Origin of the sequence: Streptococcus sp. 596553, assembly GCF_900411395.1 — a bacterium.
In the GTDB taxonomy this organism is placed as follows: Bacteria; Bacillota; Bacilli; order Lactobacillales; family Streptococcaceae; genus Streptococcus; species Streptococcus mitis_BA.
Map to the genome: position 1 here is coordinate 431,449 of NZ_OXCQ01000001.1, position 115,343 is coordinate 546,791.

Annotated in this window: 107 protein-coding genes, 1 tRNA gene and 7 pseudogenes (2 of these 115 only partly in view); 26 read left to right on the forward strand and 89 right to left on the reverse strand. The window is 38.7% G+C overall.

What is annotated here, in order from left to right; genetic code table 11:
- The 6 genes from DSY56_RS02155 to xerS form a co-directional block, all read left to right on the forward strand.
- A protein-coding gene (locus DSY56_RS02155; protein WP_112443701.1) for a ZmpA/ZmpB/ZmpC family metallo-endopeptidase crosses the window boundary here: on the forward strand, nt 1–1,252 show its final stretch. It extends 4,565 nt beyond the left edge of the window; the window shows 1,252 of its 5,817 coding nt (coding positions 4,566–5,817); its start codon lies off the left edge, out of view; its stop codon occupies nt 1,250–1,252.
- Between the two features lie 41 nt (nt 1,253–1,293).
- Nucleotides 1,294–6,864: an SIALI-17 repeat-containing surface protein gene (locus DSY56_RS02160; protein WP_112443702.1), complete on the forward strand. Its 5,571-nt coding sequence runs from the start codon at nt 1,294–1,296 to the stop codon at nt 6,862–6,864.
- 251 nt (nt 6,865–7,115) lie between these two features.
- The gene (gene ylqF, locus DSY56_RS02165) at nt 7,116–7,967 is read left to right on the forward strand and encodes a ribosome biogenesis GTPase YlqF (protein WP_000201324.1); all 852 of its coding nucleotides are present in this window, start codon (nt 7,116–7,118) and stop codon (nt 7,965–7,967) included.
- Complete coding sequence (locus tag DSY56_RS02170) at nt 7,954–8,733, forward strand: ribonuclease HII (protein ID WP_112443703.1); 780 nt, start codon at nt 7,954–7,956, stop codon at nt 8,731–8,733. Before ylqF ends, DSY56_RS02170 begins: the two co-directional genes overlap by 14 nt.
- A 15-nt stretch (nt 8,734–8,748) precedes the next feature.
- Nucleotides 8,749–10,299: a ClC family H(+)/Cl(-) exchange transporter gene (locus DSY56_RS02175; RefSeq protein ID WP_112443704.1), complete on the forward strand. Its 1,551-nt coding sequence runs from the start codon at nt 8,749–8,751 to the stop codon at nt 10,297–10,299.
- A 563-nt stretch (nt 10,300–10,862) separates the two neighbouring features.
- Nucleotides 10,863–11,933 carry a tyrosine recombinase XerS gene (xerS, locus tag DSY56_RS02185; protein WP_112443706.1) on the forward strand — a complete coding sequence of 357 codons (1,071 nt, stop codon included), beginning with the start codon at nt 10,863–10,865 and terminating at the stop codon, nt 11,931–11,933.
- Nucleotides 11,934–12,146: 213 nt separating this feature from the next.
- On the opposite strand, the gene pdrM is transcribed toward xerS, so the two are convergent.
- The 13 genes from pdrM to dhaK form a co-directional block, all read right to left on the reverse strand.
- A complete protein-coding gene (gene pdrM / locus DSY56_RS02190; RefSeq protein ID WP_112443707.1) occupies nt 12,147–13,499 on the reverse strand; it encodes a sodium-coupled multidrug efflux MATE transporter PdrM in 1,353 nt (450 codons plus the stop codon).
- A gap of 10 nt (nt 13,500–13,509) precedes the next feature.
- The gene (locus DSY56_RS02195) at nt 13,510–13,770 is read right to left on the reverse strand and encodes a hypothetical protein (protein WP_001105920.1); all 261 of its coding nucleotides are present in this window, start codon (nt 13,768–13,770) and stop codon (nt 13,510–13,512) included.
- Nucleotides 13,771–13,783: 13 nt separating this feature from the next.
- Nucleotides 13,784–15,052 (reverse strand): dihydroorotase, encoded by a 1,269-nt coding sequence (locus DSY56_RS02200; protein ID WP_112443708.1) that lies wholly within the window; start codon nt 15,050–15,052, stop codon nt 13,784–13,786.
- Between the two features lie 12 nt (nt 15,053–15,064).
- Nucleotides 15,065–15,529: an NUDIX hydrolase gene (locus DSY56_RS02205; RefSeq protein WP_001135768.1), complete on the reverse strand. Its 465-nt coding sequence runs from the start codon at nt 15,527–15,529 to the stop codon at nt 15,065–15,067.
- Between the two features lie 9 nt (nt 15,530–15,538).
- Complete coding sequence (locus DSY56_RS02210; protein ID WP_112443709.1) at nt 15,539–16,192, reverse strand: uracil-DNA glycosylase; 654 nt, start codon at nt 16,190–16,192, stop codon at nt 15,539–15,541.
- 61 nt (nt 16,193–16,253) lie between these two features.
- A complete protein-coding gene (locus DSY56_RS02215) occupies nt 16,254–16,946 on the reverse strand; it encodes a YjjG family noncanonical pyrimidine nucleotidase (protein WP_112443710.1) in 693 nt (230 codons plus the stop codon).
- A gap of 118 nt (nt 16,947–17,064) precedes the next feature.
- A complete protein-coding gene (locus DSY56_RS12210) occupies nt 17,065–17,277 on the reverse strand; it encodes a hypothetical protein (RefSeq protein WP_000680089.1) in 213 nt (70 codons plus the stop codon).
- Between the two features lie 48 nt (nt 17,278–17,325).
- Nucleotides 17,326–17,538, reverse strand: a complete 213-nt coding sequence (locus DSY56_RS12215) for a hypothetical protein (protein WP_112443711.1) — start codon at nt 17,536–17,538, stop codon at nt 17,326–17,328.
- A gap of 30 nt (nt 17,539–17,568) precedes the next feature.
- Nucleotides 17,569–17,760, reverse strand: a complete 192-nt coding sequence (locus DSY56_RS12640) for a hypothetical protein (RefSeq protein WP_306416185.1) — start codon at nt 17,758–17,760, stop codon at nt 17,569–17,571.
- A 284-nt stretch (nt 17,761–18,044) separates the two neighbouring features.
- Entirely contained in the window at nt 18,045–18,776 is a 732-nt protein-coding gene (locus DSY56_RS02235) for a hypothetical protein (RefSeq protein WP_112443712.1), read from the reverse strand.
- Between the two features lie 754 nt (nt 18,777–19,530).
- Entirely contained in the window at nt 19,531–19,905 is a 375-nt protein-coding gene (gene dhaM / locus DSY56_RS02245) for a dihydroxyacetone kinase phosphoryl donor subunit DhaM (protein WP_112443713.1), read from the reverse strand.
- Nucleotides 19,905–20,480: a dihydroxyacetone kinase subunit DhaL gene (dhaL, locus tag DSY56_RS02250; protein ID WP_001100267.1), complete on the reverse strand. Its 576-nt coding sequence runs from the start codon at nt 20,478–20,480 to the stop codon at nt 19,905–19,907. Before dhaL ends, dhaM begins: the two co-directional genes overlap by 1 nt.
- A 20-nt stretch (nt 20,481–20,500) precedes the next feature.
- Nucleotides 20,501–21,490, reverse strand: a complete 990-nt coding sequence (gene dhaK, locus DSY56_RS02255) for a dihydroxyacetone kinase subunit DhaK (RefSeq protein WP_112443714.1) — start codon at nt 21,488–21,490, stop codon at nt 20,501–20,503.
- 153 nt (nt 21,491–21,643) lie between these two features.
- On the opposite strand from dhaK, the gene dhaS reads away from it, so the two are divergent.
- Nucleotides 21,644–22,174: a dihydroxyacetone kinase transcriptional activator DhaS gene (dhaS, locus tag DSY56_RS02260; protein ID WP_112443715.1), complete on the forward strand. Its 531-nt coding sequence runs from the start codon at nt 21,644–21,646 to the stop codon at nt 22,172–22,174.
- The gene (gene dhaQ, locus DSY56_RS02265; protein WP_112443716.1) at nt 22,171–23,160 is read left to right on the forward strand and encodes a DhaKLM operon coactivator DhaQ; all 990 of its coding nucleotides are present in this window, start codon (nt 22,171–22,173) and stop codon (nt 23,158–23,160) included. The genes dhaS and dhaQ overlap by 4 nt, the downstream gene beginning before the upstream one ends.
- Before the next feature lie 203 nt (nt 23,161–23,363).
- Here the strand turns inward: dhaQ and DSY56_RS02270 are convergent, their stop codons facing one another.
- The 4 genes from DSY56_RS02270 to DSY56_RS02285 all read right to left on the reverse strand — a co-directional run bounded on the left by DSY56_RS02270 (nt 23,364) and on the right by DSY56_RS02285 (nt 26,592).
- Nucleotides 23,364–23,903, reverse strand: a complete 540-nt coding sequence (locus tag DSY56_RS02270) for a ClbS/DfsB family four-helix bundle protein (protein WP_112443717.1) — start codon at nt 23,901–23,903, stop codon at nt 23,364–23,366.
- Nucleotides 23,904–23,960: 57 nt separating this feature from the next.
- A complete protein-coding gene (locus tag DSY56_RS02275; RefSeq protein WP_112443718.1) occupies nt 23,961–24,455 on the reverse strand; it encodes a YkgJ family cysteine cluster protein in 495 nt (164 codons plus the stop codon).
- A 134-nt stretch (nt 24,456–24,589) separates the two neighbouring features.
- Nucleotides 24,590–26,323 carry a phosphoenolpyruvate--protein phosphotransferase gene (gene ptsP, locus DSY56_RS02280; protein WP_112443719.1) on the reverse strand — a complete coding sequence of 578 codons (1,734 nt, stop codon included), beginning with the start codon at nt 26,321–26,323 and terminating at the stop codon, nt 24,590–24,592.
- A gap of 5 nt (nt 26,324–26,328) precedes the next feature.
- A complete protein-coding gene (locus tag DSY56_RS02285) occupies nt 26,329–26,592 on the reverse strand; it encodes a phosphocarrier protein HPr (RefSeq protein ID WP_000146947.1) in 264 nt (87 codons plus the stop codon).
- Between the two features lie 350 nt (nt 26,593–26,942).
- On the opposite strand from DSY56_RS02285, the gene nrdH reads away from it, so the two are divergent.
- The 3 genes from nrdH to nrdF all read left to right on the forward strand — a co-directional run bounded on the left by nrdH (nt 26,943) and on the right by nrdF (nt 30,551).
- Nucleotides 26,943–27,161 carry a glutaredoxin-like protein NrdH gene (nrdH, locus tag DSY56_RS02290; protein WP_000259247.1) on the forward strand — a complete coding sequence of 73 codons (219 nt, stop codon included), beginning with the start codon at nt 26,943–26,945 and terminating at the stop codon, nt 27,159–27,161.
- An 80-nt stretch (nt 27,162–27,241) separates the two neighbouring features.
- Entirely contained in the window at nt 27,242–29,401 is a 2,160-nt protein-coding gene (gene nrdE / locus DSY56_RS02295; RefSeq protein ID WP_112443720.1) for a class 1b ribonucleoside-diphosphate reductase subunit alpha, read from the forward strand.
- A 187-nt stretch (nt 29,402–29,588) separates the two neighbouring features.
- Nucleotides 29,589–30,551, forward strand: a complete 963-nt coding sequence (nrdF, locus tag DSY56_RS02300) for a class 1b ribonucleoside-diphosphate reductase subunit beta (protein ID WP_100104525.1) — start codon at nt 29,589–29,591, stop codon at nt 30,549–30,551.
- On the opposite strand, the gene DSY56_RS11780 is transcribed toward nrdF, so the two are convergent.
- Nucleotides 30,548–30,694, reverse strand: coding sequence for a hypothetical protein (locus tag DSY56_RS11780; RefSeq protein ID WP_023933379.1), 147 nt, complete (start codon nt 30,692–30,694; stop codon nt 30,548–30,550). The genes nrdF and DSY56_RS11780 overlap by 4 nt on opposite strands.
- Before the next feature lie 188 nt (nt 30,695–30,882).
- Here DSY56_RS11780 and DSY56_RS02305 point away from each other — a divergent pair, with 188 nt between their 5' ends.
- Complete coding sequence (locus DSY56_RS02305) at nt 30,883–31,644, forward strand: DeoR/GlpR family DNA-binding transcription regulator (protein WP_112443721.1); 762 nt, start codon at nt 30,883–30,885, stop codon at nt 31,642–31,644.
- Here DSY56_RS02305 and DSY56_RS11980 read toward each other — a convergent pair.
- The 14 genes from DSY56_RS11980 to DSY56_RS02375 form a co-directional block, all read right to left on the reverse strand.
- Nucleotides 31,634–31,801 carry a hypothetical protein gene (locus DSY56_RS11980; protein WP_200832333.1) on the reverse strand — a complete coding sequence of 56 codons (168 nt, stop codon included), beginning with the start codon at nt 31,799–31,801 and terminating at the stop codon, nt 31,634–31,636. The two genes, DSY56_RS02305 and DSY56_RS11980, sit on opposite strands and share 11 nt — an antisense overlap.
- A gap of 125 nt (nt 31,802–31,926) precedes the next feature.
- Nucleotides 31,927–32,184 (reverse strand): DUF3884 family protein, encoded by a 258-nt coding sequence (locus tag DSY56_RS02310; RefSeq protein ID WP_112443722.1) that lies wholly within the window; start codon nt 32,182–32,184, stop codon nt 31,927–31,929.
- Between the two features lie 42 nt (nt 32,185–32,226).
- Nucleotides 32,227–33,633 (reverse strand): 6-phospho-beta-galactosidase, encoded by a 1,407-nt coding sequence (gene lacG / locus DSY56_RS02315; protein ID WP_112443723.1) that lies wholly within the window; start codon nt 33,631–33,633, stop codon nt 32,227–32,229.
- 81 nt (nt 33,634–33,714) lie between these two features.
- Nucleotides 33,715–35,409: a lactose-specific PTS transporter subunit EIIC gene (locus DSY56_RS02320; protein ID WP_112443724.1), complete on the reverse strand. Its 1,695-nt coding sequence runs from the start codon at nt 35,407–35,409 to the stop codon at nt 33,715–33,717.
- Nucleotides 35,409–35,726: a PTS lactose/cellobiose transporter subunit IIA gene (locus tag DSY56_RS02325; protein WP_023936918.1), complete on the reverse strand. Its 318-nt coding sequence runs from the start codon at nt 35,724–35,726 to the stop codon at nt 35,409–35,411. Before DSY56_RS02325 ends, DSY56_RS02320 begins: the two co-directional genes overlap by 1 nt.
- A gap of 34 nt (nt 35,727–35,760) precedes the next feature.
- Nucleotides 35,761–36,597 (reverse strand): PRD domain-containing protein, encoded by an 837-nt coding sequence (locus DSY56_RS02330; RefSeq protein ID WP_112443725.1) that lies wholly within the window; start codon nt 36,595–36,597, stop codon nt 35,761–35,763.
- 233 nt (nt 36,598–36,830) lie between these two features.
- The gene (lacD, locus tag DSY56_RS02335; protein ID WP_061439149.1) at nt 36,831–37,811 is read right to left on the reverse strand and encodes a tagatose-bisphosphate aldolase; all 981 of its coding nucleotides are present in this window, start codon (nt 37,809–37,811) and stop codon (nt 36,831–36,833) included.
- Between the two features lies 1 nt (nt 37,812).
- Complete coding sequence (locus tag DSY56_RS02340; RefSeq protein WP_112443726.1) at nt 37,813–38,742, reverse strand: tagatose-6-phosphate kinase; 930 nt, start codon at nt 38,740–38,742, stop codon at nt 37,813–37,815.
- A 10-nt stretch (nt 38,743–38,752) separates the two neighbouring features.
- Entirely contained in the window at nt 38,753–39,268 is a 516-nt protein-coding gene (gene lacB, locus DSY56_RS02345) for a galactose-6-phosphate isomerase subunit LacB (RefSeq protein ID WP_001216910.1), read from the reverse strand.
- Between the two features lie 148 nt (nt 39,269–39,416).
- Nucleotides 39,417–39,842, reverse strand: coding sequence for a galactose-6-phosphate isomerase subunit LacA (gene lacA / locus DSY56_RS02350; RefSeq protein WP_061453572.1), 426 nt, complete (start codon nt 39,840–39,842; stop codon nt 39,417–39,419).
- 156 nt (nt 39,843–39,998) lie between these two features.
- On the reverse strand, nt 39,999–40,895 hold the full coding sequence (locus DSY56_RS02355) for an aldose 1-epimerase family protein (RefSeq protein ID WP_112443727.1): 897 nt from the start codon (nt 40,893–40,895) through the stop codon (nt 39,999–40,001).
- 203 nt (nt 40,896–41,098) lie between these two features.
- Nucleotides 41,099–42,574: a PTS galactitol transporter subunit IIC gene (locus DSY56_RS02365; protein ID WP_112443728.1), complete on the reverse strand. Its 1,476-nt coding sequence runs from the start codon at nt 42,572–42,574 to the stop codon at nt 41,099–41,101.
- Between the two features lie 47 nt (nt 42,575–42,621).
- Nucleotides 42,622–42,927 (reverse strand): PTS sugar transporter subunit IIB, encoded by a 306-nt coding sequence (locus tag DSY56_RS02370; RefSeq protein WP_000590550.1) that lies wholly within the window; start codon nt 42,925–42,927, stop codon nt 42,622–42,624.
- A 38-nt stretch (nt 42,928–42,965) separates the two neighbouring features.
- Entirely contained in the window at nt 42,966–43,442 is a 477-nt protein-coding gene (locus DSY56_RS02375; RefSeq protein WP_000522067.1) for a PTS sugar transporter subunit IIA, read from the reverse strand.
- A gap of 180 nt (nt 43,443–43,622) precedes the next feature.
- Here DSY56_RS02375 and DSY56_RS12220 point away from each other — a divergent pair, with 180 nt between their 5' ends.
- On the forward strand, nt 43,623–43,955 hold the full coding sequence (locus DSY56_RS12220; RefSeq protein ID WP_234990543.1) for a hypothetical protein: 333 nt from the start codon (nt 43,623–43,625) through the stop codon (nt 43,953–43,955).
- An 80-nt stretch (nt 43,956–44,035) separates the two neighbouring features.
- On the opposite strand, the gene lepA is transcribed toward DSY56_RS12220, so the two are convergent.
- The 15 genes from lepA to gyrA all read right to left on the reverse strand — a co-directional run bounded on the left by lepA (nt 44,036) and on the right by gyrA (nt 60,689).
- Nucleotides 44,036–45,859 carry a translation elongation factor 4 gene (gene lepA / locus DSY56_RS02385; protein WP_078238629.1) on the reverse strand — a complete coding sequence of 608 codons (1,824 nt, stop codon included), beginning with the start codon at nt 45,857–45,859 and terminating at the stop codon, nt 44,036–44,038.
- Between the two features lie 78 nt (nt 45,860–45,937).
- Nucleotides 45,938–46,666, reverse strand: coding sequence for a metallophosphoesterase family protein (locus DSY56_RS02390; RefSeq protein WP_112443730.1), 729 nt, complete (start codon nt 46,664–46,666; stop codon nt 45,938–45,940).
- Between the two features lies 1 nt (nt 46,667).
- Nucleotides 46,668–48,335: a DNA repair protein RecN gene (gene recN / locus DSY56_RS02395; RefSeq protein ID WP_112443731.1), complete on the reverse strand. Its 1,668-nt coding sequence runs from the start codon at nt 48,333–48,335 to the stop codon at nt 46,668–46,670.
- 6 nt (nt 48,336–48,341) lie between these two features.
- Nucleotides 48,342–48,773, reverse strand: a complete 432-nt coding sequence (locus DSY56_RS02400) for an arginine repressor (protein ID WP_020900686.1) — start codon at nt 48,771–48,773, stop codon at nt 48,342–48,344.
- Complete coding sequence (locus DSY56_RS02405) at nt 48,766–49,581, reverse strand: TlyA family RNA methyltransferase (protein WP_112443732.1); 816 nt, start codon at nt 49,579–49,581, stop codon at nt 48,766–48,768. Before DSY56_RS02405 ends, DSY56_RS02400 begins: the two co-directional genes overlap by 8 nt.
- Nucleotides 49,574–50,449: a polyprenyl synthetase family protein gene (locus DSY56_RS02410; RefSeq protein ID WP_112443733.1), complete on the reverse strand. Its 876-nt coding sequence runs from the start codon at nt 50,447–50,449 to the stop codon at nt 49,574–49,576. Before DSY56_RS02410 ends, DSY56_RS02405 begins: the two co-directional genes overlap by 8 nt.
- A complete protein-coding gene (locus DSY56_RS02415) occupies nt 50,446–50,658 on the reverse strand; it encodes an exodeoxyribonuclease VII small subunit (protein WP_000043230.1) in 213 nt (70 codons plus the stop codon). The genes DSY56_RS02410 and DSY56_RS02415 overlap by 4 nt, the downstream gene beginning before the upstream one ends.
- A complete protein-coding gene (gene xseA / locus DSY56_RS02420; protein WP_112443734.1) occupies nt 50,636–51,976 on the reverse strand; it encodes an exodeoxyribonuclease VII large subunit in 1,341 nt (446 codons plus the stop codon). The genes DSY56_RS02415 and xseA overlap by 23 nt, the downstream gene beginning before the upstream one ends.
- A gap of 127 nt (nt 51,977–52,103) precedes the next feature.
- Nucleotides 52,104–52,742 (reverse strand): uridine kinase, encoded by a 639-nt coding sequence (gene udk, locus DSY56_RS02425; RefSeq protein WP_001181376.1) that lies wholly within the window; start codon nt 52,740–52,742, stop codon nt 52,104–52,106.
- A gap of 112 nt (nt 52,743–52,854) precedes the next feature.
- Entirely contained in the window at nt 52,855–53,733 is an 879-nt protein-coding gene (gene truB / locus DSY56_RS02430; RefSeq protein WP_049524019.1) for a tRNA pseudouridine(55) synthase TruB, read from the reverse strand.
- A 10-nt stretch (nt 53,734–53,743) separates the two neighbouring features.
- Nucleotides 53,744–55,018, reverse strand: a complete 1,275-nt coding sequence (locus DSY56_RS02435) for a DUF2130 domain-containing protein (protein WP_112443735.1) — start codon at nt 55,016–55,018, stop codon at nt 53,744–53,746.
- Between the two features lie 95 nt (nt 55,019–55,113).
- A complete protein-coding gene (locus DSY56_RS02440) occupies nt 55,114–56,394 on the reverse strand; it encodes an O-acetylhomoserine aminocarboxypropyltransferase/cysteine synthase family protein (RefSeq protein ID WP_000196318.1) in 1,281 nt (426 codons plus the stop codon).
- 146 nt (nt 56,395–56,540) lie between these two features.
- On the reverse strand, nt 56,541–57,338 hold the full coding sequence (locus DSY56_RS02445) for a formate/nitrite transporter family protein (protein ID WP_112443736.1): 798 nt from the start codon (nt 57,336–57,338) through the stop codon (nt 56,541–56,543).
- Nucleotides 57,339–57,477: 139 nt separating this feature from the next.
- On the reverse strand, nt 57,478–58,221 hold the full coding sequence (gene srtA, locus DSY56_RS02450) for a sortase SrtA (protein WP_061439132.1): 744 nt from the start codon (nt 58,219–58,221) through the stop codon (nt 57,478–57,480).
- Nucleotides 58,221–60,689, reverse strand: coding sequence for a DNA gyrase subunit A (gene gyrA, locus DSY56_RS02455; RefSeq protein ID WP_112443737.1), 2,469 nt, complete (start codon nt 60,687–60,689; stop codon nt 58,221–58,223). Before gyrA ends, srtA begins: the two co-directional genes overlap by 1 nt.
- 193 nt (nt 60,690–60,882) lie before the next feature.
- Between gyrA and DSY56_RS02460 the strand changes: the two genes are divergently transcribed.
- Nucleotides 60,883–61,869 carry an L-lactate dehydrogenase gene (locus DSY56_RS02460; RefSeq protein WP_000204727.1) on the forward strand — a complete coding sequence of 329 codons (987 nt, stop codon included), beginning with the start codon at nt 60,883–60,885 and terminating at the stop codon, nt 61,867–61,869.
- A gap of 350 nt (nt 61,870–62,219) precedes the next feature.
- Nucleotides 62,220–62,684 (forward strand): IS200/IS605 family transposase, encoded by a 465-nt coding sequence (gene tnpA / locus DSY56_RS02465; protein ID WP_112443738.1) that lies wholly within the window; start codon nt 62,220–62,222, stop codon nt 62,682–62,684.
- A gap of 154 nt (nt 62,685–62,838) precedes the next feature.
- Here the strand turns inward: tnpA and DSY56_RS02475 are convergent, their stop codons facing one another.
- From DSY56_RS02475 to mutY, 5 genes are all read right to left on the reverse strand, one after another.
- On the reverse strand, nt 62,839–63,615 hold the full coding sequence (locus tag DSY56_RS02475) for a potassium channel family protein (protein WP_112443739.1): 777 nt from the start codon (nt 63,613–63,615) through the stop codon (nt 62,839–62,841).
- Between the two features lie 82 nt (nt 63,616–63,697).
- On the reverse strand, nt 63,698–64,507 hold the full coding sequence (locus DSY56_RS02480; RefSeq protein ID WP_061387624.1) for an MBL fold metallo-hydrolase: 810 nt from the start codon (nt 64,505–64,507) through the stop codon (nt 63,698–63,700).
- Between the two features lies 1 nt (nt 64,508).
- Nucleotides 64,509–65,858, reverse strand: coding sequence for a cell wall metabolism sensor histidine kinase VicK (gene vicK, locus DSY56_RS02485; protein WP_112443740.1), 1,350 nt, complete (start codon nt 65,856–65,858; stop codon nt 64,509–64,511).
- Nucleotides 65,851–66,555, reverse strand: coding sequence for a response regulator YycF (gene yycF, locus DSY56_RS02490; RefSeq protein ID WP_050259789.1), 705 nt, complete (start codon nt 66,553–66,555; stop codon nt 65,851–65,853). Before yycF ends, vicK begins: the two co-directional genes overlap by 8 nt.
- 55 nt (nt 66,556–66,610) lie before the next feature.
- Nucleotides 66,611–67,786 (reverse strand): A/G-specific adenine glycosylase, encoded by a 1,176-nt coding sequence (gene mutY / locus DSY56_RS02495; protein ID WP_112443741.1) that lies wholly within the window; start codon nt 67,784–67,786, stop codon nt 66,611–66,613.
- An 84-nt stretch (nt 67,787–67,870) separates the two neighbouring features.
- On the opposite strand from mutY, the gene DSY56_RS12225 reads away from it, so the two are divergent.
- Complete coding sequence (locus DSY56_RS12225) at nt 67,871–68,023, forward strand: chlorohydrolase (RefSeq protein ID WP_234990544.1); 153 nt, start codon at nt 67,871–67,873, stop codon at nt 68,021–68,023.
- A 221-nt stretch (nt 68,024–68,244) separates the two neighbouring features.
- Here the strand turns inward: DSY56_RS12225 and DSY56_RS02500 are convergent, their stop codons facing one another.
- Nucleotides 68,245–69,915: a formate--tetrahydrofolate ligase gene (locus tag DSY56_RS02500; RefSeq protein WP_112443742.1), complete on the reverse strand. Its 1,671-nt coding sequence runs from the start codon at nt 69,913–69,915 to the stop codon at nt 68,245–68,247.
- A 225-nt stretch (nt 69,916–70,140) separates the two neighbouring features.
- Between DSY56_RS02500 and coaB the strand changes: the two genes are divergently transcribed.
- The 5 genes from coaB to DSY56_RS02525 all read left to right on the forward strand — a co-directional run bounded on the left by coaB (nt 70,141) and on the right by DSY56_RS02525 (nt 73,172).
- Nucleotides 70,141–70,830: a phosphopantothenate--cysteine ligase gene (coaB, locus tag DSY56_RS02505; protein ID WP_112443743.1), complete on the forward strand. Its 690-nt coding sequence runs from the start codon at nt 70,141–70,143 to the stop codon at nt 70,828–70,830.
- Between the two features lie 11 nt (nt 70,831–70,841).
- Nucleotides 70,842–71,393 carry a phosphopantothenoylcysteine decarboxylase gene (coaC, locus tag DSY56_RS02510; RefSeq protein ID WP_112443744.1) on the forward strand — a complete coding sequence of 184 codons (552 nt, stop codon included), beginning with the start codon at nt 70,842–70,844 and terminating at the stop codon, nt 71,391–71,393.
- Nucleotides 71,377–71,940: an ECF transporter S component gene (locus DSY56_RS02515; RefSeq protein ID WP_000747412.1), complete on the forward strand. Its 564-nt coding sequence runs from the start codon at nt 71,377–71,379 to the stop codon at nt 71,938–71,940. The genes coaC and DSY56_RS02515 overlap by 17 nt, the downstream gene beginning before the upstream one ends.
- A 176-nt stretch (nt 71,941–72,116) precedes the next feature.
- A complete protein-coding gene (locus DSY56_RS02520; RefSeq protein WP_049515422.1) occupies nt 72,117–72,644 on the forward strand; it encodes an ECF transporter S component in 528 nt (175 codons plus the stop codon).
- A gap of 12 nt (nt 72,645–72,656) precedes the next feature.
- The gene (locus DSY56_RS02525) at nt 72,657–73,172 is read left to right on the forward strand and encodes a transcription repressor NadR (RefSeq protein ID WP_100104466.1); all 516 of its coding nucleotides are present in this window, start codon (nt 72,657–72,659) and stop codon (nt 73,170–73,172) included.
- Here DSY56_RS02525 and DSY56_RS02530 read toward each other — a convergent pair.
- The 7 genes and pseudogenes from DSY56_RS02530 to DSY56_RS02560 form a co-directional block, all read right to left on the reverse strand.
- Nucleotides 73,169–73,309, reverse strand: a pseudogene (locus DSY56_RS02530) (DNA mismatch repair protein MutT); the annotation flags it as partial. The gene DSY56_RS02525 and the pseudogene DSY56_RS02530 overlap by 4 nt on opposite strands.
- 77 nt (nt 73,310–73,386) lie before the next feature.
- Nucleotides 73,387–74,352 carry a substrate-binding domain-containing protein gene (locus DSY56_RS02535; protein ID WP_000691494.1) on the reverse strand — a complete coding sequence of 322 codons (966 nt, stop codon included), beginning with the start codon at nt 74,350–74,352 and terminating at the stop codon, nt 73,387–73,389.
- Nucleotides 74,353–74,455: 103 nt separating this feature from the next.
- Nucleotides 74,456–75,400 (reverse strand): ABC transporter permease subunit, encoded by a 945-nt coding sequence (locus DSY56_RS02540; RefSeq protein ID WP_000799270.1) that lies wholly within the window; start codon nt 75,398–75,400, stop codon nt 74,456–74,458.
- A gap of 1 nt (nt 75,401) precedes the next feature.
- Entirely contained in the window at nt 75,402–76,880 is a 1,479-nt protein-coding gene (locus DSY56_RS02545; protein ID WP_112443746.1) for a sugar ABC transporter ATP-binding protein, read from the reverse strand.
- Nucleotides 76,881–76,893: 13 nt separating this feature from the next.
- Nucleotides 76,894–77,292, reverse strand: a complete 399-nt coding sequence (rbsD, locus tag DSY56_RS02550) for a D-ribose pyranase (RefSeq protein WP_000759835.1) — start codon at nt 77,290–77,292, stop codon at nt 76,894–76,896.
- Nucleotides 77,267–78,178, reverse strand: a complete 912-nt coding sequence (gene rbsK, locus DSY56_RS02555; RefSeq protein WP_112443747.1) for a ribokinase — start codon at nt 78,176–78,178, stop codon at nt 77,267–77,269. The genes rbsD and rbsK overlap by 26 nt, the downstream gene beginning before the upstream one ends.
- Nucleotides 78,178–79,152: a LacI family DNA-binding transcriptional regulator gene (locus DSY56_RS02560; protein WP_000207600.1), complete on the reverse strand. Its 975-nt coding sequence runs from the start codon at nt 79,150–79,152 to the stop codon at nt 78,178–78,180. The genes rbsK and DSY56_RS02560 overlap by 1 nt, the downstream gene beginning before the upstream one ends.
- 144 nt (nt 79,153–79,296) lie before the next feature.
- On the opposite strand from DSY56_RS02560, the pseudogene DSY56_RS02565 reads away from it, so the two are divergent.
- Nucleotides 79,297–79,365, forward strand: a pseudogene (locus DSY56_RS02565) (DNA-binding transcriptional regulator); the annotation flags it as partial.
- Here the strand turns inward: DSY56_RS02565 and DSY56_RS02570 are convergent.
- The 8 genes and pseudogenes from DSY56_RS02570 to DSY56_RS02615 all read right to left on the reverse strand — a co-directional run bounded on the left by DSY56_RS02570 (nt 79,362) and on the right by DSY56_RS02615 (nt 86,758).
- Entirely contained in the window at nt 79,362–79,829 is a 468-nt protein-coding gene (locus DSY56_RS02570) for an NUDIX domain-containing protein (RefSeq protein ID WP_112443748.1), read from the reverse strand. The pseudogene DSY56_RS02565 and the gene DSY56_RS02570 overlap by 4 nt on opposite strands.
- Before the next feature lie 23 nt (nt 79,830–79,852).
- A pseudogene (locus DSY56_RS02575) lies at nt 79,853–80,035 on the reverse strand (hypothetical protein); the annotation flags it as partial.
- A gap of 200 nt (nt 80,036–80,235) precedes the next feature.
- Nucleotides 80,236–80,436: pseudogene (locus DSY56_RS12230) on the reverse strand (hypothetical protein); the annotation flags it as partial.
- 390 nt (nt 80,437–80,826) lie between these two features.
- Nucleotides 80,827–81,314, reverse strand: a pseudogene (locus DSY56_RS02595) (DUF1697 domain-containing protein).
- Between the two features lie 323 nt (nt 81,315–81,637).
- The gene (locus DSY56_RS02600; protein WP_112443749.1) at nt 81,638–82,471 is read right to left on the reverse strand and encodes a hypothetical protein; all 834 of its coding nucleotides are present in this window, start codon (nt 82,469–82,471) and stop codon (nt 81,638–81,640) included.
- The gene (locus DSY56_RS02605; protein ID WP_112443750.1) at nt 82,464–83,582 is read right to left on the reverse strand and encodes an AAA family ATPase; all 1,119 of its coding nucleotides are present in this window, start codon (nt 83,580–83,582) and stop codon (nt 82,464–82,466) included. The genes DSY56_RS02600 and DSY56_RS02605 overlap by 8 nt, the downstream gene beginning before the upstream one ends.
- A gap of 157 nt (nt 83,583–83,739) precedes the next feature.
- On the reverse strand, nt 83,740–85,728 hold the full coding sequence (gene uvrB, locus DSY56_RS02610) for an excinuclease ABC subunit UvrB (RefSeq protein WP_112443751.1): 1,989 nt from the start codon (nt 85,726–85,728) through the stop codon (nt 83,740–83,742).
- Nucleotides 85,729–85,804: 76 nt separating this feature from the next.
- Nucleotides 85,805–86,758 (reverse strand): CPBP family intramembrane glutamic endopeptidase, encoded by a 954-nt coding sequence (locus tag DSY56_RS02615; protein ID WP_112443752.1) that lies wholly within the window; start codon nt 86,756–86,758, stop codon nt 85,805–85,807.
- A gap of 171 nt (nt 86,759–86,929) precedes the next feature.
- Between DSY56_RS02615 and DSY56_RS02620 the strand changes: the two genes are divergently transcribed.
- The 3 genes from DSY56_RS02620 to zwf all read left to right on the forward strand — a co-directional run bounded on the left by DSY56_RS02620 (nt 86,930) and on the right by zwf (nt 91,473).
- The gene (locus DSY56_RS02620; protein ID WP_112443753.1) at nt 86,930–89,095 is read left to right on the forward strand and encodes an ABC transporter substrate-binding protein/permease; all 2,166 of its coding nucleotides are present in this window, start codon (nt 86,930–86,932) and stop codon (nt 89,093–89,095) included.
- Entirely contained in the window at nt 89,095–89,835 is a 741-nt protein-coding gene (locus tag DSY56_RS02625; RefSeq protein WP_023936216.1) for an amino acid ABC transporter ATP-binding protein, read from the forward strand. The genes DSY56_RS02620 and DSY56_RS02625 overlap by 1 nt, the downstream gene beginning before the upstream one ends.
- 150 nt (nt 89,836–89,985) lie before the next feature.
- Entirely contained in the window at nt 89,986–91,473 is a 1,488-nt protein-coding gene (gene zwf, locus DSY56_RS02630; protein WP_112443754.1) for a glucose-6-phosphate dehydrogenase, read from the forward strand.
- 45 nt (nt 91,474–91,518) lie between these two features.
- On the opposite strand, the gene ftsY is transcribed toward zwf, so the two are convergent.
- The 11 genes and pseudogenes from ftsY to DSY56_RS02700 form a co-directional block, all read right to left on the reverse strand.
- On the reverse strand, nt 91,519–92,808 hold the full coding sequence (ftsY, locus tag DSY56_RS02635) for a signal recognition particle-docking protein FtsY (protein WP_112443755.1): 1,290 nt from the start codon (nt 92,806–92,808) through the stop codon (nt 91,519–91,521).
- Nucleotides 92,809–92,811: 3 nt separating this feature from the next.
- Nucleotides 92,812–93,630, reverse strand: a complete 819-nt coding sequence (locus DSY56_RS02640) for a Cof-type HAD-IIB family hydrolase (RefSeq protein WP_000763444.1) — start codon at nt 93,628–93,630, stop codon at nt 92,812–92,814.
- Nucleotides 93,630–94,421 carry a Cof-type HAD-IIB family hydrolase gene (locus DSY56_RS02645; protein ID WP_112443756.1) on the reverse strand — a complete coding sequence of 264 codons (792 nt, stop codon included), beginning with the start codon at nt 94,419–94,421 and terminating at the stop codon, nt 93,630–93,632. Before DSY56_RS02645 ends, DSY56_RS02640 begins: the two co-directional genes overlap by 1 nt.
- A gap of 274 nt (nt 94,422–94,695) precedes the next feature.
- Nucleotides 94,696–95,259 (reverse strand): annotated as a pseudogene (locus DSY56_RS12240) (IS66 family transposase); the annotation flags it as partial.
- Between the two features lie 96 nt (nt 95,260–95,355).
- Nucleotides 95,356–95,825, reverse strand: a pseudogene (locus DSY56_RS02665) (transposase); the annotation flags it as partial.
- Between the two features lie 261 nt (nt 95,826–96,086).
- Nucleotides 96,087–96,266: a hypothetical protein gene (locus tag DSY56_RS02675; RefSeq protein WP_049511729.1), complete on the reverse strand. Its 180-nt coding sequence runs from the start codon at nt 96,264–96,266 to the stop codon at nt 96,087–96,089.
- A gap of 6 nt (nt 96,267–96,272) precedes the next feature.
- On the reverse strand, nt 96,273–96,476 hold the full coding sequence (locus tag DSY56_RS02680; protein WP_101514838.1) for a thiocillin family RiPP: 204 nt from the start codon (nt 96,474–96,476) through the stop codon (nt 96,273–96,275).
- Between the two features lie 35 nt (nt 96,477–96,511).
- On the reverse strand, nt 96,512–96,691 hold the full coding sequence (locus tag DSY56_RS02685; RefSeq protein WP_112443757.1) for a thiocillin family RiPP: 180 nt from the start codon (nt 96,689–96,691) through the stop codon (nt 96,512–96,514).
- Between the two features lie 37 nt (nt 96,692–96,728).
- Nucleotides 96,729–96,902 carry a thiocillin family RiPP gene (locus tag DSY56_RS02690; protein ID WP_112443758.1) on the reverse strand — a complete coding sequence of 58 codons (174 nt, stop codon included), beginning with the start codon at nt 96,900–96,902 and terminating at the stop codon, nt 96,729–96,731.
- Between the two features lie 103 nt (nt 96,903–97,005).
- Nucleotides 97,006–97,776, reverse strand: coding sequence for a hypothetical protein (locus DSY56_RS02695; protein ID WP_112443759.1), 771 nt, complete (start codon nt 97,774–97,776; stop codon nt 97,006–97,008).
- A 3-nt stretch (nt 97,777–97,779) separates the two neighbouring features.
- Complete coding sequence (locus DSY56_RS02700; RefSeq protein ID WP_049511725.1) at nt 97,780–98,484, reverse strand: ATP-binding cassette domain-containing protein; 705 nt, start codon at nt 98,482–98,484, stop codon at nt 97,780–97,782.
- 204 nt (nt 98,485–98,688) lie between these two features.
- Here DSY56_RS02700 and DSY56_RS02705 point away from each other — a divergent pair, with 204 nt between their 5' ends.
- Nucleotides 98,689–99,540, forward strand: coding sequence for a helix-turn-helix domain-containing protein (locus DSY56_RS02705; RefSeq protein ID WP_112443760.1), 852 nt, complete (start codon nt 98,689–98,691; stop codon nt 99,538–99,540).
- Nucleotides 99,541–99,733: 193 nt separating this feature from the next.
- Here the strand turns inward: DSY56_RS02705 and smc are convergent, their stop codons facing one another.
- The 10 genes from smc to DSY56_RS02755 form a co-directional block, all read right to left on the reverse strand.
- The gene (smc, locus tag DSY56_RS02710; RefSeq protein ID WP_112443761.1) at nt 99,734–103,273 is read right to left on the reverse strand and encodes a chromosome segregation protein SMC; all 3,540 of its coding nucleotides are present in this window, start codon (nt 103,271–103,273) and stop codon (nt 99,734–99,736) included.
- Nucleotides 103,264–103,962, reverse strand: coding sequence for a ribonuclease III (gene rnc, locus DSY56_RS02715; RefSeq protein WP_000661487.1), 699 nt, complete (start codon nt 103,960–103,962; stop codon nt 103,264–103,266). Before rnc ends, smc begins: the two co-directional genes overlap by 10 nt.
- Nucleotides 103,963–104,122: 160 nt before the next feature.
- Nucleotides 104,123–105,001, reverse strand: a complete 879-nt coding sequence (locus DSY56_RS02720) for a glycosyltransferase family 52 (RefSeq protein ID WP_112443762.1) — start codon at nt 104,999–105,001, stop codon at nt 104,123–104,125.
- Complete coding sequence (locus DSY56_RS02725) at nt 104,998–105,702, reverse strand: acylneuraminate cytidylyltransferase family protein (RefSeq protein WP_112443763.1); 705 nt, start codon at nt 105,700–105,702, stop codon at nt 104,998–105,000. The genes DSY56_RS02720 and DSY56_RS02725 overlap by 4 nt, the downstream gene beginning before the upstream one ends.
- Nucleotides 105,686–107,041, reverse strand: a complete 1,356-nt coding sequence (locus tag DSY56_RS02730; RefSeq protein WP_112443764.1) for a sodium:solute symporter family transporter — start codon at nt 107,039–107,041, stop codon at nt 105,686–105,688. The genes DSY56_RS02725 and DSY56_RS02730 overlap by 17 nt, the downstream gene beginning before the upstream one ends.
- Before the next feature lies 1 nt (nt 107,042).
- Nucleotides 107,043–108,374, reverse strand: a complete 1,332-nt coding sequence (locus DSY56_RS02735) for a glycosyltransferase (protein WP_112443765.1) — start codon at nt 108,372–108,374, stop codon at nt 107,043–107,045.
- A gap of 320 nt (nt 108,375–108,694) precedes the next feature.
- A complete protein-coding gene (locus DSY56_RS02740) occupies nt 108,695–113,023 on the reverse strand; it encodes an LPXTG cell wall anchor domain-containing protein (protein ID WP_112443766.1) in 4,329 nt (1,442 codons plus the stop codon).
- Between the two features lie 329 nt (nt 113,024–113,352).
- Nucleotides 113,353–113,424, reverse strand: a tRNA-Arg gene (locus DSY56_RS02745).
- Nucleotides 113,425–113,490: 66 nt separating this feature from the next.
- Complete coding sequence (locus DSY56_RS02750; RefSeq protein WP_112443767.1) at nt 113,491–114,477, reverse strand: GMP reductase; 987 nt, start codon at nt 114,475–114,477, stop codon at nt 113,491–113,493.
- Nucleotides 114,478–114,673: 196 nt separating this feature from the next.
- Nucleotides 114,674–115,343, reverse strand: the 3' portion of a protein-coding gene (locus DSY56_RS02755) for an L-threonylcarbamoyladenylate synthase (protein ID WP_061438937.1). It continues 110 nt past the right edge of the window; only the last 670 of its 780 coding nucleotides appear in the window; its start codon lies beyond the right edge, outside the window — the gene reads right to left on this strand; the stop codon is at nt 114,674–114,676.

Below are 115,343 nucleotides of genomic sequence, written 5' to 3' on the forward strand. Positions count from 1 at the left end.
AGGCGAAAAAGATACATACCAAGCAACTTTTGAAACTAATCATCCAGCAATAAAACATTTCTTCGGTCCGGCAGGAAATAATGTTGTTCATAATTCTAATGGAGCATACGCTACAGGGGATGCATTCTATTATATGGCTTATCGTATGCTTGATAAAGATGGTGCGGTAACTTATACACATGAAATGACACATAACTCAGATAGAGAAATTTATCTTGGAGGCTATGGAAGAAGAAATGGACTTGGACCAGAATTTTATGCAAAAGGATTATTACAAGCTCCGGATCATCCAAATGATCCTACTATTACGATTAACTCTATATTGAAGTATGAAGAATCAGAAGATCCAACTAGACTTCAGGTGAAAGATCCTACAAAACGATTTAATAATGCAGAAGATTTGCAAAAATATATGCATAATATGTTTGATGTAATTTATATGCTAGAATATCTAGAAGGTAATGCTGTTGTTAACTTAGATATTTCTAAGAAAAATGAGTTGTTGAGAAAAATAGAAAATAAATTTGAACCGGATCCAGACGGAAGTAAAGTATATGCAACTAATACTATTCGTTACTTAAATGAAAGTGAACTTAGCAAATTAACGACATTTAATAGTCTAATTGAAAATGATGTTATTACAAGAAGAGGATATGAAAATGACAATGATAATACCTTTAAACGAAATGGCTATTATACAATTAAACTATTTTCACCAATATATTCAGCTTTAAGTAATAATGAAGGAACGCCGGGTGATTTAATGGGACGTCGTATGGCGTTTGAATTGTTAGCTGCAAAAGGATTTAAAGATGGAATGGTACCATATATTTCTAATCAATACGCAGAAGAAGCGAAAGCTAAAGGTAAAGTGATTAAGTCATATGGTAAGGAAGTTGGTAATGTAACTGATGAGTTAGTACTTCAAAAAATATTTAATAATAGTTACTCATCTTGGGTAGACTTTAAAAAAGCAATGTATGAAGAGCGAAAAGCTAAATTTAATAAATTAATGAGCATTAGCTTCGATAACCCAAATGGAAATTGGTTCAGAAAAGATAGAGTGACAATAAAAAATATAGAAGAGCTTCAAAGTATGATAACTGCTGCTGTCAAAGCTGATGCAGAGGATGAACGTGTAAATATTTATCCTGAATATAGTAGAGTTCTTAAACTGAAAAAAGCGATCTTTAAAGCTTATCTTGACCAAACCGGTGATTTTAGAAGTTCAATTTTTGAGAATAAAAAATAGTGTTTACTATTAGGAAATAAAATTAAAGAAGGTGATTACGCTTGTCATTATTTAAAAAAGAACGATTTTCGATCCGAAAAATCTGTGGGATTGTTGGTTCGGTATTACTCGGAAGTATCTTGGTTGCACCGTCAATCATTCATGCTTCTACCTATCATTACATTGAAAAAAGCTCTCTTACACAAGAAGAACAAACAAAGATTCAGGCAGGAATTCCTACTGATAATGAGAAAATTTATGCTCTTATTTATCAGCAGGAAACTCTTCCTGCAACAGGTTCATCGACTTCTGTGCTTACAGCTTTAGGTCTATTAGCTATTGGTAGTTTAGTTCTTTTAGTTCATAAAAAGAAAAAAGTTGCTAGTCTGTTCTTAGTTACTACGATTGGACTAATCGGTCTTTCTAGCATACAAGCACTCGATATAAGCAATCCTTTGAAAGCTCCAAGTAATGAAGGAGTAGTTCAAATTGCTGGATATCGTTATATTGGATACCTACCCCTTAATGATGATGCAATTTCAGAAATTCAACATAAGGATGAGGGGACAAAAAATGTTCCAGTATCTGAAATTCAAAGTGTTCATAATGAAGCGCCTAAAGCAGAAAAACCTAAAAATCCAGAGTCTGTAAGCACCGTTCCAAACGAGACAACTAAATCAGAGAAGCCAGAGTATACTGCACCGGTAGGCACAGTCCCTGACGAGGCGCCTAAAGCTGAGAAGCCAGAACATACAGCACCAGCTAGTGGTAATCTGGTAGAATCTGAAGTTCATGAGCAACCAGAATATACAGCTCCAATTGGCGGTAATTTAGTTGAACCAGAAGTTCATGAAAAACCAGCATACACTAAACCTATAGGTACTGTTCCAGACGAGGCTCCTAAAGTAGAGAAAACTGAGTACACAGCTCCTGTAGGTACAGTTCCAGATGAAGCGCCTAAAACTGAGAAACCAGAATATACTGAACCTGTAGGTGCAACAGGAGTGGATGAAAATGGAAACTTGATTGAACCACCTGTTAGCGAAAAGCCAGAATATACTGAGCCAATAGGTACAACAGGAGTGGATGAAAATGGAAACTTGATTGAACCACCTGTTAGCGAAAAACCAGCATACACGGAACCAGTAGGTGCAACAGGAGTGGATGAAAATGGAAACTTGATTGAGCCACCTGTTATCGACATTCCAGAGTATACTGAACAAATATCTACAGTTTCAGAAGTTGCATCAGAAAGAGAAGAGTTGCCTTCTTTACATACCGATATCCGGACCGAGACTATTTCTAAAACGACTATAGAAGAATCTGATCCTACCAAATTTATAGGCGATAATTCTGTTAAACAAATTGGTGAGGATGGCGAACGTCAAATTGTTACTAGCTATGAAGAGTTACATGGCAAAAAAATTAGTGAACCAGTTGAAACAGTAACTATCTTGAAAGAAATGAAGCCTGAAATTCTTGTAAAAGGTACAAAAGAAAAGCCTAAAGAAAAAACGGCTCCTGTCTTGACCTTGACCACTGTATCTAAGGATGTTTTAGCTAAGTCTGCTACAGTTAACTACAATCTAGAGAACCAAGATAATGCTACAATTACACGCATTGTAGCGACTATCAAAGAAGGTGGAAAAATTGTAAAAACGCTTGATTTAAAAATCGATAACTTATCTCAAGTATTAGAGAACTTAGACTATTACAAAGATTATACGATTTCAACCACTATGAATTATGATGTAGGTAAGGGTGCAGCAGTATCGATTTTGGAAGATAAACCTTTACGCCTAGATTTGAAGAGAGTTGAGTTGAAAGATATTGCAAACACAAGTCTAATACAAGTAGATCAGAGCGGTATCGAAAGCGATAGTAGTTATTTAACTTCTCTTCCAAGTGATTTTAACAACTATTACTTAAAAGTAACCTCAAGAGAAAACAAAGTGACTCGTTTAGCAGTCGATAAGATTGAAGAAGTAACTGAGGAAGGTAAGCAGCTTTACAAGGTAACAGCAAAAGCACCTGATTTGGTTCAACGTGACAAAGACGGTAAGTTAAAAGATACGTACACTTACTATCTTGAAAAACCGAGGGCTACCGAGGATAAGGTTTATTACAACTTCCATGATTTAGCAAAAGATATGCAAGCAAATCCTACCGGTGAGTTTAAACTTGGTGCAGATTTGAATGCAGTTAACGTTAAGCCAGCAGGTAAAGCTTATGTCATGGCTAAGTTTAGAGGTACTTTATCAAGTGTAGAGAACCATCAGTACACGATTCATAACTTAGAAAGACCTTTGTTTAATGAGGCTGAAGGTGCTACACTCAAAAACTTTAACTTAGGTAATGTAAATATAAACATGCCTTGGGCTGATAAAACAGCACCTCTTGGTAATACATTTAAAAATTCAAGAATTGAGAATATCAAAGTAACTGGTAACGTTGTTGGGAACAATGATGTAACTGGTATGGTTAACAAGCTAGATGAATCCAATATGAGCAATGTAGCCTTTATTGGTAACATTACAAGTGTTGGTAATAAAGGTTGGTGGTCTGGTGGACTTGTCAGTGAAAGCTGGAGAAGTAACGTAGATAGCTCTTATGTAAATGCTAACATTAAAGCCAACAATGCTAAGTTCGGTGGACTTATTGCCAAAATCGATCATGGCGTGAATCCTATGGACGTGAAACAAAAAGGTCGTCTAACCAAATCTGTCGTTAAAGGAACAATGACACTTAATACCAACAATCAAAGTGGTGGATTAATCCACGACAATTATAACTGGGGTTGGGTTGAAAACAACGTTAGTATGATGAAAGTTACTAATGGTGAAATCATGTATGGTTCAAGCTCGGTGGATTCTGGTGAACCTGATTTTGGGATTGATTATTTCCAAAATAATGTGTACGTGAAAGATGTTGCGTCAGGTAATGTGTCTTATAAACGTTCACAACGAATCAAAGGTGTTGACCAAGCAGAGGCTGATAGACGAATTGCTGCGTTTGGAATCACAGCTGATAAGTATGAAATTGTAGACCCATTGGTGAATGTATTAAATAGGATTACGGTTCGTGAGAATGAGTATAAAGGTACTCAAGATTATGATGCTACCCGTGAGCAAGTTTATAGGAATATTGAAAAACTTCAACCGTTCTATAATAAAGAGTGGATTGTAAACCAAGGGAATAAGTTAACAGATGAGTCAAATCTTGTTAAGAAAACTGTTCTGTCTGTAACAGGTATGAAAGCAGGGCAGTTTGTAACTGATTTATCGGATATTGATAAGATTATGGTTCACTATGCTGATGGTACAAAAGAAGAGTTAGCTGTAACTGCTAAAACTGACTCTAAAGTAGCTCAAGTAAAAGAGTATGATTTAGCAGGTCAAAACATTGTCTATACTCCAAATATGGTTATGAAGAATCGTAACCAGTTAGCAAGCGGTATTAAAGAGAAGTTAGCTAGTGTTACCTTACTTTCAGATGAAGTTCGTGCTTTGATGGATAAACGTGAGAAGCCTTGGCAAAACACTCCTGAGAAGAAGACTGAGTACATTAAAGGATTGTATTTAGAAGAAAGCTTTGAAGAAGTAAAAGGAAACTTAGAAAAACTTGTTAGTCAGATTTTAGAAAATGAAGATCATCAGTTAAATGGTGGGGAAGTAGTTGAGCGTGCTTTACTCAAGAAAGTAGAAGATAATAAAGCTAAAATCATGATGGGGCTGGCCTACTTAAATCAATATTATGGTTTTAAATACGGTGAGTTATCAATTAAAGATATTATGATGTTTAAACCTGATTTTTATGGTAAGAATGTTAATGTCTTAGATTTCTTAATCAAAATTGGTTCAAGTGAAAGAAATGTTAAAGGTGATAGAACTTTAGAAGCTTATCGTGAAACTATAGGTGGAACAATCGGAATAAATGAATTAAATGGATTCTTACATTACAATATGAAGCTATTCACTAACCATACAGATATAAATGACTGGTTTAAGAAAGCTATTGAAAAGAACGCGTATGTAGTTGAACAACCATCAACGAACCCTGCATTTGCCAACAAAAAATATCGTCTATACGAAGGAATTAATAATGGGCAGCATGGGCGTATGATTTTACCTCTTCTTAACTTGAAAAATGCACATTTATTTATGATTTCAACGTATAATACTATCTCATTTAGTTCGTTTGAAAAATACAACAAAAATACTGAAGAAGAACGTGAAGCCTTTAAAAAAGAGATTAATCTACGTGCCAAAGAGCAAGTTAATTACTTAGATTTTTGGTCACGTCTTGCTACTGATAATGTCCGCGATAAACTTCTTAAGAGTCAAAATGTAGTTCCAACTCCTGTATGGGATAATCATAACGCTCCAGGTGGCTGGCCTGATAGATTCGGACATAGAAATGGAAAACCAGACTATACTCCAGTCAGGGAATTCTTTGGTCGTATTGGGAAGTATCATGCTTATAAACCTGGATATGGAGCTTATGCTTATATTTTTGCTGATCCTCAACCTATGGATGCTGTATATTTTGTTATGTCGGATTTAATAAGTGAATACGGCACATCTGCTTTTACACATGAAACTACCCATGTAAATGACCGCATGGCATATCTGGGGGGGCATAGACATCGACAAGGTACAGACCTTGAAGCATTTGCTCAGGGTATGTTACAAACTCCAGCAGAACACGGACATCAAGGTGAATACGGCGCACTTGGATTAAATATGGCATTTGAACGTCAAAATGATGGTAACCAATGGTACAATTATAATCCTGATAAGTTACAAACACGTAACCAAATCGACCACTACATGAAGAACTACAATGAAGCTATGATGATGCTTGATTATGCTGAGGCTGAAGCTGTTCTTCCTAAGGTTAAAGGTGACAATAGTAAATGGTTCAAGAAAATTGACCGTGAAATACGTCGACCAATGGATAGAAATAAACTAAGTGGTCCTCACCAATGGGACAAAGTGCGTGACTTGACAGACGCTGAGAAAATGACCAAGCTTGAAACCATTGATGATTTAGTAAATAATAATTTCATGACCATTCACGGAAATCCAGGCAATAAGGTCTTCCACCCAGAAGATTTTGGTACGGCTTATGTCAATGTCAATATGATGGCAGGAATTTACGGTGGGAATACGAGTCAAGGTGCTCCTGGTTCATTATCATTTAAGCACAATGCCTTCCGTATGTGGGGTTACTATGGATACGAACATGGATTTATTGATTATGTTTCAAGCAAACATCAAGGCGCCGCTAATAACGAAAATAAAGGTCTCTTAGGCGATGACTTTATTATTAAGAAAGTATCGAAAGGAAACTTTAATACTCTTGAAGAGTGGAAGAGACATTGGTACGGGGAAGTTCTTGCTAAAGCTAAGAAAGGTTTTGAAGCTATCGATATTGATGGAACTCATATTAGCAACTATGATGAGTTACGTACTTTATTTGATAGAGCTGTTCAAAAAGATCTTGATGGTATGTCAGATCCGAAAATTAAAGATCATTTCAAAAATACAGTGGACTTGAAATCTAAAGTCTTTAAAGCCCTACTAAAAAACACAGACGGTTTCTTTAATCAACTGTTTAAAAAAGACATTTAAATGTTTAGAATATAAAGGGAACAGTTTTTGGCTCCTTCTGAAAAGTCATCATTTGATGGCTTTTTTCTATATAGGGGACTTGAAAGGCTATCATCGGACAAAAGAAAGAAGGCATGATATAATATAAAGTAGATTTCTATGTCATAAAACAAGAAGTGTTTGAACATCATTCATTTGAGAACTCTTTATGTTCAAACGATAGTAAAATAAAATAGGATCTCTAAACCCTTGCTATGAAAGGAAAAAACTCAATGGCTACTATTCAATGGTTTCCTGGTCACATGTCTAAAGCGCGTCGACAGGTGCAGGAAAATTTAAAATTTGTTGATTTTGTGACGATTTTGGTGGATGCACGCTTACCTCTATCTAGTCAAAATCCTATGTTGACCAAAATTGTTGGTGACAAACCAAAACTCTTGATTTTAAACAAGGCAGACTTGGCCGATCCAGCAATGACCAAAGAATGGCGTCAGTATTTTGAATCACAAGGAATCCAGACTCTGGCTATTAACTCCAAAGAGCAAGTGACTGTAAAAGTTGTAACAGATGCGGCCAAGAAGCTCATGGCTGATAAGATTGCTCGCCAGAGAGAACGTGGGATTAAAATTGAAACCTTGCGTACTATGATTATCGGGATTCCAAACGCTGGTAAATCAACTCTTATGAACCGTTTGGCTGGTAAGAAAATTGCCGTTGTCGGTAACAAACCAGGTGTGACCAAGGGACAACAATGGCTTAAAACCAATAAAGACCTGGAAATATTGGATACACCGGGGATTCTCTGGCCTAAGTTTGAGGATGAAACTGTTGCACTGAAACTAGCCTTGACTGGAGCTATCAAAGACCAGTTGCTTCCTATGGATGAGGTAACTATTTTTGGTCTTAATTATTTCAAAGAACATTATCCAGAAAAGTTGGCTGAACGCTTCAAACAAATGAAAATTGAAGAAGAAGCGCCTGTGATTATTATGGACATGACCCGTGCCCTCGGTTTCCGTGATGACTATGACCGTTTTTACAGTCTCTTCGTGAAGGAAGTCCGCGACGGCAAACTCGGTAACTATACCTTAGATACATTGGAAGACCTCGATGGCGACGATTAAAGAAGTCAAAGAACTCCTTGCTACGGTCAAGGACTTAGATAACCCTATTTTTTTAGAGCTTGAACAGGATAATCGCTCTGGAGTTCAAAAGGAAATCAGCAAGCGTAAAAAAGCTATTCAGGCAGAATTGGATGAGGATCTTCGTTTGGAATCCATGCTTTCCTACGAAAAAGAACTGTATAAGCAAGGATTGACTTTGATAGCAGGTGTTGACGAGGTTGGTCGTGGTCCTCTGGCTGGACCTGTAGTCGCTGCAGCCGTTATTTTACCTAAAAATTGTAAGATTAAAGGCCTCAACGACAGCAAGAAAATCCCTAAAAAGAAACATCTGGAGATTTTTCAAGCCGTTCAAGACCAAGCCTTGTCGATTGGAATTGGTATCATGGATAATCAGGTCATCGACCAAGTCAATATCTATGAAGCAACCAAACTGGCCATGCAGGAAGCAATCTCCCAGCTCAGTCCTCAACCTGAGCACCTCCTGATAGATGCCATGAAACTGGAGTTGCCCATTTCACAAACTGCCATCATCAAAGGTGATGCTAATTCCCTCTCGATCGCAGCAGCTTCTATAGTAGCCAAGGTGACCCGTGATGAATTGATGAAGGAATATGATCAGCAGTTTCCTGGCTATGATTTCGCTACTAATGCAGGATATGGAACTGCTAAACACCTGGAAGGACTTGACAAACTAGGAGTTACCCCAATTCACCGAACCAGCTTTGAACCCGTTAAATCACTGGTTTTAGGTAAAAAAGAAAGTTAATTGAAAGGAGATACCATGGAGGAACAGTCGGAAATAGTCCGTTCTAAGAAAGAATTCGCCTTTGCATCCAGCACTATCCTATCCCAAGTTGGTCGAGGAATCATTGTCGGCCTCGTCGTTGGAATTATCGTCGGATCCTTTCGTTTCTTAATTGAAAAAGGCTTCCACCTGATACAAGGACTTTATCAAGCTCAAGCGCACCTATTTGTTAATTTATTTATTATCGCCCTGTTTTATCTAATCATCTGCTGGCTCAGTGCCAAACTGACACGCTCTGAAAAAGATATTAAAGGCTCAGGAATTCCTCAAGTCGAAGCCGAACTGAAAGGCCTCATGACCCTTAACTGGTGGGGCGTTCTCTGGAAAAAATATATTCTAGGAATTCTAGCTATTGCCAGCGGACTCATGCTGGGGCGTGAAGGGCCAAGTATCCAACTGGGAGCAGTTGGTGGTAAAGGAATTGCCAAGTGGCTCAAATCCAGTCCAGTGGAGGAACGTTCCCTGATTGCTAGTGGTGCTGCAGCAGGATTAGCCGCAGCCTTTAATGCTCCAATAGCGGGTCTTCTCTTTGTCGTAGAAGAAGTCTATCATCACTTTTCTCGCTTTTTCTGGGTATCTACTCTAGCAGCTAGTCTCGTAGCAAACTTTGTTTCTCTGCTCATATTTGGCCTAACACCCGTACTGGATATGCCTGATAATATCCCACTCATGACCCTAGATCAGTATTGGATTTACCTCCTCATGGGAATTTTTCTGGGTCTTTCCGGTTTTCTCTATGAGAAAGCTGTGCTCAATGTTGGTCGAGTTTATGATTGGATTGGTCAAAAAATCCATTTGGATAGAGCTTATTATCCAATTCTGGCCTTCATTCTCATCATACCAGTCGGAATTTTTTTACCCCACATCCTTGGTGGTGGAAATCAGCTGGTACTTTCCCTAACTGAGCAAGATTTTAGTTTTCAAGTTCTATTAGCTTACTTTTTAATTCGCTTTATCTGGAGCATGATTAGTTATGGAAGTGGTCTTCCAGGAGGAATTTTCCTACCTATTTTGGCTCTCGGTTCCTTGCTTGGTGCCCTAGTTGGTGTCATTTGTGTGAATATTGGACTTGTCAGTCAAGAGCAATTCCCTATATTTGTCATTCTAGGAATGAGTGGTTATTTTGGAGCCATATCAAAAGCTCCCTTAACTGCCATGATCCTCGTAACTGAGATGGTAGGAGATATTCGCAACCTCATGCCACTTGGTTTAGTAACCTTAGTAGCTTACATCATCATGGATTTGCTCAAGGGTGCACCAGTCTATGAAGCCATGCTGGAAAAAATGCTTCCAGAAGAAGTATCCAGCGAAGGAGAAGTGACACTTATCGAAATACCAGTTTCTGATAAAATTGCTGGGAAACAAGTTCATGAACTCAACTTACCACACAACGTCCTCATCACTACCCAAGTCCATAATGGCAAGAGCCAAACAGTTAACGGCTCAACCAGAATGTATCTGGGTGATATGATTCATCTAGTTATTCCAAAAAGCGAAATTGGGAAAGTCAAAGATTTGTTGTTGTAGAGTAGTTTTACATAATTTATATTATGTAAACAACTGGCTTAATTTATTTAAATAACCGATTCTCAGAAATGAGATCGGTTATTTTTACTGATGGGGAATTTTACATATAAATAATTGAGCTTTGGTAAAAATAAGACTATAATTAAGTTAGAAATGATAAAGCATAAAGCTAGAAAGGAGTTTACTGTATCAAATCTGTACAGTAAGATTAAAATCATGAAAAAGAAAACAATAGCAATTATACAATGTATTTTGTATCTCATAGCTCCTTATATAGCTCTTCAGTTGTGTAGTATTAACAGAAGTTTAGTGGGTGAGCTCTTTATTATTTTCCTTATTCTGTTGACTATTTCATTCTGGTTTAGTATTTGGAAACTAGGAAAAGCACTAAATAATGATTCACAATAATAACTCCAAAGATTTAGATCTGTTTTGTTTGCAGGTCTAAGTCTTTTTATCACTTTAAAAAACTCCTATAACATCTTTCCGAAAAACTATAATTTTCTTGAAAAATACATAAGCCTATGCTATACTACTAGTAGACTTATTTATGGAGAAAATACATGAAACGTGAGATTTTACTGAAACGAATCGACAAACTAAAACAAATCATGCCTTGGTATGTTTTAGAATACTACCAATCTAAGCTTGCTGTTCCCTACAGTTTTACAACCTTGTATGAATACCTCAAGGAATACGATCGATTTTTCAGCTGGGTTTTGGAGTCCGGTATTTCAAACGCCGATAAAATATCTGATATTCCTTTATCTGTCTTGGAAAATATGTCTAAGAAAGACATGGAATCTTTTATCCTTTATCTACGAGAACGACCTTTGCTGAATGCCAATACAACTAAACAAGGAGTTTCCCAAACAACCATCAATCGGACTTTGTCAGCACTTTCTAGTCTTTACAAGTATCTGACTGAGGAAGTTGAAAACGACCAAGGAGAACCTTATTTCTATCGCAATGTAATGAAGAAAGTTTCAACCAAGAAAAAGAAAGAAACGCTTGCTGCTAGAGCTGAAAACATCAAGCAAAAGCTCTTTCTAGGTGATGAAACAGAAGGTTTTCTGACTTATATCGACCAAGAGTACCCACAACAGCTCTCAAATCGTGCTCTATCATCGTTTAATAAAAATAAGGAACGTGATTTGGCTATCATTGCCCTTCTCTTGGCATCTGGTGTCCGCTTATCTGAAGCTGTTAATCTGGATCTAAGAGATCTTAATTTAAAAATGATGGTTATTGATGTCACTCGAAAAGGGGGTAAACGTGACTCGGTCAATGTCGCTGCCTTTGCTAAGCATTACCTAGAGAATTATCTAGCCATTCGAAATCAACGTTATAAGACGGAAAAGACGGATACAGCACTCTTTTTAACACTCTATAGAGGTGTTCCCAATCGTATCGATGCTTCCAGCGTTGAAAAAATGGTTGCTAAATACTCAGAGGACTTCAAAGTCCGTGTAACACCCCATAAACTGCGCCATACCCTAGCAACTAGGCTATATGATGCTACTAAATCACAAGTTTTGGTCAGTCACCAGCTAGGACACGCCAGTACACAAGTCACTGACCTCTATACCCATATCGTCAACGATGAACAAAAAAATGCCTTGGATAGTTTATAAACTACATAAAATAAATTATGTAAAACGAAATTCAAAAAAAAGAAGTTGCTTGTTTTAGCAACTTCTTTTTCTTTATATCTGATACCAGTAAAGTAGCGTGAAATATCAATTGTTTCTATATTTTTGAAGTTCTCATTTTCCTACTACTAATTTAACTATAGCAAAAATAATGCAGATAAGGAAGGATATTTTTGCTTGTAGGAATTCTAAAAATCAAGCTTTTCTGGATTCAAATCTCTTCATAATCACAGTTAAACGCCAACGGTAGAGAGCCCCACTTACGATTAGACTAATAATCAAACCAATCCAGTAAGAATAAGCTCCAAAATCTGTTAGGGAATCAAATACCATAGCTACTGGGAGTGTCACCCCCCAGTAACCAACCAAACCAAGGTAAAAAGGAATAACTGTATCCTTATAGCCCCGTAAAATTCCCTGGAGCGGTGCCGCAAAAGTATCTGCTAACTGGAAGAAAAGGCTATAAGTCAAAAAACGCGCTGTCAAATCAATAAATTCTGGATCGTTACCATAAAGACTGGCCACATTTCCCCTAAAAATGTAAAGGAAGGTTAAGGTGAAGGCCGCAAAAATGAGGGCAGTCCATCTCCCTAGACCAATATAGGTTTTCGCATCATCAAATCGCTTAGCTCCCACTTCATAGGAAACGACAATAGCCATAGCAGATGAGATACTCATGGGAAAGGCGTACATGAGACTTGAAAAGTTCATAGCTGACTGGTGACTAGCGATAATCAAGGACGAGAACTTAGCCATAATCAAGCCAACCACGGAAAAGATGGCTACTTCCGCGAAGACAGTCCCCCCAATAGGCAGACCTAAACGAACTCCTTCCTTGATTTTATCCATATTAAGCGGAATTCGTTTCTCAAGATGTAGAGCCTTGAGCTTCTCCTGTTTAAATAGAACCAGAACAGAAATCCCCAGCAAGACCCAGTAAGCCAAAGAAGTTCCTAAACCAGCCCCAGCACCTCCCAGTTCTGGAACACCAAAGGCCCCGTAAATCAAGAGGTAGTTAAATCCGCTATTGAGAGGAAGTAACAAAAGCATAAGATACATAGACAGTTTGGTCAACCCCAGCGAATCCAGCAAGGAACGAATGACACTAAATAGCAACAAAGGGATAATCCCGATAGATAAAAACCAGAGATAACGAATCGCTACTGCCGCCACTGGTGCTTCTAGTCCAATATGATTCAAGATTGGTGGTGCCAAGAAAAGTACCATCCCCAGCAAGACCACAGATAGTCCCAAAGCCAAATAGATGAACTGGTAAAAATCAGATGCAACTTCTTCCTTTTTTCCTCGACCAAGATGGTGACCAATGATGGGCACCAGGGCTGACACAATTCCTGTTAGGAAGGTAAAAAAAGGATTCCAGATACTGGTCGCCATAGACACACCAGCCAAGTCCATAGTATTGTATTGACCTGTCATTGCAGTGTCAACAAAAGAGGCAGAATAATTGGCAAATTGGTAGATCAGGATTGGGAAGAAAATTTTTAAAAATAATACTAACTTCTCTCGTAAACACTTTGTCTTATACATACTTCTCTTTCTATTCTGATTTATCTAAACCAAAGAGTTTCAGACCATAATTTTTCAAACTTAGCGGAGGGTTATTAGATTTTGAAGTAGTATGCCAACACGCACATGTACGACAATAATAGCTTCTAACTAAACCTCCATTATCATATTGAACTGCATGGTCAGCTTTTTCTTTAGTTTCATATTGAATTTTAGAACGATTAGATGCGGGACAGTAAATTCCGCTATTAGATTTTGCTTTTCTCTCCCTACGTTTTCGAAAATAATTCATATTCTAACTCCTATCAAGCTTGATAGACAATTTGTCCCTTACAGATTGTATATTTAACCTGCCCTTTTAAGGTTTCACCGATGAATGGCGAATTAGCTGCTTTTGAAGCAAAATGGGAGTCCACAAGGCGGTCAACCTTAGCATCAAAAATAGTGATGTCCGCCGGACCATTCTCAGCCAAGTAACCTGCTTCAAAGTTGTAAAGCTTGGCTGGGTTGTATGTCATTTTTTCAAGTAATTCCATCAAGCTTAACTCACCAGCTTCTACCAAATAGGTCAAACCGAGAGATAGAGAGGTTTCCAAACCTGTCATACCAGATGGTGCCTTGGTAATATCCTCAACATTTTTTTCATCTGCATGGTGAGGCGCGTGGTCTGTCGCGATAACTGTGATGACTCCTGATTTAAGACCTTCGATAACAGCACGACGGTCTGATTCCAAACGAAGCGGCGGATTCATCTTAGCATTGCTACCTTGTGTCAAAAGAAGTGCTTCTGTCTTAGAGAAATGTTGTGGCGCTACTTCTGCTGTGACTTGCGCACCTAGCCCCTGAGCAAACTCCACTACTTTAACACTTTCTTCCTTAGACAAATGCTGAATATGGACATGAGCCTTAGTTGCATAGGCAATCATGACATCACGCGCCATCATAGCATACTCAGCCACCCCAGTCGCACCGCAGATATGGAAATGTTCTTTAGCAATATTTTCGTTAAAGCCAAGAATACCATTCAAACCTGGATCTTCCTCATGAAGACTAATAAAGGTATTAAGCTTTTTAGCTTCTTCCATGGCTTCCTTGACAACTTTACTACTTTCAAGTGGGATACCGTCGTCTGAGAAACCAACCGCACCAGCTTCTAAGAGTGCCTCAAAGTCAGTCAAATCTTGGCCATTAAAGTTTTTAGTAATGGTCGCAACCGTCTTAACATGAATCTTCTCTTTGGCAGCTGACTGGAGAACTTCTTGTAAAGTCTCCACATCTGAAATGGTTGGACTAGTATTAGCCATCATGACGACAGTTGTAAAACCACCTGCAGCGGCTGCTAGGGCACCTGTATGAATATCTTCTTTATGAGTTTGTCCCGGTTCACGGAAATGAACATGAATATCGACCAAGCCAGGAGCAACTACAAGACCACTAGCATCAATTATCTCTGCTCCTTCTTCTTTAATCTCAGGAGCAATTTTAATAATTTTCCCATCTTGAACTAAGACATCACACACTTGATCCAAACCAGACTTGGGATCCATTACACGACCATTTTTAATTAGTAGCATCTACTTTCTCCTTTATTCATAGAAATCGACTTGGGTATCCAACAATTTATCCCCATCATAAACAAACTTGGCTGAAAAGAAGGGTTTGTCCTCTAAAAGCCACTCAACAAAGGTGTGGTCACCCTCCCAAGTTGGCTTGCTCAAAACCTCATCATAGGGAACCCATTCCAGCGTTCCCTCGTTGCAGTCAATCAAGTCACCCTCGAACTCCGTCACCTTAAAAACATAGGTGTACCAGTCTAAATCTGGCGTAAATTCAGGAAAAGTGATAACACCTTTTAGAACTGGCTTGGCTTTTAGACCTGTTTCTTCGAGGATTTCACGCGCCGCGCATTCCTGAGGTGTCTCTCCTCGCTCTAGCTTACCACCCACACCAATCCATTTCCCTTCATGGACATCATTGGGTTTCTTATTACGGTGGAGCATGAGCAGTTCTTTTCCGTTATCAATGTAGCAAATCGTCGCTAACTGAGGCATATTTTCTCCTTATCTAAGCCAATCAATTGGCTCTTGTCCTGTCTCTTTTAAGAATGCATTGGCCTTGGAAAAAGGCTTGGAACCCCAAAATCCTCTGTAAACCGATAAAGGACTGGGATGGGCTGATTCGATAATCAAGTGGTGAGGATTGGTAACCAAGGCCTTCTTCTTGCGTGCATAGGCTCCCCATAGTACAAAGACCACTGGCCTATCTAGATGATTGACCACCTGAATCACAGCATCCGTAAAAGGCTCCCATATCTGACCAGCATGACCATTGGCCCGTCCAGCAGGAACCGTCAAACAAGCATTAAGAAGCAAGACTCCTTGTTCAGCCCAAGCTGTCAAATCATGGGACTTCTTGACCCCGATATCATCTGACAATTCTTTCAAGATATTTTGCAAGGATGGCGGAGCTGGGATAGAGTCAGGTACAGAAAAACTCAAGCCCTGCGCTTGACCTGGCCCATGATAGGGATCTTGTCCTAGAATCACCACTTTAACCTCTTCAAGCGGTGTTGTCAAGAGAGCCTGAAAAACCTTTTCCTTGGGTGGATAAACAGTCCCCTGAAAATAGACCTGCTCCATAAACTGATTGATTTTCCCAAAATAACCCTCAGGTAATTGCTCCTTAATCAAAGCATGCCAAGACGAGTGTTCCATAGCCGACTCCTTCATTTTTACTGCCTCTATTATAGCAAAAAGTGGCTTTCTAAACCACTTTTTACAGTTTATCTAAATAATCCAGCAAGTCTCGGTAAGAATGGACTTCGTAAGTCGGCTGGGCTTGTGTGTGATTTTCAACACGATGAGGGTTGTACCAGATAGTGTCAATCCCCGCATTATTGCCGCCTTGAATGTCGGCGGTTAGGGAATCTCCAATCATCAGCGTCTTTTCTTTGCTAAAACCTGCAATATGTTGACCGATTTTTTCATAAAAGAGAGCATCAGGCTTTTGTGTTTGCAATTGTTCAGAGATAAAGACTTGATTGAAATAAGGTGCTAGACCAGACTGAGCCAAACGCCCTGTCTGAATGGCAGTAATGCCATTTGTCGCAGCATATAGCTCATAATCACGCTCGATGAGGCTGTCCAAAAGTTCATGAGCACCCGAAATCGTTTGCCCCTGCTGAGCGAGGTAAAATTGATAACGCTGGGCTAGAAAACTACCGTCTTTTTCCTGTCCAAAGTGAGCAAATAAACGAGAAAAGCGCGTGTTAACCAGCTCTTGTTTACTGATTTTCTTTTGCTCTAAGTCCTTCCAGAGAGCCTTATTCATAGGAACATAATAGTCTTTATAAGCCTGAATATCTGCAACTCCTTCTTCTTTTAGAAGTTGCGTCAAAGCCACATCCTCAGCAGCATCAAAATCAAGAAGAGTGTGGTCAAGGTCGAAAAGTAGAAATTTGTAAGACAATTTGAGGTTTTCCTTTCTAGGATAAACAACTTTCACTTCATTCGGTTGTTTAATGTAAAAACTTAAAAGTGGTAAAGTATAACAAAAATAATAGTTCCAATTGATTAACTAACCCATACTATTCTAGTGAATTATAGAAAAATCTTCTATAAATTCGAGCAATAGTTAAAATACAAACAAATATAATTCCCAAAATAGATAACACTATTTTCACAAAATTCATTTCAGAGCCTATTACATAGATATGAAAAAGAGGGGCTAGTCCTACACATAGAGACAATAGATAACTACTAAATCTTATCTCACCAATTCCTGCAAAAAAATGTTTCATTATAAATATCCCAATTTTACCTTTCATCTTTATAATCCACTAACAAATCTATTGAGTTCTCATTTTTTTGAATAATCTTGACAACAAATTTACTCCACTTAATGCCACTAAAACTTCAATGGGCAAAAAATAGTAATCCCATATCAAATGAGAAATCAGCAATGTTAGAAATAGTATGCAGTCAATATAACTATTCTGAAAATACTCTGTAATTACATAATACAAAAACACCACAACCATCAAAATTAAAACAACCATCATAATACTATCATCCTGTTCTTCTCACTAACGCTATTTCCAAAATTTAATTTTTTTATGACTTAGTAATGCAATTCCAATTAGCAATACACCTAAAATAAATAAAAGTATCTCCCAAAATTTATTCTCAGTTTTAATAAAAGGTATAAGATACATACTAACCAATATGGAACTTACCCCTAAAAGAGCAAAAACCACTCTGACTTTATCACTTAGTTTAAACATATTTAATTCCCCATAAAATAAGCAGTGGCTACGTTTACTGTAACATTCCCCCGTCTTTATGTAGAGATAATCCCACATCAAGACACCTCATATCTCCTTACTCAATAGCAACATAATTATTTGGTAATACGAGTTCCATCAAAATTCTCCTTTTTTATTAAGCATGGTTAGGATAGTTTCCTAACAAGTGATTGTCGACTGTGTTTATAGCACTTAGTTACCTAGATAGCTTTCCTTTATCATGTCTGATTTTAAGCCGTTCTAAGATTTAATCCATATTTCTATTACTTGCTATTTTTAAATAATTCGTATTCCTTTTCTTTGATAAATGGAACTGAAAAATTAGAAAAAATTAGTAGAATTGAAAATAGGTATCCGTCTTTTTTCATTGCTAAAACATAGCCTAAAAATAAATAGACAATCAAATCTAGTACAAAAAGAGAAAATATCCTCCTTTTCATCATCTCACTTGTCTTAAAGATTCTGTTTAATAGAATCTTTATCGTAGTATCTACACAAATTTTTATCAAAAAGATAAGAGCAAATACACGATTAGCAACTGTACCATGAAGAATAAATGGAAATATAGTTAATATAAAACTAGAAATCTCTAAATATTTTATCCAAGGAGATTGAGACATCTTACTTTTAAACTGACTGATTTTCCTATACTCACTAGCTAATCTAGTATCAAAATCTTTACCAATTTTATTAAAGATTAAAAACTCCAGGATAAAATTACTTATTAATACGATATAAGTAGAAACCTTTCCTGGGAAAAATTTATTGATTAAAATTGGAAAACTCATTAACAGAATCGAGTTTATAGCCAAACAAATGGATACTATTTTATTCTTCACAGAATATATAGGTAACGATACTATTGAATAGAGAAACGCTAAAAAAATAAGCAAGAAATACTCTGTGCTGCTAATTAGCGGCGCCCTTAATGATAAAAATAGATAGCCACCCCACACGATGATATGCGCTTTACGAATTGACTCTAGATTACTCATCTACCTACTCCTAATATATAAAGTGAATCCATTCTTAGTTTACATTCTCTTTCAAACAAGTCATAAGCATTTCATGATATTTCCTTCTTCTACATTAGATAAAGTTGAAATACATTTTTTGCAAGTGAAAATATAATTATTATTTGGAAACCCAAAATATTAATCCCTCTTCTAGACCTAAACCAAGTCAGATTAAAGATACAAATATAATGGTAGGGCTTTCTTTTACTTTAGACTACCATAAAACAAGGAATCTTTCAACAAAATTCATTGGTAAAACACGATCCTATCTATACAATTGACAGCTTAAATCTTTCAGAATAGAACAATCCTAACTATCGAATACCCTAACTTCATAAATATCCATGTAATTCTAGACCTAGAATTCCTATAAACTAAATGTTTTCGCACTATTCTAAGCTATTGATTGCCTTAAATTTTAATTTTTAAAGTATTCTAAAGCTAGAATAGTCCCATCACAATCAGTTTTGAATTATTATACTCAATGAAAATCAAAGAGCAAACTAGGAAACTAGCCGCAGGCTGTACTTGAGTACGGCAAGGCGACGTTGACGTGGTTTGAATTTGATTTTCGAAGAGTATTAACAATTTAGAAACGCTATGATTCCACTCCTTTTACATTAAAAAGGAACTGCCCAAAGCAATCCCTTTCTGATTTTGAAATTATTTACTTAAAATTTGATAGTTGAGATAATCAATAGCCCGCCTATAAAAAGAGTTATAGTAAAATTTCTTATTTATTGATTTCAAGCTCCGCCAACTGTGTTTGAATAACTGACAGTTCTGCACCAGCCTGAAGAAGAGCAGCTGCAGTATAGGCACCTTCTACAATTGGAACCCTGTTGATGATGATATTTTTATCACTGAAATCAGCCACCATTTCTAAGTTCATTTTAGCAGAACCTAGGTCAAAAAAGGCTAATAAAGTATCTGCTGGATTTTCGGAAACAACCCTATCTACTTGATCAAAACTTGTTCCAATTCCTCCATCTTCGGTTCCTCCTACATAAGTAATCGGAACATCTTTAGCTACTTCACTAATCAGTTCAACGACACCTTGTGCAATGTGTTTGGAATGTGAAACGATAACAAGACCAATACTTCCCATTAAACCACCCCAGTTTCTAAAAGAGCAGTAAAGAGTAATCCTGATGAGAATGATCCAGGATCAATATGTCCAAGAGAACGTTCTCCTACATAAGATGCCCTTCCTTTAGTTGCAAGTAAATCTTTAGTAGCATTCACTAGCTTATCAATAACCTCTTGAGTCAATTGACCAGCAGACAAGGCAGCAATAACAGGAGTCCAAACATCAACCATTGTCTTTTCTCCAACCTCTGCTTTCCCACGTTTGACAATCATATCCAAACCACTTTGTAAGATTTCCTCTATTTTCGAATTTGAATCAGCCTTGGCCATGCCCATAAAAGCAGAGCCATACAAGGGACCAGAAGCACCGCCTACCTTACTCAGTAGTTGCATTGAGACAAGTTTAAAAACATCACTGCTGGTCTCAAATTGCTTTCCTTCTAAATTTTCCATAACTGCAGCCATTCCACGCGCCATATTTCCACCGTGGTCTCCATCTCCTATAGGAGTGTCTAGCTCACTAAGATAATCTTTCTGTTCTTGAATCTTTTCATTAAAAAGCTTCATCCATTCAAGAGCTTGTTCAACATTCATGCGACATTTCCTCCTTGAGTTTACCAAGCTGGGGTAGTAACAGGTGCATTTAGAGCAGCCAACCACTCATCATCTGCCAATCGAATCAATGTTAATGACAAGCCAGCCATATCAATTGAGGTCATATAGTTTCCAATTTTCTTAAACGCCAACTGAACATCTTTTTCATGAAGTAATTTAGCCACATCATTTGCGAAAACATATTGTTCCATAAGCGGAGTGCTTCCTAAACCATTGATGAGAAGCCCATAGCGTTCACCAGCCTTAAGTTGGAAACCTTCAGATAATTTTTCAACCAATTCTGAGGCCAATAGTGCTGAAGGCTGCATCTTCTCTTTTTTATATCCTGGCTCACCGTGAATACCAACTCCATATTCAAATTCATCATCTTCTAGAACAAAACCTGGTTTGCCAACCTCAGGAACAGTTGCTCCAGACAAGGCCAGCCCAATTGTTTTAATTTCTAAGACAAGTTTATCGGCCAAGTCCTTCATTTCAGCCAATGATTTACCAGAACGGGCCGCATCACCTAAAATTTTATGGACTAAAATAGTACCTGCAACACCTCGACGACCTTGGGTATAGAGACTATTTTCAACAGCGATATCATCATCAACCACAACGCTTGCTACATCAACACCTTCCATTTCAGCAAGTTCTTGTGCAATTTCAAAGTTCATAATGTCACCAGAATAGTTTTTGATGACCATGAAAACTCCAGCACCTTCATCAGCCGCCTTAATGGCTTCTAAAATTTGGTCTGGAGTAGGTGAAGTGAAGACTGCTCCACAAATGGCAGCAGACAACATTCCATCTCCTACAAATCCAGCATGACTTGGTTCATGTCCTGAACCTCCACCTGAAATGAGTCCAACTTTTCCTGTCTTTTCTGCCTTTCTAACGATGACATCAAAACCATCTAAACGTTCTACCAAGCCATCATGCATGAATGACAATCCCTGCAACATTTCATCAACAACTTGTGTCGGTTCATTTATAATTTTTTTCATGAGAAACTCCTTTCGGCATCTACCTTTGTTTTCGCTTTCATTATATATTTTTTATCGCTGGATGATAAGGGACAGATTCTATTATTTGTCCCCTTTTAAACCCGTTTAAAACATTTTTTTGGTAAAATGAAGTAAGTAAAAGAAAGGTTTCCTATGGCATCATCACTCATTACAAAAAAACGGATTGCCAAGGCATTTAGAGACCTATTAGCTACTAGAGAATTTGACAAAATCTCTATTGTAGATATCATGGAATCAGCTGGCATTCGTAGACAGACCTTTTATAATCACTTTCTTGACAAATATGAACTACTAGACTGGATATTTGAAAATGACTTAACCGAGTATATCACCAATAACTTGGACTTCATTTCAGGCCAAAAGCTATTACAAGAATTATTTTTTTATTTCGAACAAGAGCGTGACTTTTATATTCAACTTTTTGATATTCAAGGGCAAAATAACTTCTATGACCACTTTATCAGCTACTGTCGCTTGCTTGTATCAAAAATTTTAAGAGAATACGGTCAGATTGATAGCGATTCATCCGCTTATACTTGTTTTTTGCTAGACTACCATTCACATGCTCTAGCAGAAATCGTGAAGGCTTACGTCAATAAAAAAAGTCCAGTTCCACAACCAGACTTTCTAATCATGACAATTATTGGAAAGAGACCACAATGACATTTATTTCAAATCATAAACAGAAAATTATTTCAAGTTACATTTCAGCAACTATCAGCAGTCATCCTGAATTAGAAAAACACCCTACCTTACCATTAGTCTATCAAAAAAATCGCAATCCTCATCAGGTTCCAATATTGTCGGGTGGGGGTTCCGGTCACGAACCTGCGCATATTGGATATGTGGGAGAAGGAATGCTTACTGCTGCTATCTATGGCCAATTATTTACTCCTCCTACAAGAACTGAAATCTTAGAGTCCATTCGTTTTTTAAACAATGGTCACGGTGTCTTCATCATTGTAAAAAATTTCGAAGCAGACATCAAAGAATTTAGCTGGGCCATTAACACCGCTAGACAAGAAGGAATTAAAGTCGGCTATAGTCTAGCACACGACGATATTTCTATTGAACCTCACAATAGATTTCAAATTAGAGGAAGGGGACTTGCAGGGACAATCTTACTTCATAAAATCCTAGGATATGCAGCTCAAAATGGTGCCGACATAGAGCAACTAACTGATTTAGGTCATGAACTTGCTCCCGAAATCGCAACAATTGGCTTTGCAACGAAAGCTGCTAGTCTCCCCCAAGCCCCCCTTCCACTATTTAACTTGGAAGAAGGAAATATTTCTTATGGTATTGGGATACATGGCGAAGAAGGCTATCGTATCGTCCCATTCCAATCATCGGAAATCCTTGCAAATGAAATTATAAGTAAATTAAGATTGCACTATCATTGGAAAAAGGGTGATCAATTTATATTGCTTGTAAATAATCTAGGTACTACTACCAACCTAGAAATGGGCATATTTATCAATGACATCCTTCAACTCTTAGAAATTGAAGGAGTCGCTATTACTTTTATAAAATCAGGAACATTTATGACCAGTCTAGATATGGCAGGTATATCCGTAACGCTTTGCCCCGTAAAAAATAAACAGTGGTTAGAAGCGCTCAATGCTCCAACGACAGCTTTTGCATGGTAATTTACTTATATAACTCAAAAGGGCTACCTCACTTGATAGCCCCTTGCTTTTATCTTATACTCAATGAAAATCAAAAAGCAAACTAGGAAACTAGCCGCAGGCTGTACTTGAGTACGGCAAGGCGACGTTGACGCAGTTTGAATTTGATTTTCGAAGAGTATTACGTTTAAAAGAACTCTTTCTTGCCATTTCAAATAGTCCATCTATCCCTTACAATTCTTCCGATGAGCTTTGAGTTTTTTCAGAGCCCAATCATAGTGACTGGAGGTGCTACTGACAAAGTAGGAACCTAGACTTGTCCCTCCCGTCCACTTATAGACACCTTTGATAAAGAGTTCGTCATTGCTAAAAACTTCCATCAACTCTAAAACCTCCCTATGCGATTGCGCCAAGAGTCTAGTCGCTTCTTCTAAGGAGGTTTTCTGGTGCTTTTTCCAAAAAGCGACATTCATTTCTCCATAAGTTTTCCAATTATAAGGTTCATGGAGAAAAGGTCTTTCGTAACCTTTTTGATTAGAATAAACCCAAGTCAAAAGCAACTGATGCCATTCATAAAGATGGATCAAGACATCCCGTAGATTTTTATCCCTTTTCCAGTGAGCTTCTTTTTTCTTTGGGTCTCTTGAAAAATCAAATGGAGTCTGTAGCTCATCTTCACTTAGTTGGGAGATGAAACGATTGAGCTTTTCATAGTTTTCCTTAGAGGCCAGCATTAGATCCTCTTTTGTTTTCGGTCTAGGCACAGGAGTACTCCCTTCATATTACTAGTTATTATTAGAGATTTTTTATCCTTTAAATCTCTACAACTTATCCTTTAATTTCTCAACAAAGAGATAGGCTGCTGGACAGGTCAAAGTATTCTTAATCGTCAAATGGTTGATTTGATGGATCTTTTTACGGTCAGTATGAGGGAATTCACGACATGCTTTTGGACGAACGTCATAGATGGAACAGAGATTATCTCCTCCTAAAAAGGGACAGGGCATGGATTTGAAAACCTTATCACCATCTTCATCCACCTGCAGAAACTCTGCTTCAAAAGCGGGTAATTTCATCTTAAAATACTTAGCAATACGAGTAATATCTGCTTCCTTGAAGTCGGGACCCAAAGTCTTACAACAGTTAGCACATGCAGTACAATCAATCTCCACAAAGACTTCCTCGTGAATCTGCTGGGCTATCTTATCTAGATTTTTTGGTGGCTTTTTCTTTAAATTGGCTAAAACTTTACGGTGCTCCTTCTGCTTTTGTAAGGCTAGCTGGTGGTAATACTCAATATCAATTTCTTTAGACATGGTTTCTCTCTTACTTCTATTTGTTTCCCCCTATTATACCATGCCTCTGGAGCATTGAAAAGTAGACTTTATAGGACCATACTTCTCTAAAATGTAGCAAAAAACCTTGCAACTAGGTTACAAGGTTAATGACATTAATCAAAGTTAACGTATTCTTTTTGAAGTTCAAGTACTTCTTCCATTGTTGAACACTCTGTAAGGGCACGGTTAGCGTACTCTTCCATCTTAGCAGTGTCCAATTTCTTCATCAAGCTACGTGTACGAAGTACAGATGTTGCTGACATAGAGAATTCATCCAAGCCCATTCCGACAAGAAGTGGAACAGCTTTTTGGTCACCAGCCATCTCACCACACATACCAGCCCATTTACCTTCAGCATGAGCTGCCTTGATAACGTTGTTAATCAAGCGAAGAATTGATGGGTTATATGGTTGGTAAAGGTATGAAACTTGCTCGTTCATACGGTCTGCCGCCATTGTATATTGAATCAAGTCGTTTGTACCAATTGAGAAGAAGTCTACTTCTTTAGCAAATTGGTCTGCAAGCATAGCTGCTGCAGGGATTTCAATCATGATACCAACTTGGATGTTATCCGCAACTGCAACTCCTTCAGCAAGAAGGTTTGCTTTTTCTTCATCAAAGACTGCTTTGGCTGCACGGAATTCTTTCAAGAGGGCAACCATTGGGAACATGATACGCAATTGGCCATGAACAGAAGCACGAAGAAGGGCACGGATTTGTGTACGGAACATTGCATCTCCAGTTTCAGAAATAGAGATACGAAGGGCACGGAATCCAAGGAATGGGTTCATTTCGTGTGGCATATCGAAGTAAGGAAGTTCCTTATCTCCACCGATATCCATTGTACGAACAACCACTGGTTTCCCATTCATTCCCTCAAGAACAGCCTTATACGCTTCATACTGCTCATCTTCAGTTGGGAAGTCTTGAGAATCCATGTATAAGAACTCTGTACGGTAAAGTCCAACAGCTTCTGCACCGTTGTTGTTAACACCTTCAACGTCTTTTGGAGTACCGATGTTAGCAGCCAACTCGAAGTGTTTACCGTCAGCAGTTACTGTTTGAGCATCTTTCAAAAGTGCCCATTCAGCTTTTTGTTTAGCATAAGCTTCACCAGCTACTTTAAATTCTGCCGCTTGTTCATCTGTTGGGTTGATAATCACTTCACCAGTGATTCCGTTAACGGCAAGGATATCACCGTCTTTCACCGCTTCAGTGATGTTATTTGTTCCCAATACAGCTGCAATTTCAAGTGTACGTGCCATGATAGCTGAGTGGCTTGTACGTCCACCGATGTTTGTTACAAAAGCTTTTACAAAGTTTTTGTCCAATTGAGCTGTATCAGATGGTGTCAAATCATGCGCAATCACGATTACTTCTTCATTGATTGAAGCTGGGTTTGGCAATTTCTTACCAAGAAGGTTTGCCAATACACGTTTTGTCACGTCGCGGATATCCGCTGCACGTTCTTGCATGTATGGGTTGTCTTCCATACCTTCAAAGATCGTGATGAACATGTCAGTCACTTCTTTAAGACCTGCTTCTGCGTTGACTTTCTTAGCACGAATTGTTTCTTTAATCTGACCAATCAATTCTGGGTCAGAAAGAACCATCAAATGAGCGTCAAAAACTTGAGCCGCTTCTTCACCAAGCGTACCTACAGCTTTCTCGCGGATAAGAGAAAGCTCGTTTTGAGAAGCTTCAAGAGCAACATCCAAACGAGCCTCTTCTGCGTTTGTATCTTCGACTGAAATAGTCTCGAATGACAAATCCGGTTGAACGAGTAGATATGCTTTTGCAACTGCAACACCGTCAGATGCTGCGATTCCTTTAAGCATTTCTGTCATTTCCCTTATGCCAATCCTTCTTTTTCCATTGTTTCTGAGATTGCAGCGATAGCGTCATCTGCATCTGCACCTTCAGCTGAGATAGTTACGTCAGCACCTTGGCCAACACCAAGACTCATAACACCCATAATTGATTTAAGGTTAACTGATTTACCTTTGTACTCAAGAGTGATATCTGAAGCAAATTTGCTAGCAGTTTGTACCAACAATGTTGCTGGACGTGCGTGAATACCTGTTTCTGCCACTACGTGGAAATCTTTAGAAGCCATAGTTTGACTCTCCTTTTGTTCTTTCTTTTTTTGAGTTATATGTGATAACCCTTACAATTTGGTATTATACCATCTTCTAGGATTTTTTTCAAGCATTTTCTGGATTTTCCTTCAATTTCTTTTCAGATAACTTGCTGAAAATCTTCTATCCTAGATAACAAAACACAGGATATAGTTTCTTTAAAAACGATTTATACGATAATCATTGCTGTTTTATAAAGCAAACACTACATATTGTGTTTTGTGAGCTTAAGTAGAAAAATTGACCACTATATTTAGTTCAAATCATTGACAAAATTTTATTTTCTGATATACTAAGATAGTATTAAATTTTGAAGAGGAGTTACACAATGGTAACCGTTTATTCTAAAAACAATTGTGTCCAATGTAAAATGACCAAGCGTTTCTTGGACAGTAATAATGTCTCTTATCGTGAAATCAATCTTGATGAGCAACCTGAGTATATCGATCAAGTTAAAGAGCTCGGTTTTAGCGCAGCTCCTGTTATCCAAACACCAACTGAAGTCTTTTCAGGTTTCCAACCAGGAAAACTGAAACAATTAGCATAATCTTAGTACATCATCCAGAAGAAACTGCTTCTAGGGCGAACTTAGAGGCCTTTCTTTTGTAATTAGATAAGGGAAATTTTATGGGATTAAAACATCTTGAGGACGTGACTTACTTCCGTCTCAATAACGAAATCAACCGTCCTGTTAATGGACAAATCATGCTTCATAAAGATAAGGAAGCCTTGGATGCCTTCTTTAACGAAAATGTCGTTCCAAACACTATGGTTTTTGATTCAATTACTGATAAAATCAACTACCTCATTGAACACAACTACATCGAAACAGCTTTTATCAAGAAATACCGTCCAGAGTTCTTGGAAGAATTGGCTCAATTTATCAAAGACCAAAACTTCCAATTCAAGTCATTCATGGCAGCTTATAAATTTTACAATCAATATGCCTTAAAGACTAACGACGGTGAATATTATCTTGAAAGTATGGAAGACCGTGTCTTCTTTAACGCCCTTTATTTCGCTGATGGCAATGAATCTGTTGCAATCGATATTGCCAATGAAATCATCCACCAACGCTACCAACCTGCTACTCCTTCCTTCTTGAATGCTGGACGTGCTCGTCGTGGGGAGTTGGTATCTTGTTTCCTAATCCAAGTGACAGATGATATGAACTCTATCGGACGTTCTATCAACTCAGCTCTTCAACTTTCACGTATTGGTGGTGGTGTGGGAATTACCCTCAGCAACCTTCGTGAAGCTGGAGCTCCTATCAAGGGGTATGAAGGAGCTGCTTCAGGTGTCGTTCCTGTTATGAAGCTTTTCGAAGATAGCTTCTCTTACTCAAACCAATTAGGTCAACGTCAAGGTGCCGGTGTTGTTTACCTCAATGTCTTTCACCCAGATATCATCGCCTTCCTTTCAACTAAGAAAGAAAATGCCGATGAAAAAGTTCGTGTCAAAACCCTATCACTTGGTGTTGTAGTACCTGATAAATTCTACGAATTGGCGCGTAAAAATGAAGAAATGTACCTCTTCAGCCCTTACTCTGTAGAAAAAGAATACAATGTGCCATTCAACTACATCGATATTACTGAAAAATACGATGAATTGGTCGCAAATCCAAATATTCGCAAGACAAAAATCAAGGCGCGTGATTTAGAAACTGAAATCTCTAAATTACAGCAAGAGTCTGGCTACCCTTATGTCGTCAACATTGATACGGCTAACCGTGCAAATCCTGTTGATGGAAAGATTATCATGAGTAACTTGTGTTCTGAGATTCTTCAAGTTCAAGAACCAAGCTTGATCAACGATGCTCAAGAATTCCTTCAAATGGGAACGGACGTTTCATGTAACCTTGGTTCAACCAACGTAGTCAACATGATGACTTCACCTGACTTTGGTCGTTCTATCCGTGCTATGGTTCGTGCCCTTACTTTCGTTACAGATAGTTCGCACATCGTGGCTGTACCTACGATCGACCATGGAAATAGCCAAGCTCATACCTTTGGTCTTGGTGCCATGGGACTTCACAGCTACCTTGCCCAACAACTGATTGAATATGGATCGCCTGAGTCTGTTGAATTTACAAGCATCTACTTTATGCTTATGAACTACTGGACTTTGGTTGAGTCAAACAATATTGCGCGTGAACGTGGTATCACTTTCCACAATTTTGAAAAATCAGATTATGCTAAGGGAAGCTACTTTGACAAGTATGTAACTGGCGAATTTGTTCCAAAATCAGACCGTGTTAAAGAACTTTTCAAAGATGTCTTTATCCCAAGTGCTGCTGACTGGGCTGAACTTCGCGACAAGGTTCAAGCAGATGGTCTTTACCACCAAAACCGTCTAGCTGTTGCTCCAAATGGTTCGATCAGTTACATCAATGACGTTTCTGCTTCTATCCACCCGATTACGCAACGTATCGAAGAACGTCAAGAAAAGAAAATCGGGAAAATCTACTACCCTGCTGCTGGATTGTCAACAGAAACCATTCCTTACTACACTTCTGCTTACGACATGGATATGCGTAAAGTGATTGATGTTTACGCTGCTGCGACTGAGCACGTGGACCAAGGACTTTCACTCACACTCTTCATGCGTAGTGACATTCCAAAAGGTCTTTACGAATGGAAGAAGGAAAATAAGCAAACGACACGTGACTTGTCTATCCTTCGTAACTATGCCTTTAACAAGGGTATCAAGTCTATCTACTATGTCCGTACCTTTACAGATGATGGTGGAGAAGTCGGTGCCAACCAGTGTGAAAGCTGTGTGATTTAGTTTCTAGCATAGAAACACTATTTTTCCCCTAAGCAGCACTGATAAAATCAAATCTAATATGTCATAATATAATTTATGTAACATTTTAAAAGTCGGGCTTCCGACTTTTTGTGCGATACTCCTATAGAATTATGGTAAAATAGAATAATTGTGAGTTCGCAATACTAAACACAGAAAGAGATTTCAAATGGAAACTTACTACAAAGCCATTAACTGGAATGCCATCGAAGATGTCATCGACAAATCAACTTGGGAAAAACTGACAGAGCAATTCTGGCTCGATACACGTATTCCCTTGTCAAATGACTTGGATGACTGGAGAAAACTATCAAACAAAGAAAAAGACTTGGTCGGAAAAGTCTTTGGTGGTTTAACCCTTCTGGACACCATGCAATCTGAAACTGGGGTTGAAGCCCTTCGCGCAGACATCCGTACACCACATGAGGAAGCTGTTTTCAATAACATCCAATTTATGGAATCTGTTCACGCTAAATCTTACTCTTCAATCTTTTCTACCTTAAATACTAAGGCTGAGATTGAAGAAATTTTCGAATGGACCAATACCAATCCTTACCTACAAAAGAAGGCTGAGATTGTCAACGAAATCTACCTCAACGGTAGCCCACTTGAAAAGAAAGTTGCCAGCGTCTTCCTCGAAACCTTCCTCTTCTACTCTGGTTTCTTCACTCCCCTCTACTATCTCGGTAACAACAAACTTGCCAACGTTGCAGAAATTATTAAATTGATTATTCGTGATGAATCTGTTCACGGAACCTACATTGGTTACAAATTCCAACTTGGTTTCAATGAATTACCTGAAGAAGAGCAAGAAAAGCTAAAAGAATGGATGTACGACTTACTCTATACTCTTTATGAAAATGAAGAAGGCTACACAGAGAGCCTCTATGACGGTGTTGGTTGGACGGAAGAAGTCAAAACCTTCCTTCGCTACAATGCTAACAAGGCTCTCATGAACCTGGGACAAGATCCACTCTTCCCAGATTCAGCAGATGATGTGAACCCAATCGTTATGAACGGTATTTCAACAGGGACATCTAACCACGACTTCTTCTCTCAAGTCGGAAATGGTTACCTCCTTGGTGAAGTTGAAGCCATGCAAGATGATGACTACAACTACGGTTTGGACTAATACTCTTCGAAAATCTCTTCAAACCACGTCAGCTTCGCCTTGCCGTAGATATGCTCACTGACTTCGTCAGTCTTATCTACAACCTCAAAACTGTGTTTTGAGCAACCTACGGCTAGCTTCCTAGTTTGCTCTTTGATTTTCATTGAGTATAATTCTCCACCACTCTTAACTATCAAAAAGTAAACTTGAAACAACAAAATAATAATCTAATAAAATATCGAAGTTTTGAAAACAAACCTCGATATTTTTGTTTTTGTTTTATTTTGTTGTTTTTGTATTTGAATGATGAGCTAGTTTATGGTAAGATAGTAGTAGGAAACGAGGTGATAATATGCTCAAGCAAGAAAAATTAACCAAAATTTTAGAGATAGTAAATAGTAAAGGAACCATAACGGTTAAACAGATTATGGACGAAATAGCCGTTTCAGATATGACTGCAAGACGCTATTTACAGGAATTAGCTGATAAAGATTTACTGATTCGTGTGCATGGTGGAGCTGAAAAACTTCGAACCAACTCCCTTTTGACTAATGAGCGATCAAATATTGAAAAACAAGCCCTCCAAACGGCAGAAAAACAAGAAATAGCCCGTTTTGCAGGCAGTCTAGTAGAAGAAAGAGAAACTATTTTCATTGGACCAGGAACAACATTAGAATTTTTTGCGCGTGAGTTACCTATTGACAATATCCGCGTCGTGACCAACAGTCTACCTGTTTTTCTGATTTTAAGCGAACGAAAATTAACAGATTTGATTTTAATAGGTGGAAATTATCGCGAAATTACAGGTGCTTTTGTTGGCACATTGACCCTACAAAATCTCTCTAATCTCCAATTTTCTAAAGCTTTCGTTAGCTGTAATGGTATTCAAAACGGAGCTCTAGCTACTTTTAGCGAGGAAGAGGGAGAGGCTCAACGCATCGCCCTCACTAATTCCAATAAAAAATATTTACTAGCTGACAATAGTAAGTTCAATAAGTTTGATTTTTATACTTTCTATAATGTATCAAATCTTGATACTATTGTTTCAGATTCTAAACTAAGTGATTCAATCCTTTTTGAGCTATCTAAACTTACTAAAGTCATCAAGCCTTAATAAACTGAAAGATTCTGGTTAACAACTCAATTTCAGAAGTAAATCTTCCCACAATAAAACGCATAGTATCAAGGTTTTCAACACCTGATATTATGCGTTTTTCTGCGTTAAAGACTTTTTTCCCAATTGCTTTATCTGCCACCTCAAATCTATGCATTGAGAAACCTGCGACTTGCTTTCTAGTTTAAAGTTGCTCTTTGATTTTCATTGAGTATAAGCAACGTAATTAGATAAGAGTTTTGCAGAGTACTAGATATAAGATTTAACTTTTTTGGAAATTGGTTACGATTGTTGAAACGGCATAAAATCTGAATCAAAGGAGATAGTATCCCATTCTTCAGGATTGATAAAATTTAAAAACAAATTTTTAAATTCTTCCAGCTCATAGTCTGAATGACAAATCCATTCTTTACCGGTCGAGACATACCATTTCCCAAGGCTTTTCAGTTCTTCATTCGTCAAACACGGTATTTGAGAACATTTTTCGAAATTTATAATATAAACTTTTTCATAAATAGATTGGATAAAATCTTTGAACATCTTTTTGCCTCACTAAAATTCTATATCTAATGACTCATTCTACTACTCAATCACTTGAGTTTCCGCTACTTTCTTGTACCAGTGAGCTGATTTCTTAGGATAACGTTCTTGCGTTTCAAAATCTACATAGAAGAGACCGTAACGTTTCTCATAACCATTTGACCATGAGAAGACATCCATCAATGACCAAATAAAGTAACCTTTTACATTAGCGCCATCTGCAATAGCATCAGATAATACTTCCAAGTGTTGTTTGACATAATCAATACGGCCATCATCGTAAACAGTGTTATCAATGAACTCATCTTTATATCCGAGACCATTTTCAGTGATGTAAATCTTCTTGTAGTTGGGATAATCTTTCTTCACACGCATAATTTGGTCATATAAACCTTGAGGATAGATAATCCAATCCCAGTCCGTACGTGGTACATAATCAGGTGCTACGCGACGACCAATACCTTTGATTTGGTATTTAGAGCTTCCCTTCTCACCTTTACCGTTATGGATGATTTCTGTTTCACAATCGCAAGCTTCCATCCAGTCACTCATATAATAGTTAATACCAAGGAAATCGTTCAAATCTTTTGCTGCTTCTAATACTTCGAAATCTTCTTCACGAAGATCCAAGCTACCACCATTGACTGATAAGATATGGTTGACACCTTCCATCGTTTCATCTGAATAGTGTCCAAGATAAGTTGCATCCAAGATAAATTTATTATGAATGATATCTTCCAACTCAGCAGCGCGAACATCTGCTGGATTTTTAGGATCCAAAGGATACTTGCTTGGCAGGGCATGAACAACACCAATTTCACCTTTATAGCCTTTCTCTTTATATAATTTTACCGCACGCGCATGAGACACCATCATATTATGGTGTGATTGAAAGACTTTGGCAAGGTCGTACTGGATACCTGGAGGGAATTTACCAACTAAATATTGACCATCACCAATCGGCCCAATTTCATTAAAGGTCGTCCAATAGTTTACTTCTGGAAATTCTTCAAAACAGAAGGCAGCGTAGTCTACAAAGTGTTCAATATTTTCACGGTTTAAGAAGTCCCCATTTGAGTGGAGAGCTTCTGGCGTGTCAAAGTGATGAAGAGTTACAAAAGGCTCAACATGACGTTTGTGACACTCTGCAAATAAATTATGATAAAACTCGACACCTTTCTGATTTACTTGACCGTAACCGGTTGGGAAAATACGTGACCAAGCAATAGAAATTCGAATACCATTAACACCATACTCTTCTGCTAGCTTGAGGTCAACTGGGTATCGATTGTAAAAATCACTGGCTGGTTCTGCAGTGTACCAGTAGTTATCTTCGAGATATTTATCCCACGCTACTGGTCCTTTACCATCAGTATGTGTAGCACCTTCTGCTTGATAAGCAGCTGTTGCGCCACCGAAAATAAAGTCTTTTGGTAATGTTTTTGTCATATAATTCTCCTTTTAATTAAAAAAGAAATAAGATGGAGAGGAGGCTAGTGAGGCTTTATTCTCCATCTCACTTCTAATCTTTTATTTTTCGAATTGAGCTTGTACAAATGCTAGAGCACCTTTTCCATCACGAGTTAGTTTGATGTATTGAGCGCCTTCTGTCTTGGCAAGTTTAATACCGAGCTTATCTGTTTCTGCTTTCATGTCTTCAAAGTTTGAAGCAACTTGAGGGGCTAGGATAACCAAATCAAACTCTGGCAACATTTCACGGTGAGCACCATAGCCACCTGCTGCTGCTTTCACAGGGACATTGTATTCTGCTGCTGCCTTGTTCAAAGCATTTGCAAGAAGTCCACTTGTCCCTCCACCTGCACAGAGAACGAGGACATTTGTTTCTTCAGTGATGGTATTTTGCGCTGCTTCTACACCTGCTTTTTCAAGAATAGCATCCGCTTTTGCAGTGTTGAAGTTTGCAGCAACTTTTTCTTTCAATTCATCATTAGACTTACCTGAACGCTCTTCTTCAAGAATTTGTTCATCATAAACTTTAAGGAATGGATAGTAAATGACAACGTCAACCACAATTAGAAGGGCAGCAAGAGCGAATGATAAGAACTGGAAGTTTGTACCAAGGACAATCCCCAAAGGTCCAGGAGTAACCCATGGAAGGTTGGCAGTAAATGAGTTCATGCCAAGTGTTTCGATAAAGAACTTAAAGATCCATACGTTTGCAATTGGAGCAAAGATAAATGGAATGAAGAAGATTGGGTTCAAAACAAGCGGTGCACCAAACAAGATTGGTTCATTTACACCAAAGAAAGTTGGAACTACTGAAGCACGTCCGATTGCACGGTTACGTTTTGATTTTGTTAACCACATGAACATGAATGGAACAACCAGTGTCGCACCAGTACCACCCATGGTCACGATAAACATTTGTGTACCAGAAGTAAGAATCTTGTCAGCGTGCATCCCTTGTTGGAGAAGGTTCAAGTTGACTTCGGCATTGGCATAGGTAATAGCTGCGATTGCTGGTTCAACGATAGACGGACCATGGATACCAACAAACCAGAAGAAGGCAAAGGCACCAAAGATAATCGTAATACCTAGATAACCATCAGCAGCAGAGAATAATGGAGCAAAGAATTTACCGATTGATTCAGCTACGCTTGCACCAACAAAATGACGAGCTAGTAAATCAAGAGCATAAAGAGAAACCACTGATAGAGTGAATGGAATCACATCTTTAAAGACTTGTGAGATATTTGGTGGGACTTCGTCAGGCATGCGAATAGTGACATTGTTCTTAACACAAACCTTATAGATTGCTACAGTCACAAAGGCTGCTAGGAAGGCTGAAAGCAAACCTTTTGTTCCTAGGAATTCTGTTGCAAAGCCACCTTCAATTGGATCAGCTGCCAACATCAATAATCCAACAATAGCAGCTAATAGAGTTGACATATAGTTGATTTGGTTGGTTTTTTCCATGCTACGGTTAACAGAGTCTGTTAATGATTTAGCAGTCGTACCAGCTAGCAAAAGTGCGAGAATACCCATAGAATAGCTATAAGGTTTCATCAGAAAGGCTACAACTTCATCAGACCATTTAAAGCCCCATGAGTTTGGTACAAAGGCGATTAAGATAAAAATACTTGAGAAGAGAATAACAGGCATACCTGCAATGAAACCATCACGAATAGCACGAAGATAGATATTACGAGATAGTTTTTCAAAGAAAGGCTTTCCTTTCTCGATAAATGCAATTAGTTTATTCATTACTTAACTCCTCTCTTATAAAGTTCGATTAAATGGTGCATTAGGTCTTTTAACAAGATAGTTGTCATCAAGTGATCTTGACCATGCATCATGGTCACACTATAAGCCAAATCCTCGCCAGCTGCTTCCTTCGTCAATAGACTTGTTTGCGCGTGGTGAGCCTCAGCAATACAGCTACCAGCTTCCTCTACAAGAGCGTCCGCTTTAGCAAAATCACCAGCTTCAGCAGCCTTCAAGGCTTCCAATAGTTTTGAACGAGCATCGCCAGCATAGGCTACGATTTCAAAACCTAACAATGTTACTTCTTCTCTATTCATGATAGAATTCTCCTTATATAATTTTAAATAATTTTTATGACAATAAACGTTGGATATGTAGAACTAGATAAACTCGTTCACTTTTATACAAATCAAGACCTGTATGTTGCGTAATCACATCATAAATCTTGGAACCAATCTCGAAGGCTTTTGGATAGGATTGTTTGATATGGTCTTCCATATCCAGAAGTGATTGGTTATCATCTCTAGATCTGTCTAAATAATCCAAGAAATAATTCAGATGAATCATAAAGCGATCATAGAAATGGGTATTCTCTTTGGTTCGTTGAATTGCATAGTCCTTTAAAACTTCTTCAACATTCCTGAGAATTTCTTTCCTCTTATCAATCGACTTAACTACTTCTACTTCATTCTCGCCTTCGGCATTGATGAAATGATAAGCAATCCGAATAATTTCGTCTTCAGGAAAATGATCGGTCAGTTTTTGACGATAAATTCCAAATGCTTCATTTGCGATTTGAAAAGCGACAGGATACTTAGCGGAAATATCTGGCAGATTACTATCCTTGTACCTTCCTTGTGCTAGAGCTTGGTAAGAACAGTAAATATGATCTGTCAAGGTTACGTAGAGATACTCTTGAATCGGATAATGATATTTCTTTGAGAGCTTATCAATAATCTCATAGGTCACTGTGATAAAATCAAGCGGAACATCTTTGAGGAGAGCCATAAAGTTTTCCCTAGACTCTTCGGTCTTCATCCGAAAGATTTTCTCAACCTGATGTTCAGCAATCAAATCCCCCTTCTTCTTTCCGAATGCAATCCCCTTACCAATCACAATCACTTCTTCTCCTTTATCATTTCTGACAAGCGAGACATTGTGATTCATTGGATTTAGAATTCGATACATGTCAACCTCCTTTTATATATTAAAGGTATATGAGTATAAAAAATGACCACAAATGAACTAGAAAATCAGCCGATTTCTAATTCACCTGTGATCATGCCTAATATTACTTAGTAACACTCACCTTGTATTAACTTGTGATTTAAGTATAGCACAAGTAAGTTAATTTGTAAACCTTTACATACAACTTTTTTAAAATTTTTTTAGATTCATGTTCCTAGACTATGAGGACTTTCTTACACGCGTTCTTTCCATGAAGTCGCTGTTGTTTGAAGAACTTTATTGAGTTCGTCAATATTTTCAAATCCAGTTGTACGTAGCCATTCGCGAGCTGCTGATTCACCATCTTTGATGTATGCTTCAACTGATCCAGCCCATGTTGCACGGCCACAAAGAACTCCGTTAAAGTTTGCACCTGATTCGTGAGCAAATACAAGAGTATCTTGGAAGAGTTTAGCTGATACACCAGCACTCAAGTAGATGTATGGCAAGTTAGTTGCTTCATCTTGTGCTTTGAAGAAGGCTGCTGCTTCTTCACGTGTATAAACTACTTCACCTTCAGCGAAGCCTTCAACATATTTAATGTTAACAGGAACTTCAACTTTCAAGACATCAATGTTAAAGCGTGGGTCTGAGAAGACTTTCATAGCACCGATAACTTTGTGTGGTTTTACTTTAGCGTATTCTACAGAACCAGCGTCAGCAATTTTTTCATCGTAAGCAAGAATTTCAAGGAAGAATGGGATATCTTCAGCCACACACTCAGAACCGATACGTTCGATGTAAGCTTGTTTTTCTTGGTTGAGTTCGTCTGAGCTATCTACATCGTAGTAAAGCAAGAATTTAACTGCATCTGCACCTTCTTCTTTAATACGTTTTGCAGACCAAACATCCAAGCAGTCTGGCAAGCGTTTTGTGCTTGTTGTATCATAACCTGTTTTTTCATAAGCAAGGAGAAGACCAGCTTTTTCATCAAGAGCTTTAGTCGCTGGAAGTCCATACTCAGGGTCAAGAAGCATAGATGAAGCGTATTTAGTCAATTCATCTGCTACCAAAACTTTAAGTTCTTCCATTTGAGCCACAGTTGGTTCTTCTGTTTGGTGTTGAGCCATGAGGCGTTTCAACGCACCACGTTGGTCAAATGCAAGAGCTGAGATGATACCATTTTCATCAGAAAGTTTTTCTAAGCGTGCACGTTTTTGTTCTGTTAAAGCCATTTTATACCTCTTTTACTATTATTTGATCATATAGAGCTTGATAGTTGGCCATGTTGACATGACCAGTTATTTTTTCTTGAGCATTGAGCATACCAAGGACATTTGCCTTGATGAGTAATTCTGCATCCGATTCTTTGTGAAGAAGTCCTGAAGAAATTCCTGCCACAGTAGAATCTCCAGATCCAACAGGATTGACTACCTGAATTCTAGGAATATCTACCTTGTAGAAAGTGTCCTCATGTTTGGCAAAGGCACCGTTGGCACCAAGTGAAACGATAATCCATTCAATACCTGCAAACAAAGGCTCTTGAAGGACTTCTTTTAATTCATCCAAATCCTCAGAAACTTCTCTTCCTAGAAGTTGAGACAATTCTTCATTATTTGGTTTGATGACTGTTGGTTTATGTGGTGATTCAAGAACCGCCTGAAGCGCTGCACCAGAGCAGTCCAAGACTACAGGCTTACCAGCTTGATTAGCAAGTTCTACCAAGCTCGCATAGTAATCAACTGGAAGACCAGCTGGCAGACTACCTGAGATAGCTACTACTTCAACTGACTCTAGGAGATTTTTAAAATGTTCCAAAAAGTCTTGACCTTCCTGTTCCAATACTTCAGGACCTTTTTCAAGAACCTCTGTTTGGTTATCTCCATGAAGAATAGCGATACAGTTACGAGTTTCTCCCTGAATTGAGAAGAAATCTTTCTTAACTTGATCATCGATATGTTCAACCAAAAACTCACCAAGTTTGCCACCCACTAAACCAGTAGCAAGAACAGAATCACCAAATTCTGAAAGTACGCGAGTAACATTGAGTCCCTTACCACCAGCCGTTTTGGTTACATCCACCACACGATTGACAGTATCAATCTTCAACTCATCCAAGGGATAGGAAATATCGATGGATGGGTTCATTGTGACTGTTAAAATCATAGGTTACCTCTTAGTCGTGGTATTCTCCACGATCCCATTTTTCAAGGAATTCAGTGAAGAAGTTTGCGTCTGTTTGTTGAGCATTGTGACTTTCAAGGTGTTCAATTTTCGCAATCAATTTTTTGTTTTCTTCAGATGGTTTGTATTCAGCATGGATGAAAGCTTCGATGATATCGCACATGAGCAATTCACCAGTAATCTTACCACCAAAACCGATAACGTTAGCGTTCAATTGTTCTTTAGCATAAAGGGCTGTTGTCATATCACGAACCAAGGCAGAACGGACACCTGGAACTTTATTTACAGCGTTGTTGATACCAACACCAGTACCACAGATACATACTCCAAGATCAGCTTGACCACTAGTTACAGCTTCCCCTACTTTTTTACCAAAGATTGGGTAGTGAGTACGTGTATGGTCATATGTACCAAAGTCAATGACTTCATATCCTTTTGATTTCAAAAATTCTGAAACCGCCATTTTTTCATCTGTTACGATGTGGTCACATCCAATTGCAATTCTCATTAGTTATTCCCTCCGATTAATTATATAAATCTCATATCATTTATCCTTGCTCAAGAAAAATCAAGATTAGCTTAGGAAGCGAGCTGCAAGCATAACTGAGGTTAGCTAAAGTGAGCTGACGACAGATTATCTTGATTTTTGAAGAGTATTAGCACATTTTGTTCAACATATCGACCCGAATTTGGTGACGACCACCGTCGTATTTACCGTTAACAAATCCTTTAGCGATGTTTTTAGCCAATTCATCACCAACTAGTTGTGCACCCATAGTGATCATACGTGAGTTGTTGTGGCCACGAGTCATATAAGCTGAACGTTCATCAGAAACTTCTGCAGCAACCATTCCTTTGATTTTTGTTGCGACCATAAATGGACCAGCTCCATAAGCATCAATCACGATACCAAGGTTTTGTTCTTCTTTGTTTACTTCTGCAGCAACAGCAAGAGTCACATCAACAAAGTCTTGACCTTCAACTGTAACATCCACAACGTGGAAGTTTTCTTTTTCTAAGAAGTCTTTCACAACTTCTTTCAATCTCAAACCTGCAGCATCTGCACCGATAACAATAGACATATTGTATACTCCTTTTTATTTTTTCTATGCTGGATTCCAGCAGTGTATTGGCTGTCTTTAAAAAACAGTCAATTAGTCCTCACAAACATAATATACTACTATTGTTTGAAAAAGTCAACAGTTTGTGTTTGTTTTTGTTATTTATTTTTTACTTTTTTATAAAACTTCTATCTCAAACCCTATTTCTTCAACCTGATTGGCTTCTAAGAGACGAACATTCTTCTTATCTTCTAAATGATCTCCTTCTTCAAGGGATGTTGACAAACCAGACCATGGTTCAAAGGCAATGAAAGGACCTTTATTCAAAGTTGACCAGATGATGAGATTTGGAAACTCTGCAAAGTTCACTTTCAATCCCTTATCATGTTTACGAGAACGAAGGGCAATTGTTCTAGATTGCAATTCATCTAAGGTGACTGCATCTGTACTGAAAAGATTATAGCTAAGGTCTAATTCTTTTTGATTCTCTAACCATGGACTTCTATCTTGAAAATCAAGCAGACCCGTGTCTGGGAAAGGACGTGGAACAGAGCAAGTCTCTTCTTTCTCAAACTCTAAATAGTAATCTTCATAGACTTCATCATCCAGTAGAGGACAATTAAATCCTGGATGTCCACCAATAAAGTAAGGCATGACCTTGCTAGTTTCTTTATTAAATATTTTGTATTGAGTCCGTACTGTCTTGTCAGTAAGGCTATAAGTAATCTCTAGGCGGAAATGATAAGGGTAGTTCTGATAGCTATTTTCATCGTCTTCAATTGCAAAAGTTACACTCTTATCTGTCTGTTCAACTAATTCAAATTCTTTCTTACGAACCAAACCATGACGAGGAATGTTTCCTTTTCTTTCTTGCCCCTTCTCATCTATATAGAGGGCTGTATCCTCTCTCAAAGAACCACAAATGGGGAAGAGAACAGGAGCTTGTCCACTCCAATAAGTGGGATCCCCTTGCCACAAATACTCAACTCCCTCAGCATCTTTTATAGAAGAAAGAGCCCCACCAAAACTGTTAAATTCAACTCTTAATTGTTCTGATTTTAATTCAATTACCATTATTTTCTCCGATTTCTTGATAGTTTATAAAAAACTAGGCTGTCACTCCTAATGGTATGACAACCTAGTTTCAACAATTTACACTCTTCGAAAATCCAATTCAAACTTCGTCAGCGTCGCCTTGCCGTACTTTAGTACAGCCTGTAGCTAGCTTCCTAGTTTGCTCTTTGATTTTCATTGAGCTTACATTTTATAGGAGCGCATTATTTTGCTTTTGCTGCGTACTCTTCGTTACGTTTGATCATTTGTTTTCTGTACCAAGCAAAGATACCGATATAGAATACAAGGAAGACTACAGCACCAAGGATTGCTTTGATATCACCAGTTGTAGTGTTACCAATTGTCCAACCAAGAAGTTTTTCGATTGGTCCTTCAAGAGTTGAGTGAGTGATCAATTGAGTTTCGCTCACACCTGCTGGGAAGGCACCTACACCTTTAGCAAGCTCTGTTGCAAATGGTGCAATAAGTGTACCTGAAAGAAGGAAGAGTGGCAACAAGAGTGTTCCGAAGATGATCATACGGAGCAATTTACCACGAGTTACAACCAAGAGAGCTGGAGTAACACCCATAGCGATGATACCTGCAAGTGGCAAAATACCATTTCCGACTTTTGAAAGAAGCACTGCTTCGATCAACATGATTGGTGCAAGTACGTTGGCACAAGCCCAGATTTCAGCACGACCAGCGATGAAAGGCCAGTCAAGACCGATGTTAAATTTACGTCCTTGAAGACGTTTAGTAGCAACGTTTGTAATACCTTGTGAAAGTGGTTCTACGGCTGCGATGAACCATGAACCAATAAGTGAGAAGAGTTCCAAAGATACACCGGCAGTCAAACCAAGAGACAACCATCCTCTGATAACAAGACGCCATTTATCTGCATCTTCAACTCCTGCAATTGGATGTGGAGTTCCCATAATACCGATAACGATACCAAGGATGAAACCGATAAAGAATTTAGAACCCCAGAAACCGATTTTCTTGTTCAATTTAGCAGCGTCAAAGTCATATTTATCAAGTCCTGGGAAGAATTTTTCAAAAATCTTATCCAAAACCATGATAACTGGGTTCATCATGTAGTTCATGTGAGTTGAAGTCATTGGTGATGAACTTGGTGCATTAAGAAGGTCATCAAATGTAGGTTTCATCAAGTCAGAGTTGATAATTTTCAACACACCAACAAGGACGATAGCTGCTGTAGCAATCAAGAGTGAAACCCCTTGGCTCACACCGTTGTTGTCTGCATACCATTTAATCAAAAGACCTGTGATAGACAAGTGCCAGATATCGAAGATATCGACGTCAAGTGTATCAGTTTTCTTCATAGCAAGCATTACTACGTTGACAATCAACATGATAAGCAAGAAGTAAAGTGTCCAAGCAGATCCCCAAGTGATTGTTGCAAGTGGTGCCCAACCAACGTCAGTGATACTCAATTGGATACCAGTGTTTTCAACGAATTTTGCAAGTGATGCTGAGAAAGCACCATTTAGCATACCGATGATGGCACCGATACCTGTAAGGGCGATGGCAAGTTTGATACCACCTTCAAGCGCTTTGGAGAATTTCACTCCAAAAAGTAAAGCCAATACTGTCAAAATGATTAACATGATGACAGGTCCACCCATATCTAAGACGGGTGTAAAGACCTCTTTGATTAGGTCAAAGATTGCATCCATAACAGTTCCTCCCTTTTTTATGTTATATGAATGTTAACAAATTAAAATTAGCTTAACCCGTGTTCTTTGATAGCTGCTTCAATATTATCATATACTGGAGCACTCATAGCTGGGATACGGAATAAGATTGGTCCAGCTTCGATAACTGGAATACCTGGGTCAAAACCAAGGTCTGTCGCAGCAATTGGTGTGAAGATGTCATAACCTTTGATAAGGTCTTCGTTAACGTCTTTGACCATAACTGCATCACAGTGAACATCGTAGCCACGGTTTGAAAGTTCTTCTTCAAGAGCACTTTTAATTTGGTGGCTTGAGTTAACACCTGCACCGCAGGCAGCAAGAATTTTAATCATATGGATCTCCTCCGATTTAATATTTTTAATAGACAAGATTAAGCGATTGCTTCAGCGATATAAGCATAGAGGGCTTCTGGTTCAGAAATTTTTGATAGGTCTTCAAGATGACCATTTCCTGTGAAGAAGTCCATCAACTGAGCAAGAATGTTGGTTTGACTTGAACTCGAGTTATTGATGATAAAGAAGAGTAAGGATACTTCTACTTCCTTATCCGGCGCAATCATATTGTGGAAGGTCACCGGTTTCTCTAATCGAACGACCACAACTTTTTCAGCCAGATTATGAACAATATCTGTGTGAGGAATAGCCACATTCGGCAAATCCTTACCCAAAAATTCCATATCTAAGCCTGTTGGAAATGACTTTTCACGCGTGATCAAGGCTTCACGATAGGTCGGAGTTACGATTTCTCGTTCTTCCAATAAAGTTGCAACCTGATCAAAGAGATGTTCTTGATTATCCGCTTCTAAGCAAAACACAAGGTTTTTGTCAAAGAAATAATCTAATCCCATAAGGTTTTCCCTTCTTTCCATTAACTTTATGCCATAAGTATAACACTATATGAAATCGTTGTCAATAGTTTTCTGTTGATTTTTGTCTCTTTTTTTATATTTTTGTTGTGTTTATAGTTTGTTATATAAAAATAAACACACAAACAAATACTACCAGCATTTTTTCTGTTCTAATACTCAATGAAAATCAAAGAGCAAACTAGGAAGCTAGCCGCAGGTTGCTCAAAACACAGTTTTGAGATTGTAGATAATACTGACGAAGTCAGCTCAAAACATGATTTTGAGGTTGTAGATGAAACTGACGAAGTCAGCTCAAAACATGATTTTGAGGTTGTAGATGAAACTGACGAAGTCAGCTCAAAACATGATTTTGAGGTTGTAGATGAAACTGACGAAGTCAGCTCAAAACATAGTTTTGAGGTAGTAGATAAGACTGACGAAGTCAGTGATCATATCTACGGCAAGGCGACGCTGACGTGGTTTGAAGAGATTTTCGAAGAGTATAAAAACTAAAAAAGCAGGCCATTAAAGCCTGCTTTACTATTGATTCTTATACAAATTTCCTATGAACAAGGAAATGTATTCCTGATAACTTATTCTTCATCCATGCTCAAGACGCTGAGGAAGGCTTCTTGCGGAACTTCTACTGATCCGATAGCTTTCATACGTTTCTTACCAGCTTTTTGTTTTTCAAGGAGTTTACGCTTACGAGAAACGTCACCACCATAACATTTAGCAAGTACGTTCTTACGAAGGGCCTTAATATCAGTACGAGCGACAATCTTGTGTCCAATAGCCGCTTGGATTGGAACTTCAAATTGTTGACGAGGGATAATTTTCTTGAGTTTATCAACGATAAGTTTTCCACGTTCGTAAGCAAAATCCTTGTGAACGATAAAGCTGAGGGCGTCCACCTTGTCTCCATTGAGAAGGATATCCATTTTGACCAGCTTAGATGGACGATACTCTGACAATTCGTAGTCAAAACTTGCATAACCACGTGTCGAAGACTTAAGTTTATCAAAGAAGTCAAAGACGATTTCAGCAAGTGGAATTTGATAGATAACATTAACACGATTGTCATCAATATAATCCATAGTCACAAAGTCCCCACGCTTACGCTGAGCTAATTCCATTACTGCCCCGACAAACTCCTGCGGCACCATGATTTGCGCCTTGACATAAGGCTCTTCAATGGTCGCAATCTTAGTTGGATCTGGGAACTCAGATGGGTTAGACACATCCATAGATTCGCCGTCTGTCAGATTGACTTTATAGATAACAGACGGAGCTGTCATAATGAGGTCGATATTGAACTCACGCTCTAAACGTTCTTGAATAACATCCATATGAAGAAGTCCAAGGAAACCACAACGGAAACCAAATCCAAGTGCCTGAGATGTTTCTGGTTCAAACTGCAGACTGGCATCGTTGAGCTGCAATTTTTCAAGCGCTTCACGCAGGTCATTGTACTTGTTTGACTCGATAGGATAGAGACCCGCAAAGACCATAGGATTCATCTGCTTGTAACCATGTAATGGCTCTGCCGCAGGATTGGTTGCCAAGGTAACGGTATCACCCACACGAGTGTCTTGAACCGTCTTAATAGAAGCAGCGATATATCCAACGTCACCAGTCGCAAGGAAATCACGACCAACTGCTTTCGGAGTAAAAATACCAACTTCGGTCACATCAAAGGTCTTACCATTGCTCATGAGCTGAATCTTATCTCCAGGTTTGACCACTCCGTCCATGACACGCACTTGGAGGATAACCCCACGGTAAGCATCGTAAACAGAGTCGAAAATCAAGGCCTTAAGTGGTGCCGTCACATCACCCGTTGGTGCTGGTACTTTTTCTACGATTTGCTCAAGGATGTCTTCAATACCGATACCAGCCTTGGCAGAAGCCAAAACTGCTTCACTAGCATCCAAACCAATGACATCTTCAATCTCAGTACGCACGCGCTCTGGATCCGCTGCTGGCAGGTCAATCTTGTTAATGACTGGCATGATTTCCAAATCATTGTCCAAGGCCAGATAAACGTTGGCAAGGGTTTGGGCCTCAATTCCTTGAGCAGCATCAACCACTAAAATCGCTCCTTCACAGGCAGCTAGCGAACGCGAAACTTCATAGGTAAAGTCCACGTGACCTGGCGTGTCAATCAAGTGGAAAATATAAGTTTCTCCATCTTTTGCAGTATAATTCAGCTCAATGGCATTCAACTTAATGGTAATCCCACGTTCCCGCTCTAAATCCATGCTATCCAAAAGCTGGGCCTGCATTTCACGACTTGAAACCGTCTCTGTTTTTTCCAAAATGCGGTCTGCTAGAGTTGATTTCCCGTGGTCAATGTGGGCGATAATAGAGAAGTTACGGATCTTCTCCTGTCGTTTTTTCAATTCTTCTAAGTTCATGATTCTCTTCCTTTCAGGGTATCTATTTATTATAAATTGTTTTTGACATTTTGACAAGACCATACCCTGCTAGGAGTACTAATCTTCAGCGACAAAGCCGTCATTTTCGATAAAGTGATGTTCTGTCATTCCTTGGTCTGTAAAGACAATCCCGTGAAGGACACCACCATAGACAGCTCCTCCATCCATTCCAATCTTACCGTCTTCTGTCACCCAAAGCTCAGCTGTACCGCGTTCTTGCTGTAATAAACCATAAACTGGTGTATGACCAAAGACAATGATTTTTCCAGTATGATTTTCTGCTTCGTGGAATGGTTTTCTAAGCCATACTTTTTTATAATCTGTGGTTTCATGCCAGTCATCCAAGGTCAAATCAATACCTGCGTGAACAAAGATATACTTGTCGGTCTCTACCACAAACGGCATTTGACGAATGAATTCGACCAAGTCTGCTGCTTCAGTAGCAACACGCTTGGCATCCTCGACCCCATCAACTGGTGCATCCAAGGGACGACCTAGGATAGAGTTAATGGTTGTATCTCCACCATTGCGACGATAATGGTCATAGCTTTCTTCTGGGTCATCGAGCCAAGTCAAAAACATATACTCGTGGTTTCCTGACAAACAGATAGCCCCTTGATTATCTACTAAATCCTTAACCATTTCAAGGACACGGCGACTATCTTCACCGCGGTCAATCAAATCCCCTAGAAAGAGCAACTGGGTCTGACCATCCCATGTTTTGAGAAGGTCTTCTAGCATTCCAGCTTTTCCATGAACATCTCCAATTACATAATAATCTGTCATCTTATTTCTCCCTGTTTCTCAACAATTCTCTGGCTTGCGTCAGAGCTGCTTCCGTCACATCATCACCTGCCAACATCTTGGCAACTTCCTCCACTCGCTCTTCAACCGTCAAAAGACGAACAGTCGAAACTGTTGAATGGTCATTGCTAATCTTCTCAATAAAGAATTGATAATCCGCAATCGCAATCACTTGTGGCAAGTGGGAGATAGCCAGAACCTGCCCATGCTGGCCAATCTTGTGAATCTTCTGTGCAATAGCCTGAGCTACACGGCCTGAAACTCCTGTATCCACCTCATCAAAGACAATGCTGGTCTTACCTTCTTTGCGAGAAAAGGCAGACTTGATGGCTAGCATGAGACGGGATAATTCCCCACCAGATGCAACCTTAACCAAGGGTTTAAAGTCTTCTCCAGGATTGGTTGAAATGTAAAATTCGACCATTTCATTACCCTCACGACTGAATTTACCCTTGCTAAAACGAACTTGAAACTGGGCTTTTTCCATATAAAGATCTTGAAGCTCTTGTTTAATCTCTGCTTCGAGCTGCTGAGCCAAGTCATGACGAGCAGATGCAAGTTGACCTGCCAAATCAACAAGATTGACTTCCAATTTCTTGAGCTCTGCTTCCATGTCCTCAGACGAAAGGTTATTACCTGTCAATAGATTGTATTCTTCTGTAATTTTAGCAAAATAAAGCAAGACATCGTCTACAGTCCCACCATACTTACGGGTAATAGTGTGAAGGAGGTCCAAACGATTCTCAACCTGCATGAGGCGATTGCCATCAAAATCAAGGTCCTCAATAATAGCTTCCAAACGCTTGCTAATATCTTCTAAGACATAGTAGGTCTCAGACAGTGAGCTTGAAATCTCACGGTATTCAGGGTCGTACTCTTCGACACTTTCCATGTCATTCATGGCCGAACGAACATTGGCCAGACTCGAGAACTCTTCATTGTCTAACATACTGTAGGCATTGGTCAGTGTATCCGCAATATTTTTATGGTTGAGCAGTTTATCACGCTCTTGATTGAGAGCCAAATCTTCTCCAGCCTGCAAGTTTGCTGCCTCAATCTCTGCCATTTGAAATTCCAACATTTCGATACGTGCCTTGTGTTCCTGCTGGTTTTTCTTGACTTCCAGAACCTGCTTGCGCATTTTTCGATAAGCATCAAAACTCGTTTGATAGGTTTCTTTCAATTCCCAAAAAGCTACATCGCCGAATTCATCCAACATCTGGATATGGAGCTGAGGACGCATTAACTCCTCTTGGTCATGCTGACCATGAATATCAACCAGATGTTGCCCAATAGCGCGCAAAACAGATAGATTAACCATCTGACCATTTACACGGCTGATACTACGACCATTTTGCAGAATTTCTCGACGGATGATAATCTCATCACCCATTTCTAAACCTTGCTCATCAAAAATTTCCTGCAAAAGGCGACTATTCTCAACTGAGAAAAGCCCCTCAATCTCTGCCTTTGGCGCACCATGACGAATAACATCTGTCGTCGCACGAGCTCCCAACATCATATTCATGGCATCAATGATAATCGACTTCCCTGCACCCGTTTCACCAGTCAGGACTGTCATCCCCTTTTCAAAATTGAGGGAAATAGCCTCAATAATGGCAAAGTTTTTTATCGAAATTTCAAGTAACATATAGACCTACCAATTTTTTACTTGTTCAAAGATTTCCTCAGCTAGACTTTCACTTCTGGCAATGACTAAAATCGAACTATCATCAGCCAAACAGCTAAAAATCTTATCCGCAAAAGTCTCGATTAACTGAGCTTTTACAAAAGCTGTATTTCCTGGAATAACTTGGAGATTAATCATCTTATCCATCAATTCAGCTGATTCAATATTGTCTTCAGCCAGTTGCAAACTTTTCACGATTGATTTTGGTAATTCATAGACATAGGTGTTATCTCTCAAAGGAATTTTGACAATACCTAGTTCTTTGATATCTCGTGATACCGTCGCTTGAGTGGCAGTGATACCTGCTTCTTTCAAATGTTCTACAATTTCTTCTTGTGTACCGATTTGATAATCTGTCACAAATCGTCTAATTTTTTCAAGTCTCTCTTTTTTATTCATTTTTAAATTGACTATGCGCCCTCTCTACTACTTCTTCAATATCAGCAAGAACCTGATTGCTTGCTGACTCTTCTTTTTTCAAATACGCTAAAAACTCAATATTTCCATGACCGCCTTGGATGGGAGAAAAGTCCAAACCAAGGACTGAAAATCCTTCCTCTACTGCCATGGTTGTGACAGATTCAAGGACATGTTGATGAACCTTGGCATCACGAATGATTCCATTTTTCCCAATCTGCTCACGTCCTGCTTCAAATTGGGGCTTAACCAGAGCCACAACCTGACCTTGATCTGCCAAGACACGGTGCAAGGCTGGCAAAATCAGACTGAGGGAAATGAAACTTACATCAATACTGGCAAAGCTCGGCTCCTGCTCGAAATCAGTCTTTTCAGCATAGCGGAAATTAAACTGCTCCATGCTGACAACTCGCGGATCCTGGCGCAATTTCCAAGCCAATTGATTGGTACCAACATCAACTGCAAAGACTAACTCAGCACCATTTTGCAACATGACATCGGTAAAACCTCCAGTAGAGGCACCGATATCAATCGTGGTCGCACCATCCACTGACAAATCAAAGACCTGCAAGGCCTTTTCCAGTTTCAAACCACCACGGCTAACATATTTGAGTTTCTCCCCCTTGAGTTTTAACTCGGTGTCATCTGGAATTTTCTCTCCTGGCTTGTCAAACCGTTCTCCGTTAAGAACTGCTACGACTAGACCAGCCATGACACCACGCTTGGCCTGCTCTCGCGTTTCAAACAAGCCCTGTTTATAAGCTAGTACATCCACTCTTTCCTTAGCCATTGATTCTCAAACTTTCTACTACTTTTACAATCGATTCTGTTTCAAAAGGAACCTGCTGGGCAATTTCTTCTAATTTGGCATTAGCTTGATCCAATGTTTGGTTACAAAAGGCAATAGCCTCTTCCAAGCCCAACAAGGCTGGATAGGTTGACTTTTCTGCCTGTAGATCCTTTTGTGGTGTCTTACCAATTTCTTCAAAACTAGCTGTCACATCCAGCACATCGTCTCTGACCTGAAAAGCCAGTCCAATCAATTCACCAACAATTTTCAGCTTCACCTGCATTTCAGGTTCCAATTCGGCTATAATAGCAGCCGCTTGGAAGGGATAAGCTAGTAGTTTTCCAGTCTTATTAGCATGAATGGTCTGAAGTTCTTCCAAAGACAAGTGCTGGTGTTCGCCCTCCATATCCAAAACCTGCCCTGCCACCATGCCCAGACTTCCTGACGCTAGGGATAAGTTAGCAATCAAATCCACCTTGATCTGACTTGGCAAATCTGCCTGCGCTATCAAGGCATAGGGATCTAGGAACAAAGCATCTCCAGCCAAAATGGCCATAGCTTCACCGAATTTCTTATGGTTGGTCAAACGCCCTCGACGGTAATCATCATCATCCATGGCAGGAAGATCATCATGAATCAAACTCCCTGTATGAATCATTTCCAAGGCCGCAGCCACCTGTGCATGTGCTGGTTTAATAGCCACCTGCAAGGCTTCCAGAACTTCTAACAAGAGAAAAGGTCGAATACGCTTGCCACCAGCATGAATGGAATAGAGAACAGACTCTCGTAAACTAGAAGCAAACTGCTGATCTCCATAAAAGTCTTCCAAGGCCGACTCGACAAGAGCTAATTTTTCTTGCTTTTTCATTCAAAATCACTTTCTGTTCCGTCTTCTTGCATGACCTTGACCAAGGTCTTTTCAGCCTTGTCCAGCGTCGCTTGGAGCTCTTTTGACAAGACCATACCCTTTTGAAAGGCAGTAATCGCATCTTCCAGAGCAATTTCACCATTTTCCAAACTTTGGACGATGGTTTCCAGTTCTGCTAGATTTTCCTCAAATTTCTTTTGTTTTGACATCTTTAACCTCTAATTCTACTTGACCATCTCGCATCAAAAGCGTTACTTGATCTTTTTTCTTCAAACTCTCAACCGAATCAACCACGGACTCTTCTTTTTTGACAATAGCATAGCCACGCGCCACGATTCGACTGGTATCCAACATCAACAAGGCTTCTGAAAGTCGCTTGACTTCAGCAACCTTGGCATCATAAACCAAAGCCATTTGGCTACGTAGGAGCTTGTCTAACTGACCTAGACGGTCTTGATAACGTTGGATTTTGGTAACAGGTGATAACTGAACCAGTCTATGCGTCCTTGCTTGTACTATCTGTTTGTTATCAGAAATCCGTGTTCGCAAATTTTGTTTTAAGCGCAGTTGCAGTTGATCCAAGCGTTGCATATAGCCATCATACAAACGCTCTGGCTGTCTAAAGATAACAGACTGACTGCATTTTTTCAAAGCTTCTTGTTTCTTAGATAGGACATTTCGCACTGCCGTTGCCATCCGTTTTTCCTGATTTTGCAAATGAGCTAATAGATCCAACTTGGTCACAGGTGTTGCTAGTTCAGCAGCAGCCGTTGGTGTCGCAGCGCGGCGATCTGCCACAAAATCTGCCAAGGTCACATCCGTCTCATGCCCCACACTAGAAATAACTGGCAAGCGAGATTCAAAAATAGCCCGTACCACAATCTCTTCGTTAAAGGCCCAGAGATCCTCGATGGAACCACCACCACGACCAATAATCAGCAAATCCAAATCGTCACGTTGATTGGCACGCGCAATATTTCGAGCAATTTCCTCCGCAGCCCCTTCACCTTGAACCTTGGTCGGATAGAGAAGAATGTCAACACCTGAAAATCGCCTGCTGACGGTCGTGATAATATCTCGAATAACGGCTCCACTGCGACTGGTCACTACACCAATTCTCTTAGAAAATTGGGGCAGAGGTTGCTTGAATCTCTCTTGAAACAGGCCTTCTTCCGTCAATTTTTTCTTGAGTTGTTCAAACTGAATCGCAAGCGCACCAACTCCATCAGGCTCTGCCTTTTCAATGATGATGGAGTAGCTACCACTTGGTTCATAGACCTGTACACGCCCAATCACATTGATCTTCATTCCTTCTTCCAGGTCGAAACCTAATTTCTGATAAATTCCAGACCAGATGGTCGCTTGAATAACTGCATGGTCATCTTTTAGGGAGAAATATTGGTGAGTAGGTCGTTTACGAAAGTTGGAAACTTGACCAGTTAAATAGACCCGTTCCAAGTAAGGGTCTTTATCGAATTTCATTTTCAGATACTTGGTCAAAGTTGTTACCGATAAATACTTTTCCATCTCCACCTACTATTCATTTACTTGCTCTTTCATGGGTATTATTATACCAAAAATATGCCTAAAAATCTCCATTTATGTACCATTATGAGGGAAAAATAGAAAAAGGAGGCAAGGCCTCCACATCTGATTATTTGCTGTTTCGAGCTTCTTCCAAAATCTTTGCAATCTTGGTCGTCAACAGGTCAATAGCAACTGTATTGCTGACTCCCTCAGGAATGACAATATCAGCATACCGCTTGGTTGGCTCGATAAACTGGTGGTACATGGGTTTGACCACGCCTAGATACTGGTCAATAACGCTATCAAGGCTACGGCCACGTTCTTCCATATCGCGCTTAATACGACGAATAATGCGCACATCATCATCTGTATCCACAAAAATCTTGATATCCATCAAATCACGCAGACGCTTGTCCTCCAAGACCAAAATCCCCTCAACGATAAAGACATCTTGAGGCTCTTGACGATAGGTCTTGCTACTCCGTGTATGTTCTGTATAGTCATAAGTCGGGATGTCCACCGGACGACCCGCCAACAATTCCTTAATCTGCTCGATCATCAAGTCTGTATCAAAGGCAAAAGGATGGTCATAGTTGGTTTTGACACGCTCTTCAAAGGTCAAGTGAGACTGATCCTTGTAGTATGAATCATGCTCAATCATGGAAATCTTTTCATCTGGAAAATGCGATAAAATGGCTCTTGAAACACTGGTTTTTCCCCCACCAGAACCACCTGTCACTCCGATAATGATTGGTCTATTTTGCATGCTATCCTCCGTTTTTTTATCCGTCGTCTATTCTATCACATTTTTTACAAAATTTATAGTCTGATTTGGATAGTCTAAGGGAAACATTTTCAATCCATACACCCCAGTTAGACTAGCTAAAAACCTTCCTTGGCTTGTAGAGATTGTCTCGTTTTTCTAGAATGGCTAGCAATGTATCGCCTTCAAAGGCAGCTAGTTCTTTGTCCGTTTGGTCGAGCTCAATAAAACGACCAAAGCGCACTTCTGTAGCCTCTTCTGGAGTTAAGAAAACTTTAACAAGGTCGCCTGTTCCAATCTCTAGAGGATGTAGAAAGTCCAGCTGCCCAACCTCCACTTTTCTAGCAATTTCTTCCAAGGTAAGAGCATCTTCTAGTTGCAAACCAGCTGCACTAGTTCGAGTCAGATGTGACATATGAGCCGCATAACCAAGCTTCTCTCCCAAGTCAACCGATAAGGTACGAATATAGGTTCCCTTGCTACATTTCACACGAAAAGTGAATCGTGCAAGATGGCCATCATAAGAAATCGAACTTGTCCGTTCAAATTGATAAATAGTTACCTGACGTTCTGGACGCTCCACTTCCTGATCAGCACGCGCATACTCATAGAGCTTGCGACCATTGACCTTGACAGCCGAATACATAGGAGGAATTTGGGTAATAGGCCCAGTCAGATTCGTAATCGCTTCATCGACAAACTTTTCATCCAAGGGCGACAAAACAGGTGTCTCTGCGACCACTTCCCCACTAGCATCCTCGGTCGTCGTGGAATAGCCGAGAGTGATTTCTCCCTCATAGACCTTACCCTCGTCCTGCATAAACTCGACCATGCGGGTCGCCTTGCCAACTGCAATGGGCAAAACACCCACCACATCCGGATCCAAGGTCCCACCATGACCAATTTTCTTGGTTCCCAAAATCTTACGCAGTTTAAAAACCGCATCATGCGAGGTCATCCCCGCTTCTTTTTTTAAGTTGATAATACCGTTCATTTTTGCTTTCTCACTCCCCCTTCAGCGCTTCAAACTTCGCTTTCATTGTTGGATTTTTTCGGGTCAATTTTTTAACAGAGACATCTTCCAATTTGTTGTTAGCTAGACGGAGTTGGTTTTCGGATGTGGTTAGGAACTTCTTAACCTCTTCCATGCGTTTGATGGCCTTGTCGATTTCATCAATAGCTTTACCAAAGTTGGTCGAAGCTGAATTATAGTTTTTAGCAAAAGCTAACTTAAAGGCATCCAAGTCCTCCTCAAAATGAGTTATGTCAATATTTTGCTCCCGAACCAAGGCCAACTCCTGCTTGTATTTTAGGGAATTAAGCGCCGCATTTCGCAAGAGCCCAATCAACTGGATAAAGAATTGAGGACGAACCACATACATCTTTTCATACTCGTGGCTGACATCAACAATCCCTGTGTTAAAGTAATCATTATCAGCCTCAAGCATGGTCACCAAAACCGCATACTCACAGTTCTTCTCCCGACGGTCCTTGTCCAATTCCTTATAAAAATCTGCATTCTTATGCTTCTTCTCTGTTCCGTCCGCTTCATTTTTCATCTCAAACATGATGGAGATAATCTCTACTCCATTTTCATCACATTCACGGAAGATAAAGTCTCCTTTAGAACCACGCGCAGAAACCTTGTTATCCTTCTCAAAGTAAGCATTTGGAAAGGCAAAACTACGGACCTTGTTAAACTCACTCTCTGCATACTGTTCTAGGCTTTCCCCAATCGCTTTTGTAGATTGTTGAGCCTTAAAATTCTTATAAAACTCGACTTGTTCACTTGCTGCTTTGAGCTGTGCTTCATAGTTTTGTTTAACAGAAGCAAGAGAAAGCTCATTTTCTTTTTCTTGTAAGAGAAGCTGGTTTTTGACCTGATCTCGTTCTTTTTCTAGGTCAGAAAGGGTCTTTTGTAGTTGATTTTCATGCTCCAAACGCAAGGTAGCCAATTGGTTTTCCAAAGCTTGTACTTCCTTGTCCTTAGCCAATAAGGCCTCATGGCTTGTCTGTTCAACTTCTTTCTTGGCCAGTTCTTTCTCTGTATCAAAGTTTTGGATTTGACTCTGTAATTGCGCAATTTCTTGGTCTTTTTGAGCTAGTTTAGACTGTTGCTCATTCATGGCCTTTTGCTCAGCCAAAGCCAGTTCCTGCTTCATCCGATCATGTAGTTCCTTATCAAACTCTGCTGTTCTCACTTGAGACAGAAGTTCGGCATACTGACTTTCATTTACTGTAAAGACTTCCCCACAGTTGGGACATTTGATTTCGTTCATAACGTTCCTCTTTCTAGACTTCTGTAACCATTATATCATGCCTGAGGAAAAATCAAAAACAGCGAGTCGAAACCCACTGTTTATCTTCTTTTACTTTAAATTTTTTCCAAGGCCAAGCGCAAGTCCTCAATCAAATCCTCTACATTTTCAAGTCCGATAGACAAGCGAATTTGGTTTGGTGTGACACCGGCTGCTTCTAGGTCTTTTTCTGACAATTGACCGTGAGTGGTTGTTGCTGGATGGACAACAAGCGATTTAGCATCTGCCACATTTGCAAGGTCAGAAAAGATTTCTAAATGATCAATTACCTTGCGTGCTTCTGCCTCCCCACCTTTGACATGGAAGGTAAAGATTGAGCCCACACCTTTTGGCAAGTATTTCTCAGCCAAGGCATGATAAGGACTATCTGCAAGTTTTGGATAATTTACTTTTTCTACCTTAGGATGGTTGACAAGAAAATCAACAATTTTCTCAGCATTTTGAACATGGCGTTCCACACGAAGTGAAAGGGTTTCAAGTCCTTGGAGCAAGAGGAAGGCATTAAATGGCGACAAGGCTGCACCTGTATCACGAAGCAATTGAACACGGACAGCGATAATAAAGGCTGCAGCACCCACATCACGAGTATAGCTCAAGTTATGATAGCTTGGATCTTCCTCAACAAATTGAGGGAATTTACCTGAAGCCGCCCAGTCAAAACGACCACTATCGACAATCACTCCTCCAATAGTCGTACCATGCCCACCGATAAACTTAGTCGCTGAGTGAATAGCAATATCTACACCGTGAGAAAAGACATTAATCAAATATGGTGTAGCAAAGGTATTGTCAGAAACGAGTGGAATCTGGTGTTTATGCGCAATCTCAGCCAATTTTTCCAAGTCAGGAATGTTAATCAAGGGGTTACCCAAGGTTTCAATCAAAACAAGCTTGGTATTGTCATTGATAGCTGCTTCTACTTCCTCCAAATTATCCACATCCACAAAGGTTGTTGTGATCCCATAACGAGGAAGGGTTTCTTTCAAAAGATTAAAGGTTCCACCGTAAATAGTTGATGCTGCTACAACATGGTCACCAGCATGGGCAAGAGCCAAAATCGTATAAGTCACTGCAGCCATACCTGATGCGGTTGCAAGAGCTCCAACACCACCTTCAAGGGCAGCAATTCTTTCTTCAAAGGCAGCTGTTGTAGGGTTGGTGATACGAGTATAAATGTTCCCTGGTTTCCTCAAGGCAAACAGATCGGCACCTTCCTGCGTATCATCAAAAACAAAGGATGTTGTCTGATAAATCGGCACTGCACGAGACTTAGTTGCTGGATCAACTACTTGCCCAGCATGCAATTGTAAGGTTTCAAATTTAAAATCACGAGTCATAAGGCGACCTCCATATAGTTTCATTAAGGATATTGTAGCACTATCGACCTATCTTGACTAATACCTCTTTTTTATATTTTGATATAAGGAGTGACTATTACTTCTTACGAAATCGAAAAAAGCACGACTCAATCGTGCTCATTTTCTTAATCTACATAAGTATCTTCATTTTTATTGAGGAAGGCGTATGGAAGACCCATCAAGAGGCCTCCTCCGATAAAGTTTCCGATGAAGGTTACACCCCAGTGGCGAAGCATATTTCCAACACCGAAGTTGGCAATTGAATCCGCAGCAACACTGAATTTCACAATCGCGAAAGAAGCAAAGTTTGCGGCAATGTGCTCGTTTGTTAAGAATACAAACATGTAAATTGCTGACAACACAAGCCAAAGTTTGGCACCACCATCTTTGACCAAAACAAATGACAGAATCGCAATATTTACGAAAATATTTGCCAAAATCGCCTCAAGCAAGATCAATTCATTTGAACGGCCTAACTTCATCTCAACAACACCTGAGATGAAACTATCGTGTGTCAGATGTGTATAGGCTGCCGAATGAGCAAAGCCCCACCCTGCTATCAAGGCTCCGATAAGGTTGAACAAGGTACAGTAAAGTAAAATCTCAGCTGTTTTTCTCCAAGAGATTTTTTTCAAGAAACTACCAGCAGTCAAGAACATCATGTTTGATGTTACCAACTCGGCATTCAAGAAAACAATGTAGGCCAAGCCCCAAGCGAAGACAAAGGGGAAGAGGAAACGTCCACTACCTGGTGCAATTTTATTAATCAAGTCAGCCCCAACTGCACCTGCAGCTGTACTAAAGGTTAAAAATGCACCCGCGAACATAGAACGAATCGCATACTTAAATTTGCTTTGACTATAAAGACTTTCTTTCTTCTTGCAAGCAAATTCAATCTTTGAGATAAATTCTGAAGAAACCATAATAAACTCCTAAATCTTTTTTCTTGATAATTATATCACAAACTTTAGATTTTAGGAAGCGTTTTCTGTATTTCATAAAAGTTTATTTTTATGAAAATCTAAAAAAAATCAGTGAAATTCTGGATTTCACTGATTTGTATTAATAAAATTGTTTATACGGTTGATTGAAAGCTGTTAGGATTTCATCAGATGTTTGTGAATAATCTTTTGTTTCTTTCAAATCACCTTTTACAATAATACGTTCTGTAGCAGCAAGGTCTTCACAGGTTACTAATGTGATTTCATTGATCCCATCTCTATCATCAACTTCATCAACACGATCCGGTGTCACACGTTTGACTTCACGGATTTCATAGGTATAAACTTTATTTTTATCGGTTAGATAAATCTTCATACCATTTTTAGCATTATCTAAAGGAGAAAATAACATTTTATTAGCATTATCAACACCAAAGATATGGTGACTAGCTAGACTATAATTTCCTTCTCCCATTACTTGCTCGCGTTTCATTGTACCAGCGCCGTAGAAGAGATTAACATTATCAAGTCCTTTAAAAATCGGCAAATTCATTTCCAATTCAGGAATTGCAATTCCCCCAATAACTGGTAATTTTTGAGCATCCCATTGAGAAGCTAGAACAGCTTCCGAAGAAATCGCTTTGACCGAATCAAAATCAAAATTTCCTTCTGTATCCTGATTTTCTTCTATTTTTTCTTTTGATACCTGGCTAACTTGATACTTATTGGTATTCCAGACCATGAAAATATTTCGAATTTGCGCATTAAAAATCAAAGCCAGTGACAGTACTATCAGAAATCCTGCTAGGATATTTGTCAGCAGATTTTTTCGCTTGTTTTTCTTTTTATTATTTTTTTGAGACATTATGCTTCACCTTCTGTTTCATTTTCTGTCCCAACTTCTTCTTTTTCTGCTGCTGCAACCGTTGTGAAGGTCACTATCTGAGCATCTTGATCCAGGCGCATTACTTTAACTCCCATAGTTGCGCGTCCTGTTTGTGAAATATTGGCAAGATTGGTTCGAATCATGACACCTGTATCAGTGATAATCATCACATCCTCATCCCCTTGAACAGTCATAAGACCGGCCAGCAAGCCATTTTTTTCGGTAATTTTAGCTGTCTGCATTCCCTTACCACCACGACCTTTTGTTGGGTATTCAGTAGCAACTGTACGCTTCCCATATCCTTTTTCAGTAATGATAAGAACTTCATCTTGATCAGTAATTACGCTCGCTCCGACTACTGTATCTCCATCACGGAGGTTAACACCTTTCACACCAGTGGCGATACGACTCATGCCACGAACAGCCGATTGATTAAAGCGAACTGCATAACCAAACTTGGTCCCAATGATAATATCCGTATCTTCTTCTGTCAACAAGACATTAATCAACTCATCTTCATCCTTGAGGTTCAGTGCTTTAAGTCCATTTTGACGAATGTTAGCAAATTCCTTGACGCTGGTTCTCTTCACGATACCATGACGGGTTGTGAAGAAGAGATAGGCTTCATCACTGCGTTCAGATTCAACATTGATGATGGTCTGAATACTTTCTCCTTCATCCAATTTCAAAAGATTGACAATTGGCAATCCCTTAGCGGTCCGACCATACTCAGGAATTTCATAGCCTTTCAGGCGATAGACTCGACCTTTATTTGTGAAGAAGAGCAGATGATCATGAGTGCTAGTTGACACTAACTCACGAACAAAATCATCATCCTTAACACCGGTTCCTTGAACACCACGACCCCCACGTTTTTGAGCAGTAAACTCGGCTTGATCCAGACGTTTGATGTAGCCTTTGTTAGAAAGAGTGATCAAGACATCCGATTCTTCAATCAGATCCTCATCTTCGAGGCTTAAGACTTCACCGACCATCAACTCTGTACGACGTTGGTCGCCAAACTTACGCTTGACTTCGTCTAATTCATCTTTAATGATTTGAGAAACACGTTCGGGCTTAGCAAGAATATCTGCTAAATCCGCAATCAGAGCCAAGAGGTCATCATATTCAGACTGAATCTTATCGCGTTCCAAACCTGTCAAACGACGAAGACGCATGTCTAGGATAGCCTGACTTTGACGTTCAGAAAGCTTAAACTTACTCATCAACTCAGCTTGTGCTTCTGCGTCTGTTTCACTAGCACGGATGATACGAATCACTTCATCGATATGGTCTAGCGCAATCAAGAGACCTTCTAAGATATGAGCGCGTGCTTCCGCTTTTTCCTTATCAAAACGTGTCCGACGAACAACTACTTCTTTTTGGTGCTCGATATAAGCATCCAAAATCTGACGAAGGGATAAAATCTTCGGTACACCATTTTGGATAGCAAGCATATTGAAACCAAAGTTGGTTTGCATCTGGGTCATCTTAAAGAGGTTATTGAGGATAACATTGGCTGAGGCATCGCGCTTGACTTCAATAACAAATCGAACACCTTCACGGTTTGACTCATCACGTACTGCTGTAATGCCCTCAATGCGTTTTTCCTGAACCAAACGAACAATATGCTCATGCACCTTGGTTTTATTGACCATGTAAGGAAATTCTGTCACAACGATGCGTTCACGGCCAGTCTTAGTTTCTTCGATTTCAGTACGAGAACGAAGAACAATCGAACCTTTACCTGTTTCATAAGCCTTATGAATCCCTGATTTCCCCATGACAAGGGCACCTGTTGGAAAATCTGGACCAGGCAAGACTTCCATCAAGTCCTTGGTAGTCACTTCAGGATTGTCCATGACCAACTTCACTGCATCAATGGTTTCACCCAAGTTGTGAGGGGGAATATTGGTCGCCATCCCAACGGCAATACCAGTTGCTCCATTTACCAAAAGGTTTGGAAAGCGCGCTGGCAAGACCAAGGGTTCACGTTCATTGGCGTCATAGTTATCAACGAAATCAACTGTATTTTTATTGATATCACGAAGCATCTCCAGAGCAATCTTGCTCATACGTGCCTCAGTATAACGCTGGGCGGCAGCACCATCACCATCCATGGAACCAAAGTTCCCATGTCCATCTACAAGCATGTAACGGTAGCTCCACCATTGAGCCATACGGACCATGGCTTCATAAATAGAGGAATCCCCGTGTGGGTGATATTTACCCATGACATCCCCTGTAATACGAGCAGATTTTTTATGAGGTTTGTCTGGAGTAACACCCAATTCATTCATTCCGTAGAGAATGCGACGGTGAACAGGTTTCAAGCCATCTCGAACATCAGGAAGAGCCCGGGCTACGATAACACTCATGGCGTAATCGATAAAGCTCGTCTTCATCTCCTTTGTCAGATTGACATTCACTAAATTTTTATCCTGCATTAATAAATGCCTCATTTCACAATTAGTAAGTAACAACATTATACCATAAATTCCCATCTATTTCAGCCTCTAAACCACTAAAACGTTTACATTGAGAACTATAAGGCATATTCGTGACAAAGTTTTTTAAAAGTGATAGAATGAAGTTGTCTGGGGAAAATCCCCTAATAAAATTAAGGAGATGTTTAGAACAATGACTTCAACTAAACAACACAAAAAAGTTATCCTTGTCGGAGATGGTGCTGTAGGTTCATCTTACGCTTTTGCACTGGTTAACCAAGGAATTGCACAAGAGCTTGGAATTATTGAAATTCCACAATTGCATGAAAAAGCTGTTGGTGACGCGCTTGACCTTAGCCACGCCCTTGCCTTCACTTCACCTAAAAAAATCTATGCAGCTCAATACTCTGACTGTGCAGACGCTGACCTTGTTGTAATCACTGCAGGTGCGCCTCAAAAACCAGGTGAAACTCGTCTTGACCTTGTAGGTAAAAACCTTGCTATCAACAAATCAATCGTAACTCAAGTTGTTGAATCAGGTTTCAAAGGTATCTTCCTTGTTGCTGCTAACCCAGTTGACGTTTTGACTTACTCAACTTGGAAATTCTCTGGTTTCCCTAAAGAACGCGTTATCGGTTCAGGTACTTCACTTGACTCAGCTCGTTTCCGTCAAGCACTTGCTGAAAAATTGGATGTGGATGCTCGTTCAGTGCACGCTTACATCATGGGTGAACACGGTGACTCTGAGTTCGCTGTTTGGTCACACGCAAACATCGCTGGTGTAAACCTTGAAGAATTCCTTAAAGACACTCAAAATGTTCAAGAAGCTGAATTGATTGAATTGTTCGAAGGTGTTCGTGATGCAGCCTACACAATCATCAACAAAAAAGGTGCAACATACTACGGTATCGCAGTAGCCCTTGCTCGTATCACTAAAGCAATCCTTGACGATGAAAACGCAGTACTTCCACTTTCAGTATTCCAAGAAGGTCAATACGGAGTTGAGAATGTCTTTATCGGTCAACCAGCTGTTGTTGGTGCACATGGTATCGTTCGTCCAGTAAACATTCCATTGAACGATGCAGAAACTCAAAAAATGCAAGCATCTGCTAAAGAATTGCAAGCTATCATTGATGAAGCATGGAAAAACCCAGAATTCCAAGAAGCTTCTAAAAACTAATTTAACTATAGACAACTCCTTGAATCATCAGGGAGTTGTTTTTTTCTGTATTATAGTAGGTTAAAGTTGAAATAGCACCCCATTACTCTAAAACGTTGTTATAAAATGCTTTAAATTCCTAATTGATTTGTTCAGATTTTATTTCATTTCTCTATAAAACGCATAGTATCAAGTTTTTATACCTAATAATATGCGTTTTATTGTGTGACTTTCAGTCCGTCTCGCTCCGCTAGGTGCGAGACAAAAAAACCACCCGCTATGCGGGTGCGCGTCGAAGGTTATACCCAAAAAACTCCAAACGCGATACAATAAAGGTGTTCAAGCCAATTGTAAAGCGAAAGGAGAAAAATATGGCACAAAAGGCTCATAGTTTATCGCACACAAAGTGGCACTGTAAGTATCACATTGTGTTCACCCCTAAGTATAGACGAAAAGTCATCTATAATCAATATCGAAGTAGTTTAGGCGAAATATTTCATCGTTTGTGTAGTTATAAAGGAGTTGAAATTATCGAGGGTCACTTAATGCCAGACCATGTACATATGTTAGTAAGTATTCCACCAAGGATAAGTATTTCGAGTTTCATGGGTTATTTAAAAGGAAAAAGTTCACTCATGATGTTTGATAAACACGCCAACCTCAAGTATAAGTTTGGGAATCGGCATTTCTGGGCGGAAGGTTATTATGTAAGTACAGTAGGGCTTAATGAAGTCACAATTAAGAAATATATCCAAGAACAGGAAAAGCATGATATAGCACTAGATAAATTGAGTGTAAAAGAATATGAGGATCCCTTTAGGGATAGTGGTAAGTAATACTAAAGCCTCTTTAAGAGGCAAGTGACGAGTCAAGAGCAATGAGGCTTGAACAAAGTGAAAGCCAGCGTCTTTAGGCGCTGGCTGGTAATTTGGGCTTATAACCCTGGGACAAACCGCCCGTTTGACGGGTGGTTATGATTTTGTCTCACCTTTATGATATTTTTTCAACTAAGTCTTTCATCATCCGATGCAGTTCTTCGATTTTCTCAGATTGCTTCTCTAGTAATATTCTCTGACTAGATAATTCATCTTGAAGTTTATCAAGTTTTATCTGTTTATCTGGATTATCCTTTACAAAAAAGTTCGTCAAGGCACTCGTTAACATTCCTATTGTTCCAATACCGACAAGCATCAGTAAAACTGCTAGCCATTTCCCAAAAAGGGAAACTGGAACAATATCACCATAACCAACAGTAGTTACTGTCACAAGAGCCCACCAAAGACTATCTGAGAAGGATTTTTCTTCAACTACAGATAAAATTGAACTTCCTACTAGAACGATAAAAATATTAACATACAAGATATAAATCAGGCCATTTGTCCGTAAGAATCTACTAATTTTTCTTTCTAATTTACCTGTAAGTCCAATTATTCTAAGTAAACGAGTCAGTTTCAGTAATTTTGTCAGCCTTGCTAAGCGGAAGATACGCCCTAATCGAAAAACTGTGAAAATAGCATTTAAAGGGAGAATAGCCAATAAATCAAAAATATTTTCAAGAATAAAGCGCCATTTTCTTTTAGTAATAAAAAAGCGCCAACTATAATCAATTACAAAAACACCCCAAAGTAGTAAATCAATAATATTGTACGGAGGATTGTCCAAATCAATCATCTCAGAAAATCCAAGCAAGACTAGAATAACAGAGATTAAAGCAAGTAAAATAATTGTTGTATCATAATAATCTGCCAAAAACCATTTTTTCTTCACACTACTTCTCCTATGTTATTTTTGAACGTTATACCACAACAAATATCTACTAATTTATAAAAAGAAGGCACTCGCCTTCTTTTTATATGTCTGTCAAGGGTGTGGCGGTATCTGGTGAGGTATCATAAACCTTAAAGTCTACTCCGACTCCCAGATCAGCTTGAGCTAGCTGATTGACCATGGTCATGTGAGCCAGCTCCTTGATATTGTTCTCTTTAGACAAATGTCCTAGGTAGATTTTCTTAGTGCGATTTCCTAGCGTCCGAATCATGGCTTCGGCACCATCTTCGTTAGAAAGGTGACCCAGATCCGATAGGATTCGTTGTTTGAGTCGCCAAGCGTAAGAACCTGCTCGCAAAATCTCTACATCATGGTTGGACTCGATAAGATAGCCGTCCGCATTTTCGATAATCCCTGCCATACGGTCACTGACATAACCTGTATCTGTCAAAAGGACAAAACTTTTATCATCTTTCATAAAGCGATAGAACTGCGGTGCGACTGCATCATGGCTGACACCAAAACTCTCGATGTCAATATCTCCAAAGGTTTTGGTTTTGCCCATCTCAAAGATATGCTTTTGCGAAGAATCCACCTTACCAAGATACTTACTATTTTCCATAGCTTGCCAGGTCTTTTCATTGGCATAAAGATCCATACCATACTTGCGAGCCAAAACGCCTACTCCATGGATATGATCTGAATGCTCATGGGTAATCAAGATGGCATCCAAGTCTTCTGGTTTGCGGTTAATTTCAGCAAGTAGGCTAGTAATCTTTTTACCAGACAAGCCGGCATCCACTAAAAGCTTCTTTTTTGGGGTTTCCAGATAAAAGGAATTTCCACTGGAACCCGACGCTAAAATACTGTATTTAAAGCCTATTTCACTCATTCTAGTCTTCTACTTCATCCTCCCATACTTCTTCTTTCACTGCATCCCTATCATAAGGGAGCACAATGGTAAAGGTTGATCCCTTACCGTATTCACTCTTAGCCCAAATAAAGCCCTTATGTTGTTTGATAATTTCTTTGGCAATAGACAGTCCCAAACCTGTACCACCCTGGGCACGACTTCTAGCACGATCCACACGATAAAAACGGTCAAAAATACGTGGTAAATCCTGCTTAGGAATCCCCAAACCGTGGTCAGAAATGGATAAAATCATCTGGTCTTCAGTTGTCTTCATTCTGACAGTGATTTTACCCCCATCTGGCGAATACTTAATAGCATTATTTAAAATATTGTCGACAACCTGCGTCATCTTATCTGTATCAATTTCCATCCAGATAGAATTGATAGGATAATCCCTCACCAACTCATATTTTTTCTCCTTTTCCTGTCCTTTCATCTTGTCAAAACGATTGAGGATAAAGGTAATAAAGGCAGTGAAGTTAATTAGTTCCACATCTAGGTGACTAGTGGCGTTATCAATCCGTGAAAGATGGAGGAGATCCGTCACCATGCGCATCATACGGTTGGTTTCGTCCAGAGACACCTTGATGAAGTCTGGTGCTACAGTTTCACACAAAGCTCCCTCATCCAAGGCTTCAAGATAAGATTTCACGCTGGTTAAAGGAGTCCGTAACTCATGACTAACGTTGGAAACAAAGAGTCTCCGTTCGCGCTCTTCCTTCTCCTGCTCCGTCGTATCATGCAAAACAGCCACCAAACCAGAAATAAAGCCAGACTCTCGACGAATCAAGGCAAAGCGAACTCGAAGGCTCAGATATTCGCCATTGATGTCTTGGGAATCTAGCAACAATTCTGGACTTTGGGTAATCAAATCACGCAATTCATAGTCTTCTTCTATCTTGAGTAATTCCAAAATGCTTCTATTCAGAACATCTTCTTTAACCAGCCCCAGTTGCTTCTTGGCTGTATCGTTAATCATGATAATCTGACCCCGACGATTGGTCGCAAGAACCCCATCCGTCATATAAAACAGGATACTATTTAGCCTCTTACTCTCTTGTTCTAGATTTTCCTGAGTGAGACGAATAACCTCCGACAAGTCATTCAAATTATTGGTAATGTTGGTGATTTCAGACCCACCTTGCATATCAAGAACCTTGGAATAATCTCCTGCAATCAAATCTTTAACCTTTTGATTGATTTGCTTCAACCGAATATTATCACGTCTATTTTCCAGTAATAGGAGGGTCACAACAAGGATGAAACCTAACAAAATCAGGATAAAGATAAAATCTCTGGTAAAAATGGTTTGTTTCAGTAAATCAAGCATTATTTCTCATGTAATATCCTACACCACGGCGCGTCAAGATATACTCTGGTCGGCTGGGTGTATCTTCAATCTTCTCACGCAGACGTCGGACAGTCACATCAACCGTACGGACATCACCAAAATAGTCATAACCCCAGACAGTCTCAAGCAAGTGTTCGCGCGTAATGACTTGACCTGTATGCGATGCCAAATGATACAAAAGCTCAAACTCACGATGGGTTAAGTCTAGTTCTTCGCCATATTTTTTAGCCACGTAGGCGTCTGGAACAATTTCTAAATCCCCAATTTGGATAGGCTGAGGTTTGCTATCTGCTTCCTGCCCATCTACTGGCATAGGTTGAGAACGACGAAGAAGAGCTTTAACACGCGCCTGCAACTCACGATTGGAGAAGGGTTTTGTCACATAGTCATCTGCCCCAAGCTCCAAACCGATGACCTTATCAAATTCGCTGTCTTTAGCCGACAGCATGATAATAGGTACACTACTTGTCTTGCGAATGGTCTTAGCAACTTCTAAACCATCAATTTCTGGAAGCATCAAATCCAGAATAATAATATCTGGCTGCTCTGCTTCAAATTGTTCTAACGCTTCACGACCGTTAAAAGCAGTTACAACTTCGTAACCTTCCTTGGTCATATTAAACTTGATAATATCCGAGATTGGTTTCTCATCATCTACAATTAGTATTTTTTTCATATGTTCACCTTTTTCTCTACTATTATACCAAAAAAATAACAAGAAGACACAATAGCTAGTCTTTGCTACTGTCTAAGTTGGCTTTTGCATAAGCCTGCCAGATTTTTTGTTGGGGTTTGGCAAGTGGGTAATTCTTGAACTCTTCTGGTGAAAGCCAGCGAACTTCCCTATCTGAAAAATCATGGTAGTCACTCACCTGACCGGCTACAATTTGAACATGCCACTTGCGATGGCTAAAGACATGTTTTACCATCTCAAAATAAGTATCAAACCAATCAACATCTAAGTCATAGTCCTGCTGGAAACTCTCTTCTGGACTGGGACCAAAGTTCACATTTTCTTCTGCAACCTGATGAAAGAGGTCAAACTGCTCTCCTTGCGAAAAGTTATCAACTTCTATCAAGGGGAAATGCCAAAAACCTGCCAATAGTTTTTCACTTTCATTTTTTTCAAGCAAAAATTGTCCCTGACTATTCTTTACCACCAAGGCTTTAAGATAAATAGGGACCGGCTTTTTCTTGGGAGCCTTGATTGGATAACGGTCCATGGTTCCATTCTGATATGCTGCACTAAAGTCCTTAACTGGACTTTCTTCTGGTCTGGGATTTACAGGAGCCTCAATATCTGAGCCCAAGTCCATTAAGGCTTGGTTAAAGTCACCAGGACGATCTGGATCAATCAAGATTTCCATCATTGCCTGAAAAATTTTGCGATTACTTGGAATTCCAATATCGTGATTGACTTCAAACAGACGCGCCAAGACCCGCATGACATTACCATCTACAGCTGGCTCAGGCAAGTTAAAAGCGATACTGGAAATAGCTCCTGCTGTGTAAGGGCCAATCCCTTTCAAACTGGAAATTCCTTCATAGGTATTTGGAAATTGGCCACCAAAATCAGTCATAATCTGCTGGGCTGCAGCCTGCATATTACGAACTCGAGAATAATAACCCAAACCTTCCCAAGCCTTCAACAAACGCTCTTCAGGCGCATTCGCCAAACTTTCCACTGTTGGAAACCAGTCCAAGAATCGTTCATAGTAGGGAATAACTGTATCCACCCTGGTCTGCTGAAGCATGATTTCAGATACCCAGATGTGATAAGGCTTTTTACTCCTACGCCATGGTAAATCTCTTTTATTTTCATCATACCAGTTGAGAAGTTTCTTACGAAAAGAAACAATCTTCTCCTCTGGCCACATGGCAATACCATATTCTTTCAAATCTAACATATCTCTAGTATAACACAGAAGACTCTAACTGTCCTTTTCCTAGTATTAAAAAGCCTCTTCCCAAGGGAAAAGGACTGATACTCAATGAAAATCAAAGAGAAAACTAGGAAGCTAGCCGCAGGTTGCTCAAAACACTGTTTTGAGGTTGGGGATAGAACTGACGTAGTCAGCTCAAAACACCGTTTTGAGGTTGCAGATAGAACTGACGTAGTCAGTAACATCTATACGGCAAGGTGAATCTGACGTAGTTTGAAGAGATTTTCGAAGAGTATAAATCTTATTGATAAACTGCTTGCAGCAAATAAGAAATAGGTGGGGCAAAAGTCTTTAAACCCAAAAAACGCATAATATTCGGTGTTGAAAAACCTTGATATTATGCGCTCTATTATGGGGAAATTTACTTCATTTTCTCCTGAAATTGAGTTTTTACCCAATCTCTCAAAGTCAATTGCAATATACTAGAACAAGCCTAATACTGTTCCATCGCTTTCAACATCCATGTTGAGGGCTGCTGGTCGTTTGGGAAGTCCTGGCATGGTCATGACATCGCCAGTTAGGGCAACGATAAAGCCTGCCCCTAATTTTGGTACCAATTCACGAATAGTAATTTCAAAGTTTTCAGGTGCTCCAAGTGAATTCGGATTGTCTGAGAAACTATATTGAGTCTTAGCCATACAGATTGGCAATTTGTCCCAACCGTTTTGAACGATTTGAGCGATTTGTGTTTGAGCTTTCTTCTCAAAGTTTACTTTGCTACCACGGTAGATTTCAGTAACAATCTTTTCAATCTTTTCTTGGACAGAAAGGTCATTATCATACAAACGTTTGTAGTTAGCTAGGTTTTCAGCGATAGTCTTGACAACCGTTTCAGCAAGCGCTACTCCACCTTCTGCACCATCAGCCCAGACACTTGCCAACTCAACTGGTACATCGATTGAGGCACAAAGCTCTTTCAAGGCTGCGATTTCTGCTTCAGTATCAGAGACAAATTCATTGATTGCTACGACTGCAGGTACTCCAAATTTACGGATATTTTCAACGTGGCGTTTCAAGTTAGCAAAACCTGCACGAACCGCCTCCACATTTTCTTCTGTCAAAGCGTCTTTAGCTACACCACCATTCATCTTAAGGGCACGAAGGGTTGCGACGATAACAACTGCATCTGGAGATGTTGGCAAGTTTGGTGTCTTAATATCAAGGAATTTCTCAGCACCAAGGTCTGCACCAAAACCAGCTTCAGTAACTGTGTAATCAGCCAAGTGAAGGGCTGTGCTTGTTGCCAAGACTGAATTACATCCATGAGCAATATTAGCAAATGGACCACCATGTACAAAGGCAGGCGTTCCATAAATTGTCTGAACCAGGTTCGGCTTAATAGCATCCTTCAAGATCAAAGCTAAGGCACCTTCAACCTGCAAATCACCTACAGAAACAGGGGTACGGTCATAGCGATAACCGATAACGATATTAGCCAAACGGCGTTTCAAGTCCTCGATGTCTGTTGCCAAGCAAAGAATTGCCATGATTTCGGAAGCAACTGTAATATCAAAGCCATCCTCACGTGGAATACCATTTAGAGGGCCACCAAGTCCAACGGTCACATGGCGAAGAGCACGGTCGTTCAAGTCCACTACACGTTTCCAGAGAATACGGCGTTGATCAATTCCAAGCTCATTTCCTTGGTGCAAGTGGTTGTCAATCAAGGCAGAAAGAGCATTGTTGGCAGTTGTAATGGCATGCATGTCTCCAGTAAAGTGGAGGTTGATGTCTTCCATTGGCAGAACTTGAGCGTAACCACCACCAGCGGCACCACCCTTGATACCCATTACTGGACCAAGAGATGGTTCGCGGATAGCGATCATGGTTTTTTTGCCAATCTTGTTCAAGGCATCCGCAAGACCAATGGTAATGGTTGATTTTCCTTCACCTGCAGGTGTTGGGTTGATGGCAGTAACCAAGATTAATTTCCCAACTGGATTGCTCTCAACTGCACGAATTTTATCAAAGCTGAGCTTAGCCTTGTACTTTCCATACAACTCCAAATCATCGTAAGAAATGCCCAGTTTCTCTACAACATCAACGATTGGCTTCAACTCAATACTCTGTGCGATTTCAATATCTGTTTTCATTCAAAACTCCTCTAACCTCTTTTATGATAATTCATTATAACACAAAACAAGATTTTTAACATCCGAAAACTCTCTAAACGTTCGTAAATATCCCTGTTTTTAAGGTTTTTAGAGCCCTTTCTTAAATTTTATATGGCTTTATAGTTTGAAACTATATTCTTTCCTTTTACCAAATTTTTATCACTTTCATTTTACTTACCGTTTATTTTTGTGTACAATAGTGCTATGAAAATTTTAGTTACATCGGGCGGTACCAGTGAAGCTATCGATAGCGTCCGCTCTATCACTAACCATTCCACAGGTCGCTTGGGGAAAATCATCACTGAAACCTTGCTTGCTGCTGGGCATGAAGTTTGTTTGATAACGACAAAACGAGCCGTGAAGCCAGAAGCCCATCCCAACCTAAGCATTCGAGAAATTAACAATACCAAGGACCTTCTACTAGAAATGCAAGAACATGTTCAGGATTATCAAGTCTTGATTCACTCAATGGCCGTATCCGACTACACTCCTGTTTATATGACGGGGCTGGAAGAAGTTCAGGCTAGCTCCAATCTAGAAGAATTTTTAAGCAAGCAAAATCATCAAGCTAAGATTTCTTCAACTGATGAGGTTCAGGTTTTGTTCCTAAAAAAGACTCCCAAAATCATCTCTCTAGTCAAGGAATGGAATCCTGCTATTCATCTGATTGGCTTTAAGCTGCTGGTTGATGTTACCGAAGATCATCTGGTTGACATTGCTAGAAAAAGTCTTATCAAGAACCAAGCAGACTTGATTATCGCAAATGACCTGACTCAAATTTCAGCAAACCAGCATCGTGCAATCTTTGTTGAGAAAGATTATCTTCAAACGGTTAACACTAAAGAAGAAATTGCAAAACTCCTCCTTGAAAAAATTCAAGCCTATCATTCGTAGAAAGGAAAGCTATGGCAAACATTCTCTTGGCTGTAACGGGCTCAATCGCCTCTTACAAGTCGGCAGATTTAGTCAGTTCTCTAAAAAAACAAGGTCATCAAGTCACTGTCTTAATGACTCAGGCTGCTACAGAGTTTATCCAACCTTTAACACTACAGGTCTTATCGCAGAATCCTGTCCACTTGGATGTTATGAAGGAACCCTATCCTGATCAAGTCAATCATATCGAACTTGGAAAAAAGGCGGATTTATTTATCGTGGCCCCTGCAACAGCTAACACTATTGCAAAACTAGCCCATGGTTTTGCGGACAACATGGTAACTTGTACAGCTCTAGCCTTGCCCAGTCATATTCCTAAACTAATAGCTCCTGCTATGAATACAAAAATGTATGACCATCCAGCAACTCAGGCTAATCTAAAAACATTAGAAACCTACGGCTATCAGCTGATTGCTCCTAAGGAATCCCTACTAGCTTGTGGAGACCACGGACGAGGAGCTTTAGCCGACCTCACAATTATTTTAGAAAGAATAAAGGAAACTCTCGATGAAAAAACGCTCTAATATTGCACCCATTGCTATCTTTTTTGCAACCATGCTCGTGATACACTTTCTGAGCTCGCTTATCTTTAACCTTTTTCCATTCCCAATCAAACCGACTATCGTTCATATTCCTGTCATTATTGCCAGCATTATTTACGGTCCACGAGTTGGGGTTACACTTGGATTTTTAATGGGACTACTTAGCTTGACAGTTAATACGATTACAATTCTACCAACAAGCTACCTCTTCTCACCTTTTGTACCAAACGGAAACATCTACTCAGCTATCATTGCCATCGTCCCACGTATTTTGATTGGTTTAACTCCGTATCTAGTCTATAAACTGATGAAAAATAAAACTGGTCTTATTTTAGCTGGTGCCCTTGGTTCACTTACCAACACAGTCTTTGTCCTTGGTGGAATTTTCTACCTTTTTGGAAATGTCTTTGATGGTAATATCCAAAAACTCCTGGCAACCGTTATCTCAACAAACTCCATTGCCGAATTAGTTATTTCCGCAGTTCTAACCCTAGCCATTGTTCCACGACTACAAACCTTGAAGAAATAAAAACAATCTCCGCTTTCAAGATTGAAGGTGGAGATTTTGCTCTATACAGTTTCTTTTTAGTGAAATCTTTACTAACTTTTAACTAAAAAATGATCTATAAACCCAAGTAAATCCTTGCTTTATTGTCTGGTTTATTGTACTATACTAGTGTATATACAGCTAAAAAGGAGATTCTTATGAATACACGGAAAAAAACACAATTTATGACCATGACTGCCCTCTTAACGGCTATCGCAATTTTGATTCCAATTGTTATGCCTTTCAAGATTGTCATTCCACCTGCTTCTTACACTTTGGGGAGCCACATCGCTATTTTTATTGCCATGTTCTTGTCGCCCTTGATGGCAGTTTTTGTCATCCTAGCCTCTAGTTTTGGATTTTTGATGGCTGGCTATCCCATGGTTATCGTATTTCGAGCTTTTTCCCATATCTTTTTTGGGACTTTGGGAGCTCTTTACCTACAAAAATTCCCCGATACCCTAGATAAACCAAAAGCTTCCTGGATTTTCAACTTTGTTTTGGCTGTCGTTCATGCCCTTGCTGAAGTATTAGCTTGTGTCATTTTTTATGCAACTTCCGGTACCAATGTAGAAAATATGTTTTACGTTCTATTTGTGCTAGTTGGATTTGGCACAATTATCCATAGTATGGTAGACTATACATTAGCACTAGCTGTCTATAAAGTGCTTCGAAAACGCCGTTAAAAAGGAAAAGCTATGACAAAAGATCGCAAACAAGCTCTGCTCCAACTCTTGAAAGAAGCTCCTAAAGCCCTCAATGGCCAAAGTTTGGCGGAACATTTTCATGTCACACGTCAGGTCATTGTGCAGGACATTGCAATTTTGAGAGCCGATGGCGCTCCTATCCTATCTACTAATCGTGGCTACATCTATAAGCAAATTGATACCAATCCTTATGTCCATAAACTTTTCAAGGTGAAACATGAAGTTGAAGAAATCGGTCAGGAACTTCTTGCTATCGTAGATAATGGAGGGCGTGTTCAAAATACCTTGATTGATCATCCTGTTTACGGAGAAATTGAAACTCTACTCAAACTTTCTTGTCGCAGAGATGTGCAACATTTTCTAGAACAAGTCGAGCATTCAGATTTTAGACCTCTGTCTGAATTAACAGATGGCATCCATTACCACCTAATCGAAGCCGAAACGCAACAAGACCTCCACTATATCGAGGAGGCCTTGGATCAGCTCGGTTATTTAGTAAAGGATTAGAAAATTTTCTTTTCCCAATCGTCTTCTGTACGGTGGCGGTAGAAAAACTCTGACTTGTCAGGAGCGTCCATCATCTCCATCAAAGGTAACATATCATAGGCCAGATCCAAGTTTGGAATCTGGTCTTTTTGAATCCAATAGCGCAAATAGTAACAATGATATTTAAAAACTACATTGAATGAAAATTAACAACTACTTGCTTACTAAAAATATATCACCAGTTATGTTGATCAACATTATCCTTAGTCACAAGATAAATTGGAGAAACTGTTTCTTTTTCCAGTTTTTTCCCTTGATAATGATCGATAGCTGATTGAATAGCAATTTCACCCATCTTAGCTGGTTGCTGAGCAATAGTGGCAGTAATATCACCTTTTGCAATAGCATCATGTGCATCTGGTTGACCATCAATACCAACAATTAATACATTGATAAGACCAGCTGCTTTTACTGCTTGTGCAGCTCCTAACGCCATCTCATCATTCTGTGCAAAGATTGCTTGTACTTCTTTGTTTCCTTGAATCATATTTTGCGCTGTATTCAAAGCTTTTGCGCGATCAAAATTAGCGGATTGACTAGAAAGAACATCTAAATTTGTCTTTGAAATTTGTTCAAATCCTTTACCTCTATCTACAGTTGCAGAAGCGCCAGGGACTCCTGATAATTCAAAAGTTTTTGCTTTTTCTCCCAATTGCTTGGTAATAAATTCGGCAGCCATTTTACCTGCTTCTACGTTATCAGAAGCAACAGTTGTCAAGACTTCACCACCATTACTACCGCGGTCAATTAAGATTACTGGAATATTTGCATTATTAGCAGCTTTAATAGATGTAACAATTGCATCAGAATCAACTGGATTAATTAGTAAGGCATCTACATTTTGACTAATAAAATTCTGAATATCATCTGCTTGTCTAGCAGCATCATCTTGTGCATCTGCTATCTTCAAAGTTACTTCTTTTTCTCCTGCGGCTTTTTCAAGACCATCTTTCATAGCTACAAAATAGGGATTGTTAGTAGTCGAAATAGAAACTCCTAATTTTAATTCTTTTGCCGACTTTTGAGTCGTAGATTTATTATCATTTGATGAATTTCCTAAACCAGTTTTTCCACAAGCTACTAAAGCAAAAATAAATGTTACAAACAAAGCAAAAATGCTAATTTTTTTAATAATTTTCATGTTATTACTCCTCGTAATATATATCTATAGGGATAGTTTCCATCCCGACTATTGTTCGTCATCTAATAAATTGTTACTATTTCCAAAAAAATTGAAAATGATTCTACTGTTTTACAACTTTAAAACGATCAATCAGAACAGCAATTAAAATTACAACTCCTTTTACTACTTGCTGCCAAAATGCTGAAACACCAATAATATTAAGTCCATTATTCAAAACTCCAATAATTAAAGCACCTATTAGAGTCCCCAGTATACGACCTTTACCTCCTGATAATGAGGTTCCCCCAAGAACAACAGCTGCAATAGCATCCATTTCATAACTAGCACCTGCTGTTGGTTGAGCAGAACTTAAGCGTGATGTTATAATCAATCCAGAAATTGAAGCCATCATACCTGAAATTGAATAAATGATAATTTTCACTTTATTTAGTTTCACACCTGATATATATGCTGCTTTTTCATTCCCCCCTATAGCATACACAGATTTACCAAATGCTGTTTTATGAAGTAAAACATATAAAACAATAAATACAATAAACATAATAATTACAGGAAATGGAATTCCGACTATGTAACCTTGCCCCAAAAATTGAAATAAGAATGTATCACTTAATCCTTTTGTAATAGGATTCCCATTTGTATAAACAAGTGTTGCGCCTCTAAAAATAGTCATAGTTGCTAAAGTAACGATAAATGGAGCTAATTTCCCGTAGGAAATCAATAACCCATTCATCATCCCCAGAATGCAACCCAAAATTAAAGAGCTGAGAATTGCTAACGCAACAGGCATTCCAGATCCTAATAAACCAGCTGTTAGCGCACTGGATAAGGCTAAAATTGATCCTACTGATAAATCAATTCCACCTGTTAGAATAACAAAAGTCATTCCAAAAGCAATCAGTGCATTTGATGTTACTTGCAATAGTAAATTTAACAGATTATTTGCTGTTAAAAAATTTGAATTGATAATAGTGATGACAGCCATTAAAATTATCAATGCTATTACTGTTGTCAATTCTGACATATACTTCATAGTATTTTTCACACTATTGTCCTCCTGTAGCTAGTTGCATAACTTTTTCTTGTGTAGCTTCTTGACGTGTTAATTCTCCACTAATTCTTCCTTCATGCATGACCATAATGCGATCACTGACTCCGATCACTTCTGGTAAATCTGAAGATACCATAATAATCGGCACACCTCGTTCAGCCAATTCATTCATTAATTGGTAAATTTCACGCTTAGCACCAACATCTACCCCACGAGTTGGCTCATCTAGAATCAGTACTTTTGGAGCAATACCTATCCATTTTGCTAAAACTACTTTCTGTTGATTACCACCAGAAAGTGTTCCAACTTCCTTATCTGGATAACCTGATTTAATTCGTAGCCTATCAATTAAACGTTGTACAAATATATCACTTGTTTTATTATCAAAAATGCCATTTTTAACAAAATCACGAGTACTAGGTAAAGTCATATTATCTTTAATAGAAAAATCTAAAATCAATCCCTCATCTTTACGATCTTCTGTTAAGAAACCAATTCCATGCTTAATTGCTTCAAAAGGATTTTTAATTATCAGTTGTTCTTCGTTTATTATAATTTGACCAGATTTTAAAGAATCAATTCCAAAAATTGCTCGCATTATTTCAGTACGACCAGCACCCATCAAACCAGAAAAACCAAGAATTTCCCCTTGACGTACATAGAAAGAAATATCCGTAAAAGCATCACCAGAAAGATTCTTAGCTTGAAAAACAATATTCCCAATCTCAGCCTTTTTTTCTGGATAATAATCTTCTAATTCACGACCTACCATCTTCTGAACTAATTCATCCGCATTAGTTAAGTTCGTTTTCTTGGTATCAATTACAAACCCATCCCTCATAACAGTTATAAGATCTGTAATCTTAAAGATTTCTTCCATCCGATGTGAAATATACACAATACCTACACCATCAGATTTTAATCCTTCTATCACTTTAAAAAGTGTTTCAGTTTCACGATCAGTTAAAGCTGCTGTGGGTTCATCCATAATTAACAAGGAAACTTCTGATAATAAACATTTTGCTATTTCTATCATTTGTTGTTGTCCGACTGATAATTGACCAATGATTGCATCAAGAGGAATAGAGATATTAAGACGTTTAAATGCTTCTTTAGCTTTCCTTTCCATACTAGCTTTATCTAGAAACCCAATCGAATTTTTAATTTCTCTTCCTAAAAAAAGATTATCAAGTACAGTCATATCTGGCCAAGTATTCATTTCTTGATGAATAAAACTCAGTCCAAAACGTTCTGCCTCTTGAGGATTAGAAAATGTTTTTTCTTTTCCATCAATAAAAATAGTTCCTGAAGTAGCTGGAAAAAGTCCAGTTAAAATATTCATTAAGGTTGATTTGCCTGCACCATTCTCTCCCATTAAAGCATGAACTTCTCCTGAATTAAGAACCAAATCAATACTTTCTAAAACACGATTATTCCCAAAAGATTTTGAAATGTTCTTCATTTCAATTTTCATAGGCAACCCCCTTCTAAATAATAACTCCTGATTGCAAGATTATATTCGAATATGGTGTATCTTCCCCAGTGCGAATAACTGCCTTAACTTTAGTATTCATAGCTTTCAATTCTTCATGACTAATATATTCAATAATTATATTCGATCCTAAAAGATCTAGAACTGCTTGCCACTGTTCTTTGTTTTTTTCCTTAATTTCTTCTGCTAAGAAAATTTTTTCAATAAGTACATGATCTGAATATTCTTTTAAAACTTCTAAAAAACTTGGACTACCTTTTCTTAATGCTAAATCAATTTTATCAACACCTTTTGGAACTGGCAATCCTAAATCTCCGATACAAACCAAATCCATATGACCTAAATCATCAGCTAGTTTTGCTATATTACTATTTAAAATCCCATATTTCTTCATATCCTGAATGCTCCTTTATTTCTTTCAAACTCGGCATGCCTCCTTGCGCTCCAAATCTTTGAACAGAAAGATGTGAAGCAATCGTTGCAAAGGACAATGCAACATTCATCTCTTTTCCTTTTGAGATAGCATAAGCAAAAGCACCATTAAATGTATCTCCTGCTCCTGTAGTATCAACTACTTCTGCTTTTATAGCAGGAATCTTCTGAACTACTGCCCCATCATAATAAATGGAACCTTCAACTCCTAATGTCACAATCATTTTATTAGGATAAATTTTAATAATTTCTTCTAATTTCTTATCTGGAAAAAGCTCTGAACATTCATGCTCATTAGGAATAATAAAATCACAAAAAGGAATCATCTCTATATCTGTTTCTCTAGCTGGTGCAGGATTGTAAAGCACCTTAACTTTATTTTCTTGGCAAAATTTAGCTATAGATAGGTTGGCTTCATGTGGTATTTCATTCTGTAATACAACAATACTTGCATCACTAATCAATTCCCACTCATTTTTCCAATCATTTGTTTTAACTAAATTATTCGCTCCGGGATAATAAATAATCCTATTATCACCTCCATATAAAGTAATTTGTGCAACTCCTGTAGATTGTGGTACCGTTCCCACATGTTCTGTAGAAATATTATTATTTTGCAGATTACTTAGTAAATCTGCTGAAAAAATATCTTCTCCGACGTTTCCAAATATGTAAATATGATCTTCTACACTGGATAATCTACCAATAGCTACAGCTTGATTTGCACCTTTTCCACCTGGAACTATATTAAATGAATCCCCAAAAATCGTTTCACCTCCTTCTGGAATCCTTTTTGTTCTCATAACTAAGTCCATTGAAATACTTCCAACAACAACAATTTTACTCATTACTTTCTCCTTAATGTATTTCTTTCTACGTATCTAACAGGTAGTTTAATTTTAGCTTCATCTATAGAGAACTTATTTGCCATATTATAGATTAGCTTTGCAGCCTGTTCTCCCATTTTATATGATGATTGGTGAATAGTTGATAAAGAAGGGTAAATAAATTGACTAAGTACAATATCATCATAACCAATGATTTGAATATCATCTGGAATTTTTTTACCAATTGCTAAAATTTCATGAATATAAGCTATCGCATGAATATCAGAAGGTGCTATAATACTATCGATATTTGGATTTCTTTTTAGATTCTCTTTAGCTTCTTTTTGAATTTTTTCAAAGTCAAACGTTTCACTTTCTTCAATACAAATTTCTAAAGATTTATTCCTCAAATAGTTTAAACTTGCTTCAAACCGTTCCGCGATATTCTCGGCTTTATCATCTAAAACTTTAATAATCAGAACTTGTTTAGCACCTGCATTACAGATTGCTTCAGCAGCCAAACGACCACCTGACTGATTATCAGAAAAAACACCGTAACCTGTATCTTTACTAATCCGGTCAACCACAACAACAGGTAATGATAAATCTGGATATTCTTTTGTGAAGTCATGTGTAGTAATAATTCCAGCAGCATTTGTTTTCAACAGTAAGTTAACATATTCACTCAAAGATTCTTGGTCTGAAATCGTACCAACCATAATTCTATAACCTTTATCTTTCAAATATGATTCAGCTCCTCGAACCAATCTTGGGAAGAAGGGATTTGAAATATCTGGCAATAAGAGTCCCACCATTTGGTTTTTTTTGGTTTTCAAAGATTGTGCTAATACATTTGGTGTGTAATTTAATTTTTTAATCGCATTTTTTATTTTCTCTCTCGCATCATCTCCAACATAACCTTTTTTTGATATATATCTTGAAACCGTTGATTTTGATACTCCAGCTTCTTCAGCAACCTGTTTTATTGTAGTCATCATTCCTCCTTCTTACGTTGTGGAACCGTTCCCTTATTCTATAGTAAACGTTTTCTTTTGATTTGTCAATACTTTTCTAAAAATATTTTAAATTTATTTCAGAGTACATATATTTTTTCCAAATCCATTATTACTATTATACAGGAAACACAACAAGACCTCCACTATATAGAGGAGGCCTTGGATCAGCTCGGTTATTTAGTAAAAGACTAGAAAATTTTCTTTTCCCAATCGTCTTCTGTACGGTGGCGGTAGAAAAACTCTGACTTGTCCGGAGCTTCCATCATCTCCATCAATGGTAACATATCATAGGCCAGATCTAAGTTTGGAATCTGGTCTTTTTGCACCCAAGAAACTTCTCCCTCTTCTGAAGAGCGAAGGGTACCAAAGAACTCAGTCGCCTTATAACAAACGACAATATAGCGCCCACCTGTATCTAGTGGCCAATTTTTAATACCGACAAGTTGAGGATTTTGGATAGTCAATCCTGTTTCTTCATAGATTTCACGAATGACTGACTCTGCAAAAGACTCGCCATTTTCTACATGACCTCCTGGAAAGGCATAACCAGACCAGCGATTGGTTTCAGGAGCGCGGTACTGCATCACCACGCGCTGGTTTTCTAGGTCTTCAATCAGACAAATATTTGTTAAAATCGTTAATTGGGAACGGGACATAAATTTACTCGCTTTCTAAGTTATTAAAACATATCTTCGTTGTATTTTACTTCTGACTTCATGATACAGGAATTGATCAATTCATGATGTTGCCACAAAACCTCTGACAATGATAATTTCTTTATTTTGTATATGATAGTCTATATTAATGGAAATGGCTGAACTCGGAATGATTGACAAAGCAAGAATGCCGAAAACCAAAAGTAATACTCTTCGAAAATCAAAGAGCCAACCACGCCAGATTCGCCTTGCCGTAGGTATATGATACTGATTCTGTCAGTTCTATCCACAACCTCAAAACAGTGTTTTGAGCAACCTGCGGCTAGTTTCCTAGTTTGCACTTTGATTTTCATTGAGTATAAAGTGCGACTAGTGCATTGAATAATTCAAAAATGAGATGATATCAATGAAAATCTCTTGTCCTAAAAAAGACTATCCAAGAATGGATAAAGAAAGTCAAACAAAGAATAAAAAACCATCTATTCCACAAGACCGAAGTAAAGGATAGACCTAAAACTAACAAAATCAAATGAAAAATTTCAAAGGTTAGGAAGTTCAGATAGAGTGTTTTAAATGAAAATACCTTTGAGAAATTTACGTCGGTAATTTTTTTCTCCTTTTTTATTATATTTTAAAATCACCATAGTAAATAATAGGGTGAAGAAAAAGATTAGATAGGTAACAATTGGAAAGCAAACATAGCGGGAATCAAAACTGATTAAAGATGGAAAAAAACATTTCCATCTTTATTTAATCAGGCTACCAAATCGAAAATAATAAAGAATAAGCACCAAGAGGAACAAGTATACATATAAAGGACTAATATAATTAAAATAACGAAGTGAAGCAGGAATGCTCTCATTACCAAAAGTTAAATATCCGACACTAATCGCAACAACTATTAAGACTAAATAATTTTAAAAAGCTTCTACTATCCAATGTTTTTCCAACTAAAGACTAAACTTGTTCTCCTGAACTTTTACTTTTCTTGTTTCTCTTACTTCTCATTCACCAACTCCACTATCTTCTGGAAAGTCTTACCATTTCGGAAAATTAGTTGCTTGTAGAAACTGGACTTGCGTAGTTTCTTATGGTAGTTGGACTTGAGATAGTCCTATAGGTCCACATTGCTATAAAAGAAAGCAGCCTGCCCAAAGTGCATCTGCTCCCTGTCATTTGCCCGACTACCTGCCAGCTCTTGAACACTCTCCCTGTCAATCTTGAGCAGATAAAAGAGAACGTCTAGCTGAAAGGCTGTTTCAGCCTGCCACCATGTAAGTAGATTTGCTGTTTCCTTTTCAAGTATGGAAGAGTTGACAAGGACAAAAGGCAGAGGAAAATCAGAAGACCGGCTGAAACAAGCCGTAAAAATCTCCCGAATCCTCTCCTTTTGCTCCTCGCTATCAAAGAAAAGATTGCCACTATTGATGTAGAAAACTGGATTTTCAAAATTCAACTCAGCCAAACCGTCTTCAAATCAGACATGACAACCTTGATTTTTCCACCGACATTGATGTCACGGAGTAAAAGCTCATGATGCCTATAGTCCTCCTTTTATCTATTCAGTAAGGCTAAAATAGTAAGTTGTTTCTGATAATATTCTATTACTTCTCTTTTGAAGTTTGTTCACCGCTTCTAGACTCCACTGAACCTAATTGTGTAATATCAATCCTTTTCACATAAGGTAATACGATAAATATAGCACTAGTCAATAAAAATGCTAAATCTATCCAAGTTAGTTAGATTTTTCTTAATTGACAGTAGTTTTACTGTAACATCACTTCTGACAATCAATAATATAAGGAACTTTAACTATACTCAGAAATATTTTTAAATGTAAAAGTCCAATCCCAAATTTCACAATATCGCTCTATTCCAAAAATATCAATTATAAAATGTGGAAAAGCAGATAAAATCAGAACCTGCTCCCTCTGATTAATTAATTTTTCATATTGTTTTATAAATATAGTTTCAGAATTGGAAATATCGGTTGCATTTTCAACCAAATAGAAAGAACACAATATAAAATATTGGACTAATTTTTCAATCTTCTCTTTAGAATAATCCGAATTTTTATAACACTCTGAAGATATACACTTATATTTTCTTTTGAATGTTGTACTACTACCTTTCTTCTTGACCTCATAAATATTAAACAAATGGCACAATACATTACTCCCATTTATAAAATCATCTTTAAAGCATTTTAAAGCTTCAAACATAGGATAACTAATTAGTAGCTTTCCTTTGTCAGTTGATTCATTAAAAAAGGACAAAAGTTTATTAATCTCTTTATAAACCTGATCATTCCTTTTATCTTTCTTGTAGTGGTAATGTGCATCTAAGTCAAAAAATAGAAAAATATCCGAGAACTTTTCATGATTTTCTAGCTCATCACTATACTCTATGGACTTATCTTTTAATATTTCTAGTAGGACAGGAATCGTTTCAAATTCATCCTCCTCTGGATAACTAGAAATCCTTTTATATAGATCATAAATCAATGTTCCGTAGCTCTGGACAATAATCGGAGATACATCATTTCCGTTTTGCTCCATGACTTCTTTGTGATATTGAATAAATTGGTCTATATATTTCGGTTCGTCTTTGGCTCCCTCAACAATAAATAATATATTACTCATTATCAAAACTACCTGCGCGATACATTTTTTCTATATTTTGTGCTTGACGTATTTCACGACCAGAACGATTCGCAATATTAGCAATTCTATTATTAGAAATAGTAAAATAACTATCAGGTCTTAAAATAGAGTTAGACATATTTGCAGTATTATGTGTAGTTAAAACAACTTGAACCGATGAGGATTTTAATTTATTTATTAACACTCTAGATACATTATGGTGAAAATAAGAATCAAATTCATCAATAAACAAAAATTGAATTCCATCTACTATTTGCATATACCACATGAAAAACAAAGATAAAGCTAGAGTTCCTTTAGACATAATATTAAAGAAATTAGCCTCTTTTCCCGATGGAAATTTTGCAAAAATATGTTTCGAATCATCAATCTCTTTTTCAAACAATTCATAATGAATACCAACCTCAGAAAGAAATTGTTGATAGTCTTTAACCTTATCTTTTTTAATAATCATTTCAGCAATTTGTCCACGTCCTGTCGTATATCCTTGATAGTGATTTCCATAAATTGAATCAAAGGATAACATTGAATCAACAAACTTAATAAATCTATCAAAAATAGCATCTTTTGTATCTTCTTCCTGATCACCACCTGTCGAATAAACATAGGCAAGTTTTACCAGTGATTGATCATCTCTTAATTTTTCAAAATTTATTTCACCACCATTTTTCAAATTTATTATTTTTATCTGCTCCTGCCTATCGTATTTAACAATCAATTCATTATCTATGAATAATTCTTCATATAAAATCACATCATACTCTTTTTTACAATAATTATATTTTACAATGTGATCATTGAAATTAAAGGTATAATCAAATTTGGCATACTCAGGCGTAGTTTCTAGATTTAAAAAATGTTTTTTATAATCATTAATATTTTTTTCATTATCTGTCAGATGAGTTATAATATCCATTATAGCTAAACCTAGGTTTGATTTGCCCGAAGCATTATCACCATATATAACTGCAGTAGTAAGAATATTATTTTTTACAATACTATCATTAAATGAATAATTTCCAGCTGTTAAATCAAACTCAATTTGTGATGCAAAATTTTTAAAACCTTTTACCTTAAATTTTTGTAACATTTCCATACCTCCTATTAATCGTAAAAAAATTACGGCCATTTTAATTATACAACAAATTTTCACTCAGTGCAAGATACGCCCCCCAGTATATTAAAAATGGGGCTTTATATCAGTAAAAATTGGCTAATTCATTATCACACTACATTTACGAATTCCCTTACCCCAACGTCTTGACTTCCAGCATCATATCACGAATCTGAGCTGCTAGTTCAAAGTCAAGCACTTCAACTGCTTCTTGCATTTGTTTTTCTAGTTTCTTGACGAGTTCTTTGCGCTCTTGTTTATTGAGGCTGTTGATGTCAACTTCCTTGTCTTCTTCCTTAGCAACTGCCTTGGTCACAGCAATCAGGTCACGGATTTCTTTCTTGATTGTCTGTGGTACGATACCATGCTCTTCATTATAAGCCATCTGAATTTTCCGACGGCGAGAAGTTTCATCGATGGCACGTTGCATAGACTGGGTAATCGTGTCCGCATACATAATGACATGTCCCTCACTATTACGAGCAGCACGTCCAATAGTCTGGATGAGGCCACGCTCATTTCGTAGGAAGCCTTCCTTATCAGCATCGAGAATCGCTACGAGGCTCACTTCAGGAACGTCAATTCCTTCACGGAGCAGGTTGATTCCGACCAAGACGTCAAAGACACCCAAGCGCAGGTCACGGATAATCTCCGTCCGTTCCAAGGTCTTAATATCTGAGTGCATGTACTTGACCTTGATGCCCATTTCCTTAAAGTAGTCGGTCAAGTCCTCTGCCATTTTCTTAGTCAAAGTTGTGATAAAGGTTCGTTCGTTCTTTTCAACACGGGCATTGATTTCACCTAAGAGGTCATCAATCTGTCCCATAGTCGGACGAACTTCCACCTCAGGATCCAAAAGACCTGTTGGTCGAATGATTTGCTCAATCACTGTCTCAGTCTGTTCATTTTCATAGTCACCAGGTGTCGCTGAAACGTAAACAATCTGATGAACGTGACTCTCAAACTCCTCCCGACGGAGAGGACGATTGTCCAAAGCTGATGGCAAGCGGAAACCATAATTCACCAGCATTTCCTTACGAGAACGGTCTCCATTGTACATGCCTTTGATTTGTCCCATGGTCATGTGGCTCTCATCAATCATGATTAAGAAATCATCTGGGAAGAAATCTAAGAGCGTATAAGGAGGCTCACCCTCACTACGTCCATCCATGTGGCGTGAATAGTTTTCAACCCCGTTGGTGTAGCCCATCTCACGCAGCATTTCGATATCGTACTCTGTCCGTTGTTTCAAGCGCTGGGCTTCAAGCAATTTGCCTTCCTTTTCAAAGACAGCTAGTTGCTCTTCCAACTCTGCTTGAATCTTAGCAATGGCAACTTCCATGTGGTCGTCATTGGTCACAAAGTGAGTGGCTGGGAAAATCGCCAGATGATCCACTTCTCCCAAGACCTGACCTGTCAGAGCCTCAACTTCACGGATACGGTCAATTTCGTCTCCAAAAAATTCTACTCGAAAGGCGTGTTCATCACGAGAGGCTGGGAAAATCTCCACTACATCCCCACGCACACGAAATCTTCCCCGTTGGAAATCAATATCATTACGTTCAAACTGGATATCAACCAAGTCATTCAAGAGTTTATCACGAGAAATTTCAAGACCTGGACGGAGACTCACGACACTATCAGCGTATTCCTTGGGCGAACCCAAACCATAGATACAAGAGACTGAGGCAACGACAATAACATCATTACGCTCCAAAAGAGCCGAAGTCGCTGAGTGTCGGAGCTTGTCAATCTCGTCATTGACAGAGCTGTCCTTTTCAATATAGGTATCGCTAGAAGGGACATAGGCTTCTGGCTGGTAATAGTCATAGTAGGATACGAAGTACTCAACTGCATTTTCAGGGAAAAATTCCTTAAACTCCCCATAGAGCTGTCCTGCTAGAGTTTTATTGTGGGCGATGACCAGAGTTGGTTTATTGACTTTGGAAATAACCTGACTCATGGTATAGGTCTTCCCTGTTCCAGTCGCCCCCATCAGAATCTGAGCTTTTTCTCCACCCTCGATATTATCAACCAACTGCTCGATAGCTTGGGGTTGGTCTCCTGAGGGTTGATATTTTGATACTAGTTTAAATTGATTATCTGTAATACGATTGATCATAAGAATCCTCTCTCCATGTGCTATTCCTATTTTAGCATACTTGTATCATTTTCACGAAGAAAAGGACAGACCGAAGTCACATCCTTTCATTTTCTTTCTTTAATTGATGGGCGAGATAGACAATCAGCAGAAACAAAATAATACTGGACATGATGGAACCCTCAATACCAAAAGATCCACCAGATAGCCAGTCTTGATTGCCTTGTGGAGTAAATTTCATGATTGAGGTTCCTGAAGACTGACCACTAACTAATACTCCAAAGAGGTTGCCCTGTGCGAAATTCCAAGCTCCATGAATACCACCTATACCCCATATAGTATCTGTTTTAAGAAGATAAAGGGACATGGCAACCCCAAATAAAAAGAGATCAATTGCAGATAAGAAAGTTATGCCTGAATTTCCTAAATGAAGTAAGGTAAAGAGACTACTAGATATGATAATAGCAACTTTAAGATTGGTTCTCTTAGCCAATTGTGGAATCAACCAAGCACGAGTAACCAATTCTTCTGCCGTTCCTTGTAAAATCCAAAAAGGTATTGTAAATAAAGTAAAAGCTAGCGAATAAGTATCCAAGTGAATAGAGTCAAAATGATACTGTCCCAACATTACTAGTCCAGCTAAAGCAAGTATAAAGAGGGATAGTCCAATACCGTATCCTTTAAATAAGGCACTTAAAAAATTTTCTTTATAGAATCCCAAGGTTCGAATAGGTCTTTTCTCTACTTTTCTAGTCCATCTAAACACAGTTAAGATGATAAAACCAAAGGACAGTAATTCAAATATTAAATGAATATCACTTGTTTTATCAGAGATACTTTGAAATATAGATTGAAGGAGATCTGCAATTCTTTGACCACCTACACCAAGACTGCTAAATAGCCCGATCAATGCTAAAAAACTAAGACCAAAAAATAGAGAAGATATGAATTCAGATACATAGACGAAAAATAGAGCTAACAAGGGGCTTGTGTAAATGTTTAAACTCATTTTTGAAGCTTGGAAGTCTTTCAATATTCTTTTTTCCTTCATGTTCCTGTCCTCTTTTCTTCTATTATGTACTATTATTATAGCACTTTTTAATAGCAATTCAAGAAAGAAAAGAAAAAATAATGTTATATTTTCTGACACAGAAATATAAAAATTTGCCTTTTTTTACTTTTTCTGATATAATGGGAAAATATTCGGAAAAGGAGACTAAAAATGAAGAAAAAATTTCTAGCATTTTTGCTAATTTTATTCCCAATTTTCTCATTAGGTATTGCGAAAGCAGAGACGATTAAGATTGTGTCTGATACTGCCTATGCACCTTTTGAGTTTAAAGATTCAGATCAAACTTATAAAGGAATTGATGTTGACATTATTAACAAAGTCGCTGAGATTAAAGGATGGAACATTCAGATGTCTTATCCTGGATTTGACGCAGCGGTCAATGCGGTTCAAGCTGGTCAAGCTGACGCTATCATGGCAGGGATGACAAAGACTAAAGAACGTGAAAAAGTCTTCACCATGTCTGATACTTACTATGATACAAAAGTTGTCATTGCAACTACAAAGGCACACAAGATTAGTAAATATGACCAATTAACTGGCAAAACCGTTGGTGTTAAAAACGGAACTGCTGCTCAACGTTTTCTTGAAACAATCAAAGATAAATACGGCTTTACTATTAAAACATTTGACACTAGTGATTTGATGAACAACAGCTTGAGTGCTGGTGCCATCGATGCCATGATGGATGATAAACCTGTTATCGAGTATGCCATCAACCAAGGCCAAGACCTCCATATCGAAATGGACGGGGAAGCTGTAGGTAGTTTTGCTTTCGGTGTTAAAAAAGGAAGTAAATACGAGCACCTAGTCACTGAATTTAACCAAGCCTTAGCTGAAATGAAAAAAGATGGTAGTCTTGATAAAATCATCAAGAAATGGACTGCTTCATCATCTTCAGCAGTGCCAACTACATCTACTCTAGCAGGCTTAAAAGCTATTCCTGTTAAAGCTAAATATATCATTGCTAGCGATTCTTCTTTTGCACCTTTTGTTTTCCAAAATTCAAGCAACCAATACACTGGTATTGATATGGAATTGATTAAGGCCATCGCTAAAGACCAAGGTTTTGAAATTGAAATCACCAACCCTGGTTTTGATGCCGCTATCAGTGCTGTTCAAGCTGGTCAAGCAGATGGTATCATTGCTGGTATGTCTGTCACAGATGCTCGTAAGGCGACTTTTGATTTCTCAGAATCCTACTACACTGCCAATACTATCCTTGGTGTCAAAGAATCAAGCACCATTGCTTCTTATGAGGATTTGAAAGGAAAGACAGTTGGTGTTAAAAACGGAACTGCTTCTCAAACCTTCCTAACAGAAAATCAAAGCAAATACGGCTACAAAATCAAAACCTTCGCTGATGGTTCGTCAATGTATGACAGTTTAAACACTGGTGCCATTGATGCCGTTATGGATGATGAACCTGTTCTCAAATATTCTATCAGCCAAGGACAAAAATTGAAAACTCCAATCGCTGGAACTCCAATCGGTGAAACAGCCTTTGCCGTTAAAAAAGGAGCAAATCCAGAATTGATTGAAATGTTCAATAACGGACTTGCTAACCTTAAAGCAAACGGTGAATTCCAAAAGATTCTTGATAAATACCTAGCTAGTGAGTCTTCGACTGCTTCAACAAGCACTGTTGATGAAACAACAATTTGGGGCTTGCTTCAAAACAACTACAAACAACTCCTTAGCGGTCTTGGTATCACTCTTGCTCTAGCTCTTATCTCGTTTGCTATTGCCATTGTCATCGGGATTATCTTTGGTATGTTTAGCGTTAGCCCATACAAATCTCTTCGTGTGATCTCTGAGATTTTCGTTGACGTTATTCGTGGTATTCCATTGATGATTCTTGCAGCCTTCATCTTCTGGGGAATTCCAAACTTCATCGAGTCCATCACAGGCCAACAAAGCCCAATTAACGACTTTGTAGCTGGTACCATTGCCCTCTCACTCAATGCAGCCGCTTATATCGCTGAAATCGTTCGTGGTGGTATTCAGGCCGTTCCAGTTGGCCAAATGGAAGCCAGTCGAAGCTTGGGTATCTCTTATGGAAAAACCATGCGTAAGATTATCTTGCCACAAGCAACTAAATTGATGTTGCCAAACTTTGTTAACCAATTCGTTATCGCTCTTAAAGATACAACCATCGTATCTGCTATCGGTTTGGTGGAACTCTTCCAAACTGGTAAGATTATCATTGCCCGTAACTACCAAAGTTTCAAGATGTATGCAATCCTTGCTATCTTCTATCTTGTAATTATCACGCTTTTGACTAAACTAGCGAAACGCTTAGAAAAGAGGATTCGTTAATGGCAAAATTAAAAATTGATGTAAATGATTTACACAAAAGCTACGGAAAAAATGAAGTTTTAAAAGGAATTACGACCAAGTTCTATGAAGGAGATGTTGTTTGTATCATCGGTCCTTCGGGTTCTGGTAAGTCAACTTTCCTTCGTAGCCTCAATCTTTTGGAAGAAGTTACGAGCGGTCACATCACTGTGAACGGTTATGACTTAACTGAAAAAACAACTAATGTTGACCACGTCCGTGAAAATATCGGAATGGTGTTCCAACACTTCAATCTCTTCCCACACATGTCTGTATTGGACAACATCACCTTTGCTCCTATTGAGCACAAGTTGATGACTAAGGAAGAAGCTGAAAAATTGGGAATGGAGTTGCTTGACAAGGTTGGGCTAGCAGATAAGGCTAAGGCCTGTCCAGATAGCCTGTCAGGTGGTCAAAAACAACGTGTGGCCATCGCTCGTGGACTTGCAATGAATCCAGACATCATGCTCTTTGATGAACCAACTTCTGCCCTTGACCCTGAGATGGTCGGAGACGTACTGAACGTTATGAAGGAATTGGCTGAACAAGGCATGACCATGATCATTGTAACCCACGAGATGGGATTTGCCCGTCAGGTTGCCAACCGCGTTATCTTTACTGCAGATGGTGAGTTCCTAGAAGATGGGACACCTGACCAAATCTTTGATAACCCTCAGCACCCTCGTCTGAAAGATTTCTTGGACAAGGTCTTAAACGTCTAAACGCAAACTGTAAGGATTTCCTTGCAGTTTTTTTCTATCTCGTATTGGAATTTTTGATTTTTCGGAAAATTATGTTAGAATTAAGTTTATGAAATGAGGTTTCCTCATACCTAGCAAGACTAGGAATAAAAATAGAAATTAGGTAGCTAGATGTCATCTAAGGTTATTGTTACAATTTTCGGTGCGAGTGGAGACCTGGCTAAACGCAAGCTCTACCCTTCCCTTTTTAGACTATATAAATCCGGCAATCTTTCCAAGCACTTTGCCGTCATTGGAACTGCCCGTCGTCCTTGGAGCAAGGAATATTTTGAATCTGTAGTAGTTGAATCTATCCTTGATTTGGCAGATAGTACCGAACAGGCTCAGGAGTTCGCTAGTCACTTCTACTATCAAAGTCATGATGTCAATGATACAGAACACTATATTGCTCTACGTCAATTGCAGGCTGAATTAAATGACAAGTACCAAGCTGAACACAACAAGCTCTTCTTCTTGTCTATGGCGCCTCAGTTCTTTGGAACTATAGCAAAACACCTCAAGTCTGAAAACATTGTGGATGGTAAAGGTTTTGAGCGTTTAATCGTTGAGAAGCCATTTGGTACAGATTACGCAACTGCAAGCAAGTTGAATGACGAACTCCTAGCAACATTTGACGAAGAACAAATTTTCCGTATTGACCATTATCTTGGTAAGGAAATGATCCAAAGCATCTTTGCAGTTCGCTTTGCCAACCTGATTTTTGAAAATGTTTGGAACAAGGACTTTATCGACAATGTTCAAATTACCTTTGCAGAGCGCTTGGGTGTAGAAGAACGTGGTGGCTACTATGACCAATCTGGTGCCCTCCGCGACATGGTCCAAAACCATACACTACAACTTCTTTCTCTCCTTGCTATGGACAAGCCAGCAAGCTTCACAAAAGATGAGATTCGTGCTGAAAAGATTAAGGTCTTTAAAAACCTCTATCATCCAACTGATGAAGAACTTAAAGAACACTTTATCCGTGGTCAATACCGCTCTGGTAAGATTGATGGCATGAAATATATCTCTTATCGTAGCGAGCCAAATGTAAATCCAGAATCAACAACTGAAACCTTTGCATCTGGTGCCTTCTTTGTAGACAGCGATCGATTCCGTGGTGTTCCTTTCTTCTTCCGTACTGGTAAACGTCTGACTGAAAAAGGAACTCATGTCAACATCGTCTTTAAACAAATGGACTCTATCTTTGGTGAGCCACTTGCTCCAAACATTTTGACCATCTATATCCAACCAACAGAAGGTTTCTCTCTCAGTCTAAATGGGAAGCAGGTAGGAGAAGAATTTAACTTGGCTCCTAACTCACTTGATTACCGTACAGATGCAACCGCAACTGGTGCTTCTCCAGAACCATACGAAAAATTGATTTATGATGTTCTAAATAACAACTCAACTAACTTTAGCCACTGGGATGAAGTTGGTGCGTCATGGAAATTGATTGACCGTATCGAAGAGCTTTGGGCTGAAAATAGTGCCCCACTTCATGACTATAAAGCTGGAAGCATGGGACCTCAAGCCAGCTTTGACTTACTTGAAAAATTCGGTGCCAAATGGACTTGGCAGCCAGATATCGCCTATCGTCAAGATGGTCGTTTAGAATAAAAAAATTTCCTGCAAGTTTGTACCTTGCAGGATTTTTGCTTCTGATTAGATTAAACCTTCCAAGAGACCCTTCATAAAGTTTTCTGAGTTAAATTCTCCAATATCATCGATTTTTTCACCAAAACCAATCAATTTTACAGGAATATTGAGTTCTTCACGGATGGCTAGAACAACACCACCTCGAGCAGTTCCATCAATCTTAGTCAAGACAATTCCTGTCAAAGGGGTAATTTTTGAAAATTCTTTGGCCTGTACCAGGGCATTTTGACCAGTTGAAGCATCTAATGCTAAGAAGGTTTCATGCGGTGCTTCTGGTACAACACGCTTGATGATGCGTCCAATCTTCTCCAACTCAGCCATAAGGTTGTCCTTATTTTGCAAACGACCAGCAGTATCAATCATGAGAATATCGATACCTTCAGCCACGGCACGTTCCATACCATCAAAGACCACACTGGCTGGGTCAGCTTTTTCAGGTCCAGTCACAACTGGAACGTCAACACGACGGCCCCATTCAGCAAGCTGGGCTACTGCTCCTGCACGGAAGGTATCTGCCGCAACCAGCATGACCTTTTTACCAGCTTGTTTATAGCGGTTAGCTAGTTTCCCAATAGAAGTTGTTTTCCCAACACCATTCACACCGACGAAGAGCATGACTGTCAAGCCATCTTGGAAGTGGATACTTTCATCATAGTTTCCATCCTTTTCATAAAGCTCAACCAATTTCTCAATGATGACACGACGAAGTGCATCAGGTTTCTTGGCATTTTCAAGCTTGGCTTCGTAGCGTAGTTCCTCAGTTAAATTAGAAGCCACCTGGACACCAACGTCACTCATGATCAGCAGTTCTTCCAGTTCCTCGAAAAATTCTTCGTCAACAGAGCGGAAATTTGCAAAGAAGGCGTTCAAGCGGGCACCGAAGCCTGTGCGAGTTTTCTTGAGACTGCGGTCATATTTTTCCTGAACAGTTTCTTCTTCTTGAGTAGTTTCTGGTTCAAGAACTTCAGAATTATTTTCTTCTACAGCTTCTTCGTATTCAGGATTCTCTTCCTCTGAGACTTCTTCTGAGTTTGGCAATTCTTCGACTTCTTCTTGAGAAACTTCTACAACTGACTCTGAATCCTGACTCTCTTCAACTGTCTCTTGATTTTCCTCTTCTTGGAGCACAGCTTGTTCAACAATTTCAACTTCTGCTTCTTCTTGAGAAACTTCCTCAGCTTCTGTAAGGGCAGTCTCAGTATCTTCAGACAAATCAAGATTTTCTAGAGCTTCTTTTACAACTTCTTCGATTTTAGGTTCTTCTTTTTTTCCGAATAGACGGTCAAATAATCCCATATCTTAGTTCTCCTTTAGCACATATTCTTCGATAGCCCAGGCGACAGCCTCTTCATCATTAGTCATTGGTGTCACTACATTTGCGACTGCCTTGACTTCAGGAACAGCATTTTGCATGGCAACACCGAGCCCTGCCCATTCAATCATAGAAAGGTCATTGGCCTCGTCACCACAAGCCATGACTTGGCTTTGGTCGATTCCAAGATGGCTGATTAGTTTTGCCAAACCTGTTGCCTTATGAACATTCTTTGGTGACCACTCTAGCAACATTTCACGTGATTTAAAGATTTCATATTGGTCAAACAATTCTGGAGAAATCTTCTGAATGGCTGCATCTAAGGGTTCTTGAGCAAAGGCAGTCACGCATTTATTGTAAGTCATTTGGCTAGACAAGTCTTCAAAGTCAACTGGAACAAAGGTCAATGCTGGATTAAATTTGGCATAAAGACTTTCTTGGTCCGATTGGATTTGATAAACAGTTCCTTCTGAGATGGCATCAAGAGGCAGTGATAATTTCTCTGTTTCTTCATACAAGCGTGCTACATCATCATATGAAAAGACTGTTTTATCAAGGATTTCACCTGTATTTTTCTGAACCAAACCACCATTAAAAGTAATCGTATACTCATCTTCCTGACCGTCAGTCCCTAGCTCATGGAGAAAGAAATCCATAGCTTTTAGGGGACGACCAGTTGTCAATACGACCTTGATACCACGATCACGCGCAGCTTTCAAAGTTGCCTTGGTGCGATCCGTCAACCTTTTATCAGTAGTCAGCAAGGTTCCATCCAAGTCCAATGCAATCAATTTTATATCTGCCATTATAAGCCCTCCATATAAGCTATAACCGACTGGTCCTTATGGTGACCAATCACAGTCTCTGCTAATTCTAAAATTTCTGGTCGTGCATTTTCAGGAGCTACAGGATGTCCCACAACCTGCATCATATGCAAATCATTTAGATTGTCTCCAAAAGCCATAACCTGATCCATTGTAATACCAAGTTTTTTAGCTAATTCAACAATGGCCACACCCTTATCGACATAGTCCAGAACAATATCAATAGATTCAAAGCCAGTTGTCATGGCCTTAACACCAGGGACATGTTCATTAACCCAAGCTTCCCCAGCTTCTAGCGTTTCTTCTGTGAAGTTGGTTGTAAATTTGAAAATGTCATCTGTGATATCTTCCAAACTCGCTACTTTTTGGATATTTTCATTATAGTGCTGGCTCTCTTTCAAATAGGTCTCATCAACTGTATCTAGCACATAAGAGCCTTTTTTCCCTGTTAAAAGCAGTTTATTGATATCTACATAAGGTGAAGTTTTCAGCTTTTCAAAAGTTGACAGATAAAACTCACGAGACATTGTCGCTTCATACAAGTCCTGACCTTGATATTCGACTAAACTTCCATTTTCCGCAATGAAAATAATGTCATCACGAACATCAGCAAATAATTTTTCTAAGGATAGAAATCCGCGCCCCGAAGCCACCGCAAAGTAAATCCCTTTTTCCTTGTAGGAAGCCAAGAGAGACTTGAGGCGATCCATATCAAAGCAACCATTCCCATCTAGGAAGGTTCCGTCCATATCTGTTGCTACTAGTTTAATCATAAATTCTTCATACTCCTTAATAAATCCACCTTCTATTATACCATAGAAAAAGCAAATAGCGCCTAATACATTTGAGATTAGACGCTTGATAAACTCCCGACTTTATCACTTAATTTTTATCCAATATCGCTTACCCCTTTGGTATATCTGGATTTTTTCTAAATTCCCAAACTAACTTCCAATGCCAATAAAAGTTGAAATTAATCTGATAAAAATCGAAAAACAAGTGGAATTCCAAGTCAGAGTAAGTTCCACTTGTTTATCGTCCAATAACAAGGACGAGATGCTCGTCTTTCAAAATTGTCTTAAAGGTTTCTTCATAATTGAGCCTGTATTCAATAGTCTTCCCTAGTTCTGAACCCTGTAAAACTGACTGGAGCCGGCACCAAACAAAGAAGTCTTCCATTAAGTGTTGGAGCTTTTCTTGACGTTTCTGTAGTCGTTCATCAGTTGACAATGTATCCCATCAATAAGCTAAGCCTTTAGCACCTAACAATGATTTCCCCACTTGCTTGGGCGTCGCTTCAAAAAACTCCTTTCTCACATGTGCCCAACAACCAACAAGTGCAGCTTCTTCCAGTTGACGATAAGCAGACGAGCATCTCGCAGTTTATCAAGCTTAGCATCGCTTTGCTCCTAAACCTTGGACTGCTATCGCATAGGCAGAATAAGCTCCCTGGGATTTCTGAACTACTAAACCACTCCGTCGCTGATCATGATGGTAAAGCGTGATACCTTGTTGCTCATCTTTCCCTGACAAAAAAGTCTAATAATAGGTCTGCTGGCTATCACTTTTTAAGACCCAATAAGAGGTTTCATTCGGATGAGGAAGAGGTTGTTATAGAAACTTTTCTTCTATAGTTACTTATCTTATAAAAACATGTTATAACATAGTATGTTGATATTGAAATAGTACACCGTTATTTCGAAAACATTCAATCGGAGTTCTCTTAACTTTTTTAGGATAGCATTCTCCGCTCTCAGGTACTCATTTTCTGCTTTAAGACGTTCTAATTCTGTCCTCTCTTCAGGTCTCTTTTTTGGCTTACGTCCCATTTTAGGTACTCTCCCTCTTGTTTTCTCAACAATAGTATACCCGTTTTTCTTGTATTGTGCTAGCCAGTTAAGAAGTATCGTACGACTTGGGAGCCTGTATTCAAGAGAAACTCTATCTTTAGTCCAGCCTTCATGTAAGACTTTATTAATCATTTCTTGTTTTAAATCAGGAGAATAGTAACGATTTTTTCCTTTTTTGACGAACTCTATTCCGTAACGATCAATCAATTTAATCATATACCTAATATTAGAATTATTTATCCCAAATTTATTTGAAAGCTTCTCTATGCTATATCCTTGTTTTCTAAGTTCATAGATCTGAACTTTATCATCATAAGTTAATTTCATAATAAAAACACCTCAAAAGTTAGATTTTTTCTGTCTAACTTTTGGGGTGCAGTTCAAAACCTTGATGCTATACGTTTTATTGTGGAAAGATTTACTTCATTTTCTCCTGAAATTGAGTTTTTGCCCAGTTTCAAAATTCAATTTTAAGTTGAATTTACAGTTTAATAACAAAATTATTTAATAGATCTATTAAATAATTAGAAAAATCAAAGTAATACCTTCAAGTAGCCAAACCAGGGGGAGATATTTATTTAGTTATTGCTACCTAAGCATGTCTGGATCCACAAATAATCTAACTTCTCCAGTTTGATCATCAACAATAGCTTTTACTTCAACCCCCTTTTTTATAAACCCCTTAGAGGAAGTTATGTCAAGCCTTAGTCGAATAACATCATCTGTATTTCCAAACCCACTCGTTAGGGTTCTAAATGTTTTTTTCATAATAGATTAGTCACCTGCACTAGATACTGAGGAAGCAGATGATATAGAGCTACCGCAACTACCAGCACATGCAAAGCTACCTCCAGTCGCAAATGAACCCGCAGAAGTGAAACCTGCTAGCTCCGCTTCATCAAATTGCTCTTCTATATAAACATCTTCCATAACACTGGGATTAATAGTAGAGATAGTAGTGTTATAAATATTTTCCATTTTGAATACCCTTCTTCTATGATAAATTATGCAAACTAACCGAAGGACGATGCACTGCCTCCGCTTGAAGCAGTAGCTGCACAACCTCCAAAAGTCGATGCAGAGGAAAATGTTGAAGCAGAACCCCATGTTCCAGCCATATTATCCATTTCCAACTGTTCTTCTACAAAAAGGTCCGTTGAACTTACTGATTCAATATCAATAATATTTTCCATTTTTATCCTTTTCTAAAATATTTTACTGATGTCATTATTACCCACAACTAGAAGCTGACGAAAGTGAAGCAACCGTTGATGCTGGACAAGAACCTGAACTTGCTAAGCTAAAAGTGCCAAATGAAGCTGCCATATTATCCATTTCTAACTGTTCTTCCAAAAAAAAATCTTCAGTAATAAATGGATTTATTTCTTCAAGAATATGTTCCATTATTCTATTCCTCCTCTCTTTATAATTTAAAAATACATTAACTGTTGCATAAGATTATCACCGCTCTCAATTACAATTCACGTATTTTTAATAGGGGATATTTTCAAATTTCCTGAATTCTTCTTTTTTCCAAACAATAAACCGCTAAAGTGAATACAAAAAACAAGATAAACAATAAAAAGAGAGAGAGTTCTTTGGATAACCACATTTTTTCACTTATATTCATTTCAAATAAAATAAAATCATTCAAAATTATCAGAGGATTCCAAAAAAGATACGTGTAAAATATCGTGACTTCCTTTCCTAATAAACTAGCGAATAAAGTTGGCATTGAGATTGAAAACATCAATATCAAATTTACAGGTGTCATGATTGCATTAACTTTAGACATACTCTTAATAAATAAGGAAATTAATATTCCTAATGGATACATCACTATAAAAATAATATTTGAAGCAATACTAAGATGGATAATGTGAGTATACATATTTTTCACTATTGATAAGAACAAAAGTAAAAGAGGTAATTGGAATACATTAAACAACAAGAGCATAGCTACAAAAGTACCAATATAAAATTCTAGATTACTAACATCAGTATGTGATAAAAAATTAAAAAAATTTGTTTGTCTTTTTTCTGTAAAACTACTAATGTTTAAAGTGAAAGAGAATGATAAAACGAGTAGCATCAAACTCATAGGTAAAAATTGCCCATAGAGTAACAAACTTATAATATCTGTGTTATTTAATATATTTTTAATTGCTAGACCAACAATTAAAAATATAGTAGATGGAATAATTGAACCGATAATGATTCCATAATTTCTCATATTTTCTAAAAAACTAAACTTAATCATCTGTAATATTTTTTTCAATATTTAAATCCTCTTTTCATATATTGTCTTCCCAGTAACTGCCAAATATAAATCTTCTATGGTATTTACTTTATAGTTAGAGAACAGATTATTATAGTCTCCACAACACTTGACATTACCATTATCTAAAATTATCAAATCACTCGTGAATAACTGCATATCCTCTAATTCATGACTGATAACAATGAATAATTTATCAAGATAATTTTGGGATAAGTACTGATTGAGTTCTTTTTTCTTTTCAAAATCCAACTCTGAAAATGGTTCATCCAAAATTACAATTTTCTTATTCATTACTAATGAAATGAATATTGATAGGGATTTACGCTGTCCACCTGATAAAGATTTCACCTTTTTCTTTAAAATATTAGCAATCTCAAGAAAATTATAGAGCTCCTGATCAAACCGATACGACGAGACCGAAGATTTAAAAAAATTGATTACTTCTGACACTTTCAAATTTTCTAGTATATTAAAATGCTGAGGTTGATAAGCTATTTCTCTATAAAATTGAACCTTTTTATTATAAGTAATACTGCCCTTATAGCTTATATGCCCTGCGATACAATCAATTAAAGTAGATTTTCCTGATCCGTTTTTTCCAAGTAAAAAATACCTCTTACCTTTTTCCAATTCTAGATTTACATCCCTTAAAGCAACTGTGTCTTTGTATGTTTTAATAACATTAGATATAACTAATTTTTCCATTTTATCTCCTATTCTACTGCAAACGCGAAAACTGGCATTTGGGTATTCAAAGAATTCTTAGTCAGACCATAAAATTCAACAAGTGTAATTCCCGCAAAAACTGTTCCTCTAGTTTCTTTTCGAGTAGCTAAAATTGATAACTGATTTTATTTATTGTACAATAAATAAAAACGGATTTAATTTTTGTTGGGAAAATGGGAAATTATGAAATCAAAACTTGGCATCACACTTAGAAAAGTTCGTAAAGGAAAACAAATTAGTCTATGCTCTGTAGCAGATGAACATCTTTCAAAATCTCAAATATCTAGATTCGAACGTGGGGAATCAGAGATATCTTGTATTCGACTTATCAATATTTTAGACAAATTACACATTACTTTAGATGAGTTTCTTGTTTTACATAATGAAGATTATACTAATACTGAATTATTCGCTAATTTGGTTCAATATATTCGTAAGCAATATTCATCACAAAACATCAAAAATATAGCTGCTCTACTTTCTGACTCATCACATTACACTTTAAATTCTTTCGAGAAAACAATGATAAAATCCATTCTACATACAATGGATTTCAGCATTATTCCATCAAATAAAGAATTACTTCAATTGACAGATTATCTCTTTAAAGTTGAAAAATGGGGTTACTATGAAATCACTTTATTAGGTAACTGTGTACGAACAATAAACTACAACTCCTACTTCCTATTAACAAAGGAAATGTTGAACAATTACATCTACTCTTCATTGAATAAAACAAATAAGCGAATTGTCACTCAATTGGCCATCAATTGTCTAATTCTGAGCGTAGATAAGGAAGAATTTTCAAACTGTACTTATCTAATCACCGAAATAAAAGCATTATTAGATAATGAATTAAACTTTTATGAACAGACAGTTTTTCTCTATGCAACTGGTTACTTTGAATTTAAGCGTCATTCAGATAGCGGAATTGAAAAAATGAAACAGGCCATACAAGTGCTTGATATTTTAGGAGAAGACAAGTTAAAATTACACTATACTAGCCATTTCGATAAACTGGTAAACAAAGAATAGATGAAATGATTCTCTACTATTTAACATTTTACAAATCAAGGGTGTCTCCATAAACTCACAACATCTCTAATGATTTTACCCTGATAGCAATAGACAGTTAAAAAGCCCTGAAATAAGCTAAATTTCAAGGCTTTCTTTATATGCTATTGTATCAATTTACTTATTCCGATTTCTGTTGCTACTAGTTTAATTGTCATCCTTCAATACTTTCTAAATCTTTTAACTTCACCGAAACAATTTTTGAGACACCTGATTCTTGCATGGTCACTCCATAGATAGAATCAGCCGCTGCCATGGTTCCCTTACGGTGGGTTACGACGATAAACTGGCTGTCCTTGTCAAATCGATTGAGGTAATCCCCAAAACGTTTTACATTGGCTTCATCCAGCGCAGCTTCCACCTCATCCAAGATGACAAATGGGATAGTCTTAACTCGAATGATAGAGAAAAGCAAAGCTAGAGCCGATAAGGCTTTTTCACCACCACTCATGAGGTTAAGAGACTGGATTTTCTTACCTGGAGGTTGAACAGAAATCTCAACTCCAGATGTTAAAAGGTCGCCCTCAGTCAATATCAAGTCTGCCTGACCTCCGCCAAACATCTGTTTGAAGGTCACTTTAAAGGACTCACGAATAGCTTCAAAGGTTGATTTAAAGCGTTCCTTGACCTCATCATTCATCACAGTAATAGTCTCAAGAAGCAGGTTTTTCGCCGACAAAATGTCATCACGCTGGCTATTTAGGAAATCAAGACGGTTGTGAACTTCTTCGTACTGGTCAATAGCTTCTATATTGACAGGACCCAGTGAGCGAATAGCCTTCTCTAAATCCTGCACCTCTTGCTCTGCCAGATTGAGATTTTCCAATTCATGTGCCTTTTCTAGTGCTTCAGTATAGCTAATCTGATACTGGTCTGTTAATTGGCTTTGTAAATGGCGTAAGCGCTCGCTGACCTTTTCTTTCTTAGCTTCAGCACGTGTTTGCTTGCGAATCCACTCTTCATTCTGTTGGCGAGCCTGGTCCAAATGACTAGCAATATCATCCAGTTGCCCTTCTATATCATCCAACTCAAACTGCTTGCGAATCAAACCTTGTTGGAGATTTGTTTTCTGAATTTTAGCTTCTTCGGCCTGCTGACTGAGCAATTCTGTATCAACCTTCTCAAGATTGTCAACCTTTTCTTGAAGAAGGCGCTGGATTTCCTCTTGCTCGATATCTAAATTGTCCAATTCCTTGCCTAAACGTTCAATATCTGCAACTTCGTAACGTTTTTGTCCTTGCAGTTCTGTCTTAAGCAGGCGAGCTTGCGCTAGCTCTTCCTGCAAGTTTTGATAGCGTTCTTGAATGGCATTTTTGTTAGACTTAATCTCTTCAATCTCAGCTTCCATATTTTGCTTGTCACTTGCGATTGTAGCAAGGCGCTCTTGACATTTTTCCTTATCCGCTTGCCAATCTCCGTCAGAAAGACGATCTAATTCCTCTTCTTGAAGTTTCCAAAGAGTTTCTAACTCTTCAACTTGCTGACTGGTTTGCTGATAAGAGAGGGATAAGCCCTGCTCCTGAATACGAGCCTGCTCTCCTAGAGATTTGATTGCTTCTAATCTTTCTGTCAATCTAGTCATCTCATCTTGCAAGGTCTTCAAAGTCGCCTCTTCTGAACGCAAGCTTGCTTCTTCTTCAGCAATTTCTTTTTGTAATTGCTCCAGTTCTGGCTTGATAAAAATACTGTTGTTCTGGCGATTAGCTCCACCTGCATAGGAACCACCTGTGCGCAACTCTGTGCCGTCCACAGTCACCATACGAACCTGATAACGAACCTGGCGAGCTGCTACACGCGCGTGTTCCACGGTATCAAAAATCGCTGTCGTGGCTAGCAAGTTCTTGAAAATGGCTTCTAGTCTCTTATCAAACGACACTAACTCATCTGCCATGCCAAGGAAGCCTGGACTTGCTGCGATAGCATCTTGATTCTGACTAGAAATCGTACGAGCCTTAATAGTGGTCAAAGGAAGGAAGGTCGCGCGACCAGCTCTATTACGTTTTAGGAAATCAATGGCCTTGGTCGCCGCGTTTTCATCTTCTACGATGATATGCTGACTGCTGGCTCCAAGCGCAATCTCTAGGGCAGTTTGATAATGCACATCAAAGGTCAGGTGCTCACTAACAGCACCAATAATCCCACCAAGGCTGGCTTTTTCTTGGAGAACACTCTTAACACCTGCATAAAAGTTACTATGATTTCTCAGGATATTTTCCAAACTCTGAGCTCTCGCCTGCTTGTTTTTGAGATTATCCAGACGGTCAAAGAGTTGACTTTGTTGAACTTGATAGGAAGCTTTCTGCTCCTCTTGCTCCTTGGCACAGACCTGGTAATCTGCCAATAATTTCTGAACTTGCTCCTTGGCTGTTTCAAGCTCAGCATTTTGCTGCCTAGCCTTCTCTCTAGCTGTAGCCAGTTGTTCTTTCAGCTTTTCTAGTTGATCTGCTTGCTTTTGAGAAAGCTGACGGCTATTTTCCAACTCATTCTCGATGCGGGTCAGTTGATTTGAGACATCCGCTTCTTCTTGTAGAAGGGCCACAAAGCGTTCACGCAAAAGCTCAATCATCTGATCAGGATCATCTGAAAAAGCTAGCAATTCAGCTTCTAAACGATTAAGTTTTTGATTATTTTGGACTAGATTTTCTTCTAAGAGAGCTAAAGAACTTTCTTTATCAGATTTTTCTTTGCTGAGTGAACTTTGCTTCTCCTCCAAAGCAGCCAAACGGGCTTGTGCTTCCTGTTGATTCAGGGCTACTTGCTCAGATTCCAGTTTCGATAAGGCTAATTTTCTCTCTAAATCACTAATCAGACTGGTCAAATCCATCAAACTGCCTTGGTCTTTGGCCATTTCAGCCTGTAAATCTTGGCGTTGCTTTTTAAGAGTTTGATTTTCTTCTTCTAATTTTTCTCTCTTTTGGTAATAGCTCGTCAAGAGTTCCTGAACCTGAGCCAACTCTTCTTCTGTCAACTCTAATTCAGCCTTATTTTCCTTGATTTGAGCAACCAGCACGTCTAAATAAATAGCCTTGCGTTGACCTTCCAAGTCTAAAAACTTACGGGCATTCTCAGCTTGCTTCTCAAGAGGCTTGATTTGATTATCCAACTCGTAAATAATATCCTCTAAGCGGTCTAGATTATCCTGAGTTTGCTGCAGTTTGCTCTCAGTTTCTTTTCTGCGAGTCTTGTATTTTAAAACTCCAGCAGCTTCTTCAAAAATAGCTCGGCGTTCCTCAGGCTTGGAGTTGAAAATCTCCTCAACCTTCCCTTGGGAAATAATGGAGAAGGAGTCTCGTCCCAAACCTGTATCCAAAAAGAGGTCATGAATATCACGCAGACGGACTTTCTTGCCGTCAATCTTGTATTCGCTATCTCCGCTACGGTAGATATGGCGTTCTACCCTGATTTCTTGACCTGCATCCTTGATAAATCCGTCATGATTATCCAGAGTCACAACTACAGAAGCATAATTGAGCGGTTTGCGACTTTCTGTTCCAGCAAAGATGACATCCGGCATCTTGCCCCCACGGAGGCTCTTAACACTTGACTCCCCCAAGGCCCAACGCAGACTTTCTGTAATATTGGACTTTCCAGATCCATTGGGTCCAACGACTGCCGTCACACCTTGGTCAAAAACGACCTTGGTCTTGTCAGCAAAAGACTTGAATCCCTGAATTTCAATTTCCTTTAAATACATGAATCCAGCCCTTTCTCAACGGCATTTTTGGCAGCTTCCTGCTCTGCTAGTTTCTTAGAACGACCTTGACCTTGACCAATACTCTTACCTTCAACCAGAACTTCTACATCAAAGACCTTATCGTGGGCAGGACCCGTTTCAGAAATCACCTGATAACGAATAGCCACATCGCCATTGACCTGAAGTAACTCTTGGAGATGGGTTTTGTAATCTGTAATCATCTCAAATTCGCCTGCTTCAACCTTAGGAATCATGACTTGGTAGATAAATTCCTTGACCTTGGCCACATCCTTGTCCAAAAGGAGAGCACCAAGAAAGGCTTCGAAGGCATCACCAAGAATGGTGTCACGATTGCGTCCACCAGACTTTTCTTCCCCTTTACCAAGTTTGATAAACTGATCAAACTGGCAATCACGCGCAAAACCAGCCAAACTTTCCTCGCGGACAATCATAGCACGAAGTTTGGACAAATCCCCCTCAGGCTTTTTAGGATATTTTTTATACAAATATTCTGAAATCAATAACTGTAGAACAGCGTCTCCTAAAAATTCCAAGCGTTCATTGTGTGAAATTTTTAAGAGGCGGTGCTCATTGGCATAACTCGTATGAGTAAAGGCAGTCTCCAGTAAATTTTTGTCTGCAAATTCGATTGCAAAATGGTTCTTTAGTACAGTTTGTAATTCTTTCATACCAACCTCTTTCTAACTGATAACAGTCCTTTTTATTATATCAAAAAAAGCCTCCTGAGTCACTCTAAAACGGGAGAAAACAAGTGACCCAAGGGAACTTATCGACTACTATTAAAATGGGAAAATATTAGAATAAGGGGTGCAAGTTATTTACTTTAAGTTACCAGCCAAGTGGAATCGTTTCAAACTGACAACCCAATCGGCGTAATTCATTTTGACGGGCCTCATAGTAGGGGAGGGAAATGCCTATGATAGTCACATGAGGCAGGTCTTGTAAGTGGAGACTGACTGATGAAGTAAAATGGTAGACCTGAACAAACTCGTATTCTTGAAAAAGATGGGCTAGGACATCTTCAAAGATTAAATCTGTAGCCAAGTAAGTTACATCTGGAATATGGAAGGTTTCCTTGGGATGGGGGAGATAGAGGTCAATTGCCAAAGCCTTAGCATAGGTACTGATAAAACGGATGGAGATTTGGTCATCCTCCTCAGAGAACTTTTGTCCCAGCAGGACCTTGACCGTCTTACCATTTGAGACGGGTGCTTGTGGCAGGTCAAAAAAATGCTCCAGATAAACAAGCTTTTCTCTAGCTACGATATGGTAGTCACTGCGATAGAGGGTATAGTGCTTTTCCGTCCGCTCAATCAAGTCATCTCTGGTCAAGCCCAAAGAGCCTACCTGACTAGGATGGAGAGGGCAAGCATACATGCCCAAGGGGTAAATATCCGCATAGCCATCATCAAAACTCATGAGATGCTGGTAGGAGGAACTAGCAACCAAGTCCAGAATCAAGCTATTGTCAAAACTAGCATAAAAGATAGTGTCATAGTCTCCCGCCAGTTCCTGACAAATCTGAGTCAAGTCCTCTACGTTCTGAGGATAGTAAACATGGTCAAAATCCTTAGCATAATGCTCCTGACGGGCATTTTTGACAGAACTGACATAAAGACTGACAAAGTCCTGATCAGGATAAAATCCCTTGATATGATGGGCAATTTTAGCCTGTAAGGGCGTTGTAGCAATGATGAGGTGTTTCATCTCTTTGATTCTCCTAGGTGGTGATGTTGTAGCAAGGTCTCAACGACTTCAAAATCCAAGGCATCGTCGATATCATAAGAATAGAGTTTAGGCATTTCATAGGCTACTGTCTTATCTGTGTAAAAGGTCTCATCTCGTAGGTAACGATCCTTGCGAGAAATCCAGATACTACCGTTGGGATAGTAATAGACAGGCTCTTTCTGCCGAGCATAGTGCTTGGACACCTGAGGCGGACGGATAAAAGGTGACTCCTCTAACTGCAAGAAAAGACTACGACTCTTGTCCGCCTTAACACAGGAAATCAAATGGTCGGCGCCAGACTGACAGTAGAGGTGATAGGACTCGACGAGGTGCTCCACCTCTCTCAAGGGTGAGGTCACCTGTAGATTCACAAAGATCTGCTCTTCCTCAAAGGGCTGTAAAAAGTCTCGCAAGCTTTCTAAGCTAGAGGTTGTTGACAAGGCCAATTCTTTTGGTCTGTGGACACAACGAATCTCTGGATAGGCTTGACGACAAAGTTCCAGATAGGCTAGTGAGTCTGAAGAAACCCAGATATCACTAAATAGCTTGGAGGCTAGAGCGACTTCTATGGTGTAGAAAACCAAAGGTTTTCCTACAAGTGGTTTGATATTTTTATCCACTAAGCCGCGTGAACCCGAACGGATCAAAATGACGGCTATGGGTTTAGATTGTGCTTTCATATAGTCTTCCTAGAATTGAGATAAACAGGGCAGATAGGGTAGTGATGATGCTATTTAACCAAGGATTGGGGTTGGCAAATAAACCACTGTAATAATAGAGAAACAAGGCTCCTAAACTAAAGAACAGATAGATTTTGGCTAGTTGTAAACTCGGTCTTTTGAGGAGTAAAACCAAGAGATACAAACCACCTATCACGCCTAGTGTCAGCCCCATAAAGCCGTTAATCCATTCGTAGATGGAGTAGATTTCTGCATTCATGAGTAAGAGGCAGAGGAACCAAGACAAACCTGCTAAGGCAAAGGATAGGATACTTGGCGACCAGCGAATCTTTGACCAAGCAAAATCCAACTTCAAGCAGGTCACAATTGCATTCATACTGGATGAAACTGTGGATTGGCCTGCTGTCAAGAGAGCTAGCATGATGAAACTGCCAAACCAAGGTGATAGACATTCCTGAACATAGGCAATGAGAACAGGATTGGGCGATGTGGTGGCAAAATTTTCCTGACGAATCAAGCGACCAATCAGATACAGTAAACTGGCAATCCCAAAGGACAAGAGTCCCTGTAGCCATAAGATTTTTCCAATCTTTTGGCGCCCCATTTTGCTATTAAAACGTTGGACAATATCCTGTGAGGAAACGTAGGAAAACAAGCTACTAAAACCTGCTCCTACAACTAAGATCAAGACCGTCTTCCCATCCAGCGTCTCTGCAAAGTGAAATATCTGTTGACTGCTATTCATGACTAAACCAGATTGGGCAATTCTTGGTAGAAAGAGAGCTAATATAGCCAGCAGGACCAAGCCCTGAAAGAAGTCCGTCCACAGCACAACCAAGAGACCACCCCTTGCCAGATAATAGACCGTCAAAAGAAGGAGTAGACCTGACAAGACCAGCTGATTGAGAGGGATAAAGGGCGCTAAGGCCTGAGACAACAAGTAGGTCACCACTGCTATTCGCCCCAACTGATAGAGGATGAAGAGTCCTGAAGCCAGTGAACGAATGCTAGGAGATTGAAACTTGTCCTCTAAAAGATGATAAGCTGTCTCGTAGTTTCCCTTTTGATAGAGGGGCAGAAAATAGCGATGAGCTAGTGGAATGGCTAGAAAAATCCCGCACTGGGCAAACCAGAGATAGGATCTACCTGTATAGGCATTCCCCACCAGAGTCAGAAAGGAAATGGGGCTGAGCAAGGTGGCAAAGACTGAGAAGCCCAAAACTGTCACTGGAACAGCTTTCTTAACCTGATAATAGTCCCCCTCACTCCCTTTTTGCCGATAGGCAATCCAGGAAATCAAGCAGAAATAGAGCAATAGGATAGCTAGAATTCCCAACATCCTAGAAATTCCTATCTAGTAATTTTCGGTATATTTGAGCTACTGTCTCTAGTGAATAGTGAGATGCTAGGGCGATATTTTCTGCATTTGATTTACAAAAATCCACTTGTTCCATTTCTTCTATCTTTTCTATTAACTCTTCCTTTGTTCTAAATAAGGTGATTGCACTGGATTGTTCTGCATAGAAACGATGAGCAATGTCCACATCTGATAACAAAGCTAGCAAGCCATGACTCAAAGCTTCTACACAGGCATTTGCAAACAATTCAGTGTAACTGGCTGATAGATAGCATTGATGTAGATTATAAGGAACATTATCTACCACTCCTCTTAGATGAATTGTGGGAGGGATATCATACTGATTACGAAGTTCTTGTATTCTTGTTTCCGATCCACCATAAAATGTAATCTCAACATTTGAACCCTTTTTATACAACTCAATAAATGCTTCAATAACTAGTCCAACATTTTTTATTTCCCCCATATGCCCCACCAAGCAATAGTCTCGTATTGGGCCTATATGTCTTAATTCTCCTAACTTTTCTGAAAACATAGGAGCTAAGAATGTGGAATGATAGCCCTTTGTTTGTAATGATTCTGTTAATTTCTCACTAGCCACAAGATACTTATTTTTTTTCCTTAAATTAGCATGTGACATATTCATTAAAACATTTGAATGAATCACTTCATAGTAATTCTTACCCGTGTTTTCCATATATCTCCATAGACTAGGCTTTGGTATACTTTGTTGATCGCGAATAATTAAGTCTGTATCCTGAGCTATATCAACCAAAAATTTGACAAGTAAATCTTCTTCAGAGTAAATAACTCCATCTTTTCTAAAAATATATTCAGGATAAAATAAAGAAACAGGAGAAGGTTCTTTGAATGGATTGATAAAACGCCCTTCAAGTGCTAGATTTCCATCTTTATGAAACCAGCGTAATTCTTTTGCCTTAAAATCTTCAAAAAGGAAAGGGCCACTTGTATAATAGTAACGACCCGAGCCATCTCCTAACGTAAGAGAAGAGACAAAACCATCTGCAGTGAGTTCAACCGTATCACTATCTGATAAATTGAGAGTTTCAGGCTTAACCGATAAGGAATCATGTCCTATATCAGAAAAACTATGAGGAACACAGATTAGTTCTTTTTCTAAAAATCCTAGCTTTTTTAAAACCACCTTCCAGTCAGGTCTAACTTGTGGGTTTGTCAGAATATGGAGATAATCTACTCCCAGATATCTTGCGATACGCGCTCGATAAAACTGGGTACTTTCAAAACCATATCGCTGTATTTTTGTAAAAGAATGCAGTGTAATAATTCTTGACATATTTCCCTCTCTTATTTTCAGTATAAAAATTGAAAAATCTCCTCTCACAAAAAGGAGAAAAGATTTTCCATCTCATATCGTGGAAGCTAGAATGACACTAAAATAGTTTTTATCAATCAATAATTCAAAAGCACCTCTGAAAACGACCTGTTCATCAAAATACATAGCCGGAAAAGATTGGTAAATCAATGTTTTCAATTTTAACATTGCGTTTTTTGAAGTGCTCAGAATCATCAATTTTAATTTAATAATTAAGACATTTGATTGAAGTCACTATTTAGTTATTATAAGTTCAGCTAATAACTAATCAAAAGATTGAGTTATTCTGATTCTTCTTTTTTCTTAAATAACCCTAATGCCAATACTGTTACCATAGCTAGTAATCCCATAGTTGATACGTTCGTATTTTTTTCTGTACCAGTATTCGGTAGTTTTTCTTCTGATTTCTTTGATTCCGGCTGGATACTATTTGATTTTTCTGGCTTAGGTTCCGGCTTAGGCTCTGGTTTAGGCTCTGACTTAGGCTCTGGTACGGCGTTTTCCAGAATGTATACATAAGTTACTTCAAGAGTTTGCCCTGCAACAACCTTGCCTGTTTCATTTCCTCTAGTACTTTGAGGAACCAGTTTATAAACTTTACCTTCTGCTGTAGTAATACTTGTTGGTTTATGATCTTGTGTATCGTAGTCTGAACCGGCTTTGGCATTATCAGTATCCGTAACTGTTTGAGTTACTGGTTGTTGATTTTCATTGGTTCCTTGGAGTGGATTGCCTTCTGTATCAACGTAATGAACTATTACTGATCCAGCTTTTTCATAAACATAAGTGACTTCTGTAGTTCCTTCTACAACAGGTCCTTCTTCTGGTTTAGAGCCGTCTTTTAGGGCTTTATCAGTTAGATAGTAAGTGATACCATCTTTTACGATAGTCGCTTTCTTATGTTCTGACGTGTTGTAGTTTGTATTAAGAGAAGCGTTTGTTTCATCATTTTCATCATCCGCAATAGGATTGCCTTCTGTATCTTGGAATTTAACGATGACATTTCCTTTAGCTTCTTGATATACATAAGTTACTTCAAGAGTTTGCCCTGCGACAACCTTGCCTGTTTCATTTCCTCTAGTACTTTGAGGAACCAGTTTATAAACTTTACCTTCTGCTGTAGTAATACTTGTTGGTTTATGATCTTGTGTATCATAGTCTGAACCTGCTTTGGCACTATCAGTATCCGTAACCGTTTGAGTCACTGGTTGTTGATTTTCATTGGTTCCTTGGAGTGGATTGCCTTCTGTATCAACGTAATGAACAAGAACTGATCCAGCTTTTTCGTAAACGTAAGTTACTTCTGTTGTACCTTCAACAACATCTCCAGTTTCTTTAGAACCGTCTTTAAGTGCTTTAGCTGTTAGGTAGTATTTAACACCATCTTTAGTGATTTCGGCTTTTTTGTGGTCAGTTGTATCGTATTTAACGTTTAGAGAAGCATCTGTTTCGTCTTTTTCGTTTTCAGCGATTACGTTACCTTCAGTATCTTCATACTTAACAACAACATTACCTTTAACTTCTTTATAAACGTATGTTACTTCTACAGTATCTCCGGCTACTACTTTACCAGTTTCATTTCCGATTGTAGAATCAGGCACTAGTTCGTATACTTTTCCTTCTGCAGTTTTAATACGGTCTGGTTTCATTCCGTTATCTGCAGTGTTATAGTCAGTTCCTGGTCTGCCATCTGTTGTATCATTATTAGTTTCAGGGACATTATTTCCTTCTGGATCTGTTCCTGATATTGGATTACCTTCTTGATCTGTATAATGAACTATTACTGATCCAGCTTTTTCGTAAACGTAAGTTACTGTAGTTGTTCCTTCTACTACGTCTCCAGTAGCTGGTTTAGAACCGTCTTTCAATTCTTTAGCTGTTAGGTAATATTTAACACCATCTTTAGTGATTTCATCTTTTTTGTGGTCAGCTGTATCGTATTTAACGTTTAGAGAAGCATCTGTTTCATCTTGTTCGTCAGCAGCGATTACATTACCCTCAGTATCTTCATACTTAACAACTACATTCCCTTTAGCTTCTTGATATACATAAGTTACTTCAAGAGTTTGCCCTGCAACAACCTTGCCTGTTTCATTTCCTGTCGTACGTTGAGGAACCAGTTTATAAACTTTACCATCTGCTGTAGTAATGCTTGCTGGTTTATGATCTTGTGTATCATAGTCTGAACCGGCTTTGGCATTATCAGTATCCGTAACCGTTTGAGTCACTGGTTGTTGATTTTCGTTAGTTCCTTGGAGTGGAGTGCCTTCTGTATCAACGTAGTTAACGATGACTGATCCAGCTTTTTCGTAAACATAAGTGACTTCTGTTGTACCTTCAACAATATCTCCAGTTTCTGGTTTAGAACCGTCTTTAAGACCAGCTTTTGTAATGTAGTAAACAGTTCCGTCTTCTCCAGTGATTTTTTCTGGTTTGTTGTCAGTTGTGTCGTATTTAGCGTTTAGAGAAGCACCTTTAAGATCATCTTTATCAGCCGCGATTGTGTGACCTTCTGTGTCAACATAGTGAACGACTACGTCGCCAGTAACTTCTTTATAAACGTATGTTACTTCTTTCGTTTCTCCAGCTACTACTGTACCTGTTTCTTCACCTTCAGTTGAACCTTCAACCAATTTGTATACTTTCCCTTCTGCAGTTTTAACACGGGTTGGTTTCATTCCGTTATCTGCAGTGTTGTACGGATCTCCTGGTTTACCATTATCAACATCTTTCGTACCTGAAACTACAGTTTTACCAGCTCCATCTTCGTCTACTACTGTACCTGTAAGTGGAGTTCCATCTTCTGTTTTGTAGTTAACGATGACTGAACCTGCTTTTTCATAGACATAAGTGACCTCTGTTGTTCCTTCTACAACAGTTCCTTCTTCTATTGCTGAAGTTGTAGCTACACCATTTACTGTAGTTTTTGTTCCACTCTCTTTTATATAATAAACAGAACCATTTGCTTCTAATCTTTGAGGTTTTTCTGCATCGCTTTCTTTTGTATTGTATTGAACGTTCTCTGCAGTTTTGTTTGTGCTGACAACTACTTCTTGATTATTCGCATCAAGATAGTAAGTTTTTGTTTCAACTTCTACTACAGCATCAACAGTATCATTATATGAAGATTTAAGAGTTGTTCCATCTTCTGTTTGATAATGTACGGTAACCGAGCCTTTCTTTTCAGATCTACTCGTTACTTCAGGACTATAGGTGTAGGTGATAGTAGTATGACCACTACCTAAACGATAAGCACGAAGGGGTGTATAGGCTGTACGATAGTTATACTTCTCAGTAGCAGGGCCATTAACGGTTAGATTGAAGTAGAGTCCATACCCATCTTCTTCGTCACCTCCAGATTCATTACCAACTATGATGTCTTTATCGGGATCAAATATTGTAGCAGTAGCTGGTCTCTTTTCGGAATCCAGGATATCTTCCTTGTCTGAGTCTTCGACTCCAGGTTGACCGAGATATGAAAACGCAAGGTATCTTTTCATATTCCCTTCTGTATTTTGCAAACCTTTTTCTTTGATGTAAGCTAAATACCCTTTTAAAAAAGTTCTAGTTCCTTCATGACTAAGGTCATCGGGATTGTCTTTGTGAGCATTGATTGCCTCATAAAATTCATGAAGAGTAGATATATTATTTGCTGTAGGAAAATTCACGACATAGGTAAAACCCAGTTTGTTACGTTCACCTGTTACAAAGGTATTTTTTTCTAATACGAAAACATAATCACCTTCCTTGACACCACCATCTGTAGCGATATTCGTAGAAGTATAATCTTTTGCTGTGGCTTCTCCCGCCTTGAATGTATCTTCTAGCCATTTATCAGATGTAGTGGCTGGTGTATCGGCTAATACATATTTACCGTAAGTCCCCTTGCCAGTTTCTTCGACAATCCAGCTACGACCTCCTGGTTTAACTCCACTGTGGTTAATTTTCCCATCATTTTGAACAAGACCTTCAGAAGTTAGTTTTGCAGTCACATTTCCAAGAGTAGAGTCAGAGTATACCCCTCCTCCATCACCTGTAATTTCTACAGCTGGATCCCCGATCTTATGATAGGTAGTATTATTTTTTTCAATAGTATCTTTTCCTGCGGCACCGTGCTCTTTTGCCTTGGTTAAATCAGTATCGGTAATTTCGTTACCTGTTAATGATTTGAAGACTTTTCCATATGGTCCGTATACTTCATAATCTACCGAAATTTGTTTTTCAAAGCCTGCATCTTGATTTTTATCTTCTTCTAAAACAGTCCCATCAGTTGATACATATTTGTAGTCTACCTTACCTATTTTAGTAATGTTATCTGTACCTGTTTCATTCGGTTTTGGATTAGGATCAAAATCTTTTGAAGGATAATCATACTCATAATCAGTATTCTCAAATTTCACATGTGCTGTATCTACTGTGATAGAACCCTTACTATTTGATATAGTAGTAGTTCCATCTCCGTTATCGATAATAGCAGCTTCTACAGACTGAGTGTTGACAGATAAAGCGATAGCAGCACCCATAATGAGTCCGAGAGTACCTATTTTTACTGAGTCTGAACGACCATTTTTTAATTTACGAATGGAAAAAATTTCCTTTTTATTTGACAAAATATCAAGCCTCCATATATATATATATATATATATATCAACCTAGTAACTTATTGAGAAAGAAATCTAAATTGTTGATTTTAGTATATCATTTTGTTCATAATTAGACAACTTTGACGTACAAAATATTTTATCTCTTCTGTATATTACTTCCACTAACTTCTAATATCAGAAAGAGGATTGTTAAATCATTTATCGCATTGTTAAGAATTTAGAAAATCTGTGCATTATAAAAAAATAAAACACATCATATCAAGGTTTTTACTAGACATGATATGATGTGTTTTATGATTTGTTCTATTTGTACTCAGACTCCTGAGCTATTTACATCCACCCTGAGGGAATCGAACCCCCATCTCAAGAACCGGAATCTTACGTGATATCCATTACACTAAGGGTGGAAACTTGTTTTATTATAACAGAAATTTGCTCTAATAACAAGTTTTTTTCTAGACGGATAGCCCGTCTTAGTGGGAAGCATCCCCATTCCAGATGGAGTTTTTCACGATAACATAATCAACGTGTTTAAGGTCAGAAACCTGACGTCCACCTGCATAAGAAATAGCACTTTGAAGGTCTTGTTCCATCTCAGTTAAAGTATCTTGCAGATGACCTTTGGCAGGAAGCAAAATGCGTTTGCCTTCCACATTTTTGTAAGCACCTTTTTGGTATTGAGAAGCTGAACCGTAGTATTCTTTGAACTGTTCACCATCGACTTCAATCGTTTTCCCTGGACTTTCGATGTGTCCTGCAAAGAGGGAACCAATCATAACCATGCTGGCACCGAAACGGATAGACTTGGCAATATCGCCATGAGTACGAATTCCTCCATCTGCAATGATTGGTTTACGTGCAGCCTTGGCACACCAGCGTAGAGCAGCCAACTGCCAACCACCTGTACCAAAACCAGTCTTGACCTTGGTGATACAAACCTTACCAGGACCAATTCCGACCTTAGTCGCATCTGCACCAGCATTTTCCAATTCACGCACAGCTTCTGGTGTTCCCACATTTCCAGCAATGACAAAGGTATCTGGCAATTCTTTCTTGATGTGTTGAATCATAGAAATTACGCTATCCGCATGACCATGGGCAATATCAATCGTGATGTACTCAGGAGCATCAGCCTTGAGCTGGCTAACAAAATCATACTCATAATCCTTAACACCAACAGAGATAGAAGCAATGAGCCCTTGATCGTGCATACGTTTGATAAAAGGAATGCGTCCTGCCTCATCAAAACGGTGCATAATGTAGAAGTAACCACCTTTAGCCAGTTGCTCTGCTACACTTTCATCCAAAATCGTCTGCATATTAGCTGGCACAACAGGTAGTTTAAAGGTGTGATTTCCTAAAGTGACACTTGTATCCGCTTCTGCTCGGCTTTTAATCACACATTTATTTGGAATCAATTGAATATCTTCGTAATCAAAAATTGGAAATTCATTTAACATATCGATGTCTCGTTTCTTTTGTAATGACCTACCTATGCTCTCGCATCACTACGCCTTTTCCGACGTTTCCTTAATTAATTATAAACCAAAGTACAGTTTTTGTCAAATATTTTTATAAATAAAAACATATCGTTCGGGTTTTATTGTGTAAATAACAAAAGAAAGGAGAGATTATTTTCTCCCCACTTCCTACATTCTAATAATACTCACCCTGACGGTAGTCCCATGAGTTAAAGGTGTCTGACAGGTGCATCATAATCTTATCAATGTCAAGCCCTTTGCGGATTACAACTGGAGCTGGTGAAGTTGAACGTGCTCCTCCTTGTTCTGGGATGAGTTTGCCGTCTTTATCGACCATAGACACCATCACACCTTGCTCGTAGCGAGTTTCAATCGTTTTGTCAGGTTGGATGGATGCCACATAGTCGTCTGCTTCGATGACAAGGTCTACAGCTCCTTCGATACGTTCTCCGATACCTTCTACCTTACCACGGTTTCCTTTTCCAGATGGGTTTGCAGATGAGGCGTAGACCATTTTACCTTCTTCCCAAAGTTTGGCAGCCAATTGTTCACCAGCTTTCCCAAATTTGATAACAAAACAGCTCGTTCCACGCACGTCAGTCATCAGTTCTTCACGGCCATCACCGTATGCTTTGAGTTTTTCAAAGGCTTCTGGTTTCCAAGGAAGGATACAACCAAGAAGAATATCTTGATCCCAATGTTTTTGGTAGAAGGCTTCAATTTCTGGGTTGAGTTGTGCTAAAGCACGAAGCTCATCCATGCTACCGCAGAGAACAACACCTGGTTTGTTACGGTTACGCTCTTTAGCTGCGAACTTGCGCTCAAGTCCTGCCTTGTCGCTAGTC

Excerpts from the sequence above, each read along its gene's own strand:
- pdrM (WP_112443707.1), bottom strand. The coding sequence starts at position 13,499 with ATGTATAAGACAAAGTGTTTACGAGAGAAGTTAGTATTATTTTTAAAA.
- DSY56_RS02330 (WP_112443725.1), bottom strand. The coding sequence starts at position 36,597 with ATGTATCGAATTCTAAATCCAATGAATCACAATGTCTCGCTTGTCAGA.
- xseA (WP_112443734.1), bottom strand. The coding sequence starts at position 51,976 with ATGGAAAAGTATTTATCGGTAACAACTTTGACCAAGTATCTGAAAATG.
- DSY56_RS02570 (WP_112443748.1), bottom strand. The coding sequence starts at position 79,829 with ATGTCCCGTTCCCAATTAACGATTTTAACAAATATTTGTCTGATTGAA.
- DSY56_RS02515 (WP_000747412.1), top strand. The coding sequence starts at position 71,377 with ATGAAAAAACGCTCTAATATTGCACCCATTGCTATCTTTTTTGCAACC.
- DSY56_RS02235 (WP_112443712.1), bottom strand. The coding sequence starts at position 18,776 with ATGAGTAATCTAGAGTCAATTCGTAAAGCGCATATCATCGTGTGGGGT.
- xerS (WP_112443706.1), top strand. The coding sequence starts at position 10,863 with ATGAAACGTGAGATTTTACTGAAACGAATCGACAAACTAAAACAAATC.
- DSY56_RS02730 (WP_112443764.1), bottom strand. The coding sequence starts at position 107,041 with ATGTTGGGAATTCTAGCTATCCTATTGCTCTATTTCTGCTTGATTTCC.
- vicK (WP_112443740.1), bottom strand. The coding sequence starts at position 65,858 with ATGCTTGATTTACTGAAACAAACCATTTTTACCAGAGATTTTATCTTT.
- DSY56_RS02520 (WP_049515422.1), top strand. The coding sequence starts at position 72,117 with ATGAATACACGGAAAAAAACACAATTTATGACCATGACTGCCCTCTTA.
- ylqF (WP_000201324.1), top strand. The coding sequence starts at position 7,116 with ATGGCTACTATTCAATGGTTTCCTGGTCACATGTCTAAAGCGCGTCGA.
- DSY56_RS02445 (WP_112443736.1), bottom strand. The coding sequence starts at position 57,338 with ATGGTTTCTTCAGAATTTATCTCAAAGATTGAATTTGCTTGCAAGAAG.
- DSY56_RS02700 (WP_049511725.1), bottom strand. The coding sequence starts at position 98,484 with ATGGAAAAATTAGTTATATCTAATGTTATTAAAACATACAAAGACACA.
- recN (WP_112443731.1), bottom strand. The coding sequence starts at position 48,335 with ATGTTACTTGAAATTTCGATAAAAAACTTTGCCATTATTGAGGCTATT.
- dhaK (WP_112443714.1), bottom strand. The coding sequence starts at position 21,490 with ATGAAAAAAATTATAAATGAACCGACACAAGTTGTTGATGAAATGTTG.
- DSY56_RS02405 (WP_112443732.1), bottom strand. The coding sequence starts at position 49,581 with ATGGCTAAGGAAAGAGTGGATGTACTAGCTTATAAACAGGGCTTGTTT.
- DSY56_RS02415 (WP_000043230.1), bottom strand. The coding sequence starts at position 50,658 with ATGTCAAAACAAAAGAAATTTGAGGAAAATCTAGCAGAACTGGAAACC.
- DSY56_RS02310 (WP_112443722.1), bottom strand. The coding sequence starts at position 32,184 with ATGTTCAAAGATTTTATCCAATCTATTTATGAAAAAGTTTATATTATA.
- DSY56_RS02720 (WP_112443762.1), bottom strand. The coding sequence starts at position 105,001 with ATGAAACACCTCATCATTGCTACAACGCCCTTACAGGCTAAAATTGCC.
- DSY56_RS02375 (WP_000522067.1), bottom strand. The coding sequence starts at position 43,442 with ATGGGATTAGATTATTTCTTTGACAAAAACCTTGTGTTTTGCTTAGAA.
- udk (WP_001181376.1), bottom strand. The coding sequence starts at position 52,742 with ATGCAAAATAGACCAATCATTATCGGAGTGACAGGTGGTTCTGGTGGG.
- DSY56_RS02370 (WP_000590550.1), bottom strand. The coding sequence starts at position 42,927 with ATGATTAAAATTCTTGCTGCCTGCGGTGCAGGTGTTAACTCAAGCCAC.
- DSY56_RS02170 (WP_112443703.1), top strand. The coding sequence starts at position 7,954 with ATGGCGACGATTAAAGAAGTCAAAGAACTCCTTGCTACGGTCAAGGAC.
- rbsK (WP_112443747.1), bottom strand. The coding sequence starts at position 78,178 with ATGAGTAAAATTGTTGTTGTTGGAAGTATTTCAATGGACTTAGTTATG.
- DSY56_RS02625 (WP_023936216.1), top strand. The coding sequence starts at position 89,095 with ATGGCAAAATTAAAAATTGATGTAAATGATTTACACAAAAGCTACGGA.
- nrdF (WP_100104525.1), top strand. The coding sequence starts at position 29,589 with ATGGAAACTTACTACAAAGCCATTAACTGGAATGCCATCGAAGATGTC.
- DSY56_RS02500 (WP_112443742.1), bottom strand. The coding sequence starts at position 69,915 with ATGAAAACAGATATTGAAATCGCACAGAGTATTGAGTTGAAGCCAATC.
- DSY56_RS02205 (WP_001135768.1), bottom strand. The coding sequence starts at position 15,529 with ATGCCTCAGTTAGCGACGATTTGCTACATTGATAACGGAAAAGAACTG.
- DSY56_RS02355 (WP_112443727.1), bottom strand. The coding sequence starts at position 40,895 with ATGGTAATTGAATTAAAATCAGAACAATTAAGAGTTGAATTTAACAGT.
- DSY56_RS02195 (WP_001105920.1), bottom strand. The coding sequence starts at position 13,770 with ATGAATTATTTTCGAAAACGTAGGGAGAGAAAAGCAAAATCTAATAGC.
- DSY56_RS02320 (WP_112443724.1), bottom strand. The coding sequence starts at position 35,409 with ATGAATAAACTAATTGCATTTATCGAGAAAGGAAAGCCTTTCTTTGAA.
- DSY56_RS02175 (WP_112443704.1), top strand. The coding sequence starts at position 8,749 with ATGGAGGAACAGTCGGAAATAGTCCGTTCTAAGAAAGAATTCGCCTTT.
- DSY56_RS02705 (WP_112443760.1), top strand. The coding sequence starts at position 98,689 with ATGAAATCAAAACTTGGCATCACACTTAGAAAAGTTCGTAAAGGAAAA.
- nrdH (WP_000259247.1), top strand. The coding sequence starts at position 26,943 with ATGGTAACCGTTTATTCTAAAAACAATTGTGTCCAATGTAAAATGACC.
- DSY56_RS02605 (WP_112443750.1), bottom strand. The coding sequence starts at position 83,582 with ATGTTACAAAAATTTAAGGTAAAAGGTTTTAAAAATTTTGCATCACAA.
- ftsY (WP_112443755.1), bottom strand. The coding sequence starts at position 92,808 with ATGGGATTATTTGACCGTCTATTCGGAAAAAAAGAAGAACCTAAAATC.
- DSY56_RS02340 (WP_112443726.1), bottom strand. The coding sequence starts at position 38,742 with ATGATTTTAACAGTCACAATGAACCCATCCATCGATATTTCCTATCCC.
- DSY56_RS02460 (WP_000204727.1), top strand. The coding sequence starts at position 60,883 with ATGACTTCAACTAAACAACACAAAAAAGTTATCCTTGTCGGAGATGGT.
- DSY56_RS02640 (WP_000763444.1), bottom strand. The coding sequence starts at position 93,630 with ATGGCAGATATAAAATTGATTGCATTGGACTTGGATGGAACCTTGCTG.
- rnc (WP_000661487.1), bottom strand. The coding sequence starts at position 103,962 with ATGAAAGAATTACAAACTGTACTAAAGAACCATTTTGCAATCGAATTT.
- DSY56_RS02685 (WP_112443757.1), bottom strand. The coding sequence starts at position 96,691 with ATGGAAAATATTATTGATATTGAATCAGTAAGTTCAACGGACCTTTTT.
- DSY56_RS02690 (WP_112443758.1), bottom strand. The coding sequence starts at position 96,902 with ATGGAACATATTCTTGAAGAAATAAATCCATTTATTACTGAAGATTTT.
- gyrA (WP_112443737.1), bottom strand. The coding sequence starts at position 60,689 with ATGCAGGATAAAAATTTAGTGAATGTCAATCTGACAAAGGAGATGAAG.
- DSY56_RS12220 (WP_234990543.1), top strand. The coding sequence starts at position 43,623 with ATGAAAATCAAAGAGCAAACTAGGAAGCTAGCCGCAGGTTGCTCAAAA.
- DSY56_RS02645 (WP_112443756.1), bottom strand. The coding sequence starts at position 94,421 with ATGATTAAACTAGTAGCAACAGATATGGACGGAACCTTCCTAGATGGG.
- DSY56_RS02325 (WP_023936918.1), bottom strand. The coding sequence starts at position 35,726 with ATGAATAGAGAAGAAGTAACATTGTTAGGTTTTGAAATCGTAGCCTAT.
- DSY56_RS02400 (WP_020900686.1), bottom strand. The coding sequence starts at position 48,773 with ATGAATAAAAAAGAGAGACTTGAAAAAATTAGACGATTTGTGACAGAT.
- DSY56_RS12210 (WP_000680089.1), bottom strand. The coding sequence starts at position 17,277 with ATGAAACATTTTTTTGCAGGAATTGGTGAGATAAGATTTAGTAGTTAT.
- truB (WP_049524019.1), bottom strand. The coding sequence starts at position 53,733 with ATGAACGGTATTATCAACTTAAAAAAAGAAGCGGGGATGACCTCGCAT.
- tnpA (WP_112443738.1), top strand. The coding sequence starts at position 62,220 with ATGGCACAAAAGGCTCATAGTTTATCGCACACAAAGTGGCACTGTAAG.
- DSY56_RS02620 (WP_112443753.1), top strand. The coding sequence starts at position 86,930 with ATGAAGAAAAAATTTCTAGCATTTTTGCTAATTTTATTCCCAATTTTC.
- DSY56_RS02525 (WP_100104466.1), top strand. The coding sequence starts at position 72,657 with ATGACAAAAGATCGCAAACAAGCTCTGCTCCAACTCTTGAAAGAAGCT.
- lacA (WP_061453572.1), bottom strand. The coding sequence starts at position 39,842 with ATGTCTATTGTTATCGGTGCAGATGCTGCAGGTTTGAGATTGAAAGAA.
- DSY56_RS02200 (WP_112443708.1), bottom strand. The coding sequence starts at position 15,052 with ATGCTACTAATTAAAAATGGTCGTGTAATGGATCCCAAGTCTGGTTTG.
- DSY56_RS11980 (WP_200832333.1), bottom strand. The coding sequence starts at position 31,801 with ATGCATAGATTTGAGGTGGCAGATAAAGCAATTGGGAAAAAAGTCTTT.
- DSY56_RS02210 (WP_112443709.1), bottom strand. The coding sequence starts at position 16,192 with ATGGAACACTCGTCTTGGCATGCTTTGATTAAGGAGCAATTACCTGAG.
- DSY56_RS02410 (WP_112443733.1), bottom strand. The coding sequence starts at position 50,449 with ATGAAAAAGCAAGAAAAATTAGCTCTTGTCGAGTCGGCCTTGGAAGAC.
- yycF (WP_050259789.1), bottom strand. The coding sequence starts at position 66,555 with ATGAAAAAAATACTAATTGTAGATGATGAGAAACCAATCTCGGATATT.
- ptsP (WP_112443719.1), bottom strand. The coding sequence starts at position 26,323 with ATGACAGAAATGCTTAAAGGAATCGCAGCATCTGACGGTGTTGCAGTT.
- DSY56_RS02535 (WP_000691494.1), bottom strand. The coding sequence starts at position 74,352 with ATGAAAATTATTAAAAAAATTAGCATTTTTGCTTTGTTTGTAACATTT.
- DSY56_RS02440 (WP_000196318.1), bottom strand. The coding sequence starts at position 56,394 with ATGACTCGTGATTTTAAATTTGAAACCTTACAATTGCATGCTGGGCAA.
- lacB (WP_001216910.1), bottom strand. The coding sequence starts at position 39,268 with ATGAGAATTGCAATTGGATGTGACCACATCGTAACAGATGAAAAAATG.
- DSY56_RS02285 (WP_000146947.1), bottom strand. The coding sequence starts at position 26,592 with ATGGCTTCTAAAGATTTCCACGTAGTGGCAGAAACAGGTATTCACGCA.
- DSY56_RS02275 (WP_112443718.1), bottom strand. The coding sequence starts at position 24,455 with ATGTCTAAAGAAATTGATATTGAGTATTACCACCAGCTAGCCTTACAA.
- uvrB (WP_112443751.1), bottom strand. The coding sequence starts at position 85,728 with ATGATCAATCGTATTACAGATAATCAATTTAAACTAGTATCAAAATAT.
- DSY56_RS02725 (WP_112443763.1), bottom strand. The coding sequence starts at position 105,702 with ATGAAAGCACAATCTAAACCCATAGCCGTCATTTTGATCCGTTCGGGT.
- nrdE (WP_112443720.1), top strand. The coding sequence starts at position 27,242 with ATGGGATTAAAACATCTTGAGGACGTGACTTACTTCCGTCTCAATAAC.
- DSY56_RS02735 (WP_112443765.1), bottom strand. The coding sequence starts at position 108,374 with ATGTCAAGAATTATTACACTGCATTCTTTTACAAAAATACAGCGATAT.
- DSY56_RS02680 (WP_101514838.1), bottom strand. The coding sequence starts at position 96,476 with ATGGAAAATATTTATAACACTACTATCTCTACTATTAATCCCAGTGTT.
- rbsD (WP_000759835.1), bottom strand. The coding sequence starts at position 77,292 with ATGAAGAAATATGGGATTTTAAATAGTAATATAGCAAAACTAGCTGAT.
- dhaL (WP_001100267.1), bottom strand. The coding sequence starts at position 20,480 with ATGAATGTTGAACAAGCTCTTGAATGGATGAAGCTTTTTAATGAAAAG.
- DSY56_RS02560 (WP_000207600.1), bottom strand. The coding sequence starts at position 79,152 with ATGACTACAATAAAACAGGTTGCTGAAGAAGCTGGAGTATCAAAATCA.
- lepA (WP_078238629.1), bottom strand. The coding sequence starts at position 45,859 with ATGAACTTAGAAGAATTGAAAAAACGACAGGAGAAGATCCGTAACTTC.
- DSY56_RS11780 (WP_023933379.1), bottom strand. The coding sequence starts at position 30,694 with ATGAAAATCAAAGAGCAAACTAGGAAGCTAGCCGTAGGTTGCTCAAAA.
- DSY56_RS02435 (WP_112443735.1), bottom strand. The coding sequence starts at position 55,018 with ATGAACGAAATCAAATGTCCCAACTGTGGGGAAGTCTTTACAGTAAAT.
- smc (WP_112443761.1), bottom strand. The coding sequence starts at position 103,273 with ATGTATTTAAAGGAAATTGAAATTCAGGGATTCAAGTCTTTTGCTGAC.
- lacD (WP_061439149.1), bottom strand. The coding sequence starts at position 37,811 with ATGGCTTTAACAGAACAAAAACGTGCACGCTTAGAAAAACTTTCTGAT.
- DSY56_RS02600 (WP_112443749.1), bottom strand. The coding sequence starts at position 82,471 with ATGAGTAATATATTATTTATTGTTGAGGGAGCCAAAGACGAACCGAAA.
- dhaM (WP_112443713.1), bottom strand. The coding sequence starts at position 19,905 with ATGGGAAGTATTGGTCTTGTTATCGTTTCACATTCCAAACACATTGCA.
- coaC (WP_112443744.1), top strand. The coding sequence starts at position 70,842 with ATGGCAAACATTCTCTTGGCTGTAACGGGCTCAATCGCCTCTTACAAG.
- DSY56_RS02750 (WP_112443767.1), bottom strand. The coding sequence starts at position 114,477 with ATGTTAAATGAATTTCCAATTTTTGATTACGAAGATATTCAATTGATT.
- coaB (WP_112443743.1), top strand. The coding sequence starts at position 70,141 with ATGAAAATTTTAGTTACATCGGGCGGTACCAGTGAAGCTATCGATAGC.
- DSY56_RS12225 (WP_234990544.1), top strand. The coding sequence starts at position 67,871 with ATGAAAATCAAAGAGAAAACTAGGAAGCTAGCCGCAGGTTGCTCAAAA.
- mutY (WP_112443741.1), bottom strand. The coding sequence starts at position 67,786 with ATGTTAGATTTGAAAGAATATGGTATTGCCATGTGGCCAGAGGAGAAG.
- srtA (WP_061439132.1), bottom strand. The coding sequence starts at position 58,221 with ATGTCTCAAAAAAATAATAAAAAGAAAAACAAGCGAAAAAATCTGCTG.
- DSY56_RS02365 (WP_112443728.1), bottom strand. The coding sequence starts at position 42,574 with ATGGATGCAATCTTTGACCTAATCAAAGAGGTCTTTACACCCGTCTTA.
- DSY56_RS02675 (WP_049511729.1), bottom strand. The coding sequence starts at position 96,266 with ATGAAAAAAACATTTAGAACCCTAACGAGTGGGTTTGGAAATACAGAT.
- lacG (WP_112443723.1), bottom strand. The coding sequence starts at position 33,633 with ATGACAAAAACATTACCAAAAGACTTTATTTTCGGTGGCGCAACAGCT.
- zwf (WP_112443754.1), top strand. The coding sequence starts at position 89,986 with ATGTCATCTAAGGTTATTGTTACAATTTTCGGTGCGAGTGGAGACCTG.
- DSY56_RS12640 (WP_306416185.1), bottom strand. The coding sequence starts at position 17,760 with ATGTTTAAACTAAGTGATAAAGTCAGAGTGGTTTTTGCTCTTTTAGGG.
- dhaQ (WP_112443716.1), top strand. The coding sequence starts at position 22,171 with ATGACATTTATTTCAAATCATAAACAGAAAATTATTTCAAGTTACATT.
- DSY56_RS02480 (WP_061387624.1), bottom strand. The coding sequence starts at position 64,507 with ATGAGTGAAATAGGCTTTAAATACAGTATTTTAGCGTCGGGTTCCAGT.
- DSY56_RS12215 (WP_112443711.1), bottom strand. The coding sequence starts at position 17,538 with ATGATGGTTGTTTTAATTTTGATGGTTGTGGTGTTTTTGTATTATGTA.
- dhaS (WP_112443715.1), top strand. The coding sequence starts at position 21,644 with ATGGCATCATCACTCATTACAAAAAAACGGATTGCCAAGGCATTTAGA.
- DSY56_RS02390 (WP_112443730.1), bottom strand. The coding sequence starts at position 46,666 with ATGACAGATTATTATGTAATTGGAGATGTTCATGGAAAAGCTGGAATG.
- DSY56_RS02545 (WP_112443746.1), bottom strand. The coding sequence starts at position 76,880 with ATGAAAATTGAAATGAAGAACATTTCAAAATCTTTTGGGAATAATCGT.
- DSY56_RS02305 (WP_112443721.1), top strand. The coding sequence starts at position 30,883 with ATGCTCAAGCAAGAAAAATTAACCAAAATTTTAGAGATAGTAAATAGT.
- DSY56_RS02615 (WP_112443752.1), bottom strand. The coding sequence starts at position 86,758 with ATGAAGGAAAAAAGAATATTGAAAGACTTCCAAGCTTCAAAAATGAGT.